This window comes from Streptomyces sp. CNB091 (assembly GCF_000377965.1).
In genome coordinates, this window is sequence record NZ_KB899005.1 from 131,302 (window position 1) to 233,364 (window position 102,063).

The following is a 102,063-nucleotide window of genomic DNA, read 5'->3' on the forward strand; positions in this document are numbered from 1 at the left end:
CGCCTCAAGCGCCGGCGGGGCTGGAAGGGTCGCCTCAAGCGCCGGCGGGGCTGGAAGGGTCGCCTCAAACGCCGGCGGGGCTGGGGTGGTGCGGCGGGGCCGGGGTGGTGTGGCAGGGCTGGAAAGGGTTGCCTCAAGCGCCGTCGTGGTGTGGCTGGGCGGGGTGGTGTGACGGGGGCGTTTTGACCCGTGCGGGGGGTCCCCGGTAGGCTCTCGGTTTGTTATACGTATTGGCTTCGTCGTTCTCACGCGAAGGGCCTTACGTAGGTTCCCTGGAGCAGTTACCAGTGGCTCGCATACGGGCAGCGTCCCCGGCGATTGTGAGCCCCAGCTGCATATCGCTTCAGAGGTGCCGTGTGTCTGGATCCCATCCACTGAAGAAGCGAAGGCTGCGAAGTGCGTACGTACAGCCCCAAGCCCGGCGATGTCACGCGCCAGTGGCACATCATTGACGCTCAGGACATCGTCCTGGGCCGTCTGGCCACCACGGCTGCGAACCTCCTCCGAGGCAAGCACAAGGCGATCTACGCCCCCCACATGGACATGGGCGACTTCGTCATCATCATCAACGCCGACAAGGTTCACCTGTCCGGCAACAAGAAGACCCAGAAGATGGCGTACCGCCACTCGGGCTTCCCGGGCGGTCTCCGTTCGGTGCGCTACGACGAGCTGCTCTCGAAGAACCCCGAGAAGGCCGTCGAGAAGGCCATCAAGGGCATGATCCCCAAGAACACCCTGGGCCGTCAGATGCTCTCGAAGCTCAAGGTCTACGCGGGCGACCAGCACCCGCACGCTGCTCAGCAGCCGGTCCCGTTCGAGATCACCCAGGTCGCGCAGTAGTACCGGCCACCCCCTAAGACATACAGAAAGATCTGAGGAGAATCGTGGCCGAGACCACTGTTGAGACGACCGCCGACGACACGGCGGGCACCGAGGGCGAGGAGACCTTCGCCGAGGTGACCACCTTCGAGTCCGAGGTCCCCGTCGAGGGTGAGTACACCTCCGAGTCGCTCGCGGGCCGCTTCGGCGACCCGCAGCCCGCGGCCGGCCTTGGCCGTCGCAAGAACGCCATCGCCCGCGTCCGGATCGTCCCGGGCACCGGCAAGTGGAAGATCAACGGTCGCACCCTTGAGGACTACTTCCCCAACAAGGTGCACCAGCAGGAAGTCAACGAGCCCTTCAAGGTTCTCGAGCTCGACGGTCGCTACGACGTCGTGGCCCGCATCTCGGGTGGCGGTGTCTCCGGTCAGGCCGGCGCCCTGCGCCTCGGTGTGGCCCGCTCGCTGAACGAGGCGGACGTGGACAACAACCGCGCCATTCTGAAGAAGAACGGCTTCCTCTCCCGCGACGACCGTGCGGTCGAGCGCAAGAAGGCCGGTCTCAAGAAGGCCCGTAAGGCCCCGCAGTACAGCAAGCGCTAAATATCGCCTGCTCGACTGTCACGTTCGCCCCGGCGGCACACTCTGTGCTGCTGGGGCGTTCGTTTATCGGCGCTCGCGGGCGTATAACGGCATAAGACGTTCATCGGACCGGGCGGGAGCGCGGCCCGGTGAGCGCCGTCACGCATCCGGCAGGTCGGTCGCGTCATGCCGCCCGACGTGCGTTTTTGCGCCGTTTCCTTGCTTTCGTTGTTTGGTTGCTCAGTTCGTTTCGTTTGCTGTGCAGTGGTTGTTTGTGGTTTCGGAGCACTTCGGAGGACACCAGTGGGACGACTCTTCGGTACGGACGGGGTACGCGGTGTCGCCAACGCCGATCTGACGGCCGAGCTCGCGCTCGGCCTCTCGGTCGCGGCGGCGCACGTACTCGCCGAGGCCGGCACCTTCGCGGGCCACCGCCCGACCGCCGTGGTCGGACGGGACCCGCGAGCCTCCGGAGAGTTCCTGGAGGCCGCCGTCGTGGCGGGCCTGGCCAGCGCCGGTGTGGACGTGCTGCGCGTCGGGGTCCTTCCGACGCCCGCCGTGGCGTATCTGACCGGCTCGCTCGGCGCGGACATCGGCGTGATGCTCTCCGCCAGCCACAACGCGATGCCCGACAACGGCGTCAAGTTCTTCGCGCGCGGCGGCCACAAGCTCGCCGACGAGCTGGAGGACCGGATCGAGTCGGTCTACGAGCAGCACCGCACCGGTGAGCCGTGGAGCCGCCCGACCGGCGCCGGCGTCGGCCGGGTCACCGACTACACGGAGGGCTTCGACCGGTACGTCGCCCACCTCATCGGCGTCCTGCCCAACCGGCTCGACGGGCTCAAGGTCGTTCTGGACGAGGCGCACGGCGCCGCCGCCCGGGTCTCGCCCGAGGCGTTCGCGCGGGCCGGGGCCGAGGTCGTCACCATCGGGGCGGACCCGGACGGCCTGAACATCAACGACGGCTGCGGCTCCACCCACCTGGAGCTGCTGCGCGCCGCCGTCGTCGAGCACGGGGCCGACCTCGGCATCGCGCACGACGGCGACGCCGACCGCTGCCTCGCCGTGGACGCGGCGGGCGAGGAGGTCGACGGCGACCAGATCCTGGCCGTGCTGGCCCTCGCGATGCGGGACGCCGGTCAGCTGCGCAAGGACACCGTTGTCGGCACCGTGATGTCGAACCTCGGCTTCAAGCTGGCCATGGAGCGCGAGGGCATCCGGCTCGTCCAGACGGCGGTCGGCGACCGGTACGTCCTGGAGTCGATGAAGGCCGAGGGCTTCGCGCTCGGCGGTGAGCAGTCCGGGCACGTCATCGTCCTGGACCACGCCACGACCGGCGACGGCACGCTGACCGGCCTGATGCTGGCGGCCCGCGTCGCCGCCACGGGCCGCGGCCTCGCGGAGCTGGCCGGGGTCATGCAGCGCCTGCCGCAGGTCCTGATCAACGTCCCCGATGTCGACAAGTCCCGGGTCAGCACCTCGTCCGAGCTGGCCACCGCGGTCGTCGAGGCGGAGCGCGAGCTGGGCGAGACCGGGCGCGTACTGCTGCGCCAGTCGGGCACGGAGCCGCTGGTGCGGGTCATGGTCGAGGCGGCCGACATCGAGCAGGCGCGGGCCGTCGCGGGCCGACTGGCCGATGTGGTGAAGTCCGCGCTGGGCTGAGCCCCGGGGATTCGTCCGCTTGGGGTGAGCCTCGGGGATTCACCCGTTCGGCTGAGCCCCGGGGAATCCCCCGCTCATCTGAGCCCCGGGGATGCCCCCGCTTGTGGAGGGCGCCGGAGACCCACCCGCTTGTGGTGAGCCCCCGGCGATCCATGCGTTTGCGGGAGCCCCCGGCGATCACGTCAGTTCACGTGATCGCCGGGGGCTTTCGCGCGCGCGGTGCCGGGCGGTCGTCGCGTGGTTACGCCAGGGGGAGGGCGGGTCGGGTGACGACGACCATGGCGGCGTCGTCGTTCAGGTGTCCGCCGACATGGCGCAGCAGGTCGCGCCGGAAGCGGTCGAGGAAGGCGTCGGGGTCGCTCTCGTTCCAGCCGGTGATGCGCTCGGTGAGCGGGTAGAAGGCGCCGGTTGCGTCGCGGGCCTCGGTGACGCCGTCCGTGTACAGCAGGAGGAGGTCTCCCGGCTCGAACCGGAAGCTGTCGACGTGGTAGCGGGGGTGCGCCAGTTCGCCCAGGCCCAGTGGGGGCGCGGGGCGGCGGACGTCCATCGTCGTCGGCCGGCCGGCGCGCAGGATCACCGGCGGCGGGTGCCCGCAGGAGATCATCCGGACCGGGCCGTTCCGGTCGGGGATGTCCAGGACGATGGCGGTGATGAACGTTTCTCCGTAGCGGCTCGTCTCGCCCGGTTCGATCAGGTCCCAGCACACGCTCCGGTCGAGGTAGGTCACCAGCTCGTCCAGGTCCGCCCGGCGGTGGGCGGCGACGCGAAACGCTCCGAGCAGCAGGGCCGCGTCGTTGACCGCGGTCATCCCCTTGCCCTGGACGTCGCCGACGATCAGCCGGGTCCCGGAGGTGGTCCGGGCCGCCGCGTACAGGTCCCCGCCGATCCGGGCCTCGGCCTCGGCGGCGAGGTAGAGGGCGGAGGCGTGCAGGGGGCCGAGCCTCCCGGGCAGTGGCGGCAGGACCACGCGCTGGGCGACCTCGGCCACGTACCGCACCTGCGTCAGCTCCTTCGCGCGGCGTTCCCGCAGGACGCAGAAGACCACCAGGCTCGTGCCGACCAGGAGCAGGGCGATGATCTGCGCCTCGTGGTTGGCCGAGAGCAGATCGTCGGGGTCGCGGATGACCCCGATGAGCGTCTGCGCGACGACCGCCAGCGCCGCGACCAGGCCCACCGTCCTGGGCCCGCCGAACGACGGGGTGATCGCCGGGGCCGCGACGAGCAGCGGACCGAGATGGATGTCGGGCGGGGCAAGAACATCGATCACGGACACCGCGACGATCCACGCGATCGGGATGGCGACCAGCGCCCACCGGGGGCGCGGTCCTGTGCGGCGCTCGGACATGCCTCCTCTCTACACCGCCCCCACGGGGTCCGCACCGGCAGCGCGGGCGGGCCGCGCCGCCGCCGAGGAGTGCGGGTCGCGTCGGTGGCGGAGGGCGGGAGAGGGTCGCGCCCGTGGAGGAGGGGGGGAGGGCGGCCCGGTCCGTCAGGCCCGTACGGCGGCGCCCGGTGTGCTCGCCGGGGGCTTCCGCGCGCGCCGGAACCTCCCCAGGGCCTTCTGGAGCAGCAGCGTCAGCGTGCCCGCGAGGATGATCCCGCCGAGGTTGGCGAGCAGCTGCTGCCCGGAGCCGATGGTCTGCTGGTAGTCGGAGTAGCTGAACGCGACGGCCGCGTTGGCGGCGGCCGGGACGGTCGTCACCGAGATCGCCACCCCGATCAGCGCCCCGGACTTCGCGGAGGTGAGCGAGAGCGTCCCGGCGACGCCGGCGAGGAACGCCACCACGAACGACATCCAGTCCGGGTGCCAGATGAACCCGGTGTTGGGCCGGGGCTTGTCGATCATCCCGCCGTTGAAGAGGCCGAAGGCGTCCATCAGCCAGGCGAAGCCCGCGGTGATCAGCATCGCCAGCGCGAACCCGCCGATCAGCGCCCACAGCGACCGCGCGACCAGGCGCGGGGCGCGTTGCACCACGGCCGTGGAGATCCCGGCCAGGGGCCCGAACTCCGGGCCGACCGCCATCGCGCCCACGATCAGGACCGCGTTGTCGAGCATCACGCCGCAGGCGGCGAGCATCGTGGCGAGGGCGAGGAAGGAGACGTAGGTGATGGAGAACGTCGACTCCTCGTGCGTCGCCTCCGTCAGCTCCTCCCACAGCACCGCGTCGGCGCCGTCGCCCGGGGCCTCCTCCTCCGCCCGGTCGGCGTGGTCGGAGAGCGTCAGCTCCATGTTCTCCATGGTGATCGACCCGGACCTGTCGATGCCGAGCCGGCGCAGCGCACCGATCAGCTCGTCGCCGGCCTCGCGCGCCACGTCGCACATCACCACGTCACCGGCGGGGGAGCGGGCGGCACCGGGCAGGACCACCAGATGGGCGGTGCCGACGGTCGACTCCAGCAGGGCGACGACCTCGTCCGTGGCGTCGGCGGGCACGATCAGACGCAGGTGGAGCACGCGGGCGGCCTCCCCATGGCGAAGCGGTCGGAGCTGGCTCAGAGCTTGCGCAGGGACAGCCTCTGGACCTTGTGGTCCGGACCCTTGCGGAGCACCAGGGTGGCACGGCCGCGCGTCGGAGCGACGTTCTCCAGCAGATTCGGCTTGTTGATGGTCCGCCACATGGTGCGCGCGTAGTCCAGTGCCTCCTCCTCGGAGACCTGGGTGTACTTGCGGAAGTACGAGGACGGGTCCTGGAACGCGGTGGCGCGCAGCTTGCGGAAACGGTTCAGGTACCAGGTCTCGATGTCCTCGGCCCGTGCGTCCACGTACACGCTGAAGTCGAAGTAGTCGGCGAGCCCGACCCTGGTGCGGCCGTCGCTGCCGGGCAGCGCGGGCTGGAGGACGTTGAGGCCCTCGACGATGAGGATGTCCGGGCGGCGCACGGTGAGCCGTTCGCCGGGGACGATGTCGTAGATCAGGTGCGAGTAGACGGGGGCGGTCACCTCGTCCTTGCCCGCCTTGATGTCGGCGACGAAGCGGGTCAGGGCGCGCCGGTCGTAAGACTCCGGGAACCCTTTGCGGGAGGTCAGCCCGCGTGCCTTGAGCTCCTTCATCGGGAGCAGGAACCCGTCCGTGGTCACCAGTTCGACGCGCGGGTGCTCGGGCCAGCGGGCCAGCAGCGCCTGGAGGATACGGGCGCTGGTGGACTTCCCGACGGCGACACTGCCCGCGACCCCTATGACGAACGGGGTGCCACGCTGCGCCCCGTGCCCGTTCCCGGCCTCCCCGAGGAAGGTGTTCAGCGCGCCGCGCAGCCCGGAGGTGGCCTGGACGTACAGGTTGAGCAGCCGGGAGAGCGGCAGGTAGACGTCCCGCACCTCGTCCAGGTCGATGACGTCCCCGAGCCCCCGCAGCCGCTCCACCTCGTCGGCGGTCAGCGGCAGCGGGGTCTTGTCCCGCAGCGCGCTCCACTCGTCGCGCGAGAGGTCGACGTACGGGGTCGGCGCGTGCTCGGTGCGACGGTGGGGGCTCCGTGCGGGTGAGGTGATCACCTGTTCATTGTTGCGGGAGTTTGAACGGAGTGGGGGGTGGGGTCGGTCACGTGGGTGGCGTGGGTGGCGTGGGTGGCGTGGGTGGCGTGGGTGGCGTGGGTGGTGGGGTGGCGTGGACGGCTTGGGTGTGGCGTGAGTGTCAGGTGGCGCCGGCTGCTTCGTGAGGTATCCCCGCCGGGGGGAGCCGCTGCTCTACGTCTGGGGCACCTCGCCCCGGGCGTCGACCACCGCCGCTGCGGTGCGTGCGCGATCGAGGGTGATATCGCCCGCCGTCATCCGGGTGACGAAGCCCAGTTCTTCGAGGTCGTGGTCCTCGGTCACCACGTGACGGGTGCCGGCGTAGGAGTAGTCGGACGGGGAGAGAAGGAGCTCCTGGCGTTCGTGGCTGCCCGGTTCCTCGTAGGTGACGGCTATGGCTCTGCGGTCTGCGGCGTCCCGTACGAGGTGATCGGTGATGCCCACCCCCGGTACCGTGCCGAGGGCCCGGTAGATGCGGGCGCGGGCGGCGGGGGACAGCGGGTAGGACTCGATGAGGGTGCTCAGTCCGCGGAAGGTGCGGGCGGTGCTGCTCTCCTCGCGTCCCCGCTCGGTGTCGAACGCCGGGTAGAGGGCGCGGACCTCTGCCAGCAGGGCTGCGGGGTCGTCCGGAAGGCTCTCGGCCGCTCGGTAGGTCTCGCGGGACGACCAGGCGTCGTCCGCCGGGTCCTTCTCCATCTCCGGGTCCGCGTACGGGGTCCAGGACGTGTCGGGACCGTTGTCGGGGTCGGCGATGTTCTCCGTCGACGCCAGTTCCGGCCTCCCGGTCACGTTCACGGTGTAGATCCACTGGCCGGTCCGTGGCTCCGGCGGGGCCTTCTTCTCCTCCAGGTAGTCGGCCGCCCGGTTCAGTGTCACCGCGGGGCCGGACAGGTCCAGGTTGGAGGCCAGCGTGTCCGGGTTCGAGGAGGTGTCGATGACCTGGGTGATGATCAGGGCCGCCGCGGTGATCGTGGCCGCCGCGCCGAGCGAGGCGACCCGCCAGTCGGCCCACAGCCTGCGGGCCCGGCGGTTCCGGCCGGCGATGGCGTCGGTCAGGCGTTGGCGGCCGGGGGCGAGGGCGGCGCGGTCGGGGACGGGGGCGTCGGCGCGCAGCTCCCGCAGCTGGGTCATTTCGTCCATGACGGATTCAGCTCCTGCTCTGCGAGGGCGGCGGGCCGGACGGGGGTGGGGACGACGTGTCGAGTGCCGAGGTGAACGCGGGGTCGGTGCTCAGTGCCTCGCGGACCTTGCGGCGGGCCCGGTTCAGGCGGGATCTGACCGTGCCCAGCGGTATCCGCAGCGCGTCGGCCACCTCCTGGTAGCCGAGGTCCGCCCAGGCGACGAGCAGCAGGACGTGCCGGTCGCCGGGGGAGAGCGAGGCCAGCGCGCCCGCCAGCGGGGCCTGGACGGCGAGCCGGTCGTCCGAGCGGTCGCTCCAGGACGCGGCCACCGGGTCGTGGCCGGTCCGGGCCAGCGCCTTCAGCGCGCGGACCTCGGTACGGCGGTGCTTGCCGATCAGGTTGGCGGCGATGCCGTACAGCCAGGGCCGGGCCAGCCGGTGGGCGGTGTCGTAGCGGCCCCGTGTGCGGAACGCGATGAGGAACGTCTCCGCCGTGATGTCGTCCGCCGCGCCCTCCCCGAGGCGGCGGGCGGCGTAGCGGTGGATGTCCGGGGCGTGCCGGTCGTACAGCCCGGCGAACAGTTCGGGCTCGTCGAGGGACTGCGTGATGACGTCGGCGTCGTCCTCGTCTCCGCGTTCGTCGGGGCGGGCCGGAGGTGGTCCGGTCACTGCGCCTCCAGGGGGCGTCGGTCGGTGTGGCTGTCACCTCTGTTGTCCGCAGCGGCCGGAAAGGTTCACGGCTCGTCGGTGCGGGCCACCCAGGAAGCCCGGTCCCGTGACCGGGCGGCGGCCGCCGCCGCTCCATGCTTCGTGCCCGTCGTGCCCCGTGTTCGACCGTCCTGGGCTCCCTACAGCTGGTCTCCCCTGCCGGCTGGTTCCGGAGGATGCGTCCCGCCGCCGTCCTTGCTGTCCTGCTCGCAGGTCCGTCGGTGGTAGGACTGGTCGTTGGGGATCAACAGGACTTCGGCAACCTGCTCGGGGCGCTCGACCGCGAGCCAGTCGTCGCCCGTGAGGGCACCGTCCGGCTCGGGCCAGGACCCGGACGAATGGACCGTCTGACACCCCAAGGCCACGCGCTCCTCGTCGACGGCGCAGACATCCACCGCGGGGCCGGATATCCCGCCGGCGTCGGCGCCGTCGTAGCGGTAGTGGAAGTGGACGCTGTCACCGCCGGAAGGCACCTGCGGGTGCGGTTCCACCCGCCAGTCGACGACCTCGGCGGTGATACCGAGAGGCTGCCCGGACGTGTCCTGGACCTGCACCCTGACACCGGCCTCACCGCGCTTCGCACTCGTGTCGGTGCAGCCCCACAGGGAAGAGCAGCCGGACAGGGCGAGCATCACCAGAACCAACGGGGCAGCGGCGAGTACCCGGGCGGGGAACACTGAGACGACCTCCGGTAGGGGTGGGCGCAGCAGCGTATCCCGGGTCCTCGTGCTCCCCGCTCCTCGACCGCCCCTCGGGATGCCCGCTCCCTCGGCCGCCCCTCGGGATGCTCGCTCCCGGGCTCCCACGCTCGCGCTCCCCGGGACTCCGGGCCCGGAGCCCCGGGGAGCCCGGCGCGGAAGGCGTGCGGCCTCAGGCGTCCTGTGGATACCAGCGCAGCTCGACCGTGTTGCCGTCCGGGTCGAGTACGTAGACCGAGGTGGCCGAGCCCCGCGCCCCGAAGCGGGGGACCGGGCCCTCCTTCACCGTGAACACCCCGGAGTCGATGACCTCCTGCCAGTCGAGCGGGTCGACGACGAGGCAGATGTGGTCCACGTTCGACTCGCCGCGCGGACGGTCGAGCAGGTCGATGATCGTGGTCGGGCTGACCCGGACCGAGGGGAACGGCACCTTCCCCGCCCGCCACTCCTCGACCCGTACCGGCTCCAGCCCGAGCGGCCCGCAGTAGAACGCGATGGCCCGCTCGACATCCCCCACGTTGAGGACGAGGTGGTCGAAGTCCTTGACGCGTACGGGCATGGTCAGGCCTCCCAGACGTGACTGACGTCCGACCGGGGGGCCGGGCCGAAGCCGAGGTGCGGGCCGTCGACGTCGATGGTGCTGCAGTTGCTCCTTAACCGGATCGGCTCTGTGGCGCTCATGTCTCTCCCAGCGGTTTCTCGGTGCATTCCCGACCTGGAGTTTAAGGACGCGGTGCGGATTCTCCGCCGGGTCCGGCGAGTTGGACCGGTCTCGGGCAGGGAGAGACCGACGGCCCCGACTTGACCCTCACGTCGCGTGAGGCTCGAAGGTGGAGCTCATGAGCGACTACTACAACGCGTTCGAGATGAGCCCCGTGCCCACCCCCGGCCCGGATGCGGTTCCGCCGGAGCCGTTCCGTGGCATCTACGCGATGCCCGCGTTCGTGACGATCCCCACGAGCGATCTCGCGGCGTCGGTGGACTTCTGGACGCGTGGGCTCGGGTTCTTCGAGCTGTTCGGCATCCCCGGCACGCTGGTGCATCTGCGCCGGTGGGCGTTCCAGGACGTACTCCTCGTCTCGGCGGAGAGCGTTCCGGAGCAGCCACCGGCGATGAGCTTCAGCTTCTCGGGCGTGCTCAGCCAGGTCGAAGCACTCGCCGAGGCATGCCGTGCGCTGCGCCCGAACGCGGTCGACGGCCCACGTGACACTCCCTGGAACACCCGCGATGTGGAGGTGATCACCCCCGAGAACGCACGGGTCGTCTTCACCGCCGCGAAGCCCTTCGATCCGGACAGCCAGGAGGCGCGGAACCTCGCAGCCATCGGGATCACCCCGCCCGGCGACGGTCGCGGCGACAATGGGAAGCATGCCTGATACCGCTGACGACGACGGCTTGACCGTTGGTCAGGTCTCGACGCGTCTGGACGTGACGGTCCGCGCGCTGCACCACTGGGACGAGATCGGTCTGGCGCGGCCGTCGCTGCGCACGGCTGCCGGATACCGGCTCTACACCACCGGTGATCTGGAACGCCTGCACCGCATCGTCGTCTACCGTGAGCTCGGTCTCGGCCTGGACAGGATCCGGGCCCTCCTGGACGACTCGACCGTGGACGTGCCCGGCGCGTTGCGCGCGCAGCGCACCCAGGTCGCCGAACGGATCGACCGCCTCCAACGGCTCGGCGTCGGACTGGACCGGATGATCGACGCCCATGAGCGCGGCCTGCTGCTGACCATCGAGCAGCAGGTCGCGATCTTCGGCTCCCGGTGGGACCCGGACGGGCCGGCCCGAGCCCGTCAGCGCTACGGGGACACGCCGCAATGGCGGCAGTACGCCGAACGCTCGGCCTCCCGCACTCCGGAGGAATGGCAGGCCGTCGCCGACGCCGTCGCCGGCCTCGACCGCGCCCTGGGGGAGGCGATGGACGCCGGCGTCACACCTGGCAGCCCAAAAGCGAATCAACTCGTCGAGCGGCACCGTGAGGTCTTCGCCGCGTACTTCCCCCTCACCAGACAGATGCAGGTCTGTCTCGGCCGCATGTACGAGGCCGATCCGGGATTCGCCGCCCACTACGACGGCGTCCGCCCCGGCCTCGCCACGTGGTTCCGTCGCAGCATCGACGCCGGCGCGCGTGCCCACGGCATCGACCCCGACACCGCGACCTGGCCCGGGTCTCCGTAGACCGTCGGCCGACAGTCCGTTCAGTCGATCCGCGCGCAGATGTCGGTCGTGGCGGCCACCGGGCCGGTCACGGCCCCAGCCCGAGCGGCCCGCAGTAAAACGCGATGGCCCGCTCGACGCCCCCCACGTTGAGGACGAGGTGGTCGAAGTCCTTGACCCGCGCGGTCGGCGGTACGGACATGGCTCAGGCCTCCGACGCGTACGTGACGAAGTCCGCCCAGGCGGCGGGGCCGAAGCCGAGGTGCGGGCCGCCGGTGGGGAGTTGCTTGGAGTCGCGTACGTGGATGGTGGCGGGGGCGGCGGCGACCTCGACGCAGTCAGGGCCGTCGTTGGTGCTGTAGCTGCTCTTGACCCAGGTCAGCTCGGTGCTGTTCATGTCTCTCCCAGCAGTTTCTCGATGAATTCCCGTGACAGCCGAGGAGTGAGGGCCTGCGCCCGGATCAGGTTGTATCGCATCTCCAGGATCTGCACCTCGCGCGGGTTGGTGATCAGCCCGCTGATGAGCTGGACCTCGTTGTGCCCGACCGTCTTTCCGTCCTTGAGCTTAAGGATCCGGTGTGAACCGCCGAGACCCGCGTGCTCCTCCGCCTCCATCGGCATGACCTGGATCTCGACATGCCGCAAATGACTCAGCTCAAGCAGGTGTTCGAGCTGGCGGCGTAGGACCATTCTGCCTCCGGTCCGCCTGCGCAGGGTCGACTCCTCCTGGACAAAGGTCAGCAGCGGCGCGGGCCGTCGGTCGAAGACCACCTGTCGGGCCATCCGGGCTGCCACCAAACGCTCGATGTTGTCCTCCGTGTACGCGGGCCGTCGCTCGCGGTACAGAGCGCGCGCGTACTCCTCGGTCTGGAGCAGTCCGTGGATGACGACCCCCGCGTACGCGCCGAGTTCGACGGCCTCCGCCTCCAGCTTCGTCAGGTCGCGGACCTTCTTCGGATACCGCGCCTCCTCCACGTCCTTCTTCATCGCCGAGATCTTGCCGTCCGCGCCCACGGCCTCATCGGTCCGGTCCAGGAACTCCGGCTTCGGGATGCGCCGGCCGCCCTCGACCTTGAAGACCAGGTTCTCGCTGTACCCGATGGCCGTCCCCAGCTCGGCGGCGCGCAGTCCGGCCGACTCGCGCCAGAGTTTGATCTGTCGGCCGACCGCAGCGATGACCGCGCCGGAGTCGTCCTCCAGGCCGAAGTCCCAGTCCTCGTCGTCCCCGTCGAGCGCCGTGCGGTCCTCGCGGTCCTGGTTGTTCATGTCAGTCATGCGGCAGAAGCCTCCACCCGTGTCCGTGTGCCGGACGTGTACGGCGGGGACGGGGCCCGGTACACCGGGGACAGTCACTGTCCGTACGCGCGTCAGTGCTTCTCAGAGTAGATACGTCCGGACACTCTGAGTGACATGAACCAAAGAATCACCCAACCGAGGGCTCGCACGGGACAGTTCGCCGTCCAGCTCTCCGCCACCCGCCGTGGTGCCCGACTCGCCCGCCTGCTCGCCACCGAACAACTGCGCTCCTGGGGGCTGCCGCTGGAGGACGCGGGGCTCGTCATCGGCGAGCTGGCGACCAACGCGGCGCTGCACGGGTACGTCCCGGGGCGGGACTTCCGGATCCTGCTCAGCGTGTACGACGACATCCTGCGGATCGAGGTCGTCGACACCCGGGGTGACCGGGACCCGGTGAAGCGGGACCCGGTCGCCGACTCCGAGAGCGGGCGCGGGCTGTTGCTCGTGGAGGCGTTGTCGGTGCGGTGGGGCACGGAGCACGGGCCGTTCCCGCGTAAGACCGTCTGGGCGGAGGTGGCGCTCACCGGATCGTGACTACCGCGACCCGGTGAACCGCGACCCGGTGAACCGGGATGCGGGTGGCCGCGACGCGGTGGACCGCGTCGCGGCCACCCGCGACGTAAAAGCTTTTGAGTACGTGTCTTTGAGTACGGGGGAAATAACCCAACCCGACCCTGACCGGTCCAGTGGCTACCCCTGGGCGCGCGGGCGCGTGAGCGCGCGTACGCGTCGTCACTCACATGGGTGAAGTGTGCCAACCGGGCTGGATTTATGACCTGTTGGCGGGCATATGCTCACGCTGACCACCACCCCAGACATGAGACGGCCCCCGGCCGGGACTGGCATCCCGATCGAGGACCTGACCACCGAGGAAGTAGGAGCTTCCCGATGGATACCCAGCAGGTTAGCGTGCCCTCGCGCGCCCCGTCCTCCGGTGTTGTACACATCAACATCCGGCTCACCGACGGCTTCTCGATCATCTCCAACCGGCTCTCCCAGCACCGGGGCATGTCCCTGCTGGCCATCGGCCTCGGCACCCACATCCAGTCGCTGCCCGCCGGGAGGCGTATCGGCGTCAAGGCGCTCGCCGCGATCTTCCCGGAGAGCGAGTCGCGCATCGCCGCCGCGCTGCGGGAGTTGGAGCACCACGGGTTCCTGCGCCGCATCCGGGAACGCGTTCAGGGCGGGCGGGTCGCCACGCGTACGGAGTCGTACAACCATCCGGAGGCGGCGGCCCGGCGGGTGGGGGCCGAGGCTGGGGGGACTCCAGCAGCTGGCCCTGCTCCTGACCCTGCTCCTGCCCCTGACCCTGGTCCTGCTCCCGCGCCTGAGCCGCCTGTGCGGGAGGTGGTGCCTGCTCCTGCGCCTGCTCCCGCTTCCGTACCGTCACCGGAGCGTGAACCCGCCCCCGCATCCGAGCCCGAGCCCGAGCCCGAGCCCGAGCCCGAGCCCCGGCTCGTGCCGGTGCCCACCGCGCCCAAGCCGCCGCCCCCGCCGTTGCCCTTCCCCCGCAGGCCCAGCGCCGCGTTGTTCGACGAGGCCGCCCGCCTTCTCGCCGGGCTCCAGGTCTCCGCGCCCCTCTTCGTCCTCTCCGAGGCGGACGTGGAGCGGCTCACCCCCGGCGTCGCCGCCTGGCTGGAGCGGGGCGTGCGGTCGGACGCCGTGCGGGGCGCGCTCACCGACGATCCGCCCGTACCCCTCCGGCACCCGGCGAAGCTGCTGCGGCACCGGCTCATCGCCCTCCTTCCGCCGCTCCCGCCCGCCGCCGTGCCCGTCGTCCCCCTCCAGAACTGCGACGCCTGCGACCGGGCCTTCCGGTCGTCCGTGCCGGGGTGCTGCGGAGAGTGCCGCGACGTCCGCGCGTACGCCGACGACCTGCCGTGTCTGCTCGGCGCGTGATCAGTCGATGCGGTCGCAGATGCTGTCCGTCGCGACCACCGGGCCCGCCACGGTCTTGGCTCCGGTCGGGCTGATGCCGATCGTGTAGACGCCGTCGACGACGTACATCCCCCGTGCGAGGTTGCCGTCCCCGACGCCCACCAGCACCGGGCCCACCACGCGCCAGTACTGGGCCCCGGAGGCGTACACGTCGACCAGGGCGGAGCCGCTCACGTCGGCGTCGTAGTGCGCCCCGGTCTCCTTGTTCGTCACCCGGACCACGAGGTCGCCCTTGTACGCGCTCCGCGTCACGCCCTCGGCGGGCGGCGGCAGTTCGCGTCGTACGACCTCGTCCACGATCGGCTCGCCGTGGATGGCGAACGCGCACCGCTCGCCCGCCGCGACGTCCCAGGGGGCCGAAGGGGCCGGTTCCCAGCCGGAGCCCTGCGGAGGGGCGGTGGCCGGGGCCGCCGCCGCAGGGACCGTGCCGAGTGTCACCACCGCCGCGCAGGCCGTGCCGAGAGCGCCGAGAACGATGCTGCGCATGAGAACTCCCCGAAGTCGGAGGCCGTCGGCCGCAGGCCGGGGCCGTGTGTTCGAGAAAGCATGCGCCGGGCCGCTCACCAAAGGCTGACCACGGCGTGGGGCGGGCAGGGGCGGTCTGTGCGGTCGGCCCCGTTCGTCTGCGTTCCCCCGCGGTGGGGTGCGTTCAGCCGTGGTCGCCGCGGTGATGATCCACGAGGCGGGTGAGCAGGCCGATCAGGTTCCGCCGGTCGGCCGGGCAAGTCGGAGCTAGGTGTGGGCGTGTACTCACGGATGACGTAGCTCAAGACAGTGAACCCTCAACGTGCGTGGCGATGTCCGGACGGTGGCGGTCGCGACGTTGAAGCATCACCGCGCAGATTCTGCGCGCTGCCCCCCGCTCAGGCAATCGGTTTTGCCTCCACCACCGCCAAGCCCTACCGCTGGACCTACGACGGCACACAGATCAAAGCCGTATGAGACCCGCCGCGGTCGGTCGGAACCCGCACTGTGTGTAGAAGGACTCAAGGTGAGGCTCGTAGTCGACGTGCAGCCACTGGGCACCACACGTCCTCGCCTCATCGGCGGCCGCACGGACCAGCCGCACCCCGAGCCCCTGCCGACGCTCGTCAGGGTGCACGGTGGTGTCCAGGATGAAAGCGTGGGCGCCGCCGTCGCCGACAACGTTGACGAATCCGACCAAGCGACTCCCTTGGTGCGCGGCAATCCAGGCGAGACTGCGGGCCAGCAGCGGTGCGAAGGCGGTCAGCCTGTGACCCGGCCAGGAAGCACTGAACAACTCGTTGAGATCGTCGTCCGTGAGCATGGGGCGCACCACCAACACCGCATTGCCGTCCTGCGGCGGATCATTGATCATCATGCGGATCAGCCTGCCACGCGCCTCACGACCGCGATCAGCCCCTCAATGAACTCGTGCGGCGCGGGAACAGCCCTCAGGGCCGCTGGAGGGGTGGCCCCGGTGGCCCCGTGGGCAGGGCCGGTTGGATCCTTGCCCGATGGAATTCCAGTTGCTCGGGCCCTTCGTCGTCCTCCACCGGGAGCGCCCCGTACTCGCGGGGCTGCGCCGTCAGGAGCGGTGTCTGCTGGCCGTCCTCGCCCTGGAGGCGGGTCGGGCCGTTCCGACCGGCAGGCTCATCGACCTGCTCTGGAACGGCGAGGCCCCAGCCGGGGCCCGGTCCACCGTGCACACGTACATCGGCAGACTGCGCGCCGCCCTCGGGCCCGAGGGCGTGCAGCTGGAGACGCGGAACGACGGCTACCTCCTCCGCCCCGACGGCCACGAGATCGACGCCCGCGCCTTCGAGGACGCCGTGCGCGACGCCTCGGCGGCCGTGGACGACGAGGAGCGGGTGATCCGCTACGACCGGGCACTGGAGCTGTGGCGGGGGGAACCGCTCGCGGACGTCGCGGACGAGGCCCTGCGCGACCGGATCGGCCGGCCGCTCGCCGCGCTGCGGCTGTCGGCGGCGGAGGAGCTGGCCAGGCTCCTCCTCTCGCTGGGGCGGCACGAGCGCGTGGCCGCCGAGCTGCCCGCGCTCGCCGAGGAGCATCCCGAACGCGAACGACTCGTCGCGGACAGCATGGTCGCCCTGCACCGCAGCGGGCGGTCGGCGGACGCGCTCGGGCTCTACCGGGCCACGCGCGACACCCTGCGTTCGGCCTTCGGCGTCGAGCCGGGGCGGGACCTGCGGACCCTGTACGACCGGATACGCCGGGACGACCCGGACCTGCGGCGGCCCGCGCCACCCACGTACGCCGTGCGGGTGCGGGGGGTGTGGCTCCCGTGGAACACCAGCGGGGACCCCGCCCTGGAGTTCTGCAACACCTACGCCGGGTGGGGCGGCGAGCGACTGCCCGGCTCCGAGTGGCTCCCCGGCTACCGCTCGCTCGCGATCTGGGCCGGGCACCTGGACCTCCTCGACGACCGTACGGTCACCCGGCTGCTGCGGAGGGCGGAGGAGCGGCCCGAGGAGGCGAGCGCCGCACTCGCCGGCGCGCGGGAGTTCCGGAGCGCGTTGTACGGCTGTCTCACGGAGGAGCGGGGCCGGGGCGACGACGGGGCGTTCGCCCGGGTCGCCGAGGTGGCCCAGGAGGCCATGCGCCACGCCGTCTTCGTGCGGAGCGACGACGGCCTCGGGCGCTGGAGGCCGCACCCTGATTCCGGGCAGCGGCTCCCGCTGTACGCCGTGGCCCAGCGCGCCGCGGACCTGCTCGCCGACCCCCGCCGCCTCACCGTCCGCGTCTGCCCGGGGAAGGGCTGCGGGTGGCTCTTCCTCGACGCGGGCGGGCGACGCCGCTGGTGCAACATGGGCGTCTGCGGGCGCGCGGCGGCGGGCGTCCAGGGCCCGTCGTGAAAAAGATCCGGGCGGTGTGTCGATCCGGTCCGGTCCCGATCGTCGTCATGGTTTAAGCAGCCCTGAGGGCTGGGAGCACACAGGCCACACAGGCCACACAGGCGAGAAGGAGCCGACCATGAAGTACATGCTGCTGATCCACAGCGGGGCCGTCGACGAGCAGGGCGGCGCGCCCCAGTGCACCGTCGAGGACTGGATGGCCTACGACAAGGCCGTACGCGACGCGGGAATCCACGTGTCCGGGGAGTCGCTGGCCGACCTGGTGACCGCGACCACCGTGCGGGTCTCGCCGACGGGGGAGCGGACCGTGACGGACGGGCCGTTCGCCGAGACGCGGGAGCTGCTGGGCGGGTTCCTCGTGATCGACGTGCCCGACCTCGACGCCGCCCTCGACTGGGCCGCGCGCTGTCCCGGCTCGCGCGACGGCGGCTCGGTCGTCGTCCGGCCGGTCGCGGACTTCGGGGCCTGAGAGCCGTGCCGGGCGAGGGAGTGCCCCCGGGGGAGGGAGTGCCCCCGGAGGAGGACGAGCCCCAGGGGGAGGCCGTGTCCCCAGGGAAGGGCGTGCCCCCGGGCGTGGGGCAGCCCCCAGGGGAGGAGTCCCCGGAGACGTTCCCGGAGAAGTCCCCCGAGACGTACCCGGCATCGTTCTCGGAGGAGTCCCCGGAGAAGGGCGTTTCCCCCCGCGAGGGCCGGGTGGCCGCCGAGGCCGTCGAGGCGGTGTTCCGTGAGGAGCGCGGGCTGCTGCTCGCCTCCCTCGTCCGCCGGTTCGGCGACCTCGACCTGGCCGAGGAGGTGACGTCCGAGGCGATCGAGGCCGCGCTGCGGCACTGGCCCGCCGAGGGTGTCCCCGACCGCCCCGGGGCCTGGCTGCTGACGACCGCCCGGCGTCGGGCGGTGGACCGGCTGCGGCGCGACCAGGCGTACGCGGCCCGGCTCGCCGTCCTCCAGGCCGACGCGGAACGGGCCGAGGCCGTCGGCCCCGTGGCCGACACGGCCGCGAGCGGTGAACTCCCGGACGACCGGCTCCAGTTGTTCTTCACCTGCGCCCACCCCGCCCTCGCCGCCGAGGACCGGACCGCACTGACCCTGCGGTGCCTCGCCGGGCTCACCACACCGGAGGTGGCGCGGGCGTTCCTCGTGCCGACGGCGACCATGGCCCAGCGCATCGTGCGGGCCAAGAAGAAGATCCGCGAGGCCCGGATCCCGTTCCGGGTGCCCGGCCCCGACGAACTGCCCGAGCGGCTGCCCGGAGTCCTCCAGGTCGTCTACTCGGTCTTCACGGAGGGGTACGCGGCCAGCTCCGGGCCCCGTCTCCAGCGGCTCGACCTGGCCGAGGAGGCGATCCGGCTGGCCCGGATACTGCACCGGTTGCTGCCCGCCGAGCGGGAGAGCGCCGGGCTCCTCGCGCTGCTGCTCCTCGTCCACGCCCGGCGCGACGCGCGGACCGGGCCGGAGGGCGAGCCGGTGCTCCTGGCGGACCAGGACCGGGGGAGCTGGGACCGGCCGATGATCGAGGAGGGCCGCGCCCTCGTCGTCCGCGCGCTGACCGGCGGGCCGGCCGGACCGTACGGCGTGCAGGCCGCGATCGCCGCCCTGCACGACGAGGCGGCGGAGGTGGCGGCCACGGACTGGCCGCAGATCGTGGCCCTGTACGACGTGCTCCTCACGCTCACCCCGTCCCCCGTGGTGGCGTTGAACCGCGCCGTGGCGGTGGCGATGCGGGACGGGCCGGGGGCCGGTCTCGCGCTGCTCGACGCGTTGGCGGGGGAGCCCCGGCTGCGGGCGTACCCGCCGTACGCCGTGGCGCGGGGGGACCTGCTCGGCCGGCTGGGGCGCGACGGGGAGGCGGCTGCCGCGTACCGGGAGGCGCTGGAGGCGGCGGGCACCGAGCCGGAGCGGGCCGCGCTGCGGCGGAAGCTGGGGGAGTAGCCGAGGGAGCAGGGGAGCCCGCAGTTCGCGGAACGGCGGGCTTGTCCTTCGCGTACCCGTAGCAGCAGGAGCACCACGCCCACCGATGGCTGGAACCATCGTCTTGACCCGGTCATGACATGCGTCCATCCTGTGCCCGTCGCACAGCTCCACCCCCCACCCCGACGGACCCAGGAGACGCCAGCATGCGACTCGTCACCGCACGGAGATCCCGGCCGACGAAGGCCCGGCGCAACGCCGCCCTGACCATCCTGCTCGCCCTCGCCCTCGCGGCCCCCGCCACCACCGTGGCGACCGCCGGGGACGCGGCCCCGAACGCGGCCGTCGCCGCGGACGAGCGGACGCTCCAGTACGAGATCACCGGGCGCACCACCCCCGCCGCCCGCACCGACATCGCCCGCGCGGGTGTCTCGATCGACGAGGTCCACGACCACGGCGTCGTGATCACCGCGGACGCCGCCCAGGCCCGGAAGCTCCGGGCGCGCGGCCACGTACTGGCGGCCCTGCCCGCCCCGGACGCCGAGCCGCGCGCGGCGGACGGCGTGAGCGCCCTCGACTTCCCGCCCGCCGACTCCCGCTACCACAACTACGCCGAGATGAACGCGGCGATCGACGCCCGCATCGCCGCGAACCCCTCGATCATGAGCAAGCGCGTCATCGGCAAGACCTACCAGGGCCGCGACGTCATCGCGGTCAAGGTCAGCGACAACGTCGCCACCGACGAGGCCGAGCCCGAGGTCCTGTTCACCGCCCACCAGCACGCCCGCGAGCACCTGACCGTCGAGATGGCGCTCTACCTGCTCCGCGAACTGGGCCAGGGCTACGGGTCCGACTCCCGGATCAAGCAGGCGGTCGACGGCCGGGAGCTGTGGATCGTGCCGGACATGAACCCGGACGGCGGCGAGTACGACATCGCCTCCGGCTCGTACCGCAGCTGGCGCAAAAACCGGCAGCCCAACTCCGGCTCCAGCGCGGTCGGCACCGACCTCAACCGCAACTGGGCCTACAAGTGGGGCTGCTGCGGCGGCTCCTCCTCCAGCCCCTCGTCCGAGACCTACCGGGGGGCGGCCGCCGAGTCCGCGCCCGAGACGAGGATCGTGGCGGACTTCGTGCGCAGCCGGGTGATCGGCGGGAAGCAGCAGATCACGGCGGCCATCGACTTCCACACGTACAGCGAACTGGTGCTGTGGCCCTTCGGCTACACGTACAACGACACCGCCCCCGGCATGACCGCCGACGACCGCAACGCGTTCGCGGCGGTGGGCCGGAAGATGGCGGCGAGCAACGGGTACACCGCCGAGCAGTCCAGTGACCTGTACATCACCGACGGGTCCATCGACGACTGGCTGTGGGGCTCGCAGAAGATCTTCGGCTACACCTTCGAGATGTACCCGCGCTCGGCGTCCGGCGGCGGCTTCTACCCGCCCGACGAGGTCATCGAGCGCGAGACCTCCCGCAACCGGGACGCGGTGCTCCAGCTGATCGAGAACGCGGACTGCATGTACCGGTCGATCGGCAAGGAGGCGCAGTACTGCTCCTGACGGGGCGCCGGCAAGAAGCGCGTCGCCGGCCGCGAACGGTGGTGATCAGGCCGTGAATGGTGAACACCCCGGCCCGGGCGGCTCGTACATTGACGAAAAGGGAGGACCACCCGGCCACCGGCCTCGGTGCCCGCCCCGGCGCCCGTCTTGCCGTAGTACGCCGACTCGTATGTCGGCTTCGACCTCCGCGGGTTCCCGACGGGGGTGCACTGCGGCCCGCCGGGGCACGAGCTCACGACGGTGATCAGCCGGTCAGATCCTTCGGGAGTGGCGGCGGGTGTTCACGACGGGGCGCCGGTCACGTGGTTCGGCAGCGTGGCCGGCGGGCTGAGGTGCCGGTCCGTCCACCGGGCCTATTCGGCGTCGTGCCGTAGGCGTGTGCGTTCGAACTCGGCCGCGTCCGATATCCAGGGGCCGTGCTCTTCGAGTGCGGCGCAGCCGCCCCGGACGAAGGCGCTCACCAGCTTCCGGTACCCGCTGATCCCGTCGGCCCGGCCGTACTCGACCCGGTACTCCGGGTCGGATCCGTCCTCGGCCTCGCGCGCGGTCGTTATCCGGGCGATGGAGTCCGTGCGGAACTGGAGCTGGATCCCCTCGCCCATCTCCTCGTCCTCGATGGTGAACACCTGGTTGTTCCCGGTGGAGCGGTCGCCGACGAACTCCCAGAACTCTGCGGTGGCAGTGCGGGGATGGTCGCGGAGCCACTTCTTCTCGGCCCCCTTGTCGTCGGTGAACGACAGGGCTGTCTTCCTCGCACTCCCATCGAAGCCGGCGTGGCTGCCGACAGTCTCCTCGTCGTCCTGCACGGGGCTGTTCCTGGCGCGGTCCGCGGCCTCCGAGCACATCAGAAAGCTCACGGTACGCACCGCGTCATCGACGAGCTCGGGGTGTGCACGGCGCACGGCCGTCTCCACCGTCGCCGCCATCCTCTTCCAGTCGCGCTTGTCCGTGGCGCGCTTTCCCCCTCGCGGGTCACGGCTGATCCGCATCCCGGCGCACGCCCGCTCCGCGGTGGCGACCACACCCATGACCTTCCCCAGCAGTGCGGGATCGACGGCTTCGGTTATCCGCTTGGGAACCGTCGCGCCGTACAGGTACTGGCCCGTGTAGGTGAGTATCGCGGCGTCGAGTGGACCCAGCACTGTTCCGCGCTCGGCGCGTTGGCGGTCCGCGTGGTACTTCTCAGCCCGCTTCCCGTCGGACGTCTCCTTCGCCGCGCGCACCGCCGCGCAGACCTCACCGCGTTCGAGCAGAGCGATGTCGGCCCCATGGGAGATGAGCCGGCCCCTGTCCCACGGGATGCGCTGGAAGAGCGCCTCCACATCCGTCGGCGCGCCGAGGAGGACCGGGTCCAGGAGCGCGACCGCGGCGTCCTCGTCGAGCCGGCCCCCGGTCCCTGCGGCGTCGCACAGCGGTAGGACCGCACTCCACAACAGCAGGTGTCTGCCCAGGTCCTCCCGGATCACCGCAAGATGGGCCTCACCGACCGGGAACGTGAACACACGAGGGTCATGGTTGGCATCGGCCCCGGCACCGAGCATGAGTTTCAGCTCGCCGCCCTCGCGGATCACCTTCGGGATCCAGCCGCTCCCGCGCGTGAAAACGGTGTCTGTCATGGGCTCAGTCTTCCGCACCGGACAGCCCCGGACTTGATCTTCCACGTGCGCCGTCGAACCTCGTGCGGCGGCCGGCCTCCGGCGTTCGACACGGACGACGACGAACAACGCAGTCAGCGGAGCGGGACGGCCTCCCGGACTCGGTGCACATGGATGAGGATGTCGTAGGCCTTGGCGATGGCCAGGGTAGGGAGCGGGTCGTCCTTGAAAGATGAGCCGGCGTCGTAGACAGGACGCGCGGTGGAGAGCCAGTCGCGGGCTGGGGTGGGGAGTGTACGCAGGTCGAGGTAGTAGTCGCGATGGCTTACTCGATCAAGGACGTACTCCTGCATGTCCGACGTGGCCGGGGGCACAGTGACTTTGCTCCACGCGCTGCCCAGCGTGGTGGCCGTGAGAAAGGAACCTCGGTTGAAGGTGAACCCGATGGCGGTGTAACGCCGCCCCATGGCCTCGCGGAGGTGGACGCCCTGTGTCTTGGGGTACATCACGGGATCGGTGGACAGATAGCCCACATGCCCGTTGTGCGCCGACAGCAACATCTTGTGACCCGTACGGCTATACCACCAAGTGATGTTCGCGGCCATCGCTTCGTCGCGGAGGCGCTCCGCAGCGGAGACAGAGCGAGGATCGGACAGGTCGAGGGAAGTGAACGCGAAGGTTTGGGCGATGTTTCGGGCGTGCTGCGCCGCCCACGCGTACGCGTCACCACCGGCGCCCTTGGTCGCAACGACCAGGTCGAGTGCCTCCTGCGCGGCGGTGGCGTCGCGGAGTCGTTCAGTGCGGGGCTTGGCGAGGTAGGCGAAGACGTTGTCCATGGGGCGCAGGTTTGCGTACAGCGCTTCGAGTCGCGGGGAATCCTGGGGGTGGGTCGTGCGGATGTAGGAGATGACCCGCGCGAAGATCGCGTCGCCCAGCCCGGGTGCTCCGATGTCGTTGCCCATGAAGTGAACGCGTCGGCCAGGCTGCCGTTCATTGTGTCCGCGCATCCAGGTGAGAAGGCTGACGAACTCCTCGCGTTCCCAGGGCGATCCCGCCAATGCCTGCCTGGCGACGGACCGGGCGTCGCCAGGACCGCCCTGAAGGTACGCGTCGATTTGCAGGCCCGCTGTCCAGCTCATTTCCAGCGAGAAGGCGAGGAACCCCTTCTTCTCGACGAGGTAACGGAAAACGCGTTCCTTCATGGCGAAGAACTCGTGCGAGCCGTGGGTGGCCTCTCCAAGACCGACCACCTCGGCGTCGCCGATCATCCTCCCCAGCGTTTGGAGGTCATGGCAACCCCCGTGGGGCTCCGTGGACCTCAGTGAGTGCGAGGCCCTTTCCAGGGCCCTCCGGACAGCCGCCGGCGAGCTGCTCGGCCACCTGACGGCGGGCGCGGACGGTGCGGGTGGTGCCGCGGCGTGTGCGAATGCCGCAGGAACGACTACCGCCGAAGCGGCGAGTGCGCCCGTGGCGGTGAGCAGCCTGCGGCGGCTGATCATCTGCTCATTCGTGGTCATCCTGATCACTCCTCGGTGCGTGTGGCCCGCCTGGGCGCTGGAATGATCATGTCGCGGGTCACCAAGGTTCTCGCTGGGACTGACCCCCAGCTTTTCGCGGGGGATACCCCGATAGACGGCTCGACGAGCCGGTGCCCTGACGCCTGCGCCCTCAGGGTGCGTCAGACCTTGAGAGCGGTGGTTCGCCCGATCTCGGGACGGGGTGTCATTGCCGTGGCAGCGAGGGGATGGCACCGACTGATTGCAGTGCCTAGGGTTCTCGCATGAACGACGAGATCATGATCAGGGTCGGCGGCACCAGGTTCTACTCGTTCGACGGCCGGATTCTGGAGATCTTCGGCGGTGACCCAACCCGCTTCCACGTACGGAACATGTACATACACGTCACCGGCCCCGACCGTAAGGGAAAGCGGGTCGTGGAGATCGGGCATGGTCAGCCGGACCTCCGGGGTGGGCGCCACATCTGGAAGTACACGGCCGAAGAATGGGAGGAGGCCGAGGCCCACGGGCTGGCCGCGCTACTGGAAGCGGTGCAGACAGCTATCGACTCCACCTCGGGACACAGGCCCGTGTAATCCGAGCTGCTTGCCGAAACGCCCCCGTACATCTCCGGCCGCGCCATCCACCGCGCCTCCGAGAGCTACCGCGGCGAAGGCAGGACGGACGCCTGACCTGGCTGCGCCCACGAGGCGCCGGCCGTCACCACAGCCTGCACCGCCCGCCGCGACCTCCACCCCGGAAGCTCGCCGAGCGCGTGGCGATGCCGGCCCGGCACGAGACGACCCACCCGCGGCGAGCCAGGTCGGCGTACCCGCCGACTCGTGGCCAGGCGTCTGCCGGAACGGCGAAGACCACGCTACTGAGCGGAACTGTTCTCGGAGCCTGCCTCGTCCGCTTCAAGACGGGTGAAGGTCTCCGCCGGCGCGCGGTCGGCCGTATCGTTCGACGAGGGCGTTGCCGATCGAGGCCAGGCGGTCTCGGACACTCGGAGGGCCGGTCACCTCGACCCATTCGACCAGCCCGGAGAGCTCGCCGGCGAGGATGTACTCGTTGGGGCCGCGGATCACGACCTCGATGCGGCCGTCGGTCGTGGAACCTCCCACGTCGAGCCGGTCGCCGAGCGCCATCCGGAGGATGCCTGTCCCGTCGGGTGTGCATACCGCCCGGACCTCCAGCGGCGTTCGTCTGCGATCGACCTCTTCGGCGATCTCATTCCAGCTCTCGGCGAGGTCGAAGTCCCCGGGGCGGTGCACAGGGTCGCCGGTGGGGTCGGCGGACGACACACGGTCGATCCGGAAGACGCGTCGGCCGGTCTCGGTGTTGGCGACGAGGTACCACGCGGGACCTTTGGCGACGACGCCCAGCGGGTGGACGGTTCTCCGGGTTTCGACACCTTTGCTGTCGACGTAGCCGAGCGACACCTGGACGCCCCGGATCACCGCGTCCTGGAGTTCGTCGAGGAAGCGGGGCGGCCGGTGCTCGATCCGGCTCGCCCCCCATCGCTGCGGGTCTACGACCAGCGACGACGCCGCTGCCTCGGCCTGCACCTGGAAGGGCTTCGGCAGAGCATGTACGAGCTTGCGCAGAGCTGCTTTCATCGCCGGCGTCGCATCCGAGGCCGGACCGAGAGCCAGGAACAGGGCGCGTGCCTCACTGGCGGTCAACCCGGACAGGTCGGTACGAGCACCGCCCACCAGGCGCCAGCCGCCGCCTCGGCCCTGCACGGAGTAAACGGGCACCCCGGCCATGGCCAGGGCGTCGAGGTCACGGCGGGCGGTGCGCTCCGAGACGTCCAGCTCCCGGGAGACCTCCGCGGCTGTCACCTGCTCGCGCCGTTGCAGCAAGAGGAGGATGGCCACCAGCCGATCGGATCGCATACAGACAAAACTCTCATAAAAACCGGTCACAAGGTGACCGGTTTGGCCAGCAAGCTGGCGACACGGCCTCATCGAGGAGGTCGACCACCGGCAAGCCCCCTCAGAGAGGAAACGCAGTGTCCAACCAAGCAGAATTTCCCGAACCCACCCTCATCCAGGTCAACGGTGTGGAGCTGGAAATCTTCGAAGCAGGCCGGGAGAACAAGGGCAGGCCCATCGTGCTCTGCCACGGCTGGCCGGAGCACGCCGTCACTTGGCGTCGCCAGATGCCCGTCCTTGCCGCAGCCGGCTACCACGTCATCGCGCCGAACCAGCGGGGATATGGCAACTCCTCCCGCCCGACCGAGGTGACCGACTACGACATCGGACATCTGACGGGCGACCTCGTCGCGCTCCTGGACCACTATGGCTACGAGGACGCCACCTTCGTCGGCCACGACTGGGGTGCGTTCGTCGTCTGGAGCCTGGCCCAGTTGCACCCCGGCCGGGTGAACAAGCTGATCAACCTGAGCCTGCCTTACATGGAGCGCGGCGAAACACCGTGGATCGAGGCCATGGAAGCCTTCCTCGGCGGCGACTTCTACTTCGTCCACTTCAACCGGCAGCCGGGCGTCGCGGACGCCGTGCTCGATGCCAACACCTCCCAGTTCCTTCGCAACCTCTACCGGAAGAACGTGCCCCCCGCGCCCCCTGAGCCGGGTATGGCATTCATCAATCTCGCCAAGGCGGAAACACCGCTCGGTGAGCCCGCCATGACCGAGAGCGACCTGGCCGTCATCATCTCCGCGTTCGAGACGTCGGGATTCACCGGCGGCATCAACTGGTACAGGAACCTCGACCGTAACTGGCACCAGCTGGCGGACGTGGACCCGATCATCAAGCAGCCCACCCTCATGATCTACGGCGACCAGGACGCGGCGGTCCCGAGGTTCGAAAGACTGGCGGAGTTCGTGCCCAACGTGGAAGTGGTCGGCCTGGACTGCGGTCACTGGATCCAGGGGGAGATGCCCGACGAGACCAACCGCGTGATCTCGCAGTGGCTGGACCGGCAGGGCTAGTGTCTCGTGATCCGGCGCGTGTCACCTGAAGGCCCCGAGTACTGAACACCGGAGAACGGGCCCGGCCGCGATGGGGTTCGGGGCGCACTGTTCGTGCTCCCGGCAGGGACCGGGCGGGGTTCCGTACCCGACTGGACGCGTCCTCGACCGCGCCCCGGTCGCGCGCACGCTCGAAGTGGCGGCCGATCCGCGCCGCACGCTCCTGCCGCTCCGCGTAGAAGCGCGGGGCGAGGTTGACGGCCTCCCTCTTCGTCCGGGCCCTGGACAGGGCCATCGCCCGATCCAGGGCTTCATCGTCGATGGCGATCCGGGTCACTGACATGTCCGGCCGCCCTTCGTGTGGGTCATGTGCAAGAAATCGCATGCGACCAGCATTCCTCTCGCGAGGCGCTTCCGGCCTTAGGGTGCCGCTATGTGCGGAATCGTGGGTTATGTCGGGATGCAGTCGGCGCAGGACGTCGTCGTCGCAGGACTCAAGCGCCTCGAATACCGGGGCTACGACTCGGCGGGCGTCGCCGTTCTCGCGGACGGCGGGCTCGCCGCCGCGAAGAAGGCGGGCAAGCTCGTCAATCTGGAGAAGGAGCTCGCCGCCCGGCCGCTGCCGGCCGGGCGGACCGGGATCGGGCACACCCGCTGGGCGACGCACGGAGCGCCGACCGACGCCAACGCCCACCCGCATCTGGACAACGCGGGCCGGGTCGCCGTCGTGCACAACGGGATCATCGAGAACTTCGCGGCCCTGCGCCGCGAGCTGACCGGACGCGGCCACGCCCTGGAGTCGGAGACGGACACCGAGGTCGTCTCGCACCTGCTGGCCGAGGCGTTCTCGGCCGGCGGGGACCTCGCGGAGGCGATGCGCCAGGTGTGCCGGCGGCTGGAGGGGGCCTTCACCCTGGTCGCCGTGCACGCGGACCAGCCGGACGTGGTGGTCGGCGCCCGGCGCAACTCACCGCTCGTCGTGGGCGTGGGGCAGGACGAGTGGTTCCTCGCCTCGGACGTCGCCGCCTTCATCGCGCACACCCGGTCCGCCGTCGAGCTGGGCCAGGACCAGGTCGTCGAGCTGAGCCGCGAGGGCGTCGTCGTCACCGGGTTCGACGGGGAGCTCGCCGAGGTGCGCGAGTACCACGTCGACTGGGACGCGTCCGCCGCCGAGAAGGGCGGCTACGCCTCCTTCATGCTCAAGGAGATCGCCGACCAGCCCCGGGCCGTCGCCGACACCCTCCTCGGCCGGGTCGACGGGGAGGGCACGCTCCACCTCGACGAGGTGCGCATCCCCGCCGCCGATCTGCGGGAGGTCGACAAGGTCGTCATCGTCGCCTGCGGGACCGCCTTCCACGCCGGCATGATCGCCAAGTACGCCATCGAGCACTGGACCCGGCTGCCCTGCGAGACCGAACTCGCCAGCGAGTTCCGCTACCGGGACCCGATCCTGGACCAGCGCACCCTCGTCGTCGCCATCTCCCAGTCCGGCGAGACCATGGACACCCTGATGGCGCTGCGGCACGCCCGCGAACAGGGCGCGAAGGTGCTCGCCATCTGCAACACCAACGGCTCGACGATCCCACGCGAGTCCGACGCCGTCCTCTACACCCACGCCGGGCCCGAGGTCGCCGTCGCCTCCACCAAGGCCTTCCTCACCCAGCTCGTCGCCTGCTACCTCGTGGCGCTCTACCTCGGCCAGGTGCGCGGCACCAAATGGGGCGACGAGATCCGTACGGTGGTGCGTCAGCTCTCCGCGATCTCCGGCGAGGTCGACCGGGTCCTCACGACGATGGAGCCCGTACGCGAGCTGGCCCGGTCCCTCGCCCACCACGACACGGTCCTGTTCGTCGGCCGGCACGTCGGCTACCCGGTCGCCCTCGAAGGGGCGCTCAAGCTCAAGGAACTCGCCTACATGCACGCCGAGGGCTTCGCGGCCGGCGAGCTGAAGCACGGGCCGATCGCGCTCATCGAGGAGGGCCTCCCGGTCGTCGTCATCGTGCCGTCACCGCGCGGCCGTTCGGTCCTCCACGACAAGATCGTCTCCAACATCCAGGAGATCCGGGCCCGGGGCGCGCGCACCATCGTCGTCGCCGAGGAGGGCGACGAGGCCGTCGTCCCGTACGCCGACCACCTCATCACGGTCCCCGCAACGCCTACGCTGCTTCAGCCGCTGGTCGCCACCGTGCCGCTCCAGGTCTTCGCCTGCGAGCTCGCGACGGCCCGCGGCAACGAAGTGGACCAGCCGCGCAACCTGGCGAAGTCCGTGACCGTGGAGTGACCCGGGACGCGCCCGGGCGACGAGGTGACAGGGGTGGGTTCGTGATCATCGGGGTCGGCATCGACGTGGCCGAGATCGAGCGCTTCGGCGCGGCGCTGGAGCGTACGCCCCAGCTGGCCGACCGGCTCTTCGTCGAAAGCGAGCTGACGCTGTCCAGCGGCGAGCGGCGCGGGATCGCCTCGCTCGCCGCCCGGTTCGCCGCGAAGGAGGCCCTGGCCAAGGCGCTCGGCGCACCCGGCGGGCTGCTCTGGAGCGACGCGGAGGTCTGGGTCGAGGAGAGCGGGCAGCCCCGGCTGCGGGTACGCGGCACGGTCGCCGCTCGCGCCGCCGAACTGGGCGTACGGGGCTGGCACGTCTCGCTCAGCCACGACGCGGGGGTGGCGTCGGCGGTGGTCATCGCCGAGGGGTGAGCCTCGTGGTCCCACCGGTGGCCGTCACGTACGGGGGGCTTCCGCGGCGGGCGCGCGGGTGGCTCCCGTCCCGCGCGGTGGGCGTACGGGCGTGCGAGTGGCTCCCGCGCGGTGGGCCTACGGCGTCCGAGTGGCTCCGGCGAGGCGGGCGTACGGCGTACGGGGGTGGCGTCGGCCCGCGTGATCGCGGAGGGTTGGGCCCATGCGACGTGCCTACAGCGTGGAGACCGTACGGGCCGCCGAGGCCGCCCTCATGCAGCGGCTGCCGGAGGGCGCCCTAATGCGGCGCGCCGCCGCCGGGCTCGCCGTGGCCTGCGGCGACCTGCTGCGGCGCAACGGGCGGGTGTACGGGTCCCGGGTCCTGCTCCTGGTCGGCAGCGGCGACAACGGCGGCGACGCGCTGTACGCGGGCGCCCGCCTGGCCCGCCGGGGCGCGGGCGTCCGCGCCCTGCTGCTCGCCCCCGACCGGGCCCACCCCGGCGGCCTCGCCGCCCTGCTGGCGGCCGGGGGACACGTCGTCGACGGGCCGGACGGGCTCGGCGTGCTCGACCTCGTCGTGGACGGCATCACCGGCATCGGCGGGCGCGGCGGGCTGCGCGAGGACGCCACCGGGCTGCTGCACACGGTGACCCGCGACCGTACCCCGGTCCTGGCGGTCGACCTGCCGAGCGGGGTGGAGGCCGACACCGGGGAGGTGCACGGGGACGCGGTCCGGGCGGACGCGACGGTCACCTTCGGCACCTACAAGCCCGGCCTCCTGATCGACCCGGCCGCCGAACACGCCGGGGCCCTGCGGCTGGTGGACATCGGGCTCGGCCCGGAACTGCCCGAGCCGCCGGACCTGGAGGCCCTCCAGTACGCGGACGTCGCCGCGCTGCTTCCCGCGCCGGGCCCGGAGAGCGACAAGTACCGGCGCGGCGTCGTCGGCGTCGTCGCCGGGTCCGAGCGCTACCCGGGCGCGGCCGTCCTCGCGGTCGCGGGCGCGCTGCGCGGCGGGGCCGGGGCCGTGCGGTACGTCGGACCGGGCGCGGACGCGGTGATCGCCCGCTACCCCGAGGCGCTGGTGCACGCCGGGCCGCCGTCGGAGGCCGGACGCGTGCAGGCCTGGGTGGTCGGGCCCGGGCTCGGCGACGGGCGGAGCGCCAAGGCGGCCATCGCCGACGTGCTGGCCGCCGACGTCCCCGTGCTCGTGGACGCGGACGGGCTGCGGCTGCTGGACGCCGAGACCGTACGGACCCGGACCGCGCCGACCGTCCTCACCCCGCACGCCGGGGAGGCCGCGGCGCTCCTCTCCACGGCCCGCGAGGAGGTCGAGGCCGGGCGGCTCGCCGCGGTGCGCGAACTGGCCGCCCGCTACCGCGCCACCGTGCTCCTCAAGGGCTCCACGACCCTGATCGCGGAGGCCCGCGACACCCCCGTACGGGTCAACCCGACCGGCACGCCCTGGCTCGCCACGGCGGGCAGCGGCGACGTGCTCTCCGGGCTGACCGGGTCCCTGCTCGCGGCCGGACTCGCCCCGCGCGACGCCGCGTCCGTGGGCGCGTACCTGCACGGGCTCGCCGCCCGGCACGGCTCGGACGGGGCCCCGGTCTCCGCGCAGGACGTCGCGGACGGCATCCAGGCCGCCTGGCGCGACGTGCGGGCGGGGTGAGGAGGGGGCCATGCTGGAAGCCCCGGCAGAAGGGCGGTCCTGGCAGTGAGCGAACCCGTACGCGTACGCAGGGTCTACGACCCGCCGGAGGACGACGACGGCACCAGGGTCCTGGTCGACCGGCTCTGGCCCCGGGGCGTCTCCAAGGAGCGGGCCGCGATCGACGTATGGCTGAAGGACGTCACCCCATCGGACGAGCTGCGCTCCTGGTACCACCAGGGCGGTTCCTCCGGCGAGCGTCACGACGGCTTCGTCGAGCGCTACCGCACCGAACTGGACGACCCGGCGCACACGGAGGCGGTCGAGCGGCTCGTCGGCCTGGTGCGCGAGGGCGGACCCGTCACCCTGATCACCGCCGTGAAGGACGTGGACGACAGCCATGTCCCGGTCCTGGTCGACCACCTGACCCATGCGATGAAACGGAAACGTACGTAACGTACATAAGGTTGGATATCGGCGTGCACCGTCGGGGAGGCGGCCGACGCCTCTGAGAGACTGGGCGCGATGAACGAGACAGCGTCCCTGAGAGCCCGTGCCGAGATCGACCTCGCCGCGCTGCGCGCCAACGTGCGCGTCCTGCGCGAGCGTGCGGCCGGGGCGCAGCTCATGGCCGTGGTGAAGTCCGACGGTTACGGGCACGGGGCCGTGCCCTGCGCGCGGGCCGCCCGCGAGGCCGGGGCGACCTGGCTGGGAACCGCGACCCCGCAGGAGGCCCTCGCCCTGCGCGCGGCCGGACTCGACGGCCCGATCATGTGCTGGCTGTGGACGCCCGGGGGACCCTGGCGCGAGGCGATCGAGGCCGGCATCGACGTGTCGGTCAGCGGCATGTGGGCGCTGCGCGAGGTCGTCGCGGCCGCCGGCGCGGCCGGCCGGCCGGCCAGGATCCAGCTCAAGGCCGACACCGGCCTCGGCCGCAGCGGCTGTCAGCCCGCCGACTGGCCCGAACTGGTCACCGAGGCGCTGGCCGCCGAGCGGGCCGGGCGGGTGAGGATCACCGGCCTCTGGTCCCACTTCGCCTGCGCCGACGAGCCCGGCCACCCCTCGATCGCCGCCCAGCTCGGCGTCTACCGCGACATGGTGGCGTACGCCGAGAAGGAGGGCGTGGAGCCCGAGGTGCGGCACCTGGCCAACTCCCCGGCCACGCTCACGATCCCCGAGGCGCACTTCGACCTCGTGCGGACCGGCATCGCGATGTACGGCGTCTCGCCCGCCCCCGAGCTGGGCACGCCCGCCGACTTCGGGCTGCGGCCCGTGATGACGCTCGCCGCCTCCGTCGCCCTGGTCAAGGACGCCCCGGCCGGACACGGCGTCAGCTACGGCCACCACTACACGACGTCCGCCGAGACGACCCTCGGCCTGATCCCCGTCGGCTACGCGGACGGCGTCCCGCGCCACGCGTCGGGCACGGGACCCGTCCTGGTCGGCGGGAAGGTGCGCACGGTCGCGGGCCGGGTCGCCATGGACCAGTTCGTCGTCGACCTCGACGGCGACCGGCCGGAGGCGGGCGCGGAAGCGGTGCTGTTCGGCCCGGGCGACCGGGGCGAGCCGACCGCGCAGGACTGGGCGGAGGCCGCCGGCACCATCGCGTACGAGATCGTCACCCGCATCGGCTCCCGGGTGCCCCGTGTGTACGTGAACGGGACGGCCGACGAACCGACCGGGAGCGTGCCGCGGTGAGCGAGAGCGACGCGGGGGCCGTGGTGGCCGCGACCGCCGCCGGCGCGGCAGGCTGGCGCCGGGCCGGGATCGCCGGAGCCGCCATAGGGGTGCTCGCCGCCGGCGCGGCCGCCGGGGTCGCCGTCGAGCGGCTCACCGTCGGGCGCGGCATGCGCAAGAAGGCCCGCCTCGCGCTGGACGCCACCGGGCCCTACGGCTCGCTGCGCGGCACGCCGGGCCGGGCCGTCGCCGACGACGGCACCGAGCTGTACTACGAGATCGACGAGGTGGAGGACGCTCCGGCGGCCGACGAGGGCCCCGGCGCGTCCGGCTCCCGCCGCCGCAGGCTCTTCGGGCGCAAGGCCCCCGCCCCGGTCACCGTCGTCTTCAGCCACGGCTACTGCCTCGGCCAGGACTCCTGGCACTTCCAGCGGGCCGCCCTGCGCGGCCTCGTACGCGCCGTCTACTGGGACCAGCGCAGCCACGGCCGCTCCGGGCGCGGCCGGGCGCAGGCGGACGGGGTGCCGGTCGGCATCGACCAGCTCGGCCGCGACCTGAAGGCGGTCATCGACGCGGCGGCCCCCGAGGGCCCGCTGGTGCTGGCCGGGCACTCCATGGGCGGCATGACGATGATGGCGCTGGCCGACCAGTACCCGGCCCTGATCCGCGACCGGGTCGCCGCCGTCGCCCTGGTCGGCACCTCCAGCGGCAAGCTCGGCGAGGTCAACTTCGGGCTGCCGGTGGCGGGCGTGAACGCGGTGCGCCGGGTGCTGCCCGGGGTGCTGAAGGCGCTCGGCTCGCAGACGGAGCTGGTGGAGAAGGGGCGGCGGGCCACCGCGGACCTCTTCGCCGGACTGATCAAGCGGTATTCGTTCGGCTCGCGGGACGTGGACCCGGCGGTCGCCCGGTTCGCGGAACGGCTGATCGAGTCCACCCCGATCGATGTGGTCGCCGAGTTCTACCCGGCCTTCACCGAGCACGACAAGAGCGGTGCGCTGCCCGCGTTCCGGGACGTGCCCGTGCTCATCCTGGCCGGGGAGAAGGACCTGGTCACCCCCAGCTCCCACAGCGAGGCCATCGCCGACGTGCTGCCCGACGCCGAGCTGGTGATCGTGCCGGACGCCGGGCACCTGGTGATGCTGGAACACCCGGAGACGGTCACCGACCGGCTGGCCGACCTGCTCGTACGCAGCGGCACCGTGCCGGGCGCTAACGTTGGCGGACATGGAAGCACCGCACAGCGGCCCGGCCGCTGAGACCGTTCCGGAGACAGCGGGGACGACCGCTCCCGAGCCCGCCGGGGCCGTAACCGAGGCTGTACCCGGGGCCGTGACGGTGACGTTCACCGTCACCTCCCCCGAACAGATGCAGGATCTGGGCCGCCGGCTCGCCCGGGTGCTGGCCCCCGGCGACCTGGTCATGCTCACCGGGGAGCTGGGCGCCGGGAAGACGACGCTGACCCGGGGCCTCGGAGAGGGCCTCGGCGTGCGCGGAGCGGTCACCTCGCCCACGTTCGTCATCGCCCGTGTCCACCCCTCGCTGACCGGGGGGCCCGCCCTGGTCCACGTGGACGCGTACCGCCTGGGCGGCGGGCTCGACGAGATGGAGGACCTGGACCTGGACGTGTCGCTGCCGGAGTCCGTGGTGGTCGTGGAGTGGGGCGACGGCAAGGTGGAGGAGCTGGCCGACGACCGGTTGCGGGTCCTCATCGACCGCGCGACGGGCGACACCGACGACGAGCGGCGCGAGGTGACCCTGGTCGGCATCGGGACGCGCTGGGCGGGGCTGCGGGCGGATCTGGAGTAAAGCTCCGGGAGTAGCCTTCCCGACAAGGCGTCGGTAAATTGTTGCGTCCGGACCCGTGGTCGTGGTCACATGGGTACGAGGCGTGGTTAGGTTTACCTAACTTCGCCCTCCATCGGAGCATCAAGGAGGCATCCATGCCGACGCCCGAGCGCGCAGCGCAGCCGCGACCGACTCCGTCCGCCCTGTCGATGAAGGACCTGCTGGCCTCGTGCGCCGCGGCCACCGCGGTCTCCACCCCGCCGAGCGACGAGGCCGGAGAGCCGGAGGCGGCGGACCGGGGTGTGATCCCCCCGCCGGCCAGGCGCGACGCCGCGTAGCGGGGGTACCTCCGCTACGGGACGACGACGACCTTCGCGCCGACCGTCGCGAAGGTCCACATCGCGTTGCCGTCCGCGCGCTTCATCCGGACGCCGCCGGTCTTCGACGTCGGGTCCGGGCTGGCCATCGAGCCGTCCTGCGCCGCGCTGAAGCCGATCGTCACCTCGTCCACGTTCGCGAAGCGGACCACGTGCTCGATCGGGACGCCGTCCGAACCCCGGACCGTGCCCGTCCGCGAGGTGACCTTGTGGACCCCGGGGGGCGGGCTGACGGGGCTCGGCATCACGGTGAAGGTGCGGATCGCCTCGTCGGACTCGTCGACCAGCCACACCCGGCGGTCCTTCAGCGCGTACACGACACGCTCGCCCTCGCCGGACGCGGCCGGGACCGCCAGCGGGTCGGCCTTGGGCTTCGGCTTGGCGGAGGGCTGGGCCGAGGCCGAGGCGGCGGGCTTCTTGTCGGGCGTGGACGCCACCGAGGCGGGGGCGTTCGCCGAGGCCTGGTAGGCGAGGAAGGCGACCGCGGCGACCGCCGCCGCAGTGAGCCCGGCCACGATTCCCGAGCTTCCCCTAGCCACCGTGAAATCCCCTTTCGACTGCCGTTGCCGCATGTCGTACAAGCGTTTACGTCGTACCCGCGGATACCCGGTGACGGTAGCAGCAGGGACGGGGCGGGCCGGGACGCCGTACGGACGCCGTAACGCCGTCGGCGGAGCCGTAGGCTGTTTGCGTGCTCTTGCTCGCCATGGATACCGCCACGCCCGCCGTCACCGTCGCCCTGCACGACGGCACGTCCGTCATCGCCTCCTCGGGACAGGTCGACGCCCGCAGGCACGGGGAGCTGCTGCTCCCCGCCGTCGACCGGGTCCTCGCGGAGGCCGGGACGGCACTCGACGCCGTGACGGCCGTGGTCGTGGGCGTCGGCCCCGGCCCGTACACCGGCCTGCGGGTCGGCCTGGTCACCGCCGCCACCTTCGGCTCCGTCCTCTCCGTGCCGGTCCACGGCCTGTGCACCCTGGACGGACTCGCCTACGCCGCCGGACTGGAGGGTCTGGAAGGGCCGTTCGCCGTGGCGACCGACGCGCGCCGCAAGGAGGTCTACTGGGCGCGGTACGAGGACGCCCGCACCCGTTCGGGCGAACCCGCCGTCGACCGGCCCGCCGACATCGCCGGGGCGCTGGCCGGGCTCCCCGTGGTCGGCGCGGGCGCGGTGCTCTACCCGGACGCCTTCCCGGACGCGCGCGGCCCCGAGCACGTCGCCGCCGGGGCGCTCGCCGGGCTCGCCGCCGAACGCCTCGCCGCCGGACAGGAGCTCCTGGAGCCCCGACCGCTCTATCTGCGCAGGCCCGACGCGCAGGTCCCGAAGAACTACAAGGTGGTCACCCCCACGTGAGCACCGCCACCGCCGCCGTACTGCGCGAGATGCGCTGGTGGGACATCGCGCCGGTGCTCGACCTCGAACACGCGCTGTTCCCGGACGACGCCTGGTCGCCCGGGATGTTCTGGTCCGAGCTGGCCCATGCCCGCGGCCCCGGCGCCACCCGCCACTACGTCGTCGCCGAGGACCCCGCCACCGGGCGGATCGCCGGCTACGCCGGGCTCGCCGCCCTCGGTGATCTGGCCGACGTCCAGACGATCGCGGTCAGCCGTGAGGCGTGGGGCGCCGGCCTCGGCTCCGAACTCCTCACCGACCTGCTGAAGGCCGCCACCGACTTCGAGTGCGCCACGGTCCTCCTGGAGGTCCGGGTCGACAACACCCGGGCGCAGAAGCTGTACGAGCGCTTCGGCTTCGAACCGATCGGCTTCCGGCGCGGCTACTACCAGCCGGGGAACATCGACGCCCTGGTCATGCGCCTGACCATGCAAGAGCAAGCAGTGCACGAGCACGAGCACGCACCAGAGACCGGGACTGAATGATGGCTGTCGACGAACCCCTCGTACTCGGCATCGAGACCTCCTGCGACGAGACCGGCGTGGGCATCGTGCGCGGTACGACCCTGCTCGCGGACGCCGTCGCCTCCAGCGTCGACACCCACGCCCGCTTCGGCGGCGTCGTCCCGGAGATCGCCTCCCGCGCCCACCTGGAGGCGATGGTCCCCACCATCGAGAGGGCCCTGAAGGAGGCCGGGATCAGCGCCCGCGACCTCGACGGGATCGCCGTCACCTCGGGCCCCGGCCTCGCCGGAGCGCTGCTCGTCGGCGTCTCGGCCGCGAAGGCGTACGCGTACGCGCTCGGCAAGCCGCTCTACGGGGTCAACCACCTCGCCTCGCACATCTGCGTCGACCAGCTGGAGCACGGCCCGCTGCCCGAGCCGACGATGGCCCTGCTGGTCAGCGGCGGCCACTCCTCGCTCCTGCTGGCCCCCGACATCACCAGCGACGTCCGGCCGCTCGGCGCGACGATCGACGACGCGGCGGGCGAGGCGTTCGACAAGATCGCCCGCGTGCTGAACCTCGGCTTCCCCGGCGGCCCGGTCATCGACCGGCTCGCGAAGGAGGGCGACCCGGCCTCGATCGCGTTCCCGCGCGGCCTGACCGGCCCGCGCGACGCCCCGTACGACTTCTCCTTCTCCGGGCTCAAGACCTCCGTCGCCCGCTGGATCGAGGCGAAGCGCGCGGCGGGCGAGGAGGTGCCGGTCCGGGACGTGGCGGCGTCCTTCCAGGAGGCCGTGGTGGACGTGCTCACGCGAAAGGCGGTGCGGGCCTGCAAGGACGAGGGCGTCGACCACCTGATGATCGGCGGCGGCGTCGCGGCCAACTCCCGGCTGCGCACCCTGGCCCAGGAACGCTGCGAGCGGGCCGGCATCCGGCTGCGCGTGCCGCGCCCCGGGCTCTGCACCGACAACGGGGCGATGGTCGCGGCGCTCGGCGCGGAGATGGTCGCCCGCAACCGCCGCCCCTCCGACCTGGAGCTGTCGGCCGACTCCTCGCTGCCGGTCACGGAGCCGCATGTGCCGGGGGCCCACCATGAGCACACGCATGAGCACACGCATGAGCACACACATGACCACGTGCACGAGATCAGCAAGGACAACCTGTACTCATGAGCGCCGCGACCATCGTCCTGATGTGGGAGGCCCGCGCCGCCGAGGGGCGCGGCGGCGAACTCCTGGAGTGGGCGCGGGCACGGGCCGCCGAGCTGGCCCGCGAACCCCACCGCAGCGAACTGCTGCGCGCCCCGCAGGACCGGGTGCTGGTGATGACGTGGTGGCAGGGCGCCTCGTACGGCGACGACCTCCCCGAACTCCCCGAGCCCGACGCCGCCCTGATCACCCGCCCGGTGCACCGCTGGCGCTTCGAGGCGGTGGGCTGAACGCGCGGGGGCCGGGCGGGGGCACCGTGGCCCTGTGGCCCTGTGGCCCTGTGGCCCTGTGGCCCTGTGGCCCCTGCGGCCTTTGCGGCCCCTGTGGCCCTGTGGCCCCTGCGGCCTTTGCGGCCCCTGTGGCCCTGTGGCCCTGCGGCCCGGTCCGTGACCTTGCGTTCCGGCGGCCCGGCCCGTGACCCTGCGTTCCGGTGGCTCGGTCCGTGAGGCTTCGCGTCCCGGCGGTCCGGTCCGTGAGGCTTTCGCGCCCCGGCGGCCCGGTCAGGCCTTCGCGTTCCGCGTCCCGCGCCTGAGCAGGCCGTCCACGATCGCTTCGAGCTCCTCGACGGTCTCGTAGTCGGCGGCGTACTCCCGCCAGCGGTCCTTGACCTCGGTGAGCCGGGGCAGCTCCGCCGCGTCCTGCTCGGTGACCATCTCCGGGAAGAACTCCCGGCGCGACGGGTTCTCCGCCCGGCGGGCCGCCGCCCTGCGGAAGACCAGGTCCCCGTAGACGTAACTCCAGATCGTCCGGTACGCCCGCACCGAGCGGGCCGGGGAGAGGCCGCAGGCGAGCGCGCAGTCGATGATCTCCTCCACCATCCACAGCGCGTTGCGGTCCGTCAGCTCGCCCAGTGCCAGGATGTCCAGCACCCAGGGGATCCGGCCGATGATGTCGTGCAGGTGCGCGGCCACCGCCACCAGCCGCTCGCGCGGGTCCTCGGGCAGCTCCGGGCGCGGGAACGCCGCCGCCGTTCCGGACAGGGTGAGCATCAGCAGCTCGTCCTTGTCCTGCACGTAGTGGTAGAGCGCCATGGGGGTGCTGCCCAGCTCCTTCGCCACCCGCCGCATGGACAGGGCGGCCACGCCCTCCTCCTCGACGATGCGACGCGCGGTGGCGACCATCACCTCCGGGTCCAGCCGGCGGGGCCGCCCCACGGGCCGTCCCGCCGGCCGTCCCGTGGGCTGCCCGGACGCGTCCGGTTTGCCGCCCGTCACCGGATTTTTCATCTTCTTTGTCTTCTCGGTCTTCTCGGTGCCTGACACCTGGGCATTCTCTCCTTCCGGGGCCCTGCTCCGGTCCGCCGCGGGACTCTCCCGATGCATCGGCGCCTATTTTCTATACGTGTATGGTAATTCCCGGTCGAGGGAAGCGCGAAGCGAAGGGGACGTCATGGACGGCGCGGGGAAGAGCGGGACGGGAAGAGGTCCCGAGGACGGGACGGCGGGCGTGGGGGCCGGTGGAGGCGCGGGGGCGCGGCACGCGCGGTGGCTGCTGGTGGTGGCGCTCACGGTGCAGTTCCTGGTGTCGCTGGACATGTCCGTGGTGAACGTCGCGCTGCCCGACATCCGCAGCGACCTCGGCTTCGGCGGGGAGGGGCTGCTGTGGGTCGTGAACGCCTACGCCCTCGCCTTCGGCGGGCTCCTCATGCTCGGCGGCCGGCTCGCCGACCTGGCCGGTCCGCGCCGTGTCCTGACGGCGGGTCTGGTGCTCTTCGGCCTGGCCAGCCTGGCCGGCGGGCTCGCCTGGTCGCCCGGGTCGCTGGTGGCGGCGCGGGCCGTCCAGGGCGTCGGCGCGGCGGCCCTCTCCCCGGTGGCGTTCGCCCTGATCACCCTCGCCTTCCCGGCCGGGCCCACCCGGTCCCGGGCGCTCGGGCTGTGGGGCATGGCGGGCGCGGCGGGCGGCGCGGTCGGGGTGCTGGCGGGCGGGGTGCTCACCGACGCGACGGGCTGGCGGTCCGTGATGCTGGTCAACGTGCCGATCGTCGCCTTCGCGCTGGCCGCCGCCGCGCGCACCGGACCCGTCGGCGGGGGGCGGCGGCCCGGGGCGCGGCTGGACGTGGCCGGGGCGCTGCTGGTCACGGCCGGGACGACACTGCTGGTCCTCGGTCTGGTGCGGGCCTCGGACCACGGCTGGGGCTCGGCGGTCACGCTCGCCTCCCTCGGCGCCGCGGTGATCCTGCTGGCCGCCTTCGTCGCCGTCGAGCTGCGGACCGCGTCGCCGCTGCTCCGGCCCGGCCTGCTGAGGGGGCGGCCGGTGCTGACCGCGAACCTGTTCTGTCTGCTGCTGGCCTCGGCCCAGTTCGGCGCGTTCTACTTCGTCTCGCTCTACATGCAGCTGGTCCTCGGGTTCGGGCCGACCGCCGCCGGGTTCGCGTTCCTGCCGTTCTGCGTGGGCGTCGTCGCCGGCTCGATCCTCGCCACCCGGGCGGTCGCCGCGCTCGGCATCCGTCGGCTGATGACGGCGGGCGCGACGCTGGCCGCGCTCGGCATGGCCTGGTTCGCGGCGACCGCCACGGTCGACGGCGGCTTCCTCGTCTCCATCCTCGGCCCGTCGCTGCTCTGCTCCTTCGGCATCGGGCTCTGTTTCGTGCCGCTCGGCACGGCCGCGACGACCGACGTGGCCACCGGCGAGACCGGCATGGCCTCCGGGCTGCTCAACAGCTCGCGCCAGGTCGGCGGCTCGCTCGGCCTCGCGGTCCTGGTCACCGTCGCCGCCCGGGTCACCGCAGGCTCCACCGGGCGCACCGAGCTGTCCGCGGGGTACGCGGCCGCGTTCTGGGCCGCCGCGGGGCTCCTGACGGCGGCCGCGCTGGCGGCCTACGTCCTGCTGCCGGCGGAGCGGAAGGCCCTCGGCGGGCCGACGGGCGTGGAGCGGGACCGGGGGGCCGAGCGGAACCGGGGGGCCGCGCGGAACCGGGGGGCCGCGCGGAACCGGGGCGCCGAGCGGGAGGACGACGCCGCTTCCCGCTGAGCATGTGCCACCCCCGCTTCCCGCTGAGCCCGCCCGGGTGGGGGCGGCCAAGCCGGGGCGTGTCCGATGAGTTCGGGCGGCGGACCGGGTCTACCTTCCACACGTCCGGACCGTCCGGTCCGGACGTGTGGACGGCCCGACGAGGAGAAGATCATGCAGAAGATCACGCCCTGTCTCTGGTACGACGGCAAGGCCGAGGAGGCCGCCGAGCACTACGTCGCGATCTTCGGCGGGGACTCCCGCATCCTGGACGTCACCCACTACGGAGAATCCGCCCCGGGCGAGACGGGTTCCGTGCTCACCGTCGGGTTCCGGCTCGCGGGCCAGGACTACCTGGGGCTCAACGGAGGGCCGCAGTTCCCCTTCACCGAGGCGATCTCGCTCTCCGTGGACTGCGCCGACCAGGCCGAGGTGGACCGGCTCTGGGACGCGCTCTCCGAGGGCGGCGAAGAAGGCCAGTGCGGCTGGCTCAAGGACAAGTACGGGGTCTCCTGGCAGATCGTGCCGAACGAGCTGCCGCGCCTGCTGGCCGACCCGGACCCGGCGAAGGCGGACCGGACCATGAAGGCGATGCTCGGCATGGGCAAGCTGGACATCCAGGCGCTGCGCGACGCCTGAACGGGCGCGCGGCCGAAGGAGCTTGGGCCGGTAGCCGGTAGCCGGTAGCGGGTAGCGGGTCGCCGGAGCTTGAGCCGGCGCGCGGCAGTGAGGGCCCGGACGAGCGCGTGCGCGGACCCTCGTGGCCCGGTCGGTAGTGTTCTGTGCATGCCACGCCGTGCCCCTCTTCCGCCGCCTCCGCCGCCTGCCGAGATCCGCTCCTGGCCCGACCGTGAGGCGCTGCTCGCCGACCGGGCGGTGGTCCTGGGCGAGCTGGTGAGGATGCACGTGGGTCCCGGGCGGCTCGGGCTGCTGTGGATGTGGGCGGGGCTCGTCGCGATCGGCTGGGCTCTGGTGGGCTCCGGGATCGTCCTGTTCGAGCGGGCGGTCGACCTGGTCGACTTCACCAGCGTCGTCGGCGGAATCGTCAGCCTGCTCAGCGGCGCGACGGTGCTGATCCCGGCCGTCATCTTCTTCTGCCTCGGCGTCGCGCGGGACCGGAAGGTCCGTTCGCTGCTCGCCGCCTGGGGCGCGCTCGACCGGGACCCGGAGCGCGACCGGCGGCTGCGGATGCCCGGGACGAGCCTCGCCTGGCTGCTCCTGTCCTTCGTCCTGGGCGCGGTGGGGCTCGCCCTCTGTGTGCTCGGGCCCGCGAACGCGCGGCCCGGCCGGGAGACGTACGGGCTGGTCGCCCTCGTGATGGGCGTCGGCATGGTCGCCTGGCTGACCGCGCTGACCGGCGCGGTCACGGCCCTGGCGCACCGCCGTTGGGTGGTGGGCGTCCTGATGGGGCCCGCCGGGCGGGTCAGCCCAGCGGATGGCCGATCAGCATCGTCGGAGCCCCCGCCACCCGGGTCAGGAACACCGTCGCCGCGTGCGGACCGCTCAGCTTCATCCGGCGACGCAGCTCCTCCGGCTCGACCGCCGAGCCGCGCTTCTTGACGGTCAGTACGCCGACCCCCCGCTCCCGCAGCAGCGCCTTCAGCTTCTTCATGTTGAACGGCAGCCGGTCGGTGATCTCGTACCCGGAGACGTACGGGGAGGAGTACCGCGTGTCGCTCGTGACGTACGCGATCGTCTCGTCCACCAGCCGCCCGCCGCACCGCTCGACGATGTCGGCGACCAGATGCGCCCGGATCACCGCGCCGTCCGGCTCGTACAGATAGCGCCCGACCGGGCCCACGGGCGGGGCGGGCAGGGGGGCCGGGGCGGTCAGGGTCGCCCCGGAGGGCAGCAGCGTGGCCCGGAACGCGCCGGGCGCGAAGCCCTCCCCGTACCAGAGCACCGCCTCCTTCACATCGCCGCCGTCCGAGATCCACTCGGCCTCCGCCTCCGGGCCGATCGCCTCGTGCGGCACGCCCGGGGCGATCTTCAGCGCCGCCCTCGGGGCCTTCAGCGCGGCGGCCGCCGCCCAGGACAGCGGCGGTGAGTACGCCTCCGGATCGAAGATGCGGCCGCGTCCGCCGCGCCGGGCCGGGTCCACGAACACCGCGTCGTACGGGGCGGTGTCGATCTCCGTGACATCGGCGCACCGCACCTCGATCAGACCCGCCAGACCGAGCGCCTCCGCGTTGGCGCGGGCCACCTCGGCGGTCAACGGGTCGCGGTCCACGGCCAGGACGGAGATCCCGGCGCGGGCCAGGGCGAGGGCGTCGCCGCCGATGCCGCAGCACAGGTCGGCCACGCTCCGCACGCCGAGCCCGGCGAACCGGGCGGCGCGGTGGGCGGCGACCGAGGTGCGGGTGGCCTGCTCGACCCCGTTGGGCGTGAAGTACATCCGGTAGGCGTCCTCGGCCCCGAACTTGGCCACCGCCCGCTGCCGCAGCCGGGCCTGGCCCAGGGCCGCCGAGACCAGCTCCGCCGGGTGCGTGCGGCGCAGCCGGGTCGCGGCGGCCAGCTCGTCGGCGGGGTCGTGGTCGCGCAGCTCGGCCAGCAGCTGCTCGCCCTCGGGAGTGCGCAGCGCCGCGAAGGCGGCGCGCGCGGGGTCGTCGTCCGGGGCGGAGGGGTTCGTCGCGTTCACCCGGTCCATTGTGGCCGCTGCGCCGGGTGCCGCTGCCCGCGCCGCCGGAGGCCGCTGTGGGCCGGCCGGGGGACGGCGCCGACCCGCTCGCGGTGTCGGGGCGGGGGGCGGGCCGACGGCTGGCAGGATGCGGCGCCATGCAGCTAGTACGACAAAACGAAAAAGCAGCCATGAAGTGGCACAGATCGGGTGCCGTCGTGCTGGCGGCCCTGCTGGCCGCCGCCGTCGCCTCCGGGTGCGCGGCGGAGACGGGCGGCGGTGGCCCGGGAACTCCCGGCGGCCCCGCGAAGCCCGCCGCCGGCCAGCCGGGCGAGGCCGCTCCGGAGGCCGGGCCCGCCCGCGCCCTGGACACCTACGCCGAGGCGCTCAGGAAGAAGCAGGCGGCGCGGGCCGTCGCCGCGAAGAAGTGGGGACTGGCCAGGACCCCGCTCGCGGCCCCCGAGCCGCCGAAGGTGAAGCCGCGCATCACCACCCGCAAGGGCTTCGAGGTCCGGGACGACGCCGGGCTGCCGCCCGTCTTCACCACCGTCCCGACCAAGGAGAAGATCGTCTTCCTGACGATGGACGACGGGGCGGAGAAGGACCCCGAGCTGCTGCGGATGATGACCGAACTGGATATCCCGTACAGCGCGTTCGTCAGCGACTACGTCATCAACGACGACTACGGCTACTTCAAGGAGATGCAGAAGCGCGGGGTGACGATCAGCAACCACACGCTCAACCACCGCTATCTGCCCGGCCTCTCCGCCGGCGAGCAGAAGCGGGAGATCTGCGGCCAGCAGGAGAAGATCCTCCAGCACTACGGGAAGCGGCCCACCCTCTTCCGCCCGCCCTACGGCAACTACAACCGCGACACCCTCGTCGTCGCCAAGTCCTGCGGGATCACCGCCGTGCCCCTGTGGTCCTCCGAGGCCTTCCCCGACCACATGGAATGGCGCGAGTGGGACCGGGACCTGCACCCCGGCGACATCGTCCTCACCCACTTCCGGGGCAAGGAGGACTGGAAGGGGTCGATGCCCGACATGATCCGCCAGGTCATGAAGACCATCACCGACAAGGGATACGCGGTGGCGAAGCTGGAGGACTACGTCTGACCCGCGTCCTTCCCCGCACCCGGCCGTGAACGCGCGCTCAGCCCCCGCTGCGCGCGCGTTCGCCGTTGCCGGAACGTCACGCGCCACCCCGGCGTTGTCCGGACGGGGCCCCGACGGGGCCCCGATCGGGACGGCGCGAGGGTGGTGAATTGGCACTCCGCTTGACCGAGTGCTAATCGCGGTCATAGTCTCGGTGCTGGCACTCCCCCCTGGAGAGTGCCAGAACCACCTTGCGCGACAGGGCAGGTCCGGCACCCGCGACGACGGGCCGGTCAGGTCGCCGCCCACAGACTGTTAAACCCCGTGAGATCTCCGAAGGGGGAGACCGGATCGTGTCGACCACCAGCTCCAAGGTTGCGATCAAGCCGCTCGAGGACCGCATTGTGGTCCAGCCGCTCGACGCCGAGCAGACCACGGCTTCCGGCCTGGTCATTCCGGACACCGCGAAGGAGAAGCCCCAGGAGGGCGTCGTCCTCGCGGTGGGCCCGGGCCGCTTCGAGAACGGCGAGCGGCTTCCGCTCGACGTCAAGACCGGCGACGTCGTCCTGTACAGCAAGTACGGCGGCACCGAGGTGAAGTACAACGGCGAGGAGTACCTCGTCCTCTCGGCCCGCGACGTTCTCGCGATCGTCGAGAAGTAACTCACCCACGTTTGCTTGTGTTCTGCGCCCCTGGCCCCCTGCGAAATAACTAGCCGGGCGGCGAGGGGCGCAGTTCATTTTGAGAGGGAACACAGCCCATGGCGAAGATTCTTAAGTTCGACGAGGACGCCCGTCGCGCCCTTGAGCGCGGCGTCAACAAGCTTGCCGACACGGTCAAGGTGACGATCGGCCCCAAGGGCCGCAACGTCGTCATCGACAAGAAGTTCGGCGCTCCCACCATCACCAACGACGGTGTCACCATCGCGCGCGAGGTCGAGCTCGACGACCCGTACGAGAACCTGGGCGCCCAGCTCGTCAAGGAGGTGGCGACCAAGACCAACGACGTAGCGGGTGACGGCACCACCACCGCGACCGTGCTGGCCCAGGCGCTCGTCCGCGAGGGCCTGCGCAACGTCGCCGCCGGCGCCTCCCCGGCCGCCCTGAAGAAGGGCATCGACGCCGCGGTCAAGGCCGTGTCCGAGGAGCTCCTCGCGACCGCCCGCCCGATCGACGACAAGTCCGACATCGCCGCCGTGGCCGCGCTCTCCGCGCAGGACACCCAGGTCGGCGAGCTCATCGCGGACGCGATGGACAAGGTCGGCAAGGACGGTGTCATCACCGTCGAGGAGTCCAACACCTTCGGTCTGGACCTGGAGTTCACCGAGGGCATGGCCTTCGACAAGGGCTACCTGTCCCCGTACATGGTGTCCGACCAGGAGCGTATGGAGGCCGTCCTCGACGACCCGTACATCCTGATCCACCAGGGCAAGATCGGCTCCATCCAGGAGCTGCTCCCGCTCCTGGAGAAGGTCATCCAGGCCGGCGCCTCCAAGCCGCTCCTGATCATCGCCGAGGACGTCGAGGGCGAGGCGCTCTCCACCCTCGTCGTCAACAAGATCCGTGGCACCTTCAACGCCGTCGCGGTGAAGGCCCCGGGCTTCGGCGACCGCCGCAAGGCCATGCTCGGTGACATCGCCACCCTCACCGGTGCGACCGTCATCGCCGAGGAGGTCGGCCTCAAGCTCGACGGCGCCGGTCTCGACGTGCTGGGCACCGCCCGCCGCGTCACCGTCTCCAAGGACGACACGACCATCGTCGACGGCGGGGGCAACTCCGACGACGTCAAGGGCCGCGTCAACCAGATCAAGGCCGAGATCGAGTCCACGGACTCCGACTGGGACCGCGAGAAGCTCCAGGAGCGCCTCGCGAAGCTGGCCGGCGGCGTGTGCGTCATCCGTGTCGGCGCCGCCACCGAGGTGGAGCTCAAGGAGAAGAAGCACCGCCTCGAGGACGCCATCTCGGCGACCCGCGCCGCCGTCGAGGAGGGCATCGTCTCCGGCGGTGGCTCCGCCCTCGTCCACGCGGTGAAGGTCCTGGAGGGCAACCTCGGCAAGACCGGCGACGAGGCCACCGGTGTCGCGGTCGTCCGCCGCGCCGCCGTCGAGCCGCTGCGCTGGATCGCCGAGAACGCCGGCCTGGAGGGTTACGTCATCACCTCCAAGGTCTCCGAGCTCGACAAGGGCCAGGGCTTCAACGCCGCCACCGGCGAGTACGGCGACCTGGTCAAGGCCGGCGTCATCGACCCGGTCAAGGTCACCCGCTCCGCCCTGGAGAACGCCGCGTCCATCGCGTCGCTGCTGCTCACGACCGAGACCCTGGTCGTCGAGAAGCCGGCCGAGGACGAGGGCGACGCCGGTCACGGCGGCCACGGCCACTCCCACTAGTACGGCCCGCACCGTTCGGTAGGCCGTTCGGTACGCCCGAGGCCCGGCACCCCCGTCGCGGGGGCGCCGGGCCTCGGTGCGTTCCTCGCGGCGAGCCGTGCGCCGGACGCGGGAGGGGGTGGAACCACTCCCGTACGGCACACCCTTACCGCATCCGTACGCCGCACAGCAGCGGAGTGCGGCGCTACGGCGGACCGTACGTGCTACTGCGGACCGTACTTGCGCCCCGTCCGCGACGTGACCCCGCCGAGCAGGCCCCGCGGGGCGACCTTCACCAGCCCCATCAGCGCCTTGTAGCGCGGGTCCGGGATCGACACCGTCTTCCCCCGGGCCAGGTCCGTCAGCGCGGACGCCACCAGCTTGTCCGCGTCGAGCCACATCCAGTTCGGGATGTTGTCCGTGCCCATCCCGGCTCGCTCGTGGAACTCCGTCCGCACGAACCCGGGGCACAGCACCATCAGCCGCACCCCCGACCCGGCCAGATCCCGCGCCGCGCCCTGGGTGAACTGCACGACCCACGCCTTGGACGCCCCGTACGTACCGCGCGGCACGAACGCCGCGACCGACGCCACGTTGACGACCCCGCCCCGGCCCCGCTCCCTCATCCCGGCGACAGCCGCCGAGGTCAGCCGCAGCACCGCCTCGCAGTGCACCTTCAGCATCGTCAGCTCGTCGGCCATGGACACCTCCAGGAAGCGCCCCTTGTTGCCGAACCCGGCGTTGTTGACCAGCAGATCGACCGGGTGCGTGCGGTCGACGAGACGCTTCACCACCGCTTCGATCCCGCCCTCCGTGGACAGGTCGGCGCTCAGCACCTCGGCCTCGATGCCGTGCCGGTCGTGCAGTTCGGTGGCCTGCTCGCGCAGCCGCGCGATGTCCCGTGCCACCAGCACCAGGTTGTGCCCCTGGGCCGCGAGCCGCCGCGCGAACGCGGCCCCGATGCCCGCCGTCGCGCCCGTGATCAGTGCAGTCGTCATACGCGGCACGTTAGTGCCCCTCACGACCGGGCGGCGTACCCGCCCGCTGCGTCTAAGGCGCGACAGGGGCGAAGGACAGCATGCGGGCCTCGCGCACGGGCTTCCGGTCCTCGTCGCCGCTCATGTGCGTCGACGACAGGACGAGCCGCCCGTCGACGAGGGCCGTGTGCCCCATGGACATCTCGTACTCCCACGGCGCGGTCGCCACCGGGTGTTTCACGACGTTCGTCTCCGTGCCGGCGCCGCGCGGGCCCATGAGGAAGGTCCGGCCGGGGCGGCTCGACGTGGCCGCCTCGTAGACGAGCATCGACTTGCCGTCCTCCGCGCGCAGCGGGTACAGCCTGCGCAGCTCGTCGGACTTGATGCCCCACAGGAACTTTCCGGTCTTCAGGTCGTACGCGCCGACCTGTTCGGTGCCGCCCAGCATGATGAGGCCCTTGCCGACCCCGGCGCCCCGGCAGGGCTGGATGTTTCCGCCGGCCCCGTCCCCGCCGCAGTGCTCGAAACCCTTGCCCCGGGCGTCGAAGGTGGTGCGGTGCTTGCCCTTGGGGTCCAGGACCGTGATCCGCCAGTCGCTCGCGGTGTCCTCGTTGTTGTAGGTGGTGAAGACGACCGGGTCCATGGAGATCAGACTGCCGAAGCTCCAGCCGGTCTTCATCCGGTAGCGCCACAGGACCTTGCCGGTGCGCGGGTCGAGCTCGCGGACCTGGCCGTAGTTCTTGCTCCGGTCGATGGCGATCATGCAGTCGGAGGTCACCAGGAGCCGGGCGGCGCCGCCCGCCACGTCGTCGGGGACGCACTTGTTCTTGTGCTCCCGGGGGATCTCGTAGAGCTTGCTCCCGTCGTCCATCCGGTAGGTGATGGCCTGCATGTTCCGGGCGACGGACAGGACGTCGCCGCTGATGGCGCTGTAGACGATGAACGTGTTGTCCCGGTCACCGGGCTCGTCGAGCTCCTTGTGCCAGCCCTGCTTCCCGGTCTTCAGATCGATCATCCGCATCCGGTTGCACTGGTTGCCCCGCTCGTTGTCGGGGCGCTCGTGATGGAAGACCACGACCTTGCCGTCGGGCGTCGGGTTGGCCGGCGTCTCGCAGACGGAGGAGGGCAGGTCGACGTTCCAGACCTCGGCGCCGTCCGAGAGCCGGTAGGCCGTGACCTTCCGGTGCAGGGCCTGGACCGCGGTGTCGCCGACGATCCACAGATCGTGGACCTTGTTGATCTGCTTCGGCAGGTCGGTCCTGTCGTCGACGACCCACGCCGCCGACTCGTCCGGCTTCCGGGCGGCGGCGACCTCCTTCGTCGTCGGAATGCGGCTCAGCTCCGGGCCGCCCGCCGCGGGGGTTCCGGACGGGGACGCCGGTCCGGAGGGCCCGGGCGACTCCTTCGCCACGGGCTTCGCGGGCTCGTCCCGCCACTGGTCGGAGAGCGCGTACGCCCCTCCCGCCACGACCACCAGCACCAGTGCGACGACCGCGGCGACGACCGGCCCCCGGCCGAACCGGCGACGCGGCGGCGGTGCCGGCGCGGTCGGCGGCCCGAACCCCTGGGGCGCGCCGCCGTCCGAGGCGTACGGGTTGCCGGGAACGGGCTGCTGCGGCGGGCCCGGGGAGTACCAGGGCTGCTGCGGGTCGGGCATGGTCTTCCCCCTGAGACGCCACTCGGCTCGAAGACTTCTCCTCGGGCACAGGTCACTGTTGGTGGACGCGCCGCACCCCGATCCAGTTCCCGCCGCAACGCCCTCGGACCACGCGGCGGATGACGCCACGTCACCGGCCCGCCGCTTCCCCGCACCGGGCCGCCGCTTCCCCGCACCGGACGGCCGCCTCCCTCCGTACGGGACCGTCGGCCCGGCCCTCAGCCCTGCCGCGCGGCGTACTCCCGCGCCTTGCGCAGGGCCTCGGGATGCAGCGCCTCCCCGGCGGCCAGCAGCGCGGGCAGCAGGGTGCGTTCGGTCGTCACGGCCCGGAACTGCAGAGCGGCGGTGACCTCGTGGTCCGGCCGGTGCACGATCTCGACGGGGTCCCCGGCGCGGACGGCCCCCGGTTCGATCACCCGCAGATAGGCGCCCGTGGCAGCCTGCCGGGTGAACCGCCGGACCCACCCCTCCTCCCCGAGGTGGTGGGCGAAGGTCCGGCACGGGACGCGGCCCGAGGTCACCTCCAGCACCAGGTCCGTGCCCACCCGCCAGCGCTCGCCGATCCGCGCGCCGCTGACGTCGAGGCCCAGGGTCGTGAAGTTCTCGCCGAACACCCCGTTGGCCAGCTTCCGGCCGCCCAGCTCCCGCTCCCAGGCGTCCAGCTCCTCCCGGGCGAAGGCGTACACCGCCTGGTCGCTGCCGCCGTGATGACGCAGGTCGCACACCGCGTCCCCGGCCAGTCCGCTGCCGCCGTCGCCCTTGGGCCCGGGGTCGAGGACCTCGACCGGGCCGTCCACCGGTCGCTTGTCGATCCCGGTGAGACCACCCGGGCCGTCGGTCCGCACGGAGGGGCGAGGTTGCCCGACGTTCACGGTCAGCAGCTTCATGGGGTCACGCTAACCTCCTTGATCCCAAAGGGTCCTCTCGTGAATTCGCCCAGCCTCCAAGAACTCCTTATGCTGGCCGGGTGATCGAAGCTCGCCACCTCCGTGTCCTGCGCGCCGTGTCCACCACCGGCTCGTTCTCCGCCGCAGCCCGCGAACTCGGCTGCACCCAGCCCGCCGTCAGCCAGCAGATGAAGGCCCTGGAGTCCTCCGCGGGCACCACGCTGCTGATCCGCACAGGACGCGAGATGCGCCTCACCCAGGCCGGCGAGGCGCTGGTACGGCACGCCTCCGGCATCCTCGCGGGGCTGACCGCCGCCGAGGAGGAGGTCGCCGCCATCGCCGGACTGCGGGCCGGCCGGGTCCGGCTGGTCTCCTTTCCCAGCGGCAGCTCCACCCTGGTCCCGGGGGCGCTGGCCGCCCTGCGCGCCGAACACCCCGGCACCCGGGTGTCGCTCGTCGAGGCCGAGCCGCCGCGCTCGGTGGACCTGCTGCGCGAGGGCGACTGCGACATCGCCCTGGCGTTCCGTTACGGGAGCACCGGCGGCGAATGGGACGACCTGGTGGTCCGGCCGCTGCTCACCGACCGGCTGATCGGTCTCGTCCCGGAGGGGCACCGGCTGGCGGAGGCATCGAGCGTGTCCATCGGCGAACTGGCCGACGAGTCGTGGATCGCGGGCTGTCCGCGCTGCCGCCGGCAGCTGGTCGAGGTCTGCGAGGAATCCGGCTTCACCCCGCGCATCGACTTCGCCACGGACGACTACCCGGCGGTGATGGGGCTCGTCGGGGCCGGGCTCGGGGTGGCGGTGCTGCCGGAGCTGGCCGTCGAGTCGGTGCGCCCCAAGGGGGCCAGGGCCGTGCCGGTCGAGCCCGCGATCGAGCGGGAGATCGTCGCGCTGACCCTGCCGGACCTGGCCCGGGTCCCGGCGGTGGCGGCCACCCTGGACCAGCTGGCGCGCACGGCCGCCCGCTGAGACCGAACGGGGCCGCGCCCGCTGAGACCGCACGGGGCCCGCGCCCGCTGAGACCGCACGGAGCCGCGGCGCCCGCCGGGCCCGCGGCCCACGGACGGTGAGGGATCCGGCCTCGCTGCGGCCGGTCGCGCGCCGGATGGCTGAAGGCGTCGAAGAAACGTTTCTGCGTTCGGTTGCCGCGTACGGGTGTCAGGTGGTGCCGGGGCCCGGTCCGGCAGTGGGAGCCGCGGTGATCAGCCGGGTTCTGGCCCGGCCCATCAGCTCTTCGCGCTCGTCCTCCGTCAGGCCGCCCCACACTCCGTAGGGCTCTCGCACGGCCAGGGCGTGGGCCGCGCACTCGGCACGTACCGGGCACCGCATGCAGACCTCCTTGGCGGAGGTCTCGCGGGCACTCCGGGCCGCGCCGCGCTCACCCTCGGGGTGGAAGAACAGGGAGCTGTCCACGCCTCGGCAGGCGGCGAGCAGCTGCCAGTCCCACAGGTCGGCGTTGGGTCCGGGAAGGCGGGAGAAATCTGCCATTGCTTGTCCCCTCGGAGCTGTGCTGCGTCGGAAGCGGCATCCTCGACCGTCTGTGATCGGTGTGACCGAAGTCTCGACCGTACATCTGCGGTGCTAGTAGATGTAAATATGACTGATTGCGAATCTAGCCACAGACACCCTCAAAAGGGAAGAAATCGTGCCGAATAGGGCATGCCAACGAGTGAAGATTCGGTTGACGGGTGAATCACCCGCGCCACTCTCCTCCGTGTGCGGCCCTTCACGTAGAGTGCCGAACCCGGCCGCCCGACCCGTAACTCTTTCGAGTGACCGTCGTTAAGAGAGCGGATGCGGTTGACGGATATCCGGCTCGGGCACATGTCCGAGGGGGTCAACCGCACAGGTGACGACTTGTATCAGCCTGGAGGCTCAAGGTGACGCGCATCAGCTGCGGAGGACGGTCATGACATCCGTCCTCGTCTGCGACGACTCCCCGCTTGCCCGAGAAGCGCTCCGTCGCGCGGTGGCCACCGTGCCCGGCGTCGAGCGCGTGACGACGGCGGCCAACGGCGAGGAAGTCCTCCGCCGCTGGGGCGCCGATCGTTCGGATCTGATTCTGATGGACGTACGCATGCCCGGTCTGGGAGGTGTGGAGACCGTCCGGCGACTGCTCTCCGCCGACCCCGGGGCCCGGATCATCATGCTGACCGTCGCCGAGGACCTGGACGGCGTCGCGCTCGCGGTCGCCGCCGGGGCCCGCGGGTATCTGCACAAGGACGCCTCGCGCGCCGAACTGCGGGCCACCGTCACCCAGGCGCTGGCCGATCCGACGTGGCGGCTCGCCCCGCGCCGACTGCGGTCCGCCGAGATGGGGGCGGCGCCCACACTCACCGCGCGGGAGATCCAGGTCCTCGAAGGGATGAGCCACGGCCGCTCCAACGCGGAGATCGGCCGTGAGCTGTTCCTCTCCGAGGACACGGTCAAGACCCACGCCCGGCGCCTGTTCAAGAAGCTCGGGGCCTCGGACCGCGCCCATGCGGTGGCCCTCGGATTCCGCTGGGGCCTGGTCCGCTGACGACCGGCCCGGGCCGCGCCCCGTCCGCAGACCGGCGGACGGGGTCACGGAGCGGGCCATCGGCTCCACACCCCCGTATCCGGGCCCGCTCAGCGGCGCCATGTGACGCTTCCCGGCCGATGACGCATCCTTGAGTCGTGGAGTTCCTCAGGAACGATTCGGTCGAGCGGAAGGGGAGGGCGCAGGACATGACATCCGGCGCACCCGCTCATAACGCTTCGGTGCACAACTCGGGACGCGGTGGGGCGGACCCGGTGGCCTCAGGGCACCATGGTCCGATGCGCGATGACGAAACCACGGTGATCGGTGCCCTCGTGCACCGGGCCGTCGACGGCGACGCGCAGGCCACCCATGATCTGCTGGCCCATGTACACCCGCTCGCCCTGCGCTACTGCCGCTCCCGGCTGAACCGCCTTCCCGGTGACGCTCGCCACTTCGTGGAGGACCTGGCGCAGGAGGTCTGCGTCGCGGTGCTGATGGCGCTGCCGCGCTACAAGGACACCGGCAGGCCCTTCGAGGCCTTCGTCTTCGCGATCGCCGGGCACAAGGTCGCCGACCTCCAGCGCGCCGCGATGCGCCACCCGGGGTCGACCGCCGTCCCCTCCGACGAGATGCCGGAGCGGCCCGACGACTCCCTCGGCCCGGAGGAGCGCGCCCTGCTCAGCAGTGATGCCGCCTGGGCCAAGAAGCTCCTCGCCAACCTCCCGGACAACCAGCGCGAGCTGCTGGTCCTGCGCGTCGCGGTCGGGCTGACCGCGGAGGAGACCGGCCAGATGCTCGGGATGTCCCCGGGCGCGGTCCGGGTCGCCCAGCATCGCGCGCTCAGCCGGCTCCGGGCGCTCGCCGAGCAGTAGGCACCCCCGCCGGCCCCCGCCGGAGGCGCTGTAGGAAGCTACAGATCAGCCAAGTGATCTTGATCGTGGAATGAGACGCCCGTGGAGCCCGTTAGCATGGACATCCGCACCGATCAAGGCCATTTGGGGAAGGTGTCATGACTGCAAACGTCGACGGAGTGCCCGAGAAGTTCGCGACGCTCGGGCTGACCTACGACGACGTGCTGCTGTTGCCCGGCGCGTCCGAGGTTCTGCCCAACGCGGTCGACACCTCGTCGCTCATCTCGCGCAACGTACGGGTGAACATCCCCCTGCTGTCGGCCGCCATGGACAAGGTGACCGAGGCACGGATGGCCATCGCCATGGCCCGTCAGGGCGGCGTCGGCGTGCTGCACCGCAATCTCTCGGTCGAGGACCAGGTCAACCAGGTCGACCTGGTCAAGCGCTCCGAGTCGGGCATGGTCACCGACCCGATCACCGTGCACCCCGACGCCACGCTCGGCGAGGCGGACGCGCTCTGCGCGAAGTTCCGCATCAGCGGCGTGCCGGTCACCGACCCGGCGGGCAAGCTCCTCGGCATCGTCACCAACCGCGACATGGCCTTCGAGTCGGACCGGTCGCGCCAGGTGCGCGAGGTCATGACGCCGATGCCGCTGGTCACCGGGCGGGTCGGGATCTCCGGCGTGGAGGCCATGGAGCTGCTGCGCCGCCACAAGATCGAGAAGCTGCCGCTGGTCGACGAGGCGGGCATCCTCAAGGGCCTCATCACGGTCAAGGACTTCAAGAAGGCCGAGCAGTACCCGAACGCCGCCAAGGACGCCGAAGGCCGTCTGCTGGTCGGCGCGGCCGTCGGCGCCAGCCCCGAGGCACTGGACCGCGCGCAGGCTCTCGCGGCCGCCGGGGTCGACTTCCTGATCGTCGACACCTCGCACGGACACAACAGCAACGCCCTCGACTGGATGGCGAAGATCAAGTCGAGCGTCGGCGTCGACGTCATCGGCGGCAACGTCGCCACCCGCGACGGCGCCCAGGCCCTGATCGACGCCGGAGTCGACGGCGTGAAGGTCGGCGTCGGCCCGGGCTCGATCTGTACCACCCGCGTGGTCGCCGGCATCGGCGTCCCGCAGGTCACCGCGATCTACGAGGCCGCGCTCGCCGCCCGTGCCGCGGGCGTCCCGGTGATCGGCGACGGCGGCCTCCAGTACAGCGGCGACATCGGCAAGGCGCTGGCCGCCGGCGCCGACAGCGTCATGCTGGGCAGCCTCCTCGCGGGCTGCGAGGAGTCCCCGGGCGAGCTGATGTTCATCAACGGCAAGCAGTTCAAGTCGTACCGCGGCATGGGCTCGCTCGGCGCGATGCAGTCCCGCGGACAGGGCCGGTCCTACTCCAAGGACCGCTACTTCCAGGCCGAGGTGTCCTCGGACGACAAGCTCGTCCCCGAGGGCATCGAGGGCCAGGTGCCCTACCGCGGCCCGCTGGCCAACGTCCTCCACCAGCTCGTCGGCGGCCTCCGCCAGACCATGGGCTATGTCGGCGCCGCGTCCGTCGACCAGATGGAGAGCAAGGGCCGGTTCGTCCGGATCACCTCGGCGGGGCTCAAGGAGAGCCACCCGCACGACATCCAGATGACGGTGGAAGCACCGAACTACAGCCGTAAGTAACGCAGGAAGTAAGGCGTCACCGCAGGTGAGGGGCGGACCGGAGTTCCCGGTACCGCCCCTCACCCCTGTGTCGGGGATACTGGTCAGCGCAGACGTAGAGGGAAAGGCCACACATCGTGACTGAGATCGAGATCGGGCGCGGCAAGCGCGGCCGCCGGGCTTACGCATTCGACGACATCGCTGTCGTTCCGAGCCGTCGCACCCGGGACCCGAAGGAGGTCTCGATCGCCTGGCAGATCGATGCCTACCGCTTCGAGCTGCCGTTCCTGGCCGCTCCCATGGACTCCGTGGTCTCCCCGCAGCACGCCATCCGGATCGGCGAGCTCGGCGGTCTGGGCGTGCTGAACCTGGAAGGCCTGTGGACCCGGCACGCCGACCCGCAGCCGCTGCTCGACGAGATCGCCGAGATGCCGGTCGAGTCCGCGACCCGCCGGCTCCAGGAGATCTACTCCGCCCCCATCCAGGAGGAGCTGATCGGGCAGCGCATCAAGGAGGTGCGCGACTCCGGCGTCGTCACCGCCGCCGCGCTCTCCCCGCAGCGCACCGCCCAGTTCTCCAAGGCGGTCGTCGACGCGGGCGTCGACATCTTCGTCATCCGCGGTACGACGGTCTCCGCCGAGCACGTCTCGGGCGCGGCCGAGCCGCTGAACCTGAAGCAGTTCATCTACGAGCTGGACGTCCCGGTCATCGTCGGCGGCTGCGCCACGTACACCGCCGCCCTGCACCTGATGCGGACCGGCGCCGCCGGTGTCCTCGTCGGCTTCGGCGGCGGCGCGGCGCACACCACGCGCAACGTCTTCGGCATCCAGGTCCCGATGGCCACCGCCGTCGCGGACGTCGCCGGCGCCCGCCGCGACTACATGGACGAGTCCGGCGGCCGGTACGTGCACGTCATCGCCGACGGCGGCGTCGGCTGGTCCGGCGACCTGCCGAAGGCCATCGCCTGCGGTGCGGACGCCGTGATGATGGGCTCCCCGCTGGCCCGCGCGACGGACGCTCCCGGCCGCGGCCGCCACTGGGGCATGGAGGCCGTCCACGAGGACGTGCCGCGCGGCAAGCTGGTCGACCTCGGCTCGGTCGGGACGACGGAGGAGGTCCTCACCGGTCCTTCGCACACTCCGGACGGTTCGATGAACATCTTCGGCGCCCTGCGCCGCGCGATGGCCACCACCGGCTACAGCGACCTCAAGGAGTTCCAGCGCGTCGAGGTGACGGTGGCGGACTCGCAGCACCGCCGCTGACCTCTCGTCCGTATACGGAAGGGCCCGGACCGATCGATTGTTCGATCGGTCCGGGCCCTTCCGTATGAACCCTGCGGGGTGCTTTCAGCCGGCCTTCTTGGCGCCACCGACGGCGGCGGCCGCGCCGAGGGCGAGGAAGAGGTAGGTCATGAAGTCGGCCTCCTGCGACCAGGCGTCCGTCACGCTGCCGAAGTGGTCGTCGATGACCTCGGAGAAGGGGATCTGCGCCAGGTCGGCGAGGACCATCGAGATGCCGACGAGCTGCCCGAGGTAGACGGCGCCGATCGAGAAGACGGCCGCGGCGCCGATGACTGCGGGGTTGGAGCCGCCGACCTTGCTGGACGCGAAGCCCACCAGGAAGCCGACGCCGACCGCCGCGTAGCCGACCTCGCGCTCGATCGAGCCCGCGATCACGCCGTACAGGATGCCCGCGACGACGGCCGCGCCCAGGGCGACCAGCACGCCGAGCATGATGTTGTTGTCGCGGGCCGGGGGCGCCGGGGCGAAGGGCGCGCCGCCGCCGAACGGGGCGCTCTGGCCGGGCTGCTGACCCGCGAACGGGTTGCCGGTCGGGGCCGGGGGCTGCTGCCCGTAGGGGTTGCCGGTCGGGGCGGAGGGGGCGGGCTGCCCGTACGGGTTGCCTGTCGGTGCGGCGGGGGTGGGCTGGCCCGGCTGGCCGGCGTACGGGTTGACGTCGACGGGCTGACCGCCGTAGGGCTGCTGGGGCTGGTTCGGCGGCTGCACGGGCTGACTCACGGTGGGGCTCCCCCTGGATGGCTGCGCACGCGTGTGCGGTTGCGCACGTATGTGCGCGCTGTGACGCCGCAGGGTAGCAGTACGTACCGGATCCGGTCACCGGCAATCCTTTTCGGCCTCCCGTTCCCGTCTCAGAGCCGGTGCGCGGCCCCCGCGGGAGTGGCCCCCCGGGTGTCCAGGAGCAGTTGGGCCTTGACCGCGAGGCCCTGGAGGTCGTAGGTGCGGTGCTGCTGGAGCAGTACGGTCAGGTCGGCCGCGGCCGCCGCCTCGTACAGCGAGTCGGCGCGCGGGACGGGCCGTTCGCGCACCCGCCAGTCCAGGACGTGCGGGTCGTGATAGCCGATCTGGGCGCCCATGTCCATCAGCCGGGCGGCGATCTCGCGGGCGGGGGCGGCCTCCTGGTCGGCGCTGTCCGGCTTGTAGGTGACGCCGAGCAGCAGGACGCGTGCGCCCCGGACGGACTTGCCGTGCTCGTTGAGGAGGGTGGCGCAGCGCTGGATGACGTAACTGGGCATCCGGTCGTTGATCTCCTGCGCCAGCGAGACCATCCGCAGCGGGTGCCCGGGGGTGCGGGTGCTGTAGGGCAGACAGCCCGGGTCCACCGGGACGCCGTGTCCGCCGACGCCGGGTCCCGGCCGGAAGGGCTGGAAGCCGAACGGCTTGGTCTCGGCGCACCGGATGACGTCCCAGAGGTCGACGCCGAGGTCGTGGCAGAGCACCGCCATCTCGTTGACCAGCGCGATGTTGACGTGCCGGAAGTTGGTCTCCAGCACCTTCGTCATCTCCGCCTCGCGCGGTCCGCGGGCCCGGACGACCTTGTCGGTGAGCCGTCCGTAGAAGGCGGCCGCCGACTCGGTGCAGGCGGGGGTGAGGCCACCGATGACCTTGGGGGTGTTGGCCAGGACGTGGGTGCGGTTGCCGGGGTCGAGCCGGCTCGGCGAGCAGGCGAGGTGGAAGTCGCGTCCGGCGACGAGCCCGGATCCCTCCTCCAGCAGGGGGCGCAGGACGTTCTCGGTGGTGCCGGGCGGCACGGCGGACTCCAGCAGCACGGTGGTGTGCGGGCGCAGCCGGGCCGCCAGTGCGCGGGCGGCGTCGCGGAGCGCGGTGAGGTCGATTGCCCGGTCGGGGCCGAGCGGGGTGGGGGAGCAGATCACGGCGGTACGGACCCGGCCCAGCTCGGCGGCGTCGGTGGTGGGCCGGAAGCCGCCGGAGAGCATGCGGCGGATCTCGGACGCGGTGAGGGTGCCCTCGACCGGGGTGCGGCCCGCTCCGAGTTCCGCGTAGGGGCGTGGGTCGGGGTCGTAGCCGACGGTGGCGATCCCGGCGGTCACGGCGGCCTGGGCGAGGGGCAGGCCGAGGTGGCCGAGTCCGATGACGGCGAGGTCTGCGGGCATACAGGAAGACCCCCTAAGTGCGGAGAGCGAAGATCGCAACTGCTGTGGACAGTGCAATGTCAGACTAGGCGTAAATATGACCTATATGTCGCATTGTGTGGCTCCGGTCGCCCGGGTGTTGTCCACAGGCGGTGGCTGAACTCGGGGAGCGCGGACAGAATCGAGGGGTGGACACGGGCGGCCGGCCCCTCGGCCGGGTGGCACTCCCGTGTCCGACCACCCCGATCCACCGGGAGGCAGCAGTGAGGACAGCGACACTGGGACCCGCCGAACGCACCGTCGCGCTCGCCGCCATGGCCGAGCGCGAACTGGACGTGCTGGTCGTGGGGGCGGGCGTGGTCGGCGCGGGCACGGCGCTGGACGCCGCCACCAGAGGCCTCTCGACCGGTCTGGTCGAGGCGCGCGACTGGGCGTCCGGCACGTCGAGCAGGTCGAGCAAGCTGATCCACGGCGGTCTGCGCTATCTGGAGATGCTCGACTTCGCCCTGGTCCGGGAGGCGCTCAAGGAACGCGGGCTGCTCCTGGAGCGGCTGGCCCCGCATCTGGTGAAGCCCGTGCCCTTCCTCTACCCCTTGCAGCACAAGGGGTGGGAGCGGCTCTACGCCGGCTCCGGCGTCGCGCTGTACGACGCGATGTCGGTCTCCTCCGGGCACGGCCGCGGCCTCCCCGTCCACCGCCACCTCTCCCGCAAGCACGCCCTGCGGGTCGCCCCCGCGCTGAAGAAGGACGCCCTGGTCGGCGCCCTCCAGTACTACGACGCACAGATGGACGACGCCCGCTTCGTCACCGAGCTGGTGCGCACCGCCGCGTCCTACGGGGCCCAGGTGGCGAACGCGGCCCGGGTGATCGGCTTCCTCCGCGAGGGCGAGCGGGTCGTGGGCGCGCTCGTGCGGGACGTCGAGGGCGGCACGGAGTACGAGATCCGGGCCAAGCAGGTGGTCAACGCGACCGGTGTGTGGACCGACGACACCCAGGGGCTCATCGGCGAGCGCGGACAGTTCCACGTCCGGGCCTCCAAGGGCATCCACCTGGTCGTCCCCAAGGACCGCATCCACTCCTCCACCGGCCTCATCCTGCGCACCGAGAAGTCCGTCCTCTTCGTCATCCCCTGGGGCCGGCACTGGATCATCGGCACCACGGACACCGACTGGGACCTGGACAAGGCGCACCCGGCCGCCTCCAGCGCCGATATCGACTACCTCCTCCAGCACGTCAACTCCGTCCTCAACACCCCGCTGACCAGGGACGACGTCCAGGGCGTCTACGCCGGACTGCGACCGCTGCTGGCCGGCGAGTCGGACGCCACCAGCAAGCTGTCGCGCGAGCACACGGTGGCCCACCCCGCGCCCGGCCTCGTCGTCGTGGCGGGCGGCAAGTACACGACGTACCGGGTCATGGCCAAGGACGCGGTGGACGAGGCGGTGCACGGACTCGACCAGCGGGTCGCCGCCTGCGTCACGGAGGACACCCCGCTCCTGGGGGCCGAGGGGTACAAGGCCCTGTGGAACGCGCGCGCCCGGATCGCGGCCCGGACCGGACTCCATGTCGCCCGGGTGGAGCATCTGCTCAACCGGTACGGCTCAATGACCGAGGAGATTCTCGAACTGGTCCTCGCCGACCCCACCCTGGGTGAACCCCTGCCCGCCGCCGACGACTATCTGCGCGCCGAGATCGTCTACGCGGCCTCCCACGAGGGCGCCCGCCATCTGGACGACGTGCTGACCCGGCGCACCCGGATCTCCATCGAGACCTTCGACCGGGGCACCCGCAGCGCCCGGCTCTGTGCGGAGCTGGTGGCGCCGGTGCTGGGCTGGGACGAGGGGCGGATCGACCGGGAGGTCGAGCACTACGAGAAGCGGGTGGAGGCCGAACGCGAATCGCAGCGGCAGCCCGACGACCTCACGGCGGACGCGGCCCGGCTCGGCGCACCGGACATTGTGCCGATCTAGGACACGCCCTCCCGGAGTCCGCGCGTCGCTGTGTCGCGGTCACCGCCCGTCTTCACCGGGCCAGTTGGGCCCCGCCGACCCGGTGGAGCGGCGGCGGTGGCCCGGACCGGCCTGGACGGGGAGGCCGGGTTGGTAGCAGGCTGTGGGGGCTTCCCTCTTCGAGCCGCGGCGCGGCGGACCCCGGACCCGGCACCAGGACCGGTCCCGGGGTGAGGGACAATGAACGCTCTGCCAGGGCGGGTTGATCGCAGAGGGGACGCATGTCGGAGGCGGAGCAGGCACGGGAGCCCCAACGGGACAAGAACGGTCGTCTCCTCGCGGGGCGCTACCGGCTCGGTGAGGTGCTCGGCCGAGGCGGCATGGGTACGGTCTGGCGCGCCGACGACGAGACGCTCGGCCGCACGGTCGCGGTCAAGGAACTGCGGTTCCCCGGGGCGATCGACGAGGACGAGAAACGCCGGCTGATCACGCGCACCCTGCGTGAGGCCAAGGCGATCGCACGGATCCGCAACAACAGCGCGGTGACCGTCTACGACGTGGTCGACGAGGACGACCGCCCGTGGATCGTCATGGAGCTGATCGAGGGCAAGTCGCTCGCCGAGGCGATCCGCGAGGACGGCACGCTGACACCGCGGCGGGCCGCCGAGGTCGGGCTCGCCATCCTCGACGTGCTGCGCTCGGCGCACCGCGAGGGCATCCTGCACCGCGACGTGAAGCCGTCCAACGTGCTGATCGCCGAGGACGGGCGCGTCGTGCTCACCGACTTCGGCATCGCCCAGGTCGAGGGGGACCCGTCGGTCACCTCCACCGGCATGCTCGTCGGCGCACCCTCGTACATCTCGCCGGAGCGGGCCCGCGGCCACAAGCCGGGTCCGCCCGCGGACCTGTGGTCCCTCGGCGGACTGCTGTACGCGAGCGTCGAGGGCTGCCCGCCGTACGACAAGGGTTCGGCCATCGCCACCCTGACGGCCGTGATGACCGAACCGCTCGACCCGCCGAAGAACGCCGGTCCGCTCACCGAGGTCATCTACGGGCTGCTCGCCCGGGACCCCGACCAGCGCCTCGACGACGCCGGGGCGCGGGCGTTGCTCAACGACGTCATCAACGCCCCCGACGTTCCCGCTCCGGCCCCCGCGGACTCCACCCAGATCATGGCGCTGCCGCCGGCGCCCGCCGCCGACCCCCTCGTGAAGAGGACGCCGAAGCAGCCCAAGGCCCCGAAGCCGCCGAAGCAGTCCACCGGGTCGGGCGAGTCCGGCGGCGGCTCCCGCGACCGGCTGCGCGGAGCCCTGCGCTCCGTGCGCAACGCGAAGACCCCCGCGGCGGCCGCCGGAGCCGCGGCGGGTGCCGCCGCCGCTGCGGTGAGCTCTCCGGCCGCGGCGGCCGGCGGCCCGCCCGTCGCCCCGCCCAAGCCTCCGTCGCCGCCCGGGACTTCCGCCCCGGGTGCGAAGCCCGCCGCGTCCGCCCCGGCGACCGCGAAGGGAGCCGTGGCGGCGCCCGCCGGCGCCCCGGAGTCCTCGGCGGCGAGTGGGTCCGTTCCCGGGCAGCGCCCGCCGTCCTCGGTGGCGTCCACGCGTGCCTCGATCACCGACGTGGTGCCGCGCCGCACCCTCGCGATCATCGCGGCCGTCGTCGCGCTGGCCATTCTCGGCACGGTCCTCGCGCTCACGCTCGGCGGCGACGACGCGGACAAGGGCGGCGACACGGCCTCCTCGGCCGGAGCCTCGGCCGGCGGCGCCGACGACAAGGGCGGCGACACCGGCGGCGGTTCGGCCGGTGAGAAGGGCGACGGGCAGAAGGAGGGCCAGGGCACGGACGACGGCCGGGCCTCCGCCGACCCGTCGGCTGACGACTCCACCGACGCCGACGGCGACGCCGACGACTCCGGTTCCGACGACGACGGGGACGACGGGGCGGCCCCGGGCGACGCCCTGCCCGCCGGGTACGAGAAGGTCACCGACCCCCGCTTCCACTTCACCATGGCGATGCCCGAGGGGTTCGAGCGCACCGCCATCGCGGGCAGCAACTCCGGCGGCATCTACAACGACAAGCGGGGCAGCTTCCCCCGCGTCCAGGTCGACTTCAACAGCTCGCCCAAGGACGACGCGGCGGCCGCCTGGCGCGGGGCCGTCGGGAGCGTCAAGGTCCTCAGCGACGGCTACAAGCACGGCAGCATAAAGAAGGTCGAGTACAACGGCTATCCGACCGTCGCGGACTGGACGTTCGAACGCAACCACAACGGCGTCCGGGTCAAGGTGCTCAACCGGGGGTTCAAGGTGGACGCCAAGCGTGGCTACTCGATCATGATCAGCTGCAAGGTGGGCGAGTGGGAGGACGACGAGTGCCGGACGCTGCGCGAAACGGCGTTCGCCACGTTCACACCCACTGACTGACCGCTGGGCACGTGCCGACTGCGCGCCTGGGCGCGTGCCGAACGACCGCCTGGGCGCGCCCGTCGACGGGTCGGGAACGCCCTGGGCCGGCCGGTGGGAAACGTTTGTGCGGACCGGGTTGGCGCGACCCGGCCCGGCGGCCCGTGTTGCCACGTATCGTAAGAGGCCGGGGACCGTACGCAGCCGGAACAGCGGGTCAATTGTCCGCCGAATGACCGTGACCGACGGATAAGTGCGCCTCCGGGGACCGGGGGAAGAGCGCGCTCTGGGGAGGCGTCGTGGACGACTACGCGGGTCGGGTGCTTGCCGACCGCTACCGCCTTCCGTTGCCCCCGTCCGATGGGTACGAACTGGCCGAGACCCGGGCGTTCGACACGTACAGCGGACAGGAAGTCCTGGTCCGCCAGGTGCCGTTGCCGGAGATCGTGGACGCGGAGGTGCTCGACGCCGACGGCCGGCCCGCCGCATCATCCGGACGTGCCCCCGGGCGAGCGGTCCGCCGCAGCACGGACCCGGCGGTCCGGAGGGCGATCGAGGCCGCGCAGGCCGCCGCTCAGGTGCCCGACCATCCCCGGCTCGACCAGGTTTTCGACGTGTTCGCCGAAGCGGGCTCGTTGTGGATAGTGAGCGAGCTCGTCGCGGCCCGTCCGCTCGCCGCCCTCCTCGCCGAACGCCCCCTCAACCCCTACCGGGCAGCCGAGATCGGCTCCGACGTGCTCACCGCCCTGCGGGTGCTGCACGCCCACGGCTGGACCCACCGCAACATCACCGTGCGCACGGTCCTGGTGTGCGACGACGGCCGTGTCATGCTCACTGGTCTCGCGGCGGGCGCCGCCGAGGAGGCGCTCTGCGGATACGCCCCCGGGCCGGCACCCGACACCGACCCGGTGGCCGGCCCCACGACGTACGGCATCCCGGCCGTCGAGGCCGCCCCGCCGAGGGAGTTCGACGGGACCTACGCGCTCCCGCCGGCCAGGAGCGAAACGGAGTACGCGCCGGTCGAGGGCTACGGATCCGTCGACGACGGCCAGGGCCACGCGGCCGTCGAGGAGTACAGGGAGTACGCGGACGCGGACGTCCAGGAGTACGCGGAGTACGCGGCCGTGGATGTGGACGTCCAGGAGTACGCCGGTGACGACGGCGACCGCGGCGACGGCCGCGGCGACGGCCGGGCGGACCGGCCGTACCGGGGGGACCAGGGGCTTCCCGTTCCGTCGCTGCCGCAGGGGTATGCACCGCGCCGGGACGACGACCGGGACGACGAGAGGGACGACGACCGGTCCGGCGACCGGTCCGGCGACCGGTCCGACGACCGGTCCGACGACCGGTATGGCGACCGGTATGGCGACCGGTCCGGCGACCGGTACGACCCGCCCCCGGGCGGCCCGCAGGCCGAGCCCTTCGCGTCGCACGCCGGCCAGGAGATCGTCCCGCGCCCCGCCGCTCCCGCCGTCCCCTACACCGCCGTGCCGCCCCCCGCCGCCCCGGGCGCCGCGAGCGCCGCCCAGTTGCGGGCCGCGCGCGCCGGAGCCATCGCCGCCTACCGGGCGGGCGCACGGGCCGCCGCCCGGGTCACCGAGGACCGGCAGCAGACCGACCGCGCCCCGGCCGACCTCACGAAGTCGCCGCCGGAAGGGCGCGCACCCGCCCCGAGCACCAGCGGCACCAGCGGAATCACCGGAGCCGAAGCGGAAGCCGGAGCGGAAGCTGGAGCCGACGTGGACGCCGACACCGGCATCCTCCCGCCGCAGCGCCCGGCGCCCGGCGCCCCGGCCCCTGGCGCCCCCGTGGCCCCCCGACTGGCCTCCCCCTGGGGCAGCCCCGCCGAGGACCCCTACGACGACGAGGACGACGAGGACGAGGAGGACGGCCCCCGGCCGCCGGGCCGCCGCGTGCACCTCGCCGGGACCTGGGACGACGGACCCGGTGCGCGGCCCGTCTCCGCGGGCGGCTCCGGCGAGGACGCGCTGCGCGCCGACTCCCGGCGGCCCGGCCGGGCGGCCCCGGCACCCAAGCAGCTCGCCCGCACCGCCCCGCCCCGGGACGGGCGGACCGCCCCCGGAGCCTGGGAGGAGGCCGTCGCGGGCGGCGACGAGCCCGCCGTCTACCGGGGCCCCGCCACCCCGCTCGCCGCCGAACGCGCCCGCCAGGCACGCATCGCCGTCGTCGGAGCCGTCACCGAGCGCTGGGCCCCCGAGCAGGCCGGTCCCGTCCACGAGAACTGGCAGCTCGCGCCCCCCATCGGCCCCTCCACCGACCTGTGGGCGCTCGGCGCACTGCTCTACCGCGCCGTCCAGGGCCACGCCCCCTACCCCGAGGAGAACGCGGCCGAGCTCGTCCAGATGGTGTGCGGGGAGCCGCCCGCCTTCGCGGAGGAGTGCGGCCCGCTGCGGCCCGTCGTCGAGTCGCTGCTGCGCCAGGACCCCACGGAGCGGCCGGACTTCGAGGAGCTGCGCGGCTGGCTGCGCTCGCTGGTGCGCTCCGCGCCGGAGCCGGAGGCGGGCGCCGACGTCGTGCCGCTGCCCGCGCCCGACGCCGCCCGGCTCCCCGTCGTACGCCGCCGGGGCGAGCTGGTCCGTCGGCGCTGGAGCCGTTTCGGCGGCGGCTCGGCGCACGGCAGGCACCGCCAGGGGAAGCGCCGGCAGCCGCCGAAGCAGCGCGGCGGCGGCCAGCAGCGGGACCGGCAGGAGTCGCTGCTGCCGCCCGACCGGTCCGTGCGAATGCCCGTGGAGAGCTGGGAGGAGGAGCGCCCGGCCCGCGCACCCCGTGCGCCCAAGGGGCCCCGAGTGCTGCGGGAACCGGCGCGCAGGGGCGAGGAGTCCTCATCGCCGCGCAGCCTTGGCCGGCTGCTGCTCGTCCTCATCCTGCTGCTGATGGCCGCCGCCGTGGCGTACGCCGTGATGTTCCTGCCGAAGCAGGAGCCGGGCAAGGACAGCGGAGCGCCGACGTCGCCCGCCGGCTCCGCCGCACCGCCCGCCGCCTCGGGGGAGCCCGAGCCGTCCGCCTCGGGGGGCGGGTCCGCCGATCCCGGCTCCCAGCAGCCGCAGACCAGCCGGTCGGCCGTGGCGCTCGCCCCCGGCTACGCCCTCCGTGAGGACGCGGAGGGGTTCGAGGTCGGCGTACCGAAGGACTGGCAGCGCAGCCCCGCCAACGCGGACCGGCAGATCCGCTACGGCAGCGACGGGTTCACCCTCCTCGTGGTGCCCGGGCGGGACACGGTGAAGGCGGGGGGCGGCGATCCCCTGGACTACCAGCGGGAGAAGGAGCCCGAGCTCCAGCCGTTCCGCGACTCCACCTGGTCCTCCTCGTCCGGAGTGCGCCGGGTCGACGTCGGCCGGCAGGCCATGGCCGAGGGGCAGTACACCTGGCAGGAGAGCGGCGGGCGCGAGGTGTTCGTCCGTAATCTCGCCATGATCGTCGACGGCAGATACCACGTCATCCAGGTCATTGGGCCCGAGAGCGAGCGGGACAAGGTCACCGAGATCTACGAGCAGGCCATCGCCTCCTACCGGGTCACCTGACCGCCGGTCACACCCGACCGCGCGCACGTGACCGTCCGTGCCCGGGCCTGATCAGACGTCATCGCCCCTGCTCCGGCGCGGGCGTTGTGCGGTGCCGACAACCATCACAGTGCGGTCTCGTGGGCGATCCCCCGTTCCGCCCCACCGCCGCGCCTCCGTAATCTGGCCATTCGAGGAACGGGGCGGGGACATCACGTGGATGGATCACAGAGCACGGACGCGGGACTGGTGCTGGCGGGGCGCTACCGGCTGGGCGACGTCCTCGGCCGGGGCGGTATGGGCAAGGTCTGGCGCGCCCACGACGAGGTGCTGCACCGCACGGTCGCGGTCAAGGAGTTGACCGCCGGGCTGTACGTCGCCGAGGCCGACCGGCTCGTCCTGCACGCCAGGACGCAGAAGGAGGCGCGGGCGGCGGCGCGCATCACGCACCCCGGCGTCGTCACCGTCCACGATGTGATCGAGTACGACAACCGCCCCTGGATCGTCATGCAGTACGTCGACGGGCCCTCGCTCGCCGACTCCGCCAAGGAGAGCGGCGAGGTCGCCCCGCGCGAGGCGGCCCGGATCGGGCTGCACGTGCTGAGCGCCCTGCGCGCCGCGCACGCGGCCGGGGTGCTGCACCGCGACGTCAAGCCCGGCAACGTGCTGCTCGCGCGTGACGGTCAGGTGCTGCTGACCGACTTCGGGATCGCCGCGATCGAGGGCGACTCCACCATCACCCGGACCGGCGAACTGGTCGGCTCCATCGACTACCTGGCCCCGGAACGGGTACGCGGCGGCGACCCCGGACCGGCCTCCGACCTCTGGTCCCTGGGCGCGACGCTGTACACGGCGGTCGAGGGGACCTCCCCGTTCCGCCGTACGTCCCCGATCTCCACCATGCAGGCCGTCGTCACCGAGGAGCCGCCCGCCCCGGTCAACGCCGGCCCGCTCGGCGCCGTGATCACCGCGCTGCTCCGCAAGGATCCCGACGACCGGCCCACCGCCGCCCAGACCGAGCAGATGCTGCTGGACGCGATGGACGGCCGCGAGCCCCGCGCCGCCCAGGCGCACGTGCCGACCCAGCGTTTCCCCGAGGACGCCCGGTACGCCCACCGGGACGCGAACGGCCCCGACCGCCCGGAGGGTTCCGGCAGCCCTAACGGCGGCGGCGGTTCCGACGGCGCCACCGCCCGGCTGCCCGGAGCGACCCCCGCCACGACGACGCCCGCCCGCGGCCCGGACGCAGCCGCCCCGGTCACCGGCCCCGCCTCCGCCCCGGTGACCCGGCGCGCCGGGTCCCGGTGGCGCACGGTGCTCGTCGTGGTCGTCGCCGCCGCCGTCCTCGGGGGCGCGGCCGGGCTGTTCGCGATGAAGTACGGGGAGGGTTCGGACTCCCCCGGCGGAACGAGCGGCGGCACGGTCGCCGGCGGCACACCGCCCCCGGAGCGGACCTCCACGGAGCAGACCTCGCCGGAGCCGGCCGCATCGGCGGAGGGGGCACCGGAGATACCCGACGGCTGGCACCGGGTCGACGACCCGGCGGGGTTCAGCCTGGTCGTGCCGGTGGACTGGACCCGGCAGGTCCAGGACGGGCAGATCGACTACACGCCGGACGGCGGGGCCCACCGGATCCGCATCAGCGTCGACCCGGACCCGGACTTCGAACATCCGTATCTGCACATGGAGAACATGGAGGAGCAGCTCTCCGAGCGGCTGCCGGGGTATCAGCGGATCGGGATGGAGAAGAACACCTTCCGCGACCGGCCGGGCGCCCTCTGGGAGTTCACCTGGAACGAGACCAAGGACCACCCGGGGCCCCGGCACGGGATCGACCAGATGTACTACGGCGGTCCCGGCGGCCCCGAGTACGCGCTGTACCTGACGGCTCCGCAGGAGGGCTGGGAGGCCAGCCGCGAGAAGTTCGACATCATGCTGCGCAGTTGGAGCGCCCCGAAACCCCAGCAGTGAGCACGGTGCCCTGCTGGTGCCCGATGCTCCGACCGGGTCGCGAGACGGTCACGGCCGCGCATCCGGTGTCCACCCCCGCTGGTGCCCGGCCCGGCGCGTGATCCAGGATGGGGTACATGACAGATCACGGGGGATGGGCGAACCAGCCCACCAGCTACGGACTCCAGCCGCCGCAGACACCGGGCGGCTTCGGCGCGCCGCATCCCGCGCCGCATCCCTCACCCCCGGCGCACGTTCCGTCCCCGACCGTCCACGCGAGCGCCCCGGACAGCGCGGTGAACCGGCTGATCGGCGGGCGCTACCGGCTGCTCGCCCGGCTCGGGCACGGCGGTATGGGCACGGTGTGGCGGGCCCACGACGAGGTCGTCGACCGGGAGGTGGCCGTCAAGGAACCGCGCGTACCGGAACACCTCGGCGAGCGCGAGCACAGCATGGTGCACCAGCGCATGCAGCGCGAGGCGCGGGCCGCGGCCCGGATCGACCACCCCTCCGTCGTGACCGTCCACGACGTGGCCGTCGAGGACGGCAAGCCGTGGATCGTCATGGAGCTGGTGCGCGGCCCGTCGCTCGGCGACCGCCTCCAGGAAGGCACCCTGGACCCCCGCGAGGCGGCCAGGATCGGCCTCGCCGTCCTCGACGCGCTGATGGCCGCCCACGCGATCGGCATCCTGCACCGGGACGTCAAGCCGGACAACGTCATGCTCGGCACCGGCGACCGGGTCGTCCTCACCGACTTCGGGATCGCCCAGGTCGAGGGCGAGCAGCAGCTCACCGAGACCGGGGCGTTCGTCGGTTCGCCCGAGTTCATCTCACCGGAGCGGGTCCTCGGGCAGCGCCCCGGACCGGAGTCGGACCTCTGGTCGCTGGGCGTCGTGCTGTACGCGGCGGTCGAGGGGATGTCCCCGTACCGCCGCTCGCACACCCCGGCCACCCTCCAGGCCGTGCTGTCCGCCGAGCCGCAGGTGCCCGCCCGTGGCACGGGCGCGTTCGGCGCGCTCGTCATGCAGCTGCTCCGCAAGGACCCCGCGGCGCGTCCGCCGGCCGCCGAGGTCCGCCGGGCCCTCCAGCAGCTGGCGTCCCCGGCCCCGGCGCAGGCGACCTCCGCGTACGGGACGGCCCCCGTGGGCGGAAGCGGAGGCGGTGGCAGCAAGTGGGTGCCGCCCGTGCTGCACCGCAACCGCGTCGCGCAGTTCGCGCTCGGCGGCGGGGCGCTGGCGGTGGCGGTCTCGCTCGTCCTGCTCCTGCTGAACCCGTTCGCGGGCGACGGACCGCCCGAGGGCTGGCAGGTCCGGCCGGAGAACGAGGTCCTGTCGGCGGACGTCGCCGTGCCGGAGGAGTACAAGCGCGTCCAGGAGGACGGCGAGGACGAGCTGGTCTGGTACGCGGACCCCAGCGGCGTCTTCGAGATCACCTTCTGGCACCGCTCCCCGAAGAGCGAGGACGCCATGGACGACAACCCCGGCGTCGACCCGAAGGCCCGCAAGGAGTTCTACGAGGAGGGCTCGTCGAGCTCCACGGACATGGAGGAGGCCTCCGTCTCGTACAAGGACGCCACGCACGAGGGGCGCAAGGCGTTCGAGATGACCACCGAGTTCGTCCCCTACCCCTCGTCCGGCGACGATCCGGTGCGCTACCGCCTCCGCGAGCTGCTGATCCCGGGCGAGAAGGAGAACGACCCCTACTGGCACGTGCGGGTGCGGATGCCCGCCAAGGGGGATGCGGCGAAGGACGGCGACGCGATCTTCACCGAGGTCACCGAGGGGCTGAAGATTCACGCTTCCTGAGCGCCGCGGGCCGACCGCCGCGGGGCGGTCGGCCCGCATAGCCACTGATCAGCGGTTATGCCGCCAGCGATCACTGGCTCGTTCGACGAGGGCGTCCGGCGGAGGTGGGGGGTCCTGTGAAAAACTGTTACCCACGGGTACCCAAAGGCTGCGGCTGGACATACTCTCGGCCTCATGACGGACTCGCAGGCCCCTGACGCCCCTCTCGGCACGAACCCCGTGGCGGTCGCCCCCGCCGGGGTGCGCACCGCCGCCGACGTGGTCACCCCCGAGGTGGTCGCCCAGCTGACCCGTGGCGTCGTCGGGTCGGGCCGCACGGCCAACCACACCCCCTTCACCGGGGAGAAGCTGGCCGATCTGCCCGAGTCCACCCCCGAGGACGTCGCCACCGCCTTCGACCGGGCCCGCGCGGCCCAGCCCGTCTGGGCCGCCGTGCCCGTACGGCAGCGGGCCGCCGTCCTGCTGCGCTTCCACGACCTCGTCCTCAGCCGCCAGTCCGAGGTCCTCGACCTCATCCAGCTGGAGACCGGCAAGGCCCGCCTGCACGCCCACGAGGAGGTGCAGGCCGTCGCCGTCGCCGCCCGCCACTATGGGCGCAAGGCCGCCGCCTACCTCAAGCCCCGCCGCCACACCGGCGTCGTCCCGGTCCTCACCAAGGTCACCGAACTGCGCCAGCCGCGCGGCGTCGTCGGCCAGATCGCCCCCTGGAACTACCCGCTCGAACTCTCCGTGGGCGACGCGCTGCCCGCGTTCGTCTCCGGCAACGCCGTCGTGATGAAGCCCGACACGGAGACCGCGCTCACCGCCCTGTGGGCCCGCGACCTGCTGATCGAGGCCGGACTGCCCGCCGAGGTCTTCCAGGTCGTCCTCGGTGAGGGGCCCGTCGTGGGGCCCGAGGTCGTCAGCCGCGCCGACTACGTCTCCTTCACCGGCTCCACCCGCACCGGCCGCGAGGTCGCCGTCGGCGCCGCGTCCCGGCTGGTCGGCGTCTCCCTGGAGCTCGGCGGCAAGAACGCCATGCTCGTGCTGAAGGACGCCGACGTCGAGAAGGCCGCCGCCGGAGCCGTCCGCGCCTGCTTCTCCTCCGCCGGACAGCTCTGCATCTCCATCGAGCGGCTGTACGTCCACGAGTCCGTCGCCGACGCCTTCGTGGAGCGCTTCGCCACCCGGACGAAGGCCATGCGGCTCGGCAGCGCCCTCGCCTACGGGGCCGACATGGGCTCCCTCGTCGGCGAACGCCAGCTGGAGACCGTCGAGCGCCACGTCGACGAGGCCGTCGAGAAGGGCGCGAAGCTCGTCGCCGGCGGCGTCGCCCGCCCCGACATCGGCCCGCTGTTCTACGAGCCGACCATCCTCGACGGGGTGGAGCCCCCGATGACCGTCTGCACCGAGGAGACCTTCGGACCGGTCGTCTCGATCTACCGCTTCAGCGACGAGGACGAGGTGATCGCGCTGGCCAACGCCACTCCGTACGGCCTCAACGCCAGCGTCTGGACCACCGACTCCAAGCGGGGTCACGCGGTCGCGGCCCGGCTGCGCACCGGCACCGTCAACATCAACGAGGGGTTCGCCCCCGCCTACGGGAGCGTCCAGGCCCCGATGGGCGGCATGAAGGATTCCGGCCTCGGCCGACGGCACGGCTCCGAGGGCATCCTCAAGTACACCGAGGCCCAGACCGTCGCCCAGCAGCGGCTGATGCCGCTCGCGCCCTCCTTCGGGCTGGACGACGAGAAGTACGCCGAGCTCATGACCCGCAGCCTCAAGGCGATGAAGGCGTTCCGGCTGCGCTGACCCCCGACCCGAGGGCCCCAGCGACTTCCGCCCTTTTCGTACCGATTCCGTTCCGAGGAGTGCCATGTCCCAGGACAGCCCTGCCCAGAAACAGGCCATGAGCCCCGCGCCGACGGCCCCTGTTCAGGCGAGCCCTGTGCCGGCGAGCCACGTCCCGGCCGAGGACGACGCCGCGTACGACTACGACGTCCTGGTCGTCGGATCGGGATTCGGGGGCGCGGTGTCGGCGCTCCGGCTGACCGAGAAGGGGTACCGGGTCGGGATCCTGGAGGCGGGCCGCCGCTTCACCCCCGGCACCCTCCCCAAGACCTCCTGGGACCTGAGGAACTACCTCTGGGCCCCCGCGCTGGGCCTCTTCGGCATCCAGCGCGTCCACCTCCTCGGCAACGTCATGGTGCTCGCCGGGGCGGGGGTCGGCGGCGGATCCCTCAACTACGCCAACACGCTGTACGTCCCGCCCGCCCCGTTCTTCGAGGACCGGCAGTGGGCCTCGATCACCGACTGGCAGGACGAGCTGAAGCCGTACTACGACCAGGCCCGCCGCATGCTCGGGGTCCGCCTCAACCCGACGATGACCCCCTCAGACATCCACCTCAAGGCCGCGGCCGAGGCCATGGGCGTCGGCGACACCTTCCACCTGGCCCCGGTCGGCGTCTTCTTCGGCGACGGCAAGGACGCCGACGGCACCGCGAGAGCCAGGCCCGGCTCCACCGTCCCCGACCCGTACTTCGGCGGCGCGGGCCCCGCCCGCAAGGCCTGCACCGAGTGCGGCGAGTGCATGACGGGCTGCCGCCACGGCGCCAAGAACACCCTCAACGAGAACTACCTCCACCTCGCCGAGCAGGCCGGGGCGGTCATCCACCCGATGACCTCCGTCGTCGCGGTCACCGACGACCCCGGGGGCGGCTACCGCGTCCTCACCGTCCCCACCGACCGCCGCCGCCGGGCGAAGCCCACGAAGCTCCGCGCCCGCAAGGTGGTCGTCGCCGCGGGCACGTACGGCACCCAGACCCTGCTGCACACCATGAAGGACCGGGGGCTGCTGCCCCGGCTCTCCGCGCGGCTCGGCGAGCTGACCCGTACCAACTCCGAGGCTCTGGTCGGCTCCCAGACCAGCGACCGCCGCTACCGCAAGAAGCACGGCACCGCGAAGGCCGACTTCTCGCAGGGCGTCGCGATCACCTCCTCGATCCACCCGGACGACCACACCCACATCGAGCCCGTCCGCTACGGCAAGGGCTCCAACGCCATGGGCGCGATGTCGATACTCCAGGTCCCCTACGGGGCCCACCGGGTGCGCGGCTGGCTCGCCAACATGGTCAAGCACCCCACGCTCGCCGCCCGTTCGCTCTCCAACCACCACTGGTCGGAGCGCACCATCATCGGTCTGGTCATGCAGTCGGTGGACAACTCCCTGACGACGTACCGCAAGCCGAGCGGCATCGGCAAGGGCCTGCTCACCGCCCGCCAGGGCCACGGCGCGCCCAACCCGACCCAGATACCGGAGGCCACCCACAGCGCCACCCTGCTCGCCGAGGAGATCAACGGCTTCGCCGGCTCCAACGTCGGCGAACTGATGGGCACCCCGCTCACCGCCCACTTCCTCGGCGGCTGCCCGATCGGCGCGAACGCCGACGAGGGCGTCATCGACCCGTACCACCGCCTCTACGGCCACCCCGGCATCAGCGTCGTCGACGGCTCCGCGGTCTCCGCCAACCTCGGCGTCAACCCCTCGCTGACCATCACCGCCCAGGCCGAGCGCGCGATGTCGTTGTGGCCCAACAAGGGCGAGGCGGACCCGCGCCCGGAGCAGGGCGAGGCCTACGTGCGGCTCACCCCCGTCGAGCCGCTCGCGCCGACCGTGCCGAAGGAGGCGTTCGGCGCGCTGAAACTGCCGTTCCTGGGCATCCCCGTGGTGCCGCCGAAGGGGACGGCGGAGGCCGGGGCGGGCATCGAGGGCGTCGGGAACACCCCCGTACCCAATCCGTGATCTTCCTCCGGGCAACTCTTCGGTGAGCTGCGCGGTCGAACCCGTACCGCGATGACCGTCACAGCGGTCACACAGCTTCCGCCGAGTCCCAGAGGTCCCCGATGACACCCTTCACCCCGAGCACCGCGCTGCGCCGTGCGGCGGGCTCTCTCGCCGCCGCGGGTCTCCTGGCCGCGGCCTCGCTCGCCGGGGCGACCGCCCCGGCGGGGGCCGCAGGAGTACCGGTGTTCGCCCTCGGCGGCCCCGCCGAGACGGGTCTGAACCCGTACCCGGAGAGCGGCGAGCCGCGGCATTCCACGCTCGGGTTCACCATCGACACCCCGAGCCAGGACGAGGAGAACGGCGGTTACGAGGGCCACTTCACGCTCACGTTCGACCTCAGCGGCATCGAGGGCGTCGCCGACGTGGCGTTCGACGGCGAGTCCGGCGGCGCGGAGTGCGAGGTCACCGGCGCGAAGGCGGTGTGCGAGGACCGGGGTATCCGGCCGGGCAGCCGGCCCGCCGCCGATCTCCTGGTCACCGCCGCCGAGGGCAGCAAGAACGGCGACACCGGCACGATCACGGTGACCGGTGAGGCGGAGGGCGTGACCTTCGCCCCGTTCACCACCCGGCTCACGGTCGGCGGCCCCGACCTGGTCATGGAGCGGCTCCCCTTCGACCAGGAGCTGAACCCGGGCGACCAGCAGCAGGCTCCGATCACCTTCACCAACCGGGGCAGCCGGGACGCCGACGGCGTGCTGCTCACCCTCATGTACTCCCGCGGTCTCGACATTCCCCAGCGCTACACCAACTGCGAGTACACCGTGGACGCCCCGGATGTCCCGGGCATCGGCTGGACCACGGCCCTCTGTTCCGTCGAGGGCTCCTTCGAGGCGGGTGCGACGTACACCCTGGCGACCCCGCTGACCATCGAGGCCACGACCCGCGCCTTCTACGACACCTTCGTCTACCGCATCCACGAGGACGGCGCCGCCCAGCGCACCGCCCAGCGTGCGGGCGCCCCCTTCGCGCGGGGCACGGGTCCCGCGCTGAAGGCGGTCCCGGCGAAGGCTCCCCGGAAGGGCGTGACCGCCCGGGGCGGGGACCTGAATCCGTCCGACAACCAGCAGGAGGCCGACTTCCGTACGACGAACACGGCCGACTTCGTGGCGTACGGCGACGAGGCGTCCGGGGCCGCCGGGACCACGGTGAAGGCCGACCTCGGCTTCCGTAACGAGGGCCCGGCGTGGATCGGCTACCTCCGCTCCGGCGAGGACGTCGCCACCGTCGACTTCACCGTCCCGCAGGGCGCGTCGGTCACCGCGAAGCCGGACCGCTGCCGTGCGGTGACCGCCGACGGGAAGTACCGCGAGGACCAGAAGAGCCCCGCGCCGCGCTACGTCTGCGACACCTCGATGACCGTGCGGGACGGCGAGGGCCTCGACCTGCCCTTCGAGCTGCGGATCGACGAGGCCCTGATCGGAGCGAGTGGTGAGGTGACCGTACGCAACACCTGGTTGCAGAACCCGGCCCTGCCGTTCGACCCGAAGCCGGCCAACAACACCGCGTTTCTGGTCCTGAACGGCGAGGGCGGCGGCTCGGACTCCGGCGGCACGACGGACGGCGGCTCCGGCGAACCGTCCACCCCGCCGACCTCGGCCCCGGACCCGGAGGAGAGCCCGTCCGGCACCCCCGGGCCCTCGGCGTCCACGACCTCCGACGGAGGGTCGGCGGGTACGACCGGCGGCTCCGGCGGCGGGGGCGGCCTGGCCTCGACGGGTTCGACCGCCCTGATCGCCTCGGGCACGGCGGCCGCGGCGCTGGCGGCGGGCCTGCTGCTGTTCATGGCGGCACGGCGACGGGCTGCCGCGCAGCACGTCTGACGCTGACCGGCGGCGGAGGAACGGCGGAGAAGGGGCGGAGGAGGGGAGCCGGCCTCCGCCGGGATACGTTCCGATGCGACCGACCCGGGCGTCCCCGGGTACGGCCGCATATGGGGTGACCGGGCTGCTGTCCCCTGCGGACCGGTCACTTACGCCGGGATGTGGTCCCACGACGTACCTGCGGTACGTCACACGTCCCGGCGGAGCCACGCGTGGTTTCCTAGCGGTGCCGCCCCTGGTTGGCACGGACATCAGGCTCAACGAAGGCACCGCGCCCCCGGTCACGCTCCGTACGGGTGAGACGGGTCCCGAACGCAGATACGGCCCCCGTCCGGCATACGGAGAACCGTTCCGTCCGGGCTCCGCCCGCCGGCCTCACACCCGGCCGCGGCACAGCTCCAGGAGCGTCATCGCCAGCGCGGTGCCCGGCTTGCCCAGCGCGTCCCTGTAGTGGCCGAGCACGGCCGTCTCCCGGGAGAGGTTGACCCGTCGGCCGCCCGAGGCGATGCGGGCCTGCTGGATCACCGCCGAGACGGCCATCCGTTCCTGGACGAGGCCGATGATCCGGTCGTCGAGGGCGTCGATGCGCTCCCGGGCGCCGCCGATCAGGACGGCGGCCTCGTCGGTGCGGGCGCCGGTCAGCTCGGCGGGGGTGACGGCGGTGGTGCCGGTGGTGCTGCTCATGGTGGTGACTCCCGGTGGGGTGACGGCCCCCCGGGGCGAGAAGGCCCGGACACGCGAGACGCCCCGGGCCTGCTGGCCCGGGGCGCCTGGAACGTTGCTTGTCAGTAGCTCAAGCAGCACGACCATGGCAGCCGGCGGGCCGGATGCCATAGGTAAAGACGAAGGTCGTGTGCTGACGCATGGGGCACAGTATGGCCCCGGCCCGGCGGCCCCCACAAAACGGGGCCCGGATCCTGAGACGCGACGGGCACCGGTCCCGGGGCCGCCGGCCCCGTCCCCCGGCCCGGCGGAGGGTCCGCGCACGGCCGGTAGAATCGGAAGAACCGACCCCCTTCACCACCGCCGGAAGGCCGCCCCCGTGCCAGCAGCACCCCCCGCCGCCCCCGACGCCACGGCCGACGTGGTCCTCGTCGTCGACTTCGGCGCGCAGTACGCCCAGCTCATCGCCCGCCGTGTCCGTGAGGCCCGGGTCTACAGCGAGATCGTCCCGTCCACCATGCCGGTGGCCGAGATGCTGGCGAAGAACCCGCGCGCGATCATCCTCTCCGGCGGCCCGTCGTCGGTGTACGCGGAGGGCGCGCCGTCCCTGGACCGCGCGCTCTTCGAGGCCGGGGTGCCCGTCTTCGGCATGTGCTACGGCTTCCAGCTGATGGCCACGACGCTCGGCGGCACGGTCGACGACAACGGGGCCCGTGAGTACGGCCGTACCCCGCTGCACGTCTCCAAGGCGGGCTCGACGCTCTTCGAGGGCACGCCCACCGAGCAGCCGGTGTGGATGTCGCACGGCGACGCCTGCTCGGCGGCCCCCGAGGGCTTCACCGTCACCGCGTCCACCGACGTCGTACCTGTCGCCGCCTTCGAGAACGACGAGAAGAAGCTCTACGGCGTCCAGTACCACCCGGAGGTCATGCACTCGACCCACGGCCAGCAGGTCCTGGAGCACTTCCTCTACCGCGGCGCGGGCATCGAGCCGAACTGGACCACGACCAACGTCGTCGAGGAGCAGATCGCGCTCATCCGCGAGCAGGTCGGCGACAAGCGCGCCATCTGCGCCCTGTCCGGCGGCGTGGACTCCGCGGTCGCCGCGGCCCTCGTCCAGAAGGCCATCGGCTCCCAGCTGACCTGCGTGTACGTCGACCACGGCCTGATGCGCAAGGGCGAGACCGAGCAGGTCGAGAAGGACTTCGTGGCCGCGACCGGCGCGAAGCTCAAGGTGGTCGACGCGCAGAAGCGCTTCCTCGACGCCCTGGCCGGGGTCTCCGACCCCGAGCAGAAGCGGAAGATCATCGGCCGCGAGTTCATCCGCGTCTTCGAGCAGGCCCAGCTGGAGATCCTCCAGGAGGAAGGACCCGAGGTCGCCTTCCTCGTCCAGGGCACGCTCTACCCCGACGTCGTCGAGTCCGGCGGCGGCACCGGCACCGCCAACATCAAGTCCCACCACAACGTCGGCGGACTCCCCGACGACATCGAGTTCCAGCTCGTCGAGCCGCTGCGCCAGCTGTTCAAGGACGAGGTCCGCATGGTGGGCCAGGAGCTGGGCCTCCCCGAGGAGATCGTCCAGCGCCAGCCGTTCCCCGGCCCCGGCCTCGGCATCCGCATCGTCGGCGAGGTCACCAAGGAGCGCCTGGACCTGCTCCGCGACGCCGACGCCATCGCCCGCGAGGAGCTGACGGCGGCCGGCCTGGACCGCGACATCTGGCAGTGCCCGGTGGTCCTCCTCGCCGACGTCCGCTCGGTCGGCGTCCAGGGCGACGGCCGCACCTACGGCCACCCGATCGTGCTGCGCCCGGTCTCCTCCGAGGACGCCATGACGGCCGACTGGTCGCGTCTGCCGTACGAGACGCTGGCGAAGATCTCCACCCGCATCACCAACGAGGTCGCCGACGTCAACCGCGTCGTCCTCGACGTGACGAGCAAGCCGCCGGGGACGATCGAGTGGGAGTGACCTCCCCGCTCCTGGCGATCCCGTAGGGCTCTCCCGGGTCAATGCCGATGCCGTCGCTCATTCGTTTGGGCGACGGCATTGTCGTCTTGGGTGGGTACGCTGAGTGAAGAGACGAGACTTCGGCGTATGGGAGTAACTATGAGCGCCGCACCCGAGCACAGGCTTGAGCAGCAGCCGAACCGGTGGCCTGTCCCGCCGGAGGGCGGCTGGACGGCGGACGACCTCGACCGGATTCCGGGCCTCCCGCCCCACACCGAGCTGATCGACGGGAGTCTCGTCTTCATGAGTCCGCAGACCGCCTTCCATGGGCGTGCCATGCGTTTGTTCGAGAATGCCCTGCTGGACCAGGCGCCGGCGCATCTGGACGTCCTGCGCGAGATGACGATCAAGTTGGACGACAAGAACAGGCCGGAGCCGGACGTGTTGGTGTTCCCTGTCGAGGCGAACACGGGCCACCGCCAGACCTGGTTCCGCCCCGAGGATGTCGTGCTCGCCGTCGAGGTGGTCTCGGACGATTCGGTGGAGCGTGATCGCGACGTCAAGCCCCGGAAGTACGCCGCTGCCGGAGTACGGCACTTCTGGCGGGTGGAGGCGGACGACGAAGGGCTGCCGATCGTCTATGTCTACGAACGAGACCCCGCACTGGAGGTCTATGTGCCGACAGGCATCCACCACGACAAGCTCACCCTGACGGTTCCGTTCCCGCTGGACATCGACCTCACGGCGATCAACCGGCGCCGCCCCTAGAAACCGCTGGCACGGGCCCCGCCCCCCGTGCCAGGCTCCTTCCCCATGTCCGCCCAAGAAGTCCGCGCCATCGTGTCCGCCGCCGGTAACGACCGCCTCACCTGGAACACCCCGCTCTCCGAGGAACACGCGGCCCGGCTGATCGCCGCCTGCGACCCCGCTCCCGGCTCGCGGATCACCGACCTCGGCTCCGGCTGGGGCGAGTTGCTGATGCGGCTCGTCGAAGCCGCGCCCGGCGCCACCGGGGACGGCGTCGAAACCGATCCGGCCGCCGTGGCGCGCGGGCGGAGACTCGCAGAGGCGCGAGGGCTCGCGGACCGGGTGCGGTTCCACGAGGTGCCCGCCGCCGAGTGGACCGGGAGCGGGTACGACCTCGCCGTCTCCATCGGCTCCTCGCACGCCTGGCCCGGCACGACCCGTGAGGCCCTCACCGCCCTCGCCGCCACCGTGCGCCCCGGCGGACGGGTCCTGTTCGGCGAGGGCATCTGGCTGAAGGAACCGACCCCCGCAGCACTGGAGGGCATCGGGGCCGAGCCCGGCGACTTCGGGTCGCTGCTGGAGCTGATCCGGCTGGCGGAGTCCGTCGGGCTGCGCGTCCTCCAGGTCACCGTCGCCGACGAGCGCGAATGGGACCTCTTCGAGTCCGAGGGGCCGATCGGCCGCGGGCAGCGCTGGGCACTGGAACACCCGGACCACCCGCTGCACGCCGAGGTGACGGCCGAGATCGACGCCCGCCGCACCGGCTACTACGGCGGCTACCGCTCGTACTTCACGCTCGCCTATCTGGTGCTCAGCACCTGACGCGGCACCTGACCCCGCCCAAGGGGCGTCACACCTCTGGCTACCCGACCCACCCGGCGGTAACTTCCGGTCCCGTACGCCCAGGGAACCCAGGGAACCCGAGGAGCCGCCATGTCCGAGCCGGTCGCCGTGCCCGCCCCCGCCCCGATCCCCGTCGAGCAGCTCCAGTTCGCGATGCCGCCCGTGCACGCCTCGCCGGACGAGGAACGCGCGTACCGGAGGGAGCGGCTGGCGGGCGCGCTGCGGCTGTTCGGGGAGCTCGGGTACGAGGACGGGGTCTCCGGGCACATCAGCGCCCGCGACCCCGAGCTGGCGGACTGCTTCTGGGTCAACCCGTTCGGCGCCCCCTTCGCCGACATCGCCCCGCAGGACCTGATCCTCGTCAACGGCGACGGCCAGGTGGTCCGGGGCCGTTTCCACGTCAACCAGGCCGCGTTCGCCGTCCACGCGGCGGTGCACCGGGCCCGCCCGGACACCGTGGCCGTCGCCCACACCCACTCGGTGCACGGGCGGGCGCTCTCCGCGCTCGGGGAGCCGATCGAGCCGATCACCCAGGAGTCCTGCGCCTTCTACGAGGACCACGCGCTGTACGACGCCTACTCCGGAGTCGTCGTGGACGAGGACGAGGGCCGGCGGATCGCCGCCGCGCTCGGGACGCACAAGGCGGTGATCCTGCGCAACCACGGGCTGCTGACCGTCGGCGGCTCGGTGGACGCGGCGGCCTGGTGGTTCCTCACCATGGAGCGCGCCTGCCAGGTGCAGCTGCTGGCGCGGGCCGCCGGGAAACCCGTCCTCATCTCGCACCGGGACGCCGCCACCACCCGCGACCACCTCGGCGGCGACCTGGTGGCCTGGATCAACTACCAGCCCCTGTGGCAGCGGATCGCTCGAACGTTCTGACGACACACGCCCACGGCCCGCCCCGATGCGGCGCCCGGCCGTCCGGTACGGCACAATTCGCGGATATCGCGAGTGAGTTGGCTGTACCGGGGCGGGAAAGGGCGTAATCCTCCGTGGCGTTGGACGAATCCAGGACGAGCAGCACGCACGGCGGCGGCTGTACGTGTGGCGACTGCCCGCACGGAGCCCGTCGCGGACACCGGCGCGCCGTCGCCGCGTTCCTGGCCAAACGGGACGAACTGGCGGCAGGCAAGGGGCTTCCCGCCGGGGTCTCCCCGTCACCGTCCGCGTCCCGGCAGTGGGTGTCCGACGAGCTGACCGGGTCCGCCCGTACCGTCGCCGAGCGGGCCCGGGAAGCCGGTGACGCCTGGCTCCACCAGGTCTGGCGGGGAACGCTGTTCGCCGTCTGGGGTGCGGCCGGGGCCCTCCTCGTCGGTGCGAGCCTCACCGCGATCGGGGCCGGCTGGTCCACCGCCCGTACCGCAGGGCTGATCGCCGCCCTCCTCACGGCCGGGCTGCTCACCGCCGCCGCCCGCTTCCACCGCGCCCGGGGCGGTCTCCTCGCCCCGCTGATCGGAGAGGATAACCGGCTCTCCACCTCCCGGACGGTCGCCGGGGTCTGGGTGCTGCTGGCCGTCTTCGCCGTCCTCGTGCTCGCGCTGCAACTGGCCGGGGCCTCCGACCCGGAGAAGAGGGACGCCCTGATCGAGGGGCTCGACCTCGTGCGCTCCGCCGGGGTCGTGGCCGTGCTGGCGCTCGTGTGCGCCGTCGCCGTCGTCGTGCGCCGCGTGGTGACCGTACGGGTGCTGGGCCAGCGGCTCCAGAAGCTGCGCGCCGACCGGCCGCGCGCCGCCGACCTGCTCACCGACGACTCGGGGCGCGGCTCCTTCACCGATGTGCAGTACGTGCTGGTCAGCGCCGTCGCCGTGCTGTTCGCCGCGGTGCGGCTGGCCCGCCGCCCCGAGCAGCTGCCCGACCTGCCGTGGGGGCTCGCGCTGCTGGTGGCGGTCTCGGCGGCGACCTACTTCGCCGGGAAGTACGCGGAGGGCGGCCGCCCCGTCGTGCTGTCCGTCGTGCGGGCCCGGGAGGCCGGGGACCTGGACGCCCCCATCCGGACCGGCGACGACATCGAGATCCGGGGCGCGGGCTTCGTACCGCCCGGCGCGGGCGGCCCCGACCGGCTGGCCCGGCTCGTCGTCCGGATCGGCACGGTCCATGTCCACGTACCGCTGATCCCGGTCGCAGGGGGCTTCGCCAACCCGACCGACACCGTTCTCACCGTGCCCGTCCCGGTCGAGGTCGAGCCGGGGACCGTGGACGTCCAGGTCGTCACCGCCGCCGGGGTGGAGACCAACCGCTGCCCGATCGACGTCACGGACTGACCGGTACCGGCCCCCGGGCGAATTCCCGCCGCCGATCGCGTCCCAGCCCTGGTGAGCAGCGCGCCGAGGGCGTACGTATGGTCGAGGTGACGGGATCTCGGGAAGCAGGGCAGCGGTGATGAACGGTTACGGCGGCGGATCGTACGGTCTGGGCGAGCGCAGGACACTGAGGGAGCAGGCGGGCACGTACGCCCTGCTGCCGCTGCGCGTCTTCCTCGGCGTCACCTTCGTGTACGCGGGCCTCGACAAGCTCACGGACAGCGCGTTCCTGTCCGCGACCGGCACCGGCTCCATCGGCGAGATGATGCGCGGGGTGCGCGACTCCTCCGCGGTCCCCGCCCTCGTCGACCTGGCGCTGAAGAGCCCCGAGGGCTTCGGCTACGCCATCGCGATCGGGGAACTCCTCGTCGGCCTCGGCACCCTCGTCGGGCTCTGGACCCGACTCGCGGCGCTCGGCGGCGCGCTGATCTCGCTGAGCCTCTGGCTGACCGTGAGCTGGCAGGCCACCCCGTACTACTACGGCAACGACCTGCCCTATCTGATGGCGTGGCTGCCGCTGGTGCTCGCGGGCGCCACCGTGTTCTCCGCCGACGCCTTCCTCGCCTCGCGCCGCCGCAGCATGTAGGAGGCCCACGTCACCGTCGCGGCCAGCCACAGCCCGCCGAGGAACAGCGGCAGGAAGAACGTCCATGGGACCTCCCAGGCCCCGGCGGCGTCGGCCGCGTACCCGCCGGCCAGGCCCAGCATCGCCAGGCCCGCCACCGCACGGCCGGGCCGGAATTCATGACGCAGCACGGGTGACCTCCACCTGTCCGATGCCGACTTCCAGCACCAGTTCGATCGTTCCGGCGGGCTTCGTGCCCGTGGGCGGCGGCAGCGTCCGCCGCTTCACCTCGTCGCTGTTGATCCGGACCTGGACCCGCTGCCCCTCCTCCAGCCGGATCTCCCCGAGACCCGCCTCGGCGCGCACCTTCACCGTCACGTCCGCCGGGACGACGACGGCCGCCCGCCCCGCAGCCACATCGAGCCCCGTGCGCACGGTCGTGCCCTTGGCCACCTTCAGTCCGGACAGGTCCAGTCGGCCGTCGCCCGTACGCAGCTCGTAGTGCGGCGCGACGGCCGACACCGACGCCGGCCGCCACTCCTGGCGCGCCCACGAGGTGTCGATGTCCTTCGGCAGCACCGCCGCGCCCGCCAGCAGACCCGCCGTGATCATCGCCATCAGGACCGTGCCGAACCCGGTCCGCCCCAGCAGCGAGGCGATCAGCAGGCCGAGCCCGAAGACGGCGAGAGCGGCGACCAGGCCGATCTGGAGGGCGGTGCCCAGCGGCTGCTGCTCCCAGCTCAGTCCGGTGCCCAGGCCGCCCGCCACCAGCGCCGTCAGGAAGACGGGACCGCCGATGGAGCGCGGCCCGCGCTCCACGGGCGACGGCTGCGGCTTCAGGAACGGGGCGTCCGGAGTGGGCCGCCCGGACTTCGCCCCGGCGTGCGCCGTGCCGACGTCCGTGTCCGGCGGACCCCACAGATAGCCGGGGCCGACCGGCCCCGTGGTGCCGTCCTTGACGATCGGGTCCCGCCACCACGACGGACTGCCCGGTGTCGGCGGGGCCTTCACCTCCGGCGGCGGCGTGCCGAGCCCGCCCGTGTGCACGGGGCCGGGCGGGGCCGCCGACGCGCCGGGCGGGGCCGCCGGGTCCTCCGGGGCCCCCGCCGTCCGCCGGGACTGCGTCCACACGGAGAAGCCGACGACCGCCAGCGTCAGCAGCGCGGCGAACGCCAGCATGTCCCGGTTGTGCAGCATCGACAGGAACAGCCCGCAGCCGATCAGCGCCAGCAGCAGCGCCACCAGGGACGCCCCGTCGACCCGCCCCGACAGCAGTTTGCGCGCCTCGTTCTCGTCGTCGCCGTCCGCGGGGAGCAGCAGCCAGGCGAAGCCGTAGAAGATCAGACCGATGCCTCCGGTCGCCGACAGCACACCGAGCACGATCCGGAAGATCACCGGATCCACGTCGCAGTACCGGCCGAGTCCGCCGCACACCCCGGCGACGACCTTCTGTCGCGGGGTGCGCCGCAGCGTCGGCTTCGGCGCTTCGGGGGGCGCGACGCCGGGAGCGGCGTCCGAGGGAGCGGTCATGCCTCCATGGTGACGGTCCGGACCCCCCGCCGGGACCCGCGCCGACCCTGGCCGGTCCCTGATATTGCCCGGTGACGCCCCTGAGGGGCCGGGGCGCACGCGCCGGGCCGAGGCCCTGTCGTCGCGGGGGAGGGGAGCTGTCATCAGGCGTGCGCTGGGGACAGCATCAGGGTCACTTCGGGGGCGGACCCTGATGCCGCCGCGCGTCCGCACGTGTGACGATCGGGGTATGCCAGCCGCCACCGCCCGAGCCGCCAGCTCCGTCGCCGCCGACCCGGAGGAGCCCGCACCACGCAAGCTCTACCGCAGCGCCGACGGCCGGCTGCTCGGCGGTGTCGCGCGCGGGCTCGCCGGACACCTCGGGCTGCCCGTCGCCTGGGTGCGGTTCCTCTTCCTCGGGCTGTTCTTCACCGACGGCCTCGGCGCGGTGCTCTACGCGGTGTTCTGGATCGTCGTGCCGCTCGGCGTCGGCGGCGTCGACGCCCCGCGCTCCGTGTTCGAGACGTCGGCGGAGGGCCGCCGCAAGCTCCGTAAACCGGACAGGGGCCAGGTCTTCGCGCTGGTCGCCCTGACCGTCGGGGCCGTCGCGTTCGTCGTCAACGTCGACATGGGCAGCGAGGCCGACCGCTACATCTGGCCGACCCTCCTGATCGGCGCGGGCTCCGTCCTGGTCTGGCGGCAGGCGGACAACGCCCGCCGCGCCCGCTGGATGGAGACCGGCCGCAACCGCAAGCTGCTGCACCTGGCCCGCGGCCTCGCCGGGGTGGCCCTCGTCGGCCTCGGCCTCGCCGTGTTCCTGGTGGTGCGCGGCTCGGCCGCCCAGCTCGGCAACGTGCTCACCGCGGCCATCGCCGTACTCACCGGCATCGCCCTGCTCGCCGGCCCCTACCTGGTGCGGATGACACAGGACCTCTCCGAGGAGCGCCTGATGCGCATCCGCGCCCAGGAGCGGGCCGAGGTCGCCGCCCACGTCCACGACTCCGTGCTGCACACCCTCACCCTGATCCAGCGCAACGCCGACGACGGCGGCGAGGTCAGACGCCTCGCCCGCGCCCAGGAGCGCGAGCTGCGCAACTGGCTCTACAACCCCGAGGGCACCGGCAAGGACGAGGACGACGAGCCGGAGACCCTGGCGGAGGCGGTCAAACGGGCCGCCGCCGAGGTCGAGGACAAGCACGGCGTCCCGCTGGAGGTCGTCGTGGTCGGCGACTGCCCCCTCGACGACCGGCTGACCGCACAGATGCAGGCCGCGCGCGAGGCGATGGTCAACGCCGCCAAGTACGGTGGCGAGGGCGGCGCCGTCCAGGTCTTCGCGGAGGTCGAGGGCCGCACGGTCTTCGTCTCCGTACGGGACCGGGGCCCGGGATTCGACCTCGACGAGGTTCCCGGGGACAGGATGGGCGTACGAGAATCAATCATCGGCCGGATGCAGCGCAACGGCGGCAGCGCCCGGCTGCGTTCGGTGCCCGGCGGGGGCACCGAGGTCGAGCTGGAGATGGAGAGGGCGAGCGAATGACCGAGAACACCGAAGCCACCGGGGGCCCGGAGCGACGGGTACGGGTCGTGCTCGTCGACGACCACCGGATGTTCCGCACCGGGGTGCAGGCCGAGATCGGCCGCACCGAGGAGACCGGCGTCGAGGTGGTCGGCGAGGCCGCCGACGTCGACCAGGCGGTCACCGTCATCACGGCGACCCGCCCCGAGGTCGTCCTCCTCGACGTCCATCTCCCGGGCGGCGGCGGCGTCGAGGTGCTCCGCCGCTGCGCCCCCATGATGGGCACGGCCGAGAACCCGGTCCGTTTCCTCGCGCTCTCCGTCTCGGACGCCGCGGAGGACGTCATCGGCGTCATCCGGGGCGGTGCGCGCGGCTATGTCACCAAGACGATCACCGGCACCGACCTGGTGAACTCGGTCTTCCGGGTCCAGGAGGGGGACGCGGTCTTCTCGCCGCGGCTGGCCGGCTTCGTCCTGGACGCCTTCGCCTCCACGGACGCCCCGCCGGTCGACGAGGACCTGGACCGCCTCACCCAGCGCGAGCGCGAGGTGCTGCGGCTGATCGCCCGCGGGTACGCCTACAAGGAGATCGCCAAGCAGCTGTTCATCTCGGTGAAGACGGTCGAGTCGCACGTCTCGGCGGTCCTCAGGAAGCTCCAGCTCTCCAACCGGCACGAGCTGACCCGGTGGGCGACGGCTCGACGGCTGGTCTGAGACCGTTGCTCACCGGTCGGCCGGTTCCAGCGAGATGTTGACCTTCTCGCCGATCCGGCGGTAGCCGATGCCCGCGTAGACCCGCTCGACGCCGGGGTCGCCCGGCTCCAGCCAGACCGCTCGGCAGCCCTGATCGAGGGCCCGTTCCGTCAGCCAGGCGGAGAGCGCGGCGCCCACGCCCCGGCGGCGGTGGCGGGCGGCGACGGCGAGCCCGGCCAGCTCGCTCAGGCCGTCGATCGCGGCCGAGCAGCCGCCGGCCCCGGCCGGCGCGCCGTCGAGGACCGCCAGTGCGGCGACCCCGTCGCCGCCGGCCGCCGTGCGCAGCCAGTCGGTCATTCCCGGCTCCGGCTCGCCCTCGCCGCCGAAGCCGTGGTGCTGGATGCGGGCGGCCTCGGTGAACTCCGCCTCGGTGACCGGTGTGCCGATGCGGAGACCGTCGACCGGCTGCGGCGGCCGGAGGTCCTCGCGGCCGCAGGCGAGCAACGGGGCGCGGTTCTCCACGGTGAAACCGGCGGCCAGCAGGGCCGGTTCGACGGCCGGGGCCCAGGCGGGCAGGAACTCCAGGCGGGGCAGCCGTCCGTGCTTCCCGAACGCGTCGACCAGGGCCGCCACCTCGTCCGCCGTGGGTTCCGCGTCCCGGTCGGGGATGGCGTAGTTGGCGTACTTCAGTGCCCAGTCCGGGTTGTGCCGGACGGTGAACGGGCCGGTCCGGTAGTGGTCCGGGGAGCGCAGCGCGAGCGCCCGGGCGTAGTCCTGGACGGCGTTCGCCATCGACGTCATGCGGGGATTCCTCCGGCGGGAGATCGGGACCTGCGCGGCGGACTATGCCACCCGGGTCGCTCCGGCGAAAGGCATTTCATCGACGGGTGCGATGCGGACCGGCGCTCCGGGGCGCGGGGCGTGGATCATCTGGCCGCCGCCGATGTAGAGGCCGACATGGCTGATCCCGGAGTAGAAGAAGACCAGGTCACCGGGGGCCAGTTCGGAGCGGGGGACCCGGGCTCCGGCGTTGATCTGGGTGTAGGTGGTGCGCGGCAGGCTCACGCCCGCCGCCTTCCAGGCCGCCTGGGTCAGGCCCGAGCAGTCGAAGGCGTTCGGGCCCGTCGCGCCCCAGACGTACGGCTTGCCGATCGCGCCGTACGCGAAATCGATGGCCTGGGCGGCGCGGGACCCGGGGGCCGCGACCGGACCGTAGCGGACGGCCGAGCGGTCGGCGTGGGCCGGGCCGCCGGCGCCCCGGGCGTCGGTGGAGCGCTCGTAGGCGGGGCGCTCGTCGGCGGTCAGGGTGTCCAGCAGCCTGCGGGCGTCGGCCAGCTTGGCGCGGATCGCGGTGCGGTGTTCGCGCAGCTCGGCGCGGCGGGCGGCGAGGCGTTCGGTCTCCTGGTCGGCGCGGGCCTTGAGGCGGGTGAGCTGGGAGACCTGTCGCCGGATGCCGCGCAGGAGGCCGCTCTGCCGGTCGCCCGCCCGGTCGAGGTAGGAGGCGCGTTGCAGATAGGCGTCGGGGTCGGAGGAGAGGGCCAGTTGCAGGGCCGGGTCCAGGGTTCCGCTGCGGTACTGCGCGGTGGCCAGCGAACCGAGGGCGTGCCGGGCGGTGTTGAGTCGGGCGGTGCGACGGGCGGCCTCGTCGGCCAGGGCGTCGACGGCGCGGGTGGCGGTGGCCGCCTCCTCCTTCGCCCCGTTGTGCTTCTCGGTGGCGACCTCGGCGTCGTGGTACAGCCGGTCGACCTTCGCCTGGACCTGTGCGGCGGTGGGGGCCGGTTCGGCGGGGGCCGCGCCCGCCCCGGTGACCGATCCCGCGGTGGCGGCCCCGGCGAGCGCCAGGGTGGCGGCGGTGCGGGCAGCAGAGCCGGTGAGCGGGCGCTGCTTGGGTTTTCGGTGAGCTGACCTGCGGTGCGCTGCCACGGGGGCGGCATCCTTCCTGTCGGCTGTCCGCCGGGGGATACCGGCGGGTCCGTGAAGGACGCTAATCCCGGGGCCGGGAAAAGAGTCGCCATGACCGCTATTGCCTTGATGTGACGTTTCATCGGTCTTGGTTGATCACCGATGCACCCAGAATTCAGGGCAATGCGTTCCATGCCGGAGGAAGCGTAAAAGTAAGGTGTGCCTCACTGAAGGGCGTATCCCTGGCCCTGGCTAGGCTCCGGAGCCATGGACGTACTCATCAATGTCTTCGTCGCGCTGCACATCATCGGCATCGCCTCCCTGCTGGGCGGCTTCCTGACGCAGATGAAGGCCATGGGAGCGGGCACCGCCCGCTTCACCCCCGCCATGCTGCACGGCGCGCTGACCATGCTCGTCACCGGCATCGCCCTGGTCGGGCTCAATCAGGCCGACGACCAGAGCGTGAACAACGTCAAGATCGGCATCAAGCTCGCGCTGCTGGTCGTGATCCTCGCCCTCGTCTACGTCAAGCGGGACGACGAGACGGTGGACAAGGGCGCGTTCGCCGCGGTCGGCGGACTGACGGCCGCCAACATCTTCATCGCCACGGTCTGGACCTGAGGCGTTCCGGGGGCGGCCGCTGAGAAGCCGCCCCCGAACACGCACTACGCAGGGCGCACGCTTCCGTAGATCGGCATGGAGTAGATCGACTCCTCGCGCACGTTCGCACCCGGCTTCGGGGCGTGGATCATCATCCCGTCGCCCTTGTAGATGCCGACGTGGCTGATGTCGTCGTAGAAGAAGACCAGGTCTCCGGGCATCAGATCGGACGTGGCGACCCGCGTCCCGACCTCCACCTGGTCCCAGGTCGTCCGGGGCAGGGTCACGCCCGCCTCCCGCCACGCCGCCTGCGTCAGCCCCGAGCAGTCGTAACTGGAAGGGCCCGACGCGCCCCACACGTACGGCTTCCCGATCTGGGCGCGGGCGAAGGCCAGGACCTTCTCCGCCTTGGCGGCGTAACCGCTATCGGTGCCGGTGCCGGTGCCGGAGCCCGGATCCGTTCCCGTACCGGATCCGGAGCCGGTGCCCGAACCGCCGCCGGACTCCTTCGCCGCCTCCTCGCGGGCCTTCTCCTCGGCCTCGGCCTTCTCCTTCGCCTCGGCGGCCTGCCGGGCGGCCAGCTTCGCCGCCTTCTCCTTCGCCTCGGCCTCCTGTCTGCGCTCCAGCTCAGCCAGCCGCGCCTTCTCCTCGGCGGTCAGCCTCGACAGCAGGCCCCGGGCCTCGGTGAGCTTGGACTGCACGTCCTTCTTGCTGGAGGCGAGCGTGGCCTGCGTCTCGGTGAGGGTCTCCAGGCTCTTCACCGCCTCCGCGCGCTTCTTCGCCGCCGAGGCCTGCTGCGTACGGACCTCGTCGACGGCCTTCTGCTGCCGCTCCGTAGCCCGGTCCATCAGCCGACTCTGGTCGAAGTACCCCTGCGGGTTCTCCGCGAGGAAGAACGTCGCCGCGGGCGCGATGCCCCCGTCGCGGTACTGGGCCGCCGCGTAGGAGCCCAGTGCCCGGCGCGCCTCGTTGATCTTCTCGGCCCGCTTCGCCACGTCGGAGAGCAGCGTGTCGACCTTCGTCTGCTGGGACGCGGAGGCGGCCTTGGCCCGGTTGTACTCCTGGGTCGCGGTGCCCGCCTGCCGGTACAGGGCGTCGACCTTCTTCCGCACTTCCTCGATGGCGGGCTTCGGCTCCGCCGGCGCGGCCGTGGCGCTCTGCGTGGAGAGCAGCGTCACGGAGGCCAGCGCGGCCGTCGTCAGCCCGACGGCGGGTGTGGTGGTGCGCACCTTCGTGCGCGGCTTGCGATGCGATGCCAAGACCGGCATCTCCTTCCGTGGACCGCCTACCGGGTTAGCTGTCGGGTTCGGACGGAACGGAAGGCTGTCCTACGGTCCGGCTGCGAGGGCACGGACCGATTCACCCCGGTGCTGCGTGTGGGTCCCCGGTTCCGAACGGCCAGGGCGGCAGGACGGATTCGGCAGAGGCGCCCGTCGGGCGTGGTTCGCCCCAGGGAGGTACGGGCCACCTGACCGAGCACGCTAGCCAACCGGCCCCGCCGCTGGGAAGGACGATGAGCGATATGCCCGATACATTTTCGTGACCTTTCCGGATCGGGGGTCCGGCACCCCCTCCCACCGGGCACTTCTTCACGGAACGTGGGCGTCCGGTCTCCGTGCGTACGGGTGAGAGGCGGGCGATTCCCCGGTGCCGACGGCCGCTTCCCGGCTTCGGCCGAAGGTTGTCAGTCCGGCCGCCTTAGGGCCTGTCGTCAAGCTGCCGCCTGTCGAGCGACGCCTGGCACGCACGCTCGCGGCGTTGCCGAAATGGACTAGTAGCTCCGCTACGAGACCATTCCGGCGCCTTGCGATCGCACGCACCAGACGCCGCTCGACCGCCCTTCGGGCGACGGCGACAGCTTGACGACAGGCCCTAAACTCAGGAGGCGATGAGCAGCCTCTTTGACGACAGTTTCCTGACCGGCCTCCAGCCCGCGGAGGGCGGCCCCCCGCCGCCCCCCGAGGACCACGCGCCCGAAGCGGTGCCGGAGGGACTCTTCGAGGGCGTCTACGAAGCGCCCCCGCCGCCCCGGGACGGGTACTACCGGGACGGTCACGCGCGCCCGGTGATCGACTCCGCCGCCCTGCTCGACGGGTTGAACACCGAGCAGCGCGCCGCCGTCGTGCACGCCGGGTCCCCGCTGCTCATCGTCGCCGGAGCCGGCTCCGGCAAGACCCGGGTCCTCACCCACCGCATCGCCCACCTGCTGGCCGAGCGCGGGACGCACCCCGGGCAGATCCTCGCGATCACCTTCACCAACAAGGCCGCGGGCGAGATGAAGGAGCGCGTCGAGCAGCTCGTCGGCCCCCGCGCCAACGCCATGTGGGTCATGACCTTCCACAGCGCGTGCGTCCGCATCCTGCGCCGAGAGTCGAAGAAGCTCGGCTTCACCTCGTCGTTCTCGATCTACGACGCCGCCGACTCCAAGCGCCTGATGGCCCTGGTCTGCCGCGACCTCGACCTGGACCCGAAGCAGTTCCCGCCGAAGTCCTTCACCGCCAAGGTCTCCAACCTCAAGAACGAGCTCATCGACGAGGAGACCTTCGCCGGGCAGGCTGCCGACGGGTTTGAGAAGACCCTGGCCCAGGCGTACGCGCTCTACCAGGCCCGCCTGCGCGAGGCCAACGCCCTGGACTTCGACGACATCATCATGACGACAGTCCACCTGCTCCAGGCCTTCCCCGACGTCGCCGAGCACTACCGCCGCCGCTTCCGCCACGTCCTCGTCGACGAGTACCAGGACACCAACCACGCCCAGTACACGCTGGTACGGGAGCTGGTCGGCCCGGCAGGGGAGGCCGACGCACCCGCCGAGCTGTGCGTGGTGGGCGACGCGGACCAGTCGATCTACGCCTTCCGAGGCGCGACCATCCGCAACATCCTCCAGTTCGAGGAGGACTACCCGAGCGCGACGACGATCCTGCTGGAGCAGAACTACCGCTCCACGCAGACGATCCTCTCGGCCGCCAACGCGGTCATCGAGCGCAACGAGAGCCGTCGCCCCAAGAACCTCTGGACCAACGCCGGCAGCGGCGCCCGCATCACCGGCTACGTCGCCGACACCGAGCACGACGAGGCGCAGTTCGTCGCCGACGAGATCGACCGGCTCACCGACGCGGGCGACGCCAAGGCGGGCGACGTCGCCGTCTTCTACCGGACCAACGCCCAGTCCCGTGTCTTCGAAGAGATCTTCATCCGCGTCGGCCTGCCCTACAAGGTCGTCGGCGGTGTGCGCTTCTACGAGCGCAAGGAGGTCCGGGACGTCCTGGCCTACCTCCGGGTCCTCGCCAACCCCGAGGACACCGTCCCGCTGCGCCGCATCCTCAACGTCCCCAAGCGCGGCATCGGCGACCGCGCCGAAGCGATGATCGACGCCCTGTCGATGCGCGAGAAGATCTCCTTCCCCCAGGCACTGCGCCGTGTCGACGAGGCGTACGGCATGGCCGCCCGCTCGTCCAACGCCGTCAAGCGCTTCAACACGCTGATGGAGGAGCTGCGCACGATCGTCGAGTCCGGCGCCGGCCCCGCCGTCGTACTGGAAGCCGTCCTGGAGCGCACGGGCTATCTCGCCGAGCTCCAGGCCTCCACCGACCCGCAGGACGAGACCCGCATCGAGAACCTCCAGGAACTCGCCGCCGTCGCCCTCGAATTCGAGCAGGAGCGCGGCGACGAGGAGGGCGCGGGCACGCTCGCGGAGTTCCTGGAGAAGGTCGCGCTCGTCGCCGACTCCGACCAGATCCCCGACGAGGACGAGGACGGCTCCGGCGTCATCACGCTGATGACCCTGCACACGGCGAAGGGGCTGGAGTTCCCGGTCGTCTTCCTCACCGGCATGGAGGACGGGGTCTTCCCGCACATGCGGGCCCTCGGCCAGACCAAGGAGCTGGAGGAGGAGCGCCGCCTCGCGTACGTCGGCATCACCCGCGCCCGCGAACGGCTCTACCTGACCCGGGCCGCGATGCGCAGCGCCTGGGGCCAGCCCTCGTACAACCCGCCCTCGCGGTTCCTGGAGGAGATCCCGGAAGCGCACCTGGACTGGCGGCGCAAGGGCCCGATGGCCGCCCCCGCCGGGCCCACCTCCGGCATCACGTCCTCACTGTCCTCCTCCCGCTCCCGCTCCGGACCCTCGGGTTTCGCGACCCGGCGCGGCGGCGCGGAGAAGCCGACGGTCACCCTGGTGGCCGGGGACCGGGTCACGCACGACCAGTTCGGGCTCGGCACGGTGACGGCCGTCGAGGGCTTCGGCGACCAGGCCAAGGCGACGGTCGACTTCGGCGACGAACGCCCGAAGAAGCTGCTGCTGCGGTACGCGCCGGTAGAGAAGCTGTAGACGGGCGGGGGACAGGGCGCCGGACAGACGGAAGCGGGAGCGAGTGCCGAGGAGGCACTCGCTCCCGCTTCCGTCTGTCCGTGCTCGTGATGTCGTCTCAGCTCGGGTCGATGCCCTTGCTGCGCAGCCACGCCAGCGGGTCGATGGCCGAGCCGCCGCCGGGCCGGACCTCGAAGTGCAGGTGCGGTCCGGTGGAGTTGCCCGAGTTCCCGGAGTACGCGATGACGTCGCCGGCCTTCACCGGCCCGGAGCGGATCTTGGTGCTGCTGAGGTGGCAGTACCAGGTCTCGGTGCCGTCGGCGGCGGTCACGATCGCCATGACCCCGTAGGCGCTGTTCAGCTGCGTGCGTACGGTGCCGTCGGTCGCGGCCATCACCGGAGTGCCGTACGAGACGGGGAAGTCGATGCCCGAGTGCACGGACATCCAGTTGACGCCCGCCTGGCCGTAGTAGGCGCTGAGCCCGTGCTGCTTGACCGGCAGGACGAACTTGGGCCGCAGCGCCTCGCGGCGTGCGGCCTCCTCCTCGCGCTTCTTCTTCTCCGCCGCCTGCCGCTCCCGCAGGTCGATGCGCTCCTGGGTGCGGCTCGCGCGCTCACGGAAGTCGTCGCTGCCCTCGGAGAGCTGCTCCAGCTGGCTGTCCAGCCGGTTGTTCGCGGCGACCGGCTTGACCGTGCTGGGGTCGGCCACCGCCAGCGAGGTGGTCGTCTCCTCCGGCTTCTCCTCGCCGCCGGGCATCCCGCCGACCGAGGCGGCGGCGATGCCCGCGACGCTCATCACGCAGGCGGAGGGCACCGCGACGGTCAGCAGGGCGGAACGCTTGGCGGGAGTACGCCGACGGGCCCGGTTGCGGGGGGCGGGGGGACGGACGGCGGTGCGGTTCACGGAGTGCGCGGCGGGGAAGTCCCCGGCTTCCGGCTCCGGCACGGCGTCCGGTGCGAGGGCGGCGAACTCGGCGGTGGAGTGGTGGCCGGTCTCCGGCTCCTCGGCCGTACCGCCCGGTTCGGTCGTACCGTCCGGTTCGGCCGCGGCCCCGGGCGCCGTCGCGTCGGCCGGCTGCTGTTCGTACAGCGGGTGCGACGTCTGTTCGGGTTCGTACGCGGTGTCCCCGGGCGTGGCGCCGGAGTTCCACGCGGTCGCGTCGTAGGCGCCCGTGTCGTACGTACCCGTGCCGTAGGAAACGGTGCCGTAAGCGCCGGTTTCGTAGGCGCCGAAGTCGTACGACCCGGTGTCATGCGCACCCGTGTCACGCAGGCCCGTGCCATGCGCACCGGTGGCATGTGCACCGATGACATGGGCACCGGTGTCATGGGTGCCCGCGTCGAACGTGCCGGTGGTGAAGGCGGTGGTGGCGTACGTCCCGGTGTCGGCGGCGACGGCCGCCGCGCCGTACGCGCCGGTCGGGTACGACCCGGTCTCGTAGGTGTCGGCGCCGTGGACGCCGTCGGCTCCGTACGTGGCGTCGGCCGGGTACGTACCGGTGTCGTAGGCGTCCGTCCCGTACGCCCCGGCGCCGTGCGCCTCCGTGGCGTACGCGGTCTCCGTGCCGTACGGGGCGGCGGGGAAGCCAGAGGCGGAGAAGCCCGTGGTGGGGAAGCCCGTGGTGGGGAACGCGCCGGTGTCGGCCGTCGCCCACTGGCCGGTCAGGTTCTGGTCGGCGACCTGTTGCCAGGCCCCGGAGGTGTCCCACTGCTGCGGGGCCTGCTCCTGGGCGGCGTAACCGTCGTAGGCGGGCGTCTGCTGCGCTCCGGGGTCGGTGTTCCACGCGGAGGAGTCGTACTGGCCGCTGTGGTCCGGCTGTCCGGTCGCGTACACCGTGTCGTAGCCGGCGCCGTAGGTGGTGTCGCCGTGTCCGGCGGCGGGGTGACCCGCGTCGTAGCCGGTGTCGTGGCCGCCCGGAAGGGAGCCGAAGAGCGGGTCGGTGGCGAAGCCGCCGGTCGATCGGTCGTCGTACCCGACATGCCCGGCGTGGGGGTGCTGGTCGTTCACCAACTTCTCTCTCGCCTCGGCAGCAGGACTGTTCTGGCTCCCGGTCAGGGGAGTCCCAGGGGAAGCAGTGGCCGCGACTGTACCCGGCGGTATGTGAGGACGACAATCTTCGACAGGTTTTGCGTTCGTAGGAAACGGGCAATCGGCCGTCTTTCGGTGGACGGCAGGCGCAGCCTTGGCCTTACGTTCGAGTGATGTTCTATTTCAGGCCGCGGACGTCGCCCCGGCAGAGGATCCGGCGGCGGTGGCTGTGTCCTCACCGGCCTCCGGCGCCTCAAGAGCCTCACGGATCGCGGCGGCCACCGTCGGGTGCACGGGCAGCGCGAGGTGGCCGATGCCGGTGACGCGTACGTTCACCGCGTCGAGATCGGGATGGTCGACGCGCGCGGTTCCGACCGGCACCATCACCTGGTCCAACTCGCTCCAGAAGCTCACGAACCGGGTCCGGCAGCCGGGAGCGGGGGCGCGCAGCTCCTCGATCACGGAGGAACCGCCGCGCATCTGACGCACGATGGGGTGAACGCCCGCCCCTGGGGCGACGGCGGTGCCCCCGTGCGGGGTTCCGAGCGTCACCAAAGTGCGCACCCGCCGGTCACCGCCGAGTCGCTGTACGTAATACCGGGCGATCAGGCCGCCGAGGCTGTGCCCGACGACGTCGACCCGGATGTGCCCGGTGCGCTCGCAGATGTCCTCTACATGCCGCCCGAGCAGTTCGGCGGCGGTGGGGATGTCGCGTGTCAGCGGCGAGTAGTTGAGGGCTTCCAGGTGGCGGTGGCCGTGCCGGGTCAGTGCGCGCCGCAGGACGACGAACACGGAACGGTTGTCGATGAAGCCGTGCAGCAGGACGACGGGCGGCGCGGCGGCGGCCCCGCCCGGCAGGGCGGTGGTCTCGGGCGGAGCTGCGGCCTGGGGCGGGGCGGTCCCACCGTGATCCGGGCCGTCGGCCCCGGTGCTCGGGGGCCGGGTCGGCGGGCGGGGGGACCGGCGGCGCTCCGGGGTGAGGCCGAAGGGGTAGGCGATCAGGTGCCCGGCGAGGACGGCCAGCTCCAGCGCGGTGGCGCCGAGGAGCGCGGACGACAGCCGGGGGCCCGGCAGGCGGGGCAGCAGGGGGAGGAGAGAGAGGAGCTTCACGGCCGGCCTCCTGCACTGGCGTACGGGGGAGGAGGCGGTTCCCGTCCCCGTATGCCCTTCATGGGGTGTCTCTGTCCGCGAGGGTGTCGTCCGCGATGTTGTCGTCCGCGAGGGTCGCGGACCTGCGGGCCACGGGGGACGCACCACCGTGCCGTGCGGCTGGCGGCGCGGTGGTACGACAACCTCGTGGCGGCTCCCCTGGGGGTGTCCGCTCGGTCACGTACGGGTCAATGGCGCTCGGTGAACAGGTCCCACATGTGATTTCCCCCTCCCCGCCTGCCGCGAAACAGCGCCTTGCGGGATGCTGTGGATAACGTTCGTTCACATCCCCGGCCCTTCAGGCGCGGGAGACCAGGTGGAGGCAGTGATGGGTGTGACCGGTCCGATCCGAGTGGTGGTGGCCAAGCCGGGACTCGACGGCCACGACCGCGGGGCCAAAGTCATCGCGCGGGCGTTGCGGGACGCCGGTATGGAGGTGATCTACACGGGGCTCCACCAGACGCCCGAGCAGATCGTCGACACGGCGATCCAGGAGGACGCCGACGCCATCGGCCTCTCGATCCTCTCCGGGGCGCACAACACGCTGTTCGCCAAGGTGATCGAGTTGCTGAAGGCCCGGGAGGCGGAGGACATCAAGGTGTTCGGCGGCGGGATCATCCCGGAGGACGACATCGCGCCGCTGAAGGAGCTGGGCGTCGCGGAGCTGTTCACCCCGGGGGCGACGACGACCGAGATCGTCACGTGGGTCAACGCCAACGTCCGCCAGGCCGCGCAGGCCTGACCACCGGCCCCGGAGCGGGCCCGCTGCGTACGGGGCCCGCGCGGGCGACGGCTGTTCCCTCGCCGTCCCGGGGCGTCGCTGTCGCCCTCGGCCTCGCCTGCGTGTGTGCTCGCGGTCGCGGTCCCCGGCTCGCGGTCCCCGGCGTGCGGTCGCGGTCCCCGGCGTGCGTGTGTGCTCGTGGTCGCCGCCCGGGTGTGGGCCCGTGCGTGTGTGCTCGCGGTCGCCGCCGCCCGGGCGTGGGCCCGAGTCTTCCGCGTTCTCGCGGTCGCCGCGTGTGTGCCCGCGTTTTCCCCGCGTTTTCCCCGCGTCTTCGTCGTCGTTTGTCACGGCGGTGGGCGGGTCAGCAGCTCCGTTCCCTTGCGGCGGCGGCGGGCAGATCCGCGCCGCTCTCCCCCGCATCAGGACATCAGTTCCGCCTCCATCGCGGCGCGCAGCCGCAGGGTGGAGACCAGGCGCTGGAAAGCTTCCGACCAGTAGCCGCCCGCCCCCGGCGATGCCCCCTCCTGCTCGTCCTGCGCGGCCGTCAGGACCTCCAGCCGGTCGGCCTCGGCCGGATCCAGACAGCGTTCCGCGAGGCCCATCACTCCGCTGAAACTCCAGGGGTAGCTCCCGCCGTCCCGCGCGATGTCGAGAGCGTCGACCACCGCACGCCCGAGCGGCCCGGCCCAGGGGACCGTGCACACCCCGAGCAGCTGGAACGCCTCCGAGAGGCCGTGCGCGGCGATGAACTCGGCTACCCAGGAAGCGCGTTCGGCCTGTTCCAGGACCGCGAGGAGCTTCGAGCGCTCGGCGATCGAGGCCGCCCCGGGGCCGTTCGCCGGGGGCGCTGAGGGGCGCCCGAGCAGGGCCCGGGCCCACTGCGGATTCCGCTGCCGCACGGCCGCCCGGCACCAGGCGGCGTGCAGCTCGTCCGCCCAGTCGTCGGCGACGGGCAGGGCCACGACCTCCTCGGCGGGACGTCCGCCGAACCGCTCCTCCCAGCTGCCCAGCGGGGTGGCCTCCACCAGCTGGCCGAGCCACCAGGACCGTTCGCCCCGGCCGGTCGGCGGGACCGCGGCGACGCCGTCGCGCTGCATCGCCGCGTCGCACTCGTGCGGCGCCTCCACGGCTATGGAGACGCTGTCCCCGGTACGGTCCGGGTTCACGCAGGACATCGCGCGGGCCGCCATCCGCCCGGCGAGCGCCGACTCGGGCAGGGCGGACAGCAGTTCGGCGGCGGTGGCGCGGACATTGCGGCTGCGGTCGGAGAGGGCCTGCTCCAGGAACGGCTCGTCGTCGCCCCCGAGCCCGGACCGCAGGGAGTCCAGGAACATCAGCCGGTCCTCGGCCCGTTCGGCCGGCCAGGTGGTGGCGAGCAGGGCGAGCGCCGCGGGCGGGTCCTGCGCCCGTACGGCGTCGAGCAGCGCGACCCGCTCCGCGAACAGCCCCTCCTCCCACAGTCGGCGCACCGCTTCCGGGTCCGTGACGTCGGAGTGGAGCGCCCCGCTCGCCGTGCCCCGCAGGGCGAACTTCCAGTCGGGATTCAGCCCGGCCAGCCACAGACCGCGCGGCCCGGCGAACGCGAGCGCCTGCGGGCGCAGGTCCGTACGGGCGCGGGCGGCGTCCAGCAGCTGCGGCAACAGGGCCGCCGGGGCGCGGAAACCCTTCCGGTTGGCGGTGGCCAGCCACTGCGGAATCAGCTCGGTGAGGTCGGGCGCGGCCCCGCGGCGCCCGCTGCCCGAAGGCGCGGCACGGTCGGCCAGCAGGTGGGCGAGCCGGCGCCGGGCGGCCTCGGGCAGCGCCGGGCGGGGATCCGGTGCAGCGGGCTCGGGCCGCGCCTCCGGCACGGCCGGCAGCAGCCCGGCCCGCTGCCGCACGGTGTGCAGGGCGGCGGCGTCCAGCAGGGCGGTGGGCGCATCGGCCGGTACGGGGCCGCCGTGTGGCGTCGGGGGGCGGCGGTCAGTGCCCAGGAGCGCCGAGGTGACGAGCTCCTCCCAGGCGAGGGAGTCGACGGAGGCGCAAGCGACGGCGGTAGCGGCGGTAACGGCGGTAGCGGTGGCAGAGGCGGCGGTAGCGGTGGTGGTGGCGGTAGCAGTGGTGGCGGTGGGGCTGGTCGAGCGAGGCATCTTTCCCCTCCAGCGGCAGAAATACGCGGATGTCGGACTGGGGCGGCGGACTGATGGCGGGGGAAGGGCGGCGGGCCGGGACGACGGCGCGGAGCGGCGGGCCGGAGTTGGCGGTGGCGGGCGGGTGGGCGGTCGGCGGGGTGTGCCGGGCAGGCGGACCGGGGCGGCGGGAGGGGGCGGCTGGGTGGCGCGGCGGGCAGTGAGCGGGGGACGGGCCGGAGTTGGCGGGCGGTGGGCGGGTGGGTCCGGGCCGTTGGGTGCGGTGGGTAGGTGGGGCGGGGCTTCGGGTGCTTGCGGGCAGGTGGGGTGGGCTGTCGGGGTGCGCCGCCCGGGTGGGGCGAAGTCGTCGGGCGGCGAGCGGGGGACGGGCCGGAGTTGGCGGGCGGTGGCCGGGTGGGCCCGGGTCGTTGGGTGCGGTGGGCAGGTGGGGCGGGTCGTCGGATTCTGCCGGGCGGGTGGGGTGTCGTCCGCCCGTGCCGGGCCGGGGCGGCCGGTCGCGTGGGTCGGACCAGCGCGCGAGTCAGACCAGTTGGACGATCGAGCCGCCCGTGGTGCGCCCGCCCTCCTTCGCCTCGCCCGGGTCCCAGGCCGCGAACGGGTCGAAGCCGCGGTGGCCGATCTCGCCGAACACGGTGACCGGCCCACCGCCGGACAGGGCGACGAGCTTCCACAGCCCCGGCCGGGACAGCGCGGCCGGGGCGATCGGCAGCGCTGAGTCGGCGCCCGCGTCCGCCACCTGCCAGCCGTCCTTGCCCGGCACGGGTATGACGTCGCGCAGGGTGACCGGCCAGGCGTCCAGCCAGGGGTCCTCCCGCAGGGCGTCCCCGTAGACGGCCGGCGCGGTCGCCGCGGCGACCCCCGGCGGGGGCCCGGCCGGGGCCAGGGCCCCGAACTGCTCGCCCAGCTCCGCACGGAGCTGCCCGCCGCCCGGATACGGCGTCAGCTCGGCGTCGATCGTGGCGCCCACCGGCAGCGCCTGAGCCGGGGGCCGGCCCGCCGCGCCGAACGAGAGCAGCAGAGCCGTACGGCCCGACTCCCGCCCGTACAGCCAGATCCGCCGGGCGACGATCTTGCCGTCCGGGGTGTCGTACTGCGCGAGGACCAGCCAGTGGTCACGGACCGGGGCGCCCTCGGCGGACACGGGCAGCCCCACTCTCGTCCGCACGGTCGCGGCCAGCGGGTCCGGCAGCCGCTCCCGGCCGAGCCAGGCCGTGTCCAGCAGATGGAGCAGGCCGCACTCCTCCAGCAGGCGGACCGGCCAGCCCGGACCGGACCCGGTGATCGCGCCCAGCTCCCTCACCCGGGCCGCGAGCCCTGGGGCCTGGGCGTCGACCATGCGGGCCGCGGTCTCCTCCCACAGGCCGTACCCCGAGTGGTCGGTCGCGGCGAGTCCGCCGCGCAGCAGGTCGGCCAGGCGCTGTTCCAGCTCCTGGGCCCCGCCCGTGACGCGCTCGGCACGGCGCTCCGCCCGCTTCCTGGCGGCGGCGGGGTCGGCGGGGCCCCGCGCGGTGTCACCGCCCGCGGCGGGCCCGCCCTTCTCCGCCGCGCGTCCGCGCCGGGCCTCGATCCACGCCGAGGCCCAGTCGGCCGGTTCACCGGGCCGCAACGCGGACTCGTCGGACGCCCGGAGCAGCAGCAGCCCCAGCGCGTGCTTGCACGGGAACTTCCGGCTCGGGCAACTGCAGGAGTAGGCCGGGCCGGTGGTGTCGACCACCGTGCGGTACGGCGTGCTCCCGCTCCCCTTGCACAGGCCCCACACCGCGCCCGTCGCGTCACGGCCCGTGCCCGCCCACGGGCCGGCCGCGCCGAGCCGTGTGCCCGCTCTGCGTGACGCTTCGTCAGGAGCCAGTGCCAGCACCTGTTCCACCGACCAGCGCGCCACCGGTCCACCGGTGGGCGAGGGTTCTCCCCCGTGAGATAGCAGCATGCCTCCGACGGTAGGGGGCACCACTGACATTGATGCTGGTACTCAGGTCCCGGTGGTCGTGGCTCGACCACTGACTGACGCCCTGCTGGGCTGTCCTCGTGCTGTTCTGTCCGGCTGCCGGGACCTGTTCTCATGGCTCCGGCCGGGCGGAACATGACCTGATAGGAGCTTGGTCAGAAGCCCCCTCAATGTCCTGTCTGCGCCACCCGGCCGGCGCCCACCTTCGGCTGGGAAGGCAGCATCAGCATGACATCAGCGATCGAGGACGACACCGCGGACCAGGACGTGTTCGGCGGCGTC

General features: G+C 72.3%; 87 protein-coding genes, 2 pseudogenes and 1 riboswitch. Of the genes and pseudogenes, 55 read left to right on the forward strand and 34 right to left on the reverse strand.

All coding sequences use genetic code 11. The features are described from left to right. The first annotated feature begins 396 nt into the window (after positions 1-396). From rplM to glmM, 3 genes are all read left to right on the forward strand, one after another. Positions 397-840, forward strand: a complete 444-nt coding sequence (gene rplM / locus D581_RS0126665; protein ID WP_018960214.1) for a 50S ribosomal protein L13 — start codon at positions 397-399, stop codon at positions 838-840. 44 nt (positions 841-884) lie between these two features. Continuing rightward, positions 885-1,421, forward strand: coding sequence for a 30S ribosomal protein S9 (gene rpsI, locus D581_RS0126670; RefSeq protein ID WP_018960215.1), 537 nt, complete (start codon positions 885-887; stop codon positions 1,419-1,421). A gap of 282 nt (positions 1,422-1,703) precedes the next feature. Then, positions 1,704-3,062, forward strand: coding sequence for a phosphoglucosamine mutase (gene glmM, locus D581_RS0126675; RefSeq protein ID WP_018960216.1), 1,359 nt, complete (start codon positions 1,704-1,706; stop codon positions 3,060-3,062). A 241-nt stretch (positions 3,063-3,303) separates the two neighbouring features. Here the strand turns inward: glmM and D581_RS0126680 are convergent, their stop codons facing one another. From D581_RS0126680 to D581_RS0126710, 7 genes are all read right to left on the reverse strand, one after another. After that, positions 3,304-4,407 (reverse strand): PP2C family protein-serine/threonine phosphatase, encoded by a 1,104-nt coding sequence (locus tag D581_RS0126680; RefSeq protein ID WP_018960217.1) that lies wholly within the window; start codon positions 4,405-4,407, stop codon positions 3,304-3,306. Positions 4,408-4,551: 144 nt separating this feature from the next. Continuing rightward, positions 4,552-5,517: a DUF389 domain-containing protein gene (locus tag D581_RS0126685; RefSeq protein ID WP_018960218.1), complete on the reverse strand. Its 966-nt coding sequence runs from the start codon at positions 5,515-5,517 to the stop codon at positions 4,552-4,554. 38 nt (positions 5,518-5,555) lie between these two features. After that, positions 5,556-6,551: a type I pantothenate kinase gene (coaA, locus tag D581_RS0126690; RefSeq protein WP_018960219.1), complete on the reverse strand. Its 996-nt coding sequence runs from the start codon at positions 6,549-6,551 to the stop codon at positions 5,556-5,558. 192 nt (positions 6,552-6,743) lie between these two features. Further along, a complete protein-coding gene (locus D581_RS0126695; RefSeq protein WP_018960220.1) occupies positions 6,744-7,709 on the reverse strand; it encodes a CU044_5270 family protein in 966 nt (321 codons plus the stop codon). 7 nt (positions 7,710-7,716) lie between these two features. Continuing rightward, complete coding sequence (locus D581_RS1000000138700; RefSeq protein WP_018960221.1) at positions 7,717-8,358, reverse strand: sigma-70 family RNA polymerase sigma factor; 642 nt, start codon at positions 8,356-8,358, stop codon at positions 7,717-7,719. Positions 8,359-8,537: 179 nt separating this feature from the next. Continuing rightward, positions 8,538-9,074, reverse strand: coding sequence for a hypothetical protein (locus D581_RS0126705; RefSeq protein WP_018960222.1), 537 nt, complete (start codon positions 9,072-9,074; stop codon positions 8,538-8,540). 193 nt (positions 9,075-9,267) lie between these two features. Next, a complete protein-coding gene (locus D581_RS0126710; protein ID WP_018960223.1) occupies positions 9,268-9,654 on the reverse strand; it encodes a VOC family protein in 387 nt (128 codons plus the stop codon). A 280-nt stretch (positions 9,655-9,934) separates the two neighbouring features. On the opposite strand from D581_RS0126710, the gene D581_RS0126720 reads away from it, so the two are divergent. After that, positions 9,935-10,471, forward strand: a complete 537-nt coding sequence (locus tag D581_RS0126720; RefSeq protein ID WP_018960225.1) for a VOC family protein — start codon at positions 9,935-9,937, stop codon at positions 10,469-10,471. After that, on the forward strand, positions 10,464-11,276 hold the full coding sequence (locus tag D581_RS0126725; RefSeq protein WP_026290935.1) for a MerR family transcriptional regulator: 813 nt from the start codon (positions 10,464-10,466) through the stop codon (positions 11,274-11,276). The genes D581_RS0126720 and D581_RS0126725 overlap by 8 nt, the downstream gene beginning before the upstream one ends. Positions 11,277-11,460: 184 nt before the next feature. Here D581_RS0126725 and D581_RS0126735 read toward each other — a convergent pair whose 3' ends face one another. Both D581_RS0126735 and D581_RS0126740 read right to left on the reverse strand, forming a co-directional pair. Further along, entirely contained in the window at positions 11,461-11,652 is a 192-nt protein-coding gene (locus tag D581_RS0126735; protein ID WP_018960228.1) for a DUF397 domain-containing protein, read from the reverse strand. Then, on the reverse strand, positions 11,649-12,530 hold the full coding sequence (locus D581_RS0126740; RefSeq protein WP_018960229.1) for a helix-turn-helix domain-containing protein: 882 nt from the start codon (positions 12,528-12,530) through the stop codon (positions 11,649-11,651). Before D581_RS0126740 ends, D581_RS0126735 begins: the two co-directional genes overlap by 4 nt. Before the next feature lie 135 nt (positions 12,531-12,665). Here D581_RS0126740 and D581_RS0126745 point away from each other — a divergent pair, with 135 nt between their 5' ends. Beyond that, positions 12,666-13,085 carry an ATP-binding protein gene (locus D581_RS0126745; RefSeq protein WP_018960230.1) on the forward strand — a complete coding sequence of 140 codons (420 nt, stop codon included), beginning with the start codon at positions 12,666-12,668 and terminating at the stop codon, positions 13,083-13,085. A gap of 354 nt (positions 13,086-13,439) precedes the next feature. Further along, complete coding sequence (locus tag D581_RS0126750) at positions 13,440-14,450, forward strand: hypothetical protein (protein WP_018960231.1); 1,011 nt, start codon at positions 13,440-13,442, stop codon at positions 14,448-14,450. Here the strand turns inward: D581_RS0126750 and D581_RS0126755 are convergent, their stop codons facing one another. Next, positions 14,451-14,975: a hypothetical protein gene (locus D581_RS0126755; RefSeq protein WP_018960232.1), complete on the reverse strand. Its 525-nt coding sequence runs from the start codon at positions 14,973-14,975 to the stop codon at positions 14,451-14,453. Positions 14,976-15,417: 442 nt separating this feature from the next. Then, positions 15,418-15,831: a GNAT family N-acetyltransferase gene (locus D581_RS0126760; protein ID WP_018960233.1), complete on the reverse strand. Its 414-nt coding sequence runs from the start codon at positions 15,829-15,831 to the stop codon at positions 15,418-15,420. Between the two features lie 136 nt (positions 15,832-15,967). Here D581_RS0126760 and D581_RS0126765 point away from each other — a divergent pair, with 136 nt between their 5' ends. From D581_RS0126765 to D581_RS1000000142280, 5 genes and pseudogenes are all read left to right on the forward strand, one after another. After that, positions 15,968-17,326 (forward strand): BTAD domain-containing putative transcriptional regulator, encoded by a 1,359-nt coding sequence (locus D581_RS0126765; protein ID WP_026290938.1) that lies wholly within the window; start codon positions 15,968-15,970, stop codon positions 17,324-17,326. A 118-nt stretch (positions 17,327-17,444) separates the two neighbouring features. After that, positions 17,445-17,795 carry a YciI family protein gene (locus D581_RS0126770; protein WP_018960234.1) on the forward strand — a complete coding sequence of 117 codons (351 nt, stop codon included), beginning with the start codon at positions 17,445-17,447 and terminating at the stop codon, positions 17,793-17,795. A gap of 224 nt (positions 17,796-18,019) precedes the next feature. Continuing rightward, positions 18,020-19,255 (forward strand): DUF6596 domain-containing protein, encoded by a 1,236-nt coding sequence (locus tag D581_RS0126775; RefSeq protein WP_026290939.1) that lies wholly within the window; start codon positions 18,020-18,022, stop codon positions 19,253-19,255. 185 nt (positions 19,256-19,440) lie between these two features. Then, positions 19,441-20,796 carry a M14 family metallopeptidase gene (locus D581_RS0126780; RefSeq protein WP_018960236.1) on the forward strand — a complete coding sequence of 452 codons (1,356 nt, stop codon included), beginning with the start codon at positions 19,441-19,443 and terminating at the stop codon, positions 20,794-20,796. A 56-nt stretch (positions 20,797-20,852) separates the two neighbouring features. Next, a pseudogene (locus D581_RS1000000142280) lies at positions 20,853-21,141 on the forward strand (AraC family transcriptional regulator); the annotation flags it as partial. 8 nt (positions 21,142-21,149) lie between these two features. On the opposite strand, the gene D581_RS0126785 reads toward D581_RS1000000142280, so the two are convergent. After that, the gene (locus tag D581_RS0126785) at positions 21,150-22,412 is read right to left on the reverse strand and encodes a DUF6357 family protein (protein WP_018960237.1); all 1,263 of its coding nucleotides are present in this window, start codon (positions 22,410-22,412) and stop codon (positions 21,150-21,152) included. Positions 22,413-22,525: 113 nt separating this feature from the next. Continuing rightward, complete coding sequence (locus tag D581_RS0126790; RefSeq protein WP_486585885.1) at positions 22,526-23,659, reverse strand: erythromycin esterase family protein; 1,134 nt, start codon at positions 23,657-23,659, stop codon at positions 22,526-22,528. A 512-nt stretch (positions 23,660-24,171) separates the two neighbouring features. Here D581_RS0126790 and D581_RS0126795 point away from each other — a divergent pair. Beyond that, positions 24,172-24,483 (forward strand): hypothetical protein, encoded by a 312-nt coding sequence (locus tag D581_RS0126795; RefSeq protein ID WP_018960239.1) that lies wholly within the window; start codon positions 24,172-24,174, stop codon positions 24,481-24,483. A 321-nt stretch (positions 24,484-24,804) separates the two neighbouring features. Here D581_RS0126795 and D581_RS0126800 read toward each other — a convergent pair whose 3' ends face one another. After that, positions 24,805-25,785 carry a WYL domain-containing protein gene (locus D581_RS0126800; RefSeq protein ID WP_018960240.1) on the reverse strand — a complete coding sequence of 327 codons (981 nt, stop codon included), beginning with the start codon at positions 25,783-25,785 and terminating at the stop codon, positions 24,805-24,807. Between the two features lie 116 nt (positions 25,786-25,901). Between D581_RS0126800 and D581_RS0126805 the strand changes: the two genes are divergently transcribed. Beyond that, positions 25,902-26,843 carry an alpha/beta hydrolase gene (locus D581_RS0126805; protein WP_018960241.1) on the forward strand — a complete coding sequence of 314 codons (942 nt, stop codon included), beginning with the start codon at positions 25,902-25,904 and terminating at the stop codon, positions 26,841-26,843. Positions 26,844-27,051: 208 nt separating this feature from the next. Here the strand turns inward: D581_RS0126805 and D581_RS1000000142285 are convergent. Continuing rightward, a pseudogene (locus D581_RS1000000142285) lies at positions 27,052-27,207 on the reverse strand (type II toxin-antitoxin system VapB family antitoxin); the annotation flags it as partial. Positions 27,208-27,255: 48 nt separating this feature from the next. Between D581_RS1000000142285 and glmS the strand changes: the two are divergent. The 8 genes from glmS (at position 27,256) to D581_RS0126845 (ending at position 34,943) form a co-directional block, all read left to right on the forward strand. Further along, positions 27,256-29,103: a glutamine--fructose-6-phosphate transaminase (isomerizing) gene (gene glmS / locus D581_RS0126810; protein WP_026290940.1), complete on the forward strand. Its 1,848-nt coding sequence runs from the start codon at positions 27,256-27,258 to the stop codon at positions 29,101-29,103. A gap of 41 nt (positions 29,104-29,144) precedes the next feature. Beyond that, positions 29,145-29,513, forward strand: a complete 369-nt coding sequence (locus D581_RS0126815; protein ID WP_018960243.1) for a holo-ACP synthase — start codon at positions 29,145-29,147, stop codon at positions 29,511-29,513. A gap of 202 nt (positions 29,514-29,715) precedes the next feature. Further along, positions 29,716-31,164, forward strand: coding sequence for a bifunctional ADP-dependent NAD(P)H-hydrate dehydratase/NAD(P)H-hydrate epimerase (locus D581_RS0126820; protein WP_018960244.1), 1,449 nt, complete (start codon positions 29,716-29,718; stop codon positions 31,162-31,164). Positions 31,165-31,203: 39 nt separating this feature from the next. Then, the gene (locus tag D581_RS0126825; RefSeq protein ID WP_026290941.1) at positions 31,204-31,599 is read left to right on the forward strand and encodes a DUF488 family protein, N3 subclade; all 396 of its coding nucleotides are present in this window, start codon (positions 31,204-31,206) and stop codon (positions 31,597-31,599) included. 69 nt (positions 31,600-31,668) lie between these two features. Beyond that, positions 31,669-32,841, forward strand: a complete 1,173-nt coding sequence (alr, locus tag D581_RS0126830) for an alanine racemase (RefSeq protein ID WP_018960246.1) — start codon at positions 31,669-31,671, stop codon at positions 32,839-32,841. Then, a complete protein-coding gene (locus tag D581_RS0126835) occupies positions 32,838-34,076 on the forward strand; it encodes an alpha/beta fold hydrolase (RefSeq protein WP_018960247.1) in 1,239 nt (412 codons plus the stop codon). The genes alr and D581_RS0126835 overlap by 4 nt, the downstream gene beginning before the upstream one ends. After that, the gene (tsaE, locus tag D581_RS0126840; RefSeq protein WP_026290942.1) at positions 34,045-34,626 is read left to right on the forward strand and encodes a tRNA (adenosine(37)-N6)-threonylcarbamoyltransferase complex ATPase subunit type 1 TsaE; all 582 of its coding nucleotides are present in this window, start codon (positions 34,045-34,047) and stop codon (positions 34,624-34,626) included. Before D581_RS0126835 ends, tsaE begins: the two co-directional genes overlap by 32 nt. Before the next feature lie 134 nt (positions 34,627-34,760). Beyond that, positions 34,761-34,943 carry a hypothetical protein gene (locus tag D581_RS0126845; protein WP_018960249.1) on the forward strand — a complete coding sequence of 61 codons (183 nt, stop codon included), beginning with the start codon at positions 34,761-34,763 and terminating at the stop codon, positions 34,941-34,943. Between the two features lie 14 nt (positions 34,944-34,957). Here the strand turns inward: D581_RS0126845 and D581_RS0126850 are convergent, their stop codons facing one another. Next, entirely contained in the window at positions 34,958-35,554 is a 597-nt protein-coding gene (locus tag D581_RS0126850) for a hypothetical protein (protein WP_199787838.1), read from the reverse strand. A 134-nt stretch (positions 35,555-35,688) separates the two neighbouring features. On the opposite strand from D581_RS0126850, the gene tsaB reads away from it, so the two are divergent. Genes tsaB through D581_RS0126870 form a run of 4 tightly spaced genes read left to right on the forward strand, consistent with a single transcriptional unit; the run spans position 35,689 to position 38,256 of the window. Continuing rightward, the gene (gene tsaB / locus D581_RS0126855) at positions 35,689-36,336 is read left to right on the forward strand and encodes a tRNA (adenosine(37)-N6)-threonylcarbamoyltransferase complex dimerization subunit type 1 TsaB (protein ID WP_018960251.1); all 648 of its coding nucleotides are present in this window, start codon (positions 35,689-35,691) and stop codon (positions 36,334-36,336) included. After that, positions 36,333-36,860, forward strand: coding sequence for a ribosomal protein S18-alanine N-acetyltransferase (gene rimI, locus D581_RS0126860; protein WP_018960252.1), 528 nt, complete (start codon positions 36,333-36,335; stop codon positions 36,858-36,860). The genes tsaB and rimI overlap by 4 nt, the downstream gene beginning before the upstream one ends. Next, the gene (gene tsaD / locus D581_RS0126865) at positions 36,860-37,990 is read left to right on the forward strand and encodes a tRNA (adenosine(37)-N6)-threonylcarbamoyltransferase complex transferase subunit TsaD (RefSeq protein ID WP_018960253.1); all 1,131 of its coding nucleotides are present in this window, start codon (positions 36,860-36,862) and stop codon (positions 37,988-37,990) included. Before rimI ends, tsaD begins: the two co-directional genes overlap by 1 nt. After that, a complete protein-coding gene (locus tag D581_RS0126870) occupies positions 37,987-38,256 on the forward strand; it encodes a hypothetical protein (RefSeq protein ID WP_018960254.1) in 270 nt (89 codons plus the stop codon). Before tsaD ends, D581_RS0126870 begins: the two co-directional genes overlap by 4 nt. Before the next feature lie 270 nt (positions 38,257-38,526). On the opposite strand, the gene D581_RS0126875 is transcribed toward D581_RS0126870, so the two are convergent. Continuing rightward, positions 38,527-39,288: a TetR/AcrR family transcriptional regulator gene (locus tag D581_RS0126875; protein WP_018960255.1), complete on the reverse strand. Its 762-nt coding sequence runs from the start codon at positions 39,286-39,288 to the stop codon at positions 38,527-38,529. 127 nt (positions 39,289-39,415) lie between these two features. Between D581_RS0126875 and D581_RS0126880 the strand changes: the two genes are divergently transcribed. Next, on the forward strand, positions 39,416-40,996 hold the full coding sequence (locus tag D581_RS0126880) for an MFS transporter (protein ID WP_018960256.1): 1,581 nt from the start codon (positions 39,416-39,418) through the stop codon (positions 40,994-40,996). A gap of 153 nt (positions 40,997-41,149) precedes the next feature. Then, positions 41,150-41,614 (forward strand): VOC family protein, encoded by a 465-nt coding sequence (locus tag D581_RS0126885; protein ID WP_018960257.1) that lies wholly within the window; start codon positions 41,150-41,152, stop codon positions 41,612-41,614. Positions 41,615-42,398: 784 nt separating this feature from the next. Here D581_RS0126885 and D581_RS0126895 read toward each other — a convergent pair. Next, a complete protein-coding gene (locus D581_RS0126895; protein WP_026290944.1) occupies positions 42,399-43,622 on the reverse strand; it encodes a THUMP-like domain-containing protein in 1,224 nt (407 codons plus the stop codon). A 161-nt stretch (positions 43,623-43,783) separates the two neighbouring features. Between D581_RS0126895 and D581_RS0126900 the strand changes: the two genes are divergently transcribed. From D581_RS0126900 to groL, 3 genes are all read left to right on the forward strand, one after another. Continuing rightward, positions 43,784-44,707 carry a polysaccharide deacetylase family protein gene (locus tag D581_RS0126900; protein ID WP_018960259.1) on the forward strand — a complete coding sequence of 308 codons (924 nt, stop codon included), beginning with the start codon at positions 43,784-43,786 and terminating at the stop codon, positions 44,705-44,707. Positions 44,708-45,039: 332 nt separating this feature from the next. After that, entirely contained in the window at positions 45,040-45,348 is a 309-nt protein-coding gene (groES, locus tag D581_RS0126905) for a co-chaperone GroES (RefSeq protein ID WP_003966899.1), read from the forward strand. Positions 45,349-45,446: 98 nt separating this feature from the next. Continuing rightward, positions 45,447-47,072 carry a chaperonin GroEL gene (gene groL, locus D581_RS0126910; protein WP_015610787.1) on the forward strand — a complete coding sequence of 542 codons (1,626 nt, stop codon included), beginning with the start codon at positions 45,447-45,449 and terminating at the stop codon, positions 47,070-47,072. 203 nt (positions 47,073-47,275) lie between these two features. On the opposite strand, the gene D581_RS0126915 is transcribed toward groL, so the two are convergent. The 3 genes from D581_RS0126915 to D581_RS0126925 form a co-directional block, all read right to left on the reverse strand. Beyond that, positions 47,276-48,049, reverse strand: a complete 774-nt coding sequence (locus D581_RS0126915; RefSeq protein ID WP_018960260.1) for an SDR family NAD(P)-dependent oxidoreductase — start codon at positions 48,047-48,049, stop codon at positions 47,276-47,278. Positions 48,050-48,101: 52 nt separating this feature from the next. After that, on the reverse strand, positions 48,102-49,685 hold the full coding sequence (locus tag D581_RS0126920; RefSeq protein ID WP_018960261.1) for an outer membrane protein assembly factor BamB family protein: 1,584 nt from the start codon (positions 49,683-49,685) through the stop codon (positions 48,102-48,104). A 218-nt stretch (positions 49,686-49,903) separates the two neighbouring features. Then, positions 49,904-50,572 (reverse strand): MOSC domain-containing protein, encoded by a 669-nt coding sequence (locus tag D581_RS0126925; protein WP_018960262.1) that lies wholly within the window; start codon positions 50,570-50,572, stop codon positions 49,904-49,906. Positions 50,573-50,652: 80 nt separating this feature from the next. Here D581_RS0126925 and D581_RS0126930 point away from each other — a divergent pair, with 80 nt between their 5' ends. Beyond that, positions 50,653-51,543 carry a LysR family transcriptional regulator gene (locus D581_RS0126930; protein WP_018960263.1) on the forward strand — a complete coding sequence of 297 codons (891 nt, stop codon included), beginning with the start codon at positions 50,653-50,655 and terminating at the stop codon, positions 51,541-51,543. Between the two features lie 189 nt (positions 51,544-51,732). On the opposite strand, the gene D581_RS0126935 is transcribed toward D581_RS0126930, so the two are convergent. Further along, positions 51,733-52,062: a WhiB family transcriptional regulator gene (locus tag D581_RS0126935; RefSeq protein WP_018960264.1), complete on the reverse strand. Its 330-nt coding sequence runs from the start codon at positions 52,060-52,062 to the stop codon at positions 51,733-51,735. A 421-nt stretch (positions 52,063-52,483) separates the two neighbouring features. Here D581_RS0126935 and D581_RS0126940 point away from each other — a divergent pair, with 421 nt between their 5' ends. The 4 genes from D581_RS0126940 (at position 52,484) to D581_RS0126955 (ending at position 56,830) form a co-directional block, all read left to right on the forward strand. After that, positions 52,484-53,095 (forward strand): response regulator transcription factor, encoded by a 612-nt coding sequence (locus tag D581_RS0126940; protein ID WP_003948568.1) that lies wholly within the window; start codon positions 52,484-52,486, stop codon positions 53,093-53,095. A 278-nt stretch (positions 53,096-53,373) separates the two neighbouring features. Then, entirely contained in the window at positions 53,374-53,949 is a 576-nt protein-coding gene (locus tag D581_RS0126945) for a sigma-70 family RNA polymerase sigma factor (RefSeq protein WP_018960265.1), read from the forward strand. 137 nt (positions 53,950-54,086) lie between these two features. Then, positions 54,087-55,589: an IMP dehydrogenase gene (gene guaB, locus D581_RS0126950; RefSeq protein ID WP_026290945.1), complete on the forward strand. Its 1,503-nt coding sequence runs from the start codon at positions 54,087-54,089 to the stop codon at positions 55,587-55,589. 116 nt (positions 55,590-55,705) lie between these two features. Beyond that, on the forward strand, positions 55,706-56,830 hold the full coding sequence (locus D581_RS0126955) for a GuaB3 family IMP dehydrogenase-related protein (RefSeq protein ID WP_007453079.1): 1,125 nt from the start codon (positions 55,706-55,708) through the stop codon (positions 56,828-56,830). Positions 56,831-56,914: 84 nt separating this feature from the next. On the opposite strand, the gene D581_RS0126960 is transcribed toward D581_RS0126955, so the two are convergent. Together D581_RS0126960 and D581_RS0126965 are read right to left on the reverse strand one after the other, a co-directional pair. Then, positions 56,915-57,586: a hypothetical protein gene (locus tag D581_RS0126960; RefSeq protein ID WP_486585886.1), complete on the reverse strand. Its 672-nt coding sequence runs from the start codon at positions 57,584-57,586 to the stop codon at positions 56,915-56,917. Positions 57,587-57,717: 131 nt separating this feature from the next. After that, positions 57,718-58,980 carry a nucleotide sugar dehydrogenase gene (locus tag D581_RS0126965; protein WP_018960268.1) on the reverse strand — a complete coding sequence of 421 codons (1,263 nt, stop codon included), beginning with the start codon at positions 58,978-58,980 and terminating at the stop codon, positions 57,718-57,720. Between the two features lie 242 nt (positions 58,981-59,222). On the opposite strand from D581_RS0126965, the gene D581_RS0126970 reads away from it, so the two are divergent. From D581_RS0126970 to D581_RS0127005, 8 genes are all read left to right on the forward strand, one after another. Beyond that, complete coding sequence (locus D581_RS0126970; protein WP_018960269.1) at positions 59,223-60,929, forward strand: glycerol-3-phosphate dehydrogenase/oxidase; 1,707 nt, start codon at positions 59,223-59,225, stop codon at positions 60,927-60,929. A gap of 260 nt (positions 60,930-61,189) precedes the next feature. Beyond that, entirely contained in the window at positions 61,190-63,322 is a 2,133-nt protein-coding gene (locus tag D581_RS0126975) for a serine/threonine-protein kinase (RefSeq protein WP_018960270.1), read from the forward strand. 278 nt (positions 63,323-63,600) lie between these two features. Then, positions 63,601-66,843, forward strand: coding sequence for a protein kinase (locus tag D581_RS0126980; RefSeq protein ID WP_018960271.1), 3,243 nt, complete (start codon positions 63,601-63,603; stop codon positions 66,841-66,843). 195 nt (positions 66,844-67,038) lie between these two features. Further along, positions 67,039-68,793, forward strand: coding sequence for a serine/threonine-protein kinase (locus D581_RS0126985; RefSeq protein WP_018960272.1), 1,755 nt, complete (start codon positions 67,039-67,041; stop codon positions 68,791-68,793). Positions 68,794-68,909: 116 nt separating this feature from the next. After that, complete coding sequence (locus D581_RS0126990; RefSeq protein WP_018960273.1) at positions 68,910-70,577, forward strand: serine/threonine-protein kinase; 1,668 nt, start codon at positions 68,910-68,912, stop codon at positions 70,575-70,577. A 174-nt stretch (positions 70,578-70,751) separates the two neighbouring features. Then, entirely contained in the window at positions 70,752-72,368 is a 1,617-nt protein-coding gene (locus tag D581_RS0126995; protein WP_018960274.1) for a succinic semialdehyde dehydrogenase, read from the forward strand. A gap of 64 nt (positions 72,369-72,432) precedes the next feature. Beyond that, entirely contained in the window at positions 72,433-74,358 is a 1,926-nt protein-coding gene (locus tag D581_RS0127000) for a GMC family oxidoreductase (RefSeq protein ID WP_026290946.1), read from the forward strand. Between the two features lie 101 nt (positions 74,359-74,459). Then, positions 74,460-76,220, forward strand: a complete 1,761-nt coding sequence (locus D581_RS0127005) for a hypothetical protein (protein ID WP_018960276.1) — start codon at positions 74,460-74,462, stop codon at positions 76,218-76,220. Between the two features lie 375 nt (positions 76,221-76,595). On the opposite strand, the gene D581_RS0127010 is transcribed toward D581_RS0127005, so the two are convergent. Next, positions 76,596-76,904: a chorismate mutase gene (locus D581_RS0127010; protein ID WP_018960277.1), complete on the reverse strand. Its 309-nt coding sequence runs from the start codon at positions 76,902-76,904 to the stop codon at positions 76,596-76,598. Between the two features lie 358 nt (positions 76,905-77,262). On the opposite strand from D581_RS0127010, the gene guaA reads away from it, so the two are divergent. The 6 genes from guaA (at position 77,263) to D581_RS0127040 (ending at position 83,304) form a co-directional block, all read left to right on the forward strand. Then, a complete protein-coding gene (guaA, locus tag D581_RS0127015) occupies positions 77,263-78,849 on the forward strand; it encodes a glutamine-hydrolyzing GMP synthase (RefSeq protein WP_018960278.1) in 1,587 nt (528 codons plus the stop codon). 138 nt (positions 78,850-78,987) lie between these two features. Further along, complete coding sequence (locus tag D581_RS0127020) at positions 78,988-79,596, forward strand: Uma2 family endonuclease (protein WP_018960279.1); 609 nt, start codon at positions 78,988-78,990, stop codon at positions 79,594-79,596. Between the two features lie 45 nt (positions 79,597-79,641). Then, the gene (locus D581_RS0127025; RefSeq protein ID WP_026290947.1) at positions 79,642-80,397 is read left to right on the forward strand and encodes an SAM-dependent methyltransferase; all 756 of its coding nucleotides are present in this window, start codon (positions 79,642-79,644) and stop codon (positions 80,395-80,397) included. A 111-nt stretch (positions 80,398-80,508) separates the two neighbouring features. After that, on the forward strand, positions 80,509-81,297 hold the full coding sequence (locus D581_RS0127030) for a class II aldolase/adducin family protein (protein WP_018960281.1): 789 nt from the start codon (positions 80,509-80,511) through the stop codon (positions 81,295-81,297). A gap of 113 nt (positions 81,298-81,410) precedes the next feature. Further along, positions 81,411-82,679 (forward strand): hypothetical protein, encoded by a 1,269-nt coding sequence (locus D581_RS0127035; RefSeq protein WP_026290948.1) that lies wholly within the window; start codon positions 81,411-81,413, stop codon positions 82,677-82,679. A gap of 118 nt (positions 82,680-82,797) precedes the next feature. Continuing rightward, complete coding sequence (locus D581_RS0127040; protein WP_020679246.1) at positions 82,798-83,304, forward strand: DoxX family protein; 507 nt, start codon at positions 82,798-82,800, stop codon at positions 83,302-83,304. Here D581_RS0127040 and D581_RS1000000140115 read toward each other — a convergent pair. Beyond that, positions 83,214-83,474 (reverse strand): hypothetical protein, encoded by a 261-nt coding sequence (locus tag D581_RS1000000140115; protein ID WP_078625935.1) that lies wholly within the window; start codon positions 83,472-83,474, stop codon positions 83,214-83,216. The two genes, D581_RS0127040 and D581_RS1000000140115, sit on opposite strands and share 91 nt — an antisense overlap. Next, complete coding sequence (locus D581_RS0127045) at positions 83,461-84,813, reverse strand: PspC domain-containing protein (protein WP_018960284.1); 1,353 nt, start codon at positions 84,811-84,813, stop codon at positions 83,461-83,463. The genes D581_RS1000000140115 and D581_RS0127045 overlap by 14 nt, the downstream gene beginning before the upstream one ends. A 229-nt stretch (positions 84,814-85,042) precedes the next feature. Here D581_RS0127045 and D581_RS0127050 point away from each other — a divergent pair, with 229 nt between their 5' ends. Together D581_RS0127050 and D581_RS0127055 are read left to right on the forward strand one after the other, a co-directional pair. Next, complete coding sequence (locus D581_RS0127050) at positions 85,043-86,329, forward strand: PspC domain-containing protein (protein WP_018960285.1); 1,287 nt, start codon at positions 85,043-85,045, stop codon at positions 86,327-86,329. After that, the gene (locus tag D581_RS0127055; protein ID WP_007450924.1) at positions 86,326-87,021 is read left to right on the forward strand and encodes a LuxR C-terminal-related transcriptional regulator; all 696 of its coding nucleotides are present in this window, start codon (positions 86,326-86,328) and stop codon (positions 87,019-87,021) included. Before D581_RS0127050 ends, D581_RS0127055 begins: the two co-directional genes overlap by 4 nt. Before the next feature lie 9 nt (positions 87,022-87,030). On the opposite strand, the gene D581_RS0127060 is transcribed toward D581_RS0127055, so the two are convergent. Both D581_RS0127060 and D581_RS0127065 read right to left on the reverse strand, forming a co-directional pair. Beyond that, entirely contained in the window at positions 87,031-87,801 is a 771-nt protein-coding gene (locus D581_RS0127060) for a GNAT family N-acetyltransferase (protein WP_018960286.1), read from the reverse strand. A gap of 42 nt (positions 87,802-87,843) precedes the next feature. Beyond that, entirely contained in the window at positions 87,844-88,923 is a 1,080-nt protein-coding gene (locus D581_RS0127065; protein ID WP_018960287.1) for an NlpC/P60 family protein, read from the reverse strand. Between the two features lie 246 nt (positions 88,924-89,169). Between D581_RS0127065 and D581_RS0127070 the strand changes: the two genes are divergently transcribed. Further along, on the forward strand, positions 89,170-89,523 hold the full coding sequence (locus D581_RS0127070) for a hypothetical protein (protein WP_018960288.1): 354 nt from the start codon (positions 89,170-89,172) through the stop codon (positions 89,521-89,523). Positions 89,524-89,567: 44 nt separating this feature from the next. On the opposite strand, the gene D581_RS0127075 is transcribed toward D581_RS0127070, so the two are convergent. Next, the gene (locus D581_RS0127075; RefSeq protein ID WP_018960289.1) at positions 89,568-90,770 is read right to left on the reverse strand and encodes an NlpC/P60 family protein; all 1,203 of its coding nucleotides are present in this window, start codon (positions 90,768-90,770) and stop codon (positions 89,568-89,570) included. Further along, positions 90,769-90,918: riboswitch (cyclic di-AMP (ydaO/yuaA leader) on the reverse strand. It overlaps the preceding gene by 2 nt. 472 nt (positions 90,919-91,390) lie before the next feature. Here D581_RS0127075 and pcrA point away from each other — a divergent pair. Next, a complete protein-coding gene (pcrA, locus tag D581_RS0127080; RefSeq protein WP_018960290.1) occupies positions 91,391-93,832 on the forward strand; it encodes a DNA helicase PcrA in 2,442 nt (813 codons plus the stop codon). 97 nt (positions 93,833-93,929) lie between these two features. Here the strand turns inward: pcrA and D581_RS0127085 are convergent, their stop codons facing one another. Beyond that, the gene (locus tag D581_RS0127085) at positions 93,930-95,819 is read right to left on the reverse strand and encodes a M23 family metallopeptidase (protein ID WP_018960291.1); all 1,890 of its coding nucleotides are present in this window, start codon (positions 95,817-95,819) and stop codon (positions 93,930-93,932) included. A 204-nt stretch (positions 95,820-96,023) separates the two neighbouring features. Then, positions 96,024-96,950, reverse strand: coding sequence for an alpha/beta fold hydrolase (locus tag D581_RS0127090; protein WP_018960292.1), 927 nt, complete (start codon positions 96,948-96,950; stop codon positions 96,024-96,026). Positions 96,951-97,317: 367 nt separating this feature from the next. On the opposite strand from D581_RS0127090, the gene icmB reads away from it, so the two are divergent. Next, the gene (gene icmB / locus D581_RS0127095; protein WP_003966859.1) at positions 97,318-97,731 is read left to right on the forward strand and encodes a coenzyme B12-dependent isobutyryl CoA mutase small subunit; all 414 of its coding nucleotides are present in this window, start codon (positions 97,318-97,320) and stop codon (positions 97,729-97,731) included. A 398-nt stretch (positions 97,732-98,129) separates the two neighbouring features. Here the strand turns inward: icmB and D581_RS0127100 are convergent, their stop codons facing one another. Together D581_RS0127100 and D581_RS0127105 are read right to left on the reverse strand one after the other, a co-directional pair. Beyond that, entirely contained in the window at positions 98,130-99,836 is a 1,707-nt protein-coding gene (locus tag D581_RS0127100; RefSeq protein WP_018960293.1) for a DUF5691 domain-containing protein, read from the reverse strand. Between the two features lie 520 nt (positions 99,837-100,356). Next, the gene (locus D581_RS0127105; protein ID WP_051114646.1) at positions 100,357-101,763 is read right to left on the reverse strand and encodes an SWIM zinc finger family protein; all 1,407 of its coding nucleotides are present in this window, start codon (positions 101,761-101,763) and stop codon (positions 100,357-100,359) included. Between the last annotated feature and the right edge of the window lie 300 nt (positions 101,764-102,063).

Coding starts and splice junctions, on each gene's coding strand:
- D581_RS0126680 (WP_018960217.1), bottom strand. CDS start 4,407: ATGTCCGAGCGCCGCACAGGACCGCGCCCCCGGTGGGCGCTGGTCGCC.
- D581_RS0126695 (WP_018960220.1), bottom strand. CDS start 7,709: ATGGACGAAATGACCCAGCTGCGGGAGCTGCGCGCCGACGCCCCCGTC.
- D581_RS0126710 (WP_018960223.1), bottom strand. CDS start 9,654: ATGCCCGTACGCGTCAAGGACTTCGACCACCTCGTCCTCAACGTGGGG.
- D581_RS0126720 (WP_018960225.1), top strand. CDS start 9,935: ATGAGCGACTACTACAACGCGTTCGAGATGAGCCCCGTGCCCACCCCC.
- D581_RS0126725 (WP_026290935.1), top strand. CDS start 10,464: ATGCCTGATACCGCTGACGACGACGGCTTGACCGTTGGTCAGGTCTCG.
- D581_RS0126735 (WP_018960228.1), bottom strand. CDS start 11,652: ATGAACAGCACCGAGCTGACCTGGGTCAAGAGCAGCTACAGCACCAAC.
- D581_RS0126740 (WP_018960229.1), bottom strand. CDS start 12,530: ATGACTGACATGAACAACCAGGACCGCGAGGACCGCACGGCGCTCGAC.
- D581_RS0126745 (WP_018960230.1), top strand. CDS start 12,666: ATGAACCAAAGAATCACCCAACCGAGGGCTCGCACGGGACAGTTCGCC.
- D581_RS0126750 (WP_018960231.1), top strand. CDS start 13,440: ATGGATACCCAGCAGGTTAGCGTGCCCTCGCGCGCCCCGTCCTCCGGT.
- D581_RS0126755 (WP_018960232.1), bottom strand. CDS start 14,975: ATGCGCAGCATCGTTCTCGGCGCTCTCGGCACGGCCTGCGCGGCGGTG.
- D581_RS0126760 (WP_018960233.1), bottom strand. CDS start 15,831: ATGATGATCAATGATCCGCCGCAGGACGGCAATGCGGTGTTGGTGGTG.
- D581_RS0126765 (WP_026290938.1), top strand. CDS start 15,968: ATGGAATTCCAGTTGCTCGGGCCCTTCGTCGTCCTCCACCGGGAGCGC.
- D581_RS0126770 (WP_018960234.1), top strand. CDS start 17,445: ATGAAGTACATGCTGCTGATCCACAGCGGGGCCGTCGACGAGCAGGGC.
- D581_RS0126780 (WP_018960236.1), top strand. CDS start 19,441: ATGCGACTCGTCACCGCACGGAGATCCCGGCCGACGAAGGCCCGGCGC.
- D581_RS0126785 (WP_018960237.1), bottom strand. CDS start 22,412: ATGACAGACACCGTTTTCACGCGCGGGAGCGGCTGGATCCCGAAGGTG.
- D581_RS0126790 (WP_486585885.1), bottom strand. CDS start 23,659: ATGATCGGCGACGCCGAGGTGGTCGGTCTTGGAGAGGCCACCCACGGC.
- D581_RS0126795 (WP_018960239.1), top strand. CDS start 24,172: ATGAACGACGAGATCATGATCAGGGTCGGCGGCACCAGGTTCTACTCG.
- D581_RS0126800 (WP_018960240.1), bottom strand. CDS start 25,785: ATGCGATCCGATCGGCTGGTGGCCATCCTCCTCTTGCTGCAACGGCGC.
- glmS (WP_026290940.1), top strand. CDS start 27,256: ATGTGCGGAATCGTGGGTTATGTCGGGATGCAGTCGGCGCAGGACGTC.
- D581_RS0126820 (WP_018960244.1), top strand. CDS start 29,716: ATGCGACGTGCCTACAGCGTGGAGACCGTACGGGCCGCCGAGGCCGCC.
- alr (WP_018960246.1), top strand. CDS start 31,669: ATGAACGAGACAGCGTCCCTGAGAGCCCGTGCCGAGATCGACCTCGCC.
- tsaE (WP_026290942.1), top strand. CDS start 34,045: ATGGAAGCACCGCACAGCGGCCCGGCCGCTGAGACCGTTCCGGAGACA.
- D581_RS0126845 (WP_018960249.1), top strand. CDS start 34,761: ATGCCGACGCCCGAGCGCGCAGCGCAGCCGCGACCGACTCCGTCCGCC.
- D581_RS0126850 (WP_199787838.1), bottom strand. CDS start 35,554: ATGCGGCAACGGCAGTCGAAAGGGGATTTCACGGTGGCTAGGGGAAGC.
- tsaB (WP_018960251.1), top strand. CDS start 35,689: ATGGATACCGCCACGCCCGCCGTCACCGTCGCCCTGCACGACGGCACG.
- tsaD (WP_018960253.1), top strand. CDS start 36,860: ATGGCTGTCGACGAACCCCTCGTACTCGGCATCGAGACCTCCTGCGAC.
- D581_RS0126870 (WP_018960254.1), top strand. CDS start 37,987: ATGAGCGCCGCGACCATCGTCCTGATGTGGGAGGCCCGCGCCGCCGAG.
- D581_RS0126880 (WP_018960256.1), top strand. CDS start 39,416: ATGGACGGCGCGGGGAAGAGCGGGACGGGAAGAGGTCCCGAGGACGGG.
- D581_RS0126885 (WP_018960257.1), top strand. CDS start 41,150: ATGCAGAAGATCACGCCCTGTCTCTGGTACGACGGCAAGGCCGAGGAG.
- D581_RS0126895 (WP_026290944.1), bottom strand. CDS start 43,622: ATGGACCGGGTGAACGCGACGAACCCCTCCGCCCCGGACGACGACCCC.
- D581_RS0126900 (WP_018960259.1), top strand. CDS start 43,784: ATGAAGTGGCACAGATCGGGTGCCGTCGTGCTGGCGGCCCTGCTGGCC.
- groL (WP_015610787.1), top strand. CDS start 45,447: ATGGCGAAGATTCTTAAGTTCGACGAGGACGCCCGTCGCGCCCTTGAG.
- D581_RS0126915 (WP_018960260.1), bottom strand. CDS start 48,049: ATGACGACTGCACTGATCACGGGCGCGACGGCGGGCATCGGGGCCGCG.
- D581_RS0126920 (WP_018960261.1), bottom strand. CDS start 49,685: ATGCCCGACCCGCAGCAGCCCTGGTACTCCCCGGGCCCGCCGCAGCAG.
- D581_RS0126925 (WP_018960262.1), bottom strand. CDS start 50,572: ATGAAGCTGCTGACCGTGAACGTCGGGCAACCTCGCCCCTCCGTGCGG.
- D581_RS0126935 (WP_018960264.1), bottom strand. CDS start 52,062: ATGGCAGATTTCTCCCGCCTTCCCGGACCCAACGCCGACCTGTGGGAC.
- D581_RS0126940 (WP_003948568.1), top strand. CDS start 52,484: ATGACATCCGTCCTCGTCTGCGACGACTCCCCGCTTGCCCGAGAAGCG.
- D581_RS0126945 (WP_018960265.1), top strand. CDS start 53,374: ATGCGCGATGACGAAACCACGGTGATCGGTGCCCTCGTGCACCGGGCC.
- guaB (WP_026290945.1), top strand. CDS start 54,087: ATGACTGCAAACGTCGACGGAGTGCCCGAGAAGTTCGCGACGCTCGGG.
- D581_RS0126965 (WP_018960268.1), bottom strand. CDS start 58,980: ATGCCCGCAGACCTCGCCGTCATCGGACTCGGCCACCTCGGCCTGCCC.
- D581_RS0126975 (WP_018960270.1), top strand. CDS start 61,190: ATGTCGGAGGCGGAGCAGGCACGGGAGCCCCAACGGGACAAGAACGGT.
- D581_RS0126990 (WP_018960273.1), top strand. CDS start 68,910: ATGACAGATCACGGGGGATGGGCGAACCAGCCCACCAGCTACGGACTC.
- D581_RS0126995 (WP_018960274.1), top strand. CDS start 70,752: ATGACGGACTCGCAGGCCCCTGACGCCCCTCTCGGCACGAACCCCGTG.
- D581_RS0127000 (WP_026290946.1), top strand. CDS start 72,433: ATGTCCCAGGACAGCCCTGCCCAGAAACAGGCCATGAGCCCCGCGCCG.
- D581_RS0127005 (WP_018960276.1), top strand. CDS start 74,460: ATGACACCCTTCACCCCGAGCACCGCGCTGCGCCGTGCGGCGGGCTCT.
- D581_RS0127010 (WP_018960277.1), bottom strand. CDS start 76,904: ATGAGCAGCACCACCGGCACCACCGCCGTCACCCCCGCCGAGCTGACC.
- D581_RS0127020 (WP_018960279.1), top strand. CDS start 78,988: ATGAGCGCCGCACCCGAGCACAGGCTTGAGCAGCAGCCGAACCGGTGG.
- D581_RS0127025 (WP_026290947.1), top strand. CDS start 79,642: ATGTCCGCCCAAGAAGTCCGCGCCATCGTGTCCGCCGCCGGTAACGAC.
- D581_RS0127030 (WP_018960281.1), top strand. CDS start 80,509: ATGTCCGAGCCGGTCGCCGTGCCCGCCCCCGCCCCGATCCCCGTCGAG.
- D581_RS0127040 (WP_020679246.1), top strand. CDS start 82,798: ATGAACGGTTACGGCGGCGGATCGTACGGTCTGGGCGAGCGCAGGACA.
- D581_RS0127045 (WP_018960284.1), bottom strand. CDS start 84,813: ATGACCGCTCCCTCGGACGCCGCTCCCGGCGTCGCGCCCCCCGAAGCG.
- D581_RS0127050 (WP_018960285.1), top strand. CDS start 85,043: ATGCCAGCCGCCACCGCCCGAGCCGCCAGCTCCGTCGCCGCCGACCCG.
- D581_RS0127055 (WP_007450924.1), top strand. CDS start 86,326: ATGACCGAGAACACCGAAGCCACCGGGGGCCCGGAGCGACGGGTACGG.
- D581_RS0127060 (WP_018960286.1), bottom strand. CDS start 87,801: ATGACGTCGATGGCGAACGCCGTCCAGGACTACGCCCGGGCGCTCGCG.
- D581_RS0127070 (WP_018960288.1), top strand. CDS start 89,170: ATGGACGTACTCATCAATGTCTTCGTCGCGCTGCACATCATCGGCATC.
- D581_RS0127075 (WP_018960289.1), bottom strand. CDS start 90,770: ATGCCGGTCTTGGCATCGCATCGCAAGCCGCGCACGAAGGTGCGCACC.
- pcrA (WP_018960290.1), top strand. CDS start 91,391: ATGAGCAGCCTCTTTGACGACAGTTTCCTGACCGGCCTCCAGCCCGCG.
- icmB (WP_003966859.1), top strand. CDS start 97,318: ATGGGTGTGACCGGTCCGATCCGAGTGGTGGTGGCCAAGCCGGGACTC.
- D581_RS0127100 (WP_018960293.1), bottom strand. CDS start 99,836: ATGCCTCGCTCGACCAGCCCCACCGCCACCACTGCTACCGCCACCACC.
- D581_RS0127105 (WP_051114646.1), bottom strand. CDS start 101,763: ATGCTGCTATCTCACGGGGGAGAACCCTCGCCCACCGGTGGACCGGTG.